Below are 115343 nucleotides of genomic sequence, written 5' to 3'. Positions count from 1 at the left end.
TGCCCTATCAAACCCTTGCCGTCATGCTGTTGGTCGGCCTCGTCGCTGGATGGATTGCTGCAAAGGTCGTGACAAAACATGGCATGGGGATCGCCGGCGACGTGATTGTTGGAGTGATCGGCGCTTTCATCGGGGACTGGCTGCTGCCCCGGCTCGGCGTTCATTTGGGGGCGGGACTCGCGCTTACCGTTTTCAACGCTACGGTCGGAGCCATCGTCTTGCTCGTGCTGGTTCGCGTGATCCGAGCCGTTTGAAGCGAGCTTGGTGGCGTCGATTCCAAGCGGGCAAGAGCGACGGGCGCTCAGTCCATCGCATCACGCCTCACGCCATCTCACCAAATCTCAAGCTGCAAGTTGGAGCTGAGAAGGGTCAATCTGTCGCCAACGCTCGCCCATGTCCGGCGACGCCTTTTCCGTATTCTTCCGCATGCTGGGCTTTGGCGACCTAAATACGGAGTCAACCAATTGATTTTATTGGCGCGCCCAAGGGGATTCGAACCCCTGTTTTCGCCGTGAAAGGGCGACGTCCTAGGCCTCTAGACGATGGGCGCGGGGTGCGCTGTCGCGTCGCGGCGGCGCGAGGGCTGTATAGAGGCGCGGGCGGCGCAAGACAAGGCCGGCGCTCGGCGCCACGGCGCCGCACGGCTTCGCGTTTGCGCCAAATTCGGCGAGGCCCTAAAGCATCGCTCCCATGCTGACGATCAACGATCTCGTCTACCGGCTCGGCGGCCGGCTGCTCTTCGACCATGCCGGGATTTTTCTGCCGGGACGCTGCCGCGCCGGCTTCGTCGGCCGCAACGGCGCCGGCAAGACGACGCTGTTTCGGCTGATCAGCGGCGAGATCGCGCCCGAAAGCGGGACCATTTCGCTGCCCTCGCGCACAAGGCTCGGACGCGTCGAACAGGAGGCGCCGGGCGGCCCGACGGCGCTCATCGACTTCGTGCTGGCGGCGGACCTCGAGCGCGCCGAACTCATCGCGCGCGCCGAGGCCGCGCATGATCCCCATGACATCGCCGACATCCAGACTCGCCTCGCCGACATCGACGCCCATTCCGCGCCGGCCCGCGCCGCCGCCATTCTGCACGGGCTCGGCTTCGACGCGGCGGCGCAGCTCCGGCCTTTGTCGGAATTTTCCGGCGGCTGGCGGATGCGCGTCGCGCTGGCGGCGGTGCTGTTTTCCCAGCCCGACCTGCTGCTCCTCGACGAGCCGACCAATTATCTCGATCTCGAAGGCACGCTGTGGCTTGTCGATTATCTCTCTCGCTATCCGGCGAGCGCGATCGTCATCAGCCATGACCGCGATCTGCTCGACGCCGTCGCCTCTCATATTCTGCATCTCGAGCGCGGCAGGCTGACGATTTACAAGGGCGACTATTCTTCCTTCGAAAAGCAGCGGCGTGAGGCGCAGCTTCTCGCCGCCAAGGGCGCGAAGAAACAGGAAGAGCAGCGCAAACATCTGCAGGCCTTCGTCGACCGTTTTCGCGCCAAGGCGACGAAGGCGCGTCAGGCGCAGTCGCGCCTAAAACTTCTTGCCAAAATGGAGCCAGTCGCGGCGATCGTCGACGACGCGATATTGCCGATTCACCTCCCTTCGCCCGAAAAGCCGCTGTCGCCGCCGATCATCGCGCTGGAGAAAGCGTCGGTCGGCTATGGCGATCGCGTGGTGCTGTCGCGGCTCTCCTTGTCGATTGCGAATGACGATCGCATCGGCCTGCTCGGCGCCAATGGCAATGGCAAATCGACCTTCGCCAAATTGCTTGCCGGACGGCTTCCGCCCTGCGGCGGCGAGATGGTGCGCGCGCCAAAGCTCGATGTTGGATTTTTCGCACAGCATCAGATCGACGAATTGAACGAGAGCGAGACGCCTTACGCTGTCTTGGCACGGCTGATGCCGGGCGCTGCGGAAGCGCGCATTCGCGCCCGCGCGGCGCAGACCGGATTTTCCGGCGCGCGCGCCGATACGCCGATCGCCAGTCTTTCCGGCGGTGAAAAGGCGCGGCTGTTGCTCGGCGTCGCCGCCTTTAATGCGCCGCATCTTCTGATCCTCGACGAGCCGACGAACCATCTCGACATCGACAGTCGCGCCGCGCTGATCGAGGCGATCAATGATTATGAAGGCGCCGTCATTCTGGTTTCGCATGATCGCTATCTGCTGGAGGCCTGCGCCGATCGGCTGTGGCAGGTCGATGACGGAACGGTGCGCGCGTTCGACGGCGACATGGACGATTACGCGCGGCTGGTGCTGTCGAAATCGCGCGATGATGACTCGAAGCAAGCGCCCCTCGCGCCGGCGCAAGACGCGCTAAAGCAAGAGGCACCAAAGCGCCGCGACGCCGGCCAGACGCGGCGCAAGCTCGCCGCCGCCGAGGAGCGCGTCGAGAAATTCACCCAGCTTCTCGCCCGCGTCGACGAAGCGCTCGCCGCCCCCGACGCCTTCGCCCGCAATCCGCAAGAGGCGGCGCGTCTGGCGTCGCAGCGCGAGGAATTGGCGGTCGCACTCGCCGCCGCGGAAGAGCAATGGCTGGAGCTTGCGGCGGAGGCGGAAGCTTAGAGCGCCGCACGCCAGATAATGCCGCTTATCGCAATAAAATCAGGATTGATTCTGGCGAACGCCGCACTATCAACGTAGAGTTATCTGGTTGCTACCGCATCGGCTGGGAACGGCTATGCTCGAGACTTGCGGAAATAAACCAGCCAGCCAACCCGGCGGCGGCGCATGACTGAGCCGGGACTAGGCCACCGACCAGCAGCCGTCTCGCTCACAGCGCCAGACGCGCTGAGCGAAGCTTCACTGGCGTCTGCGATTGTCGAAACCATCGTCGAACCGCTTTTGGTCCTGGACGGGGGGCACCGCGTCATTTTGGCGAATCCCGCCTTCTGTCGTCATTTCAAAGTAGAGCCTACGGAAACTCTACACCGTACAGTCTATTCTCTCGGCGATGGACAGTGGGATATCGTTCCATTGCGGAAGCTGTTGGGCGAAGTTTTGAGCGAGAACTCCAAGATCAGTGGCTTTCGCGTCGAGCATGAATTCCCGTCGATCGGAAAGCGCATCATGTTGCTGGACGCCAACCGAATACGACGCGACAGCGAAAGCGACGCGATCCTCCTCGCCATCAACGACATCACAGAGTGCGAGCGCGTGCGCTTGGAACTAGAAGGCGAAAGGGATTTCGCCGAAAAACTCATCGATAGCGTTCGAGAGAGCATATTGGTGTTGGGGGGGATTTGTGCGTCCATTACGCCAATCAGAATTTTTACGATCGTTTCATGGTGTCGAAGAAAGAAACCGAAGGCGTTTTTGTCTGGGAACTCGGTAACGGCCAATGGAACAGTTTCGACGACTTCGCAATAGAACATGAGTTTGAGACGATCGGTCATCGAACGATGCTGCTTAACGGACGCCGTTTAGATAAGCTGGACCTCATTCTTCTGGCCATTCGCGATATTACCGAGTTGCGCCATCATGAGGCGCGCCAATCGGCGTTGTTGGGCGAGCTTCAGCATCGCGTCAAAAACATCCTTGGCAAAGTGCGCTCGATGGCGAGGCATACGCGAAGGGGTCACCACAGCTTAGATGAGTTCATCGAAGCTTTCGACGGACGGCTCGATGGGCTCGCAAGGACGCAAGACCTGGTGCTGACGGCGCCGTCCGGCACGATTCAGCTACGCGACATCGTAGTTGCGGAGCTAACGGCGGGCGGCGCGGAACTAGGATTGCATTTCACGGTCGAAGGCCCAGCGGTCGCTCTTTCGCCGCGCGACGCGCAGGCGATGGGCATGACGATCCATGAGTTGACGACAAATGCCGCCAAGCACGGCGCTCTCAAAACCGAAAAGGGACGTATTGAAATCAGTTGGCGCGTGGATCAAACGGAAGGAGGCCAGCAATTGAAGTTTGGTTGGCGAGAACACGGCGTGAAGGTCGAGGACGTTGCGCCTGCCAGAGGGTTCGGGACGGAGGTCATCGAGAGAAACTTGGCTTATCTGTTGGGTGGGAGCGCGCGCCTTGCCTTCACTCCGGGCGGCGCTGACTATCGACTGGAGTTTCCCTTGCCATCAGTAAACACGGGGAAGAGCGATGGGTCAGCTCCTTAAAGGTCATCGCATCTTAATCGTAGAGGATAACTTCGTCATGGCGCTCGATCTCAGCCTGATGGTTGAGGGATTGGGAGGGGCCGTGATCGGCCCTGTGGGTCGACTCGAGGAAGGCATCGCTCTCGCACAATCCAGCGAACTCGACGCCGCAATATTGGACGTGAATTTGGACGGCTCTAACACATTCTTCTTGGCCGATGGTTTGGTGGCCGCAGACGTTCCGGTGATTTTTGCGACTGGATACGACATCAAGATGCTACCGGAGCGTTTTGCCAATATTCCGAAGCTTTCCAAGCCGTTTAGCGTCCGTACCGTCGAAAAGGCCATCCGGGAAGCTTTTTCGGATCGTTTGTAGAACTTCCGTCGTCATGAGACCAAGACGCAAGCTATGAAAACGCAAAAAATGCATTGGTTGTCGAGACGCGTTGGGCGAGGCGGGCCACGAAAAGTCAATCAACTCGCGTACCGCAGCGTGTCGTAAATGGCCTACGGGATCAAATCTCGGAATTCCTGGTGTCTTTGGACATAATCCGCGACAAAGGAGCAGTCGCCCCTAACCTTCAGCCCCCGAGCGCGGGCGAATTCCAGGGCGTTGCGGATCAGCTCCGATGCGACGCCTTGGCCGCGCAGTCGCGGCGGCGTCTGCGTCGAGGTGAAAACCATGACGCCATTGTCGATGCGGTAATAGGCGAGCGCCGTGTCGCCATCGACGTCGAGTTCGAAGCGATTGAGTTCGGGGTTGTCGCGCACGCTTCCCCAGTTACGTCTGGCTGCAGGTTCGCCTTTAGCCTTGCCCATCGCCTCGCTCATGCCGGCCTCCCTGAGACTTCACCTCCCGAAATGGGCGCGCGCCGCCAAAAAGGAAAGACGCCCGCGGCTTGCGTTTTCCGCCCTGCCGGGGTTCAAAAGCCCAGCCCGCGCCATTCGCCCGGGCGGCGGACGGGCTATGCTCGCCGCTCCCGAATCGCCCAGTTGGACCCCACATGCGCCTTTCCCGCTATTTCCTGCCGATTTTGCGCGAGACCCCGAAAGAGGCCGAAATCGTCTCGCACCGGCTGATGCTGCGGGCGGGCATGATCCGGCAGGAGTCGGCCGGCATCTACGCCTGGCTGCCGCTCGGGCTGCGGGTCTTGAACAAGATCAACGCCATCATCCGCGAGGAGCAGACCCGCGCCGGGGCCATCGAATGTCTGATGCCGACCATTCAGCCCGCCGATCTGTGGCGCGAGTCGGGACGCTATGACGCCTATGGCAAGGAAATGCTGCGCATCGCCGACCGCCATGACCGCGAGATGCTCTATGGCCCGACCAATGAGGAGATGATCACCGAGATTTTTCGCGCCTCGGTGCGCTCCTATAAGGATTTGCCGCTCAATCTCTTCCATATCCAGTGGAAGTTTCGCGACGAGGTCCGCCCGCGTTTCGGCGTGATGCGCTCGCGCGAGTTCCTGATGAAGGACGCCTATTCCTTCGATCTGACCGCCGAGGCCGGCCGACATTCCTATAACAAGATGTTCGTCGCCTATCTGCGCACCTTCGCGCGCATGGGCCTGACCGCCATTCCGATGGCGGCCGAGTCAGGTCCGATCGGCGGCAACAGCCATGAGTTCATCACTCTCGCCTCGACCGGCGAGAGCGAGGTCTTTTGCCATAAGGATTTCCTCTCCTTCGCGCCGCCGCCCGCCTCGATCGATTTCGACGACGCGGCTGCTCTGCAGGGAATCGTCGACCAATGGACCAGCCGTTACGCGGCGACGAGCGAGATGCACGACGAAGCGGCCTTCGCCGCCGTGCCGGAGGAGGCGCGGCTCGCGGCGCGCGGCATCGAAGTCGGCCATATTTTCTACTTCGGAACCAAATATTCCGAACCGATGAAGGCCGTTGTCAACGGTCCTGACGGCAAGGAGGTCCTGGTGCAGATGGGGTCCTACGGCATCGGCCCGTCGCGACTGGTGGCGGCGATTATCGAAGCGAGCCATGACGACAATGGCGTCATCTGGCCTGAAGCCGTCGCGCCATTTCACGTCGGCGTCGCCGATCTCAAGGTTGGCGACGCGGCGACGGGCAAGGTCTGCGCCGATCTCGTCGCCCAGTTCGAGAACGCCGGCCTGGACGTGCTGCATGAGGACCGAGACGAACGTCCCGGCGCAAAATTCGCCACGCTCGATCTCATTGGCCTGCCCTGGCAGGTTCTCGTCGGTCCCAAGGGCCTCGCCGAAGGCAGGGTCGAGGTGAAACAGCGCCGCACCGGCGAGCGCGAACTGCTTTCGCCTCACGACGCCGTCACCCGCATCGTCGCGGCCGTCAGACCGGGGCAGGCATGAGCGAAGCGGCGCGGCCGGCGAAAGGCGCCGGCGCTTTCTCGGCCTTCGAGTGGACAGTGGCGCTACGCTATCTGCGCGCCCGTCGCGCCGACGGCTTCGTCTCGGTGATCGCCGGATTTTCCTTTCTCGGCATCATGCTCGGGGTCGCGACCCTCATCGTCGTCACCTCGGTGATGAACGGCTTTCATCGTGAACTGATGGACAAAATCCTTGGGGTCAACGGCCACGCCTTTCTTCAGGCGGTGGACACGCCCTTTACCGATTGGGAGCAGGTGTCGGCAAAGACCGCAAAGTTGCCGGGAGTCCAGCTCGCTATTCCGATGGTCGAGGGCGCGGCCGGCATATCGACGCAGTTCGGCCAGTCGGGCGTGCTCGTGCGCGGCGTGCGCGAGAAGGACCTGACGCGGCTGCCGGGCGTGGCGAGCAATGTGAAGAGCGGCACGCTTGCGGGCTTCGACAAGGCCGGCGGCGTCGCCATCGGTCAGCGGCTGGCCGAGACGCTCGGGGTCAGCGTCGGCGATCCGGTGAGCCTGCTCGTCGCCAAGGGCGTGCAGACGCCGTTTGGCGTCGCGCCGCGGATCAAGGCCTACACCGTCGTCGCGATCTTTTCGATCGGCATGTCCGAATTCGACAATGTCTTCGTCTATATGCCGCTCACCGAGGCTCAGCTCTTCTTCAACAAGGACCATGAAGCGACGGTCATCGAGGCCTTCGTCGCTGATCCAGAGAAGATGGACGACTTTCGCATCAATGTCGAAAAGGCGATCGCGCGCCCATTGATCGTCACCGACTGGCGCCAGCGCAACAAGACATTCTTCGACACGCTGCAGGTCGAAAAGAATATCCTCTTCATCATTCTGGCGCTGATCGTCGTGGTCGCCGCCTTCAACATCATCTCCGGCCTGACGATGCTGGTGAAGGACAAGACTCAGGACATCGCCATATTGCGCACCATGGGCGCGACGCGCGGCGCGGTGTTGCGGGTCTTTCTGATCATCGGCGCTTCGATCGGCGTCGTCGGCACGCTGGCCGGATTCGCGCTGGGTCTGGCGCTGGCGAAAAACCTTGACACGATTCGCGTCTTTCTCAACAAGCTCTTCGACGCCAATCTCTTTCCCGCGGAATTCTATTTCCTCTCGCGGCTTCCGGCGATCGTCGACCCGCGCGAAGTCGCGGCGATCGTCGTCATGACTCTCGTTCTCGCCATTCTCGCCTCGATCTATCCAGCCTGGAAGGCAGCGTCGCTCGACCCGATCGAAGCGCTGCGGCACGAGTAACCGCGATGAACGAGGCCATTCTCGAATTGCGCAAGGTCGCGCGCCACTATCGCGAAGGCGAGGCGCGACTGGACATCCTCGTCGACATTAATCTGTCGATCTATCCCGGCGAGACGGTCGCGCTGCTGGCGCCGTCGGGCGCCGGCAAATCGACGCTGCTCCATATCGCCGGGCTCCTGGAACGGCAGGACGGCGGCGAAGTCCTGATCAGCAACGCGCCGACGTCGCGCATGTCGGATGCCGAGCGCACGCGGCTGCGCCGCGCCACCATCGGCTTTATCTACCAGTTCCATCACCTGCTGCCGGAGTTCTCGGCGCTCGAGAATGTGGCGCTTCCGCAGATGATCAAAGGCTTGAACCGGGACGAAGCGCGCCTCAGGGCGCAAGAGCTGCTCGAATATCTTCGGCTTGGACCGCGCGCCTCGCATCGCCCCTCGGAGCTTTCCGGCGGCGAGCAGCAGCGCGTCGCCATCGCGCGCGCCGTCGCCAATGCGCCGCATCTTCTCCTCGCCGACGAGCCGACCGGCAATCTCGATCCGCGAACGGCGGAACATGTTTTCGGCACGCTGCTGACGCTCGCGCGCAGCACCGGCCTCGCGGCGCTGATCGCTACTCACAATCTCGAACTCGCGAAACAAATGGACCGCCGCGTGACGTTACGCGACGGTCGCATTGAACAGTTGAGCTGAAGCGGATTTAAGCTTCCGGTTTCTTTTTGCCCATAAATTGGGCCCGGTACCAAAGGCCGAAACCGACCAGCGCCAAGGCCCCGAAGAACACGGCGATGGTGATTTCCCTAGACTGCGTCAAACCGACGGAGAAGGGAAAGCGCGCGACATATTCCTTGGTCCCGTCATCGCTTTTCGCCTTCACGAGCCCGATGAACTTGCCTTCCTTCGGAAAGACATGCTCGAAGGTGAGCGTGCCGGTCTTATACTTCTTGGGCGGCGAGTAATACTCGGTGTTGGCCTCGAGATTTTCGTTGTCGTTGCTCTGGCCAACGTCGCGCACGACGCGCATCTCGAGATTCATGTCGCGCAACTCGTCCTGCTGCGCGTCAAGCGTAATGATGGTGGAGCCTGCGTCTGGAATGTCGTCGCAGAATTGCTCGCGCGACTTTTGCGGCTGATATCCGGTAAAGGTCATCGTATCGGGGCCGAGTTTCATCAAGCATTGGCCCTGGTCGATGCCGACGTCGCCATGCGCATGCGCTTGCGTGACCCAACCGGCCGCCGCCAACAGCACGGCGGCAAAAAATCGCATGATCATCTGGTCTTCTCCCTTCTGGACGGGCCGCCCTCATTCGGCGGTCTTATCGGCGCGCGGGTCCGGCCCCGGCGCGACCATGTCTCGCACGCTTGGTGCGCGAAAGCGAGCCAACGAGCGAGGGCCCGGAACCGTCAGCTTCGCTCTAGTCAGTATAGGACAGGAGCGCCTCGCTTGTCCCGCGACCAAGGGACACGGTAGGCAAAAAATATGCGCAGGCGCGTTTTAAAATAGTCATGCGCGGCCGGCATATTGTACAATCCTATCGGCTGACGATAAAATTTGCGGCCCGCGCCCGCGGGAGAAATAACTTAAATTTCATGTGGTTATTTGGTTTACATCATTCAATGACAGCATCGCCGCCAGGGTTGGCGAAGTTAAATTTTCATTTAACTTAATCCAACCTCCACAAAAAACGGCGGGAAACATGTTGAACGTTCCTTACCTGCGTCCCCAGACTGAACTTTCTGTCAACGGCGGCTGTCTTTCGACTACATGGTTGAAAGACCGTCAAGCTCTAGTACTGCGCAAGACTCGACCGGGTTTTGATGCGCCGACGATCAGGATAATTACTGAACTTTTAGCGGCGATCGAGCGAGGGGAGCTGAACGAAATTCGCTACCTCGTGTACGATTTCGCCCACGGCCTCCGCGAAGCGACAAGACCGGCGGAAGGCTTCGGCGAAATCGCCGCTCAAAATTCGGAGCTGATCGTCGATACGCCGGTGATCACGCTGGCTTGGGCGCGCGGCTTGATGAGCGGCTCCGATTTCGACTTCGCGATGCACTGCTCGGCGATCGTCGCGGAAAGGAACGCGCATTTCTCCTTTTCGGGAGACGCCGCGGACCTTCTGGGACTTTACGCGGCGGTCGGCCGAACACTGGGCTTTGTCAAGGCCGAGCGTCTCATCGAGAACAATGCGGCGCTCACCGCGGAAGAAGCGCGTGATCTGCTGATCGTTCGCGATGTCGTCGAGCCGCAGGCGGGGACCGCCGCAATCGAGCATTACCTCGCCCAATTCGGCCGGCGCTACAATGCGTCGCACGCGATTTTTCGCGCGCAGCGCATGGTGCAGCCTGTCGTCGATCGGCGGAGTCTGGCGGCGCTTGAGCGCCACTGAGGATTGCTCGCCGAACGCTCACGCCGCGCTGACGAGGCGCGGCGCGTCGCGCCAATGAGCAAGCAGCGGACGAAGCTCCTCGATTGGCCGGGGCCGCGTGTAGAGATAGCCCTGAATGAGAAAAATATTCTTGCTCGCCATGAAGGCCAGTTGAGCGTCGGTCTCGACGCCTTCGGCGACGAGGTCAATGGACAGATCGTGTGCGAGCGCAGAGATCGCTGAGACGATTGCCTGCGTTTTAGGCGACTCGATCGCTTGCCGAGCGAAGGCGCGATCAATCTTGACCTTCTTTACCGGAAAACGATTGAGATAGCCGAGGCTGCTGTATCCGGTGCCGAAGTCGTCGAGCGAGAGACGCACGCCCAGCGCTTCAATCTCCCGCAATTTGCTGTCGACGTCGTCGGATTCCATCAGCGTCGTTTCTGTGATTTCGAGCTCGAGGCGATCGGGCTCCAATCCCGATTGGCGGACCGTCTCCGCGACGACTTCCGCCAATTCCTTCTGCTGGAATTGTCTCGGCGAGATATTGACCGCGACGCGAATATTCGAGGGCCAGGATTTGGCGTCGTTGCACGCCTGCCGCAGCACCCAGGCGCCGAGCTCGATAATCATGCCTGTTTCTTCCGCGATGGGAATGAATTCGCCCGGACGGATCATGCCTTTGGTCGGGTGGCGCCAACGCAGCAGCGCCTCCAAGGTTACGATGGTCGCTGTGCGGGAATCGACGACCGGCTGGTAATAAACCACCAGTTCGTTGGCCAGGAACGCATGACGCAGCTCGGTGTCGATCGCGCGCTTTCTGGTGAGGGCCTCTTGCATTTCCTGCGAGTACCAGATCGCCTTGCCGCGCCCCTGAGCTTTCGATCGATAGAGCGCGAGATCGCTGCATTTGAGCAGGCCGCCTGACGTTTCCGAATCCTTCGGCGCCAGGGCCATGCCGATGCTCGCGCCAATGTTGATGACATGGTTTTCGACAACGAAGGTGCGCTGCATCTCGCTCAGTATTTTGACGGCGAGTTCATCGACGTCGGGAAGCTTTTCGCCGGCGCGCAGCAGCACGCAGAACTCGTCTCCGCCGAGTCTTGCAACCACATGCGGCTGCGGGACGCAGGCGGCAAGACGCGCGCCGACCGCGGAGAGCAGCTGGTCGCCAATCGAATGACCCAGCGTGTCATTGACCTCCTTGAACCGATCGAGATCGACGTTGAACAGTACGGACTGAAATCCCTGCTGCCCGAGCTGAAGCATTTCATCCTCAAGCGTCTCCTGGAACTGATAGCGATTTGGCAGATTCGTCAGATCGTCGAAATGGGCCATTCGCTCGATTTCGCGCAGCGCCCGCTTTTGAAGCGTCACGTCCTCGATGACGGTGATGAAGGATCCCGCTTCGGCGCGCTCGCAGTGAAATTCGAAAAAACGCTCGCCAAGCTTATGCGTGAAGATGTTCGCATGCGGCATGGCGATATGCCGCTTCCATCGCTCGATGAAGATGTCGATTTCCTCCGCCGACAGACCGGCGCTCTTGCCGATCGCATGCGCAAGCGCTTCGAGCTTGATCGGCGACGTCGCCGCGACGATGCCGAAGAAATCGAAGACGCGCCGATTCAGCACAGTGACGGTGAGATCGGCGTCCCCCATGCACAGGCCATGCGTCATCGAATTGAGCGCCTGACTGAATTTTTGGCGCTGGCGAGAGGCGTCCAGACCGTTGCGCAGCGCCGATTCCAGGTTCCCGTGCAAAAATTTCGTCGTCGAATGAATGGATATGATCAGCAGCAAGACGATGAGCGCCAGGCCGAGGTAGCGGCGCTCCTCATGCATCAGCGCGGCGATCGCCAGAGGAAGAGCAAGGCCGAGCGATTGTGCGAGAACGATCCAGGGACGGCCGGCGTTGCGGCCAGCAAGTCCGCTCAATCCGCTCATCATGATGACGATGCTGTAGATGCCGAGAAAATCGGTGGAGTGACTATAGAACAGGACGGCGACAGAAGCGCCGACCGCGGTCATGAAGCCGACGGCGCCAATCGCGTAGAGACGCTCCCATTTCCTGGACTCCCGCCGGCGAAGCGTGACCGGCGTGCGCGCATGAGCGAAGAAAACATACAGCCGAAAGGCGCCGAGGACGACGATCAGCGCGACGAAGTAGAGATAGATCGGATCGCCGAGCAGGAGCCATGCGAGGCCCGGCGCGATCAGGCCGCCGAGCAGCCCCGCGAAAAAAGAACCGGCCGTTCCGAAGAGCGTTTCGACGAGATCGCTATGGATCTGGACGTCGGAGCTTTCGCTGGCGTCGGTCTTTCCGCGGGAGCGCATGCGCTAGTCCGCCTCCGAAGATGGAGGATTTTTCGCGGCGTCGCGCTCGTCGACAGGCGGTCCATCGCCGACGAGGCGCGACTGCGCCGAGACGAGCCGCTCCATATAGCGCAAGTCATGCTTCGAAATGGCGAGTGAGCAATCCGTCCAAAGCTCGACGACTTGCAGCAATTCCTCCTTGCGGATTGGAAAACATTGCTTTCGATGCTTGACCAGCGCAAGACGGCGCAGGAATTTCGAACCGTCCGGGTCATGCATCCATTCCTGTGCGGTCTTGAGCGCCCCGCCCTTCGGCGCGACGAGGTCGATGATGTCGAGATCGAACAGCTCGCGGGCCGAATAGACGCGACCGGCAGATATGATCTGCTGCGTGCGCGCCGGCCCGACCCGCCGCGTCAGAAAGGTCACCGCGCCCATGCCGGGAAATGTATTGAAGGCGATCTCGGGCACGCCCAGACGCGACCCCTCCTCGGCGATGACAAAATCGGTGGCGAGCGCGCCTTCGAAACCGCCGCCCATACACTGCCCGCTCACGACGGATAGCGTCACAACAGGAAGGTCGAAGGCTGACGTCAGCGCGTACATGACCTCGATGCAAGCATGGGCGTAAGTTAACAGCGACTCCCGGTCATTTCGCTTGATGCACGACACGAATGTCGCAAGATCGCCGCCCAGGCTGAACACATTCGGCTTCTTCGACGCCATGACGACGTAGCGGATCGGCCAGTTCGCGCCCTCCTCTTTCACCAGGTATTTGAGCGCGTCGCGAAACTCGATCGCGTCCTGCAGCATCCGCAATGTGTAACAATGCGGAGAATCTGCACGATAATTCATCCACACCGATTGCGTCGGAGCGTCATATTCAATTTCGAGGTACTCAAAGCGCCAGTCGGGAAAATTTTGAGGCGGATGTCTGAGGGGCGAGACGCTCGTCATCGCGAAGGGTTTAAGGCCAAAACCTCCCTCCCCGGTCTCATTGGAACGCATAGGAGCCGCGACGCTCGGCGCGGCGGCGCCGCGCGAACAGCCCAACTCTTCATGTGAGCTCAAACTGGCATATAGCAATGATTTCAACTCTCGGTTGTTAATTTTTCCTCTTCAAGGTCAGATGAGAGTTTGAGGAAACGTCAAAAGCTGATCGAATTCAATGGCCTATTTAGCGAGATCCGCGTCTGCGTCAAGCCACCTCGAACCAAGTCGCCAGCCCGCCCGCTTCATGTTCCAAAATATCGTCATGAATCGCCCATTTTCCAGGCGATTCCGCGACGAAGGCGGCGTGTTTGCTCTTTCCGGGCGGAACGATCACGCCATTGCGCCAATAGGGCTCCCAGCCGTCGTCGAGATCATGCAGCAGGCGCATGCACTGGCCATGAATATGCATGGCGAGCGCAACGCCCGATCTGTTAACAAACCCGAGCGTAACCGCGCTTCCGCGGGCGACCTTAAAGAGCGCCGGGCCTTCATAGGCTTTCGTCGGCGCGCCGTTGATCGTCCAGATGGGGCCGACCCCGCTCCTGCGCGGCTCGATCACGAGATCGACCTTCCTGGCGCCTGCAAGCCTGATCTCGGGAGGAAGCGCGGGATTTTGCGGAAGCGACGCGATCGGCGCACGCTTTGGGGTCTTCTGGCCTTTGGCTTGCGCGACGAGAAGATCGCGATCCTCGCCGTTCGGCCCGCGCAGCGTCAGACTGGCCTTGGCGCCTTCCGTTTCCGGCATGTCGAACATCAACTCGAAGCGCGCGCCCGGCGCGACCGGCACGCTGCGCCTGATCGGCTCGAAGGCCTCGCATGGCTGGCTATCGATGGCGATGACGAAAGGTTGGGCCCCCGCCACGGATAGAACCATGATCCGCGCATTGCTCAAATTGGCGAGCCGCAGCCGCACCCTGGCGCCTGGCGCGAGACTTTGCGCCGCTGGCGCAGCCTTGCCATTGACGCAGAGAAGAGAGCCGATCCTTCCGGCGCCGCGCGCGGCCGCTGGATCGTCGAAGCCGCCGACCACCTGGCCGGCATCGTCGAGCAGCCAGTCGTCGAGGACGAGCAGCAGGTCCGCGTCGGCCTGGAGCGGCGTCGGCTCATCGACGACCAGCAGTCCCTTCAGGCCGCGGCCCATGAGCTCCGGGGTCGCGCCGTAGACGCTCGGCCGGTAGCAGAACAAGCCGGGATCGGCGAGCTTGCGGCGATAATCGAAGGAGGCGCCCGGGGCGACCGGCGCCTGCGTCAGCGGCGCGACGCCCTCCATCGCATTGTCGCCGCGCAGGCCATGCCAGTGAATCGTCGCCGGCCGGTCGAGCCTATTGAGAAAACGCACGGCGAGTTCGTCGCCCTGACTGTAGCGCTGAACCGGTCCGGGCGTCGTCCCGTCGAAACCGAGAATGCTGGTTTCGCGGGCGCCGGACAGCGGCGCCTTCCCCGGCCGCGCCTCGAGCGTGCGTAGACCCGCAGGCGCCTGCCCTTGCGCCGGCAAAGCGGTCAGGCTGGCGGCGACGCCGGAAAGCACTGCGCGGCGGGAGAAAGGCTTCGACATGGCGCGCTAGCTATGGCGCAGGCGAGCCGCCAGGGCAATGACCGGACGCCCAACGCTTCACGCGCGGCGAGGAGAGCGGCTGGATCACGCAGCATTTGGGCGGAATCGCCCAAATGCGGATGACGTGATCGATTCTAAAAGCTTAGAACGCGCCTTGCGCGAAAAACCGGGTTCCACTTTTTCGCAGCGCGCTCTAGAACCGCCAAAAGCGTAAGGAGACCCAAGGCATGACCGCGCCAAACGGCAGGTTGATCGCCGCCATTTTCGGCTTCTGCGGCGCCGCCGGTTTTCTGCCGCCCGCCGCATCGGGACAGGCGTCGCAAGCCTATTCCGACTATCGCCAGTCCCTGATCGCCAGCGGCTGGAGGCCGAACGTCGGCTATGGGTTGAAAACCGCCAGGGGCAAGGCCCTCTATAAGTTTCCGGAGGTCGTTTGCGGCCCGACGCTGTGCAACGCTAAATGGCGCGACCCGCAGGGTCACGAGAAGCTCATCACGCTGATCCGGGGGCTCAACGGCGCCGATCACCAAGTGGCGCCACGGTAGCCGGCGGCGCTGGCGTCTCGCCGCGTCCATGCTATAGAGCGACGCCCGGCGAGTCGCGCTCGCGCTTGGCGCGCGTCGACGCTGCGTCCAAGCGCGCGGGGATGCGCCCTTTTTAGGGTTCAGGATCGTTTGAGAGGAAGTCGAAGGCTCGGCTTCGCCTCAAGCGGTCCCGGTTCGTGGGCAGGGATTAAGGCGGCTTTCCCGCCGATCGCGGGCGTGGCGGAACTGGTAGACGCGCCGGATTTAGGTTCCGGTGACGAAAGTCGTGGGGGTTCGACTCCCTCCGCCCGCACCAGAGTCGCCTCCCGTGGCAGTCGCACACGCGTCGTCGCGCGCCGACGACGCGGCAGTTATTAGAAGGTATCGAGATGCAGGTAACCCAGACCTCCTCGCAGGGTTTGAAGCAGGAATACACGGTGGTTCTGCCGGCAGGCGAACTTGCCGCCAAGCTCGCCGCGCAGCTCGCCGAGCTTCAGGCCAAGAGTCAGATCAAGGGGTTCCGACCCGGAAAGGCACCGATCGGCCATCTCAAGAAGCTCTACGGAAAGAGCATCATGGGCGACGTCTTGCAGGAGGCGGTCAATGACGCCAATCGCAAGATCGTCGAGGAGAATGAGCTGCGCATCGCGTTCGAGCCGAAGATCGATTTTCCCGGCGGGCAGGAGGAAGTCGAGCGCGCGCTCGCGGCCGATGGCGATTTTTCCTACGTCGTCACTTTCGAAACGCTGCCCAAGTTCGAGGTCGGCGCGTTCGATGACATTTCCATTGAGCGTCCCGTGGCGGAAGTGGCGGATGAGGACGTCGACAAGGCGCTGCAGTCTCTCGCCGAGCGCGCCCAGGAGTTCGAGGACAGGCCGGAAGGCGCTAAGGCCGAGTCTGGCGACAAGGTGACGATCGATTTTACCGGCAAGCTCGACGGCGAAGCTTTCGAAGGCGGCACGGGCGGCGACGTCGATCTGGTGCTGGGCTCAGGAACCTTCATTCCCGGCTTCGAGACGCAGCTCGAGGGCGCCGCCGCTGGCGAGCAGCGTCTCGTCAAGGTCCGCTTCCCGGATGACTACGCCGCCAAAACGCTCGCGGGGAAGGACGCCGAATTCGATGTGACGGTCAAGGCTGTTGCGGCGCCAAAGACCCTGGGGCTCGACGAAGAACTCGCAAAGAAATACGGCTTTGAGTCGTTTGATGCGATGAAGACCGCCGTTCGCGGCAATCTCGAAGCCGACTTCGACAAGGCCTCGCGCGACAAGATGAAGCGCGCCCTCCTCGACGCGCTGGACAGCTGCTATTCCTTCGACTTGCCTGAGAGCTTGGTCGAGCAGGAATTCGCCAATATCTGGGGCCAGCACGAACAGGAAAGCGCGCGAGCGGGCCAGTCCGTCGCCGAAGAAGGCAAGTCCGAGGAAGAGACCAAGGCCGATTTCCGCAAAATCGCCGAACGGCGCGTGCGGCTGGGGCTGGTTCTGGCCGAAATCGGCAAAAGCGCCGGCGTGAAGGTTGAAGAAAAGGATCTGACCGACGCGCTCGTCGAGCGGGTGCGCATGTTCCCCGGCCAGGAGAAGGCTGTATGGGACTATTACCGCAACAATGAACAGGCGCTCGCCCAGCTCCGCGCCCCGATCTATGAGGAGCGGGTCGTCGATCATCTCGCCAAGCTGATCAAGATCGCCGACAAGACCGTTTCCCGCGAAGAGCTGTTCAAGGAAGACGAGGAATAGCTTCGGCCGCCGCTGTCGCAGGCGGCGGGTCGGGGGCAATCCGGCGCCCCAGGCGCATGCGCGCGGCGGGGCGCGGAACCACCGCGCCAAGACGCAATGTTGTCTTTGCGTCCGGCGCGGGCGCGGATATATGACGGTCCAAGAGAGGCGGAGGCCGCGTTAGCCTGCGCCGGACCATAGAGGCGATTCCCGATGCGCGATCCAATCGAAAACTACAGCCAATATCTAATTCCGCAGGTGATCGAAAACACGTCTCGCGGCGAGCGCGGCTTCGACATCTATTCGCGCCTGTTGCGCGAGCGCATCATCTTCGTCACCGGACCGATAGAAGATCACATGGCGTCGGTCATCATCGCGCAGCTGCTGTTTCTGGAGTCGGAAAATCCGAAGAAGGAAATCGCGCTCTACATCAATTCGCCGGGCGGCGTGGTCACGTCGGGCCTCGCTATCTATGACACGATGCAGTTCATCAAGCCGAGAGTGTCGACGCTCTGCGTCGGCCAGGCGGCGTCGATGGGCTCGCTTCTACTTGCCGCGGGCGCCGACGGTCTGCGCTATGCGCTGCCCAATGCGCGGGTCATGCTGCATCAGCCGTCCGGCGGCTTCCAGGGCCAGGCGTCGGACATTCAGCGCCACGCCGAAGACATTCTGAAAGTGAAGAAGCGGCTCAACGACATCTACGTCCGCCATACGGGCAAGGATTACGACACGATCGAGCGCACGCTCGACCGCGATCATTTCATGTCGGCGGAGGAGGCGAAGTCGTTTGGAATCGTCGACTCCGTTCAAGAGAAGCGGCCTGACGAAGAAAGCGACGCCAAGCGTTAAAATGCAGGAGGCGGGCGCCGCGCGCATTCGTGAGCAGCGGCGCCAAATGCTTGAGGGGATTGGGGCAACGGGGCGCGAATGTTTCGTAAAATTCTTATCGCCAATCGCGGCGAAATCGCTTGTCGCATCATTAAGACCGCGAAGCGCATGGGGCTTTCGACCGTCGCCGTCTATTCCGACGCCGACGCCGACGCGCTGCATGTCGAAATGGCTGACGAGGCGATCCATCTCGGTCCGCCGCCCGCCGCCCAATCCTATCTGCTGATCGATAAAATCGTCGCCGCCTGCAAGGAAACCGGCGCCGAAGCGGTGCATCCGGGTTACGGCTTTCTCTCCGAACGCGCCGCTTTCGCCACTGCGCTTGCGCAAGCCAATATCGTCTTCATCGGTCCCAATCCGCGGGCGATCGAGGCGATGGGGGACAAAATCGAGTCGAAGAAATTCGCCTCGGCCGCCAAGGTCAATGTCGTGCCGGGCTATCTCGGCGTCATCGAGAACGCCGAAGAGGCGGTCACAATCGCGCGGGACATCGGCTATCCGGTGATGCTGAAAGCGTCGGCCGGCGGCGGCGGCAAAGGCATGCGCGTCGCCTTTTCCGACGCCGAGGTGATTGAAGGCTTTACCCGCGCGCGCTCGGAGGCGGCGTCCTCTTTCGGCGACGATCGCGTCTTCGTCGAGAAATTCATCGTCAATCCGCGCCACATCGAAATTCAGGTGCTCGGCGACAAGCATGGCAATGTCATCTATCTGAACGAGCGCGAATGTTCGATTCAGCGGCGCAATCAGAAGGTGATCGAAGAAGCGCCGTCGCCCCTGCTCGATGAAAAGACTCGTCGCGAAATGGGCGCGCAGGCCGTCGCCCTCGCCAAGGCCGTGGACTATGATTCGGCGGGCACGGTGGAATTCGTCGCCGGCCAGGACAAGAGCTTCTACTTCCTTGAAATGAACACGCGCCTGCAGGTCGAGCATCCGGTGACCGAGCTCATCACCGGCATCGACCTCGTCGAACAGATGATCCGCGTGGCGGCGGGCGAGCCGCTGCAGCTCAAGCAGGAAAACGTCAAGATCAACGGCTGGGCGGTCGAGAGCCGGATCTACGCCGAAGATCCGACGCGCAACTTCCTTCCCTCCATCGGACGGCTAGTCAAATACCGCCCGCCGGAAGAAAAGCGCGAAGGCGGCGTCACGGTGCGCAACGACACAGGCGTCACCGAGGGACGCGAAATTTCGATCCACTACGATCCGATGATCGCGAAGCTCGTGACCCATGCGCCGGATCGTCTCCGAGCGATCGTGGCGCAGGCCGACGCGCTCGATCGCTTCGTGATCGACGGCATTCGCCACAACATTCCTTTTCTGTCGTCGCTGATGCAGAGTCCGCGCTGGCGCTCGGGCAATCTGTCGACGGGCTTCATCAGCGAAGAATATCCGGAAGGATTTTCGCCGCAGGCGCCTCAGGGAGATTTGGCGCACACGCTCGCCGCGATCGCGACGCTGATGGACCACATCGGCAATGAACGCAAACGCAAGATCTCCGGGCAGTTGCGCGGCGGCAGGCCGGTCGAATTCGAGCGCGAGCGCGTCTGCATGCTGGGCGACCAGAGATTCGACGTATGCATCGAAGCGCAAGGAGAAGCGCTGATCGTGCGGTTCGCCGAGGGCGATCAGCGCGCGCATCGCGTCTCAACTCAATGGCGTCCAGGCGAACTCGTTCTCGAAGGCGAAGTCGACGGCCGCACGGTCTATGTGCAGGCGCGAGCCATCCTCAACGGCTATGAGCTGTCGCACCAGGGAGTCGACGTGACGGCCCGCGTCTATACGCAGCGCGAGGCCGAACTCGTCGCCTTCATGCCCAAGAAAAAGGATGCCTGCGCCTCCAAGCATCTGCTCTGTCCGATGCCCGGCCTGGTGAAAACCATCGACGTGGCGGAAGGCCAGGACGTCAAGGCCGGCGAGCCCTTGTGCATGGTCGAAGCCATGAAGATGGAAAACGTGCTGCGCGCCGAACGCGACGTGACCGTGAAGAAGATTCTCGCCAAGCCCGGCGACAGTCTCGCGGTCGACGCCGTGATCATGGAGTTCGCCTGAAGGCGCTGCGGCGCGGGACGCAGCCTACAGGTTGAGAAACATGCTCACCGAAAGAATGTGATTGATCCGGCGATCATCAGGCTGCGATTGATGAGGGTATGGCGCGAACGCGTTCTCGGAACAGTCCGTGTAGGGCGTCCCAATCGAGCGCCAATTCGCCGCCATCGGCCCGGAGTTGCGCATCCCAGCTCGCGAGCAGATCGAGGCAGGCAAGATCGATATACTTCAGATCGTTGAGATGCACATGCACGCGCGCGCCGGGCGGCAATGTTTCGAACGCGCCCGCCAGTTGGGGCAGCCGGATGAAGGTGGCTGCGCCTTCCAGGTGGATCATGGTCACGCCGTTGATCGTCTCGCTGCGGATGTTGAGATGCGAGAAGGTGTAGAGCAGGCGCGCGACCGCGAGACCAACGCCAACCGCAATGCCGGTCAACACGTCGGTCGCGACCACCGTCGCCAACGTCGCCGCGTAAATGCCGGTTTCAATGCGGTCCTGACCCCACAGAAATCGCGCAAAGCTCAGATTGATGAGATTGAGCCCTGCATAAACGAGAACTGCGGCGAGGCTCGCGACCGGGATGATGCGCAGAACGTCCGGCGCGAGCGTGATAAACAGCAGAATCCACACGCCATGCAGGATCGTGGAGAGTCTCGTCCGCCCGCCCGCCGTTACGTTGGCGGAGCTGCGCACGATCACGCCTGACACTGGCAGAACGCCAAGAATTCCGCAAAGAAAATTGCCGACGCCTTGCGCGACGAGTTCTTTGTTGTAGCGCGTTCGCGGCGTGCGGCGCTGCATCGCATCGACCGCTGTCGCCGTCAACAGCGATTCCGCGCCGGATACGAAAGCCAGCGACAGGGCGGCGGCCCACAATGCGCCTTCGCCAATTCGTCCGAGAGTATGCGTCGTCGGCAAACTCACCGCAGCCAAGAGGTCGTCCGGCGCCGGGACATATTTGATATCTAGGGCAAAGAACGCCGCGACCCCGGTCGCCAATCCGACGCCGACAAGCGGCGCAGGAAAAAATGACAGCCACGTCGGCGCAAAGCGGCGCCACAACAGAATGGCGGCGATGGTGAGCAGTCCGATGAGCGCCGCGGGCTGGTGCGCCTCCATCGAGACTCCTTTCCAAATGGCGACTGGTAGCGACCAAAGATTGATGACGCCTCCGAATTCCTGGCCGGTGCCAGGCGGCGTGTCGTCGACCATGACGTGGAATTGCGAGGCGAAGATCAGAAGGCCGATGCCGGCAAGCATGCCTTGGATCAGGGCGGGCGAAACGGCCCGGAAAACCGGCCCGAAGCGCAAAGCGCCGGCCGCGATCTGAATGACCCCCGACAGCATGACGATGAGTCCGAAGACCTCGAAGCCGAGATCCTTGATGAATACGGCGGCCATAACGGCCGCGCCGTTCGCTGCGCCGCTCACTTGCAAGGGACAGCCCGAAAGCAGACCGACGACGATGCCGCCGATCACGCCGCTGATGAGGCCGACCGCGGCCGCATTCTCGAACGGATAGCCGGCGACAAGCGCGAGACCCATCGACAGGGGCAGTGCGACGAGCAGAACGACGACGGACGCGAAGACGTCGTCTTTAATCGTCGCGAGGCGCGATGGCGCCCTATCAAACTCTACCGACATTCCGCATCCTCTATAGTTTCGGTTGGTTCAGCCGAGAGCGAGACGTCAAACGTCGACGCTGACGCGCTCTCTTCTCTCCCACGCGATCAAATCCGTGGGCGTCGGCGCTAACCCGAACTGGCGCGTCGCCGGGTCGTAAACGAAGACCTCGCCCGTCTCGATCTTGTAGACCCAGCCATGCAGCCTCAGCTTGTCCTGCGCGATTGCGGAGGCGACGACCGGATGCGTGCGGAGGTTTTCGAGCTGAGCGAGCACGTTCTCCTGAATGGCGACGTTGAGCCGGTCGGCGCCGGTGCGATCGGCGTATTTGTCCTGCATGATGCGCCTTGTCGTTTCGGCGTGCGACAGCCATTCATTTAAGGCGGGAAACATGTTTGTCGGCGGAGGATCGAGCAAGCCTCGCATCGCGCCACAGTGCGAATGGCCGCATACGATGATGTCCTTGACGCCGAGGCCAGCGATCGCGAATTCGATGGTCGCCGCTTCGCCGCCGCGCACGGCGCCGTAGGCCGGCACGAGATTGCCTGCGTTGCGCAGAATGAACAGATCACCCGGCGCGGACTGGGTCAGCAGGCAGGGATCGATGCGTGAATCGGCGCAGGTGATAAACAGCGTCTCGGGCGCCTGACCTTTGGCGAGGCGTTCGAACAATTCTCGCTGGCTGCCGAATACCTGCGACTGGAACTGGTGTAGACCTTCAATCAACCGCTGCATTTCGAGCCTCTGTCGCTTGTGCGACGTCTCGCGATGGTTCGCGGAGCGGCGCCTCTGACGCGTGAAAAAATCGCAAGCCTTTCCGAAGCATTCGAATTCAATTCACGTCGCTTTTTTTACTCGACCGCTCGGATCCGCCGATGTCGCCCGCCGCTGGGCGCTGGCGTTCCGCATCGGCTTCGCTTCCCCGCGACTCGCTTAGAAAGTCGCACAGCAGGCAGTGTCCGGCGGCGCCGTCCATGAATTCGCGCCCGAGCGCTAGGCCAGGCGTTGCGAGGGCGCCAGCCAAGGCCAACGCCGTGAGCGCGGAGTTGAACGCCATCGCCAATCCTCCTGATCGCGACGCATCACGGCGCGCCGCAATGCCGATGTGTTCAAGATGGCGTAGGCGGTTGAGATTGAAAATAAGGATGAATCAATTAATTGTATCGGTAAAAGCGATGGATCTATGGAACGTCTCAACTATCAGCATCTTTTCTACTTCTGGAACGTCGCCCGCGAGGGAAGCGTCACCCGTGCGAGCCAAAAGCTCGGATTGGCGCAGCCGACGGTCAGCGGGCAGATCGCAGTGTTCGAATCTTCGATCGGCGCACAGCTTTTCCGAAAGGAAGGCCGCAAACTGGTGATGACCGAGACCGGACGCACCGTGTTCAATTACGCGGACGAGATATTTTCTCTTGGACGCGAACTCGGCAGCGCCCTGAAGAATCGCGCCGGCGCAGTCAGCGTGAGGCTAAGCGTCGGCGTATCTAACGCCTTACCCAAGCTTGTCGTCTATCGTCTGCTCGAACCTGCGCTCGCCGCGCATAACCAAATCATCTGTCAGGAAGACAAGACGGAGCGCCTGTTGGCCGAACTGCCGGTGCACGGAGTCGATCTCGTCCTCTCGGACTGGCCGGCGACCGGCGGGACGGATGCGCGCATATACAATCATCCGATTGGCGAATGCGGCGTGGCGGCATTTGCGGCGTCCGAATTGCAGCAGCGCTATCGCAAGAATTTTCCGCATTGTCTCGATGGCGCGCCGCTCTTGCTGCCGACATCAAACACCGCGTTGCGCCGTTCGCTCGATCAATGGCTGGACGCCAACAGTCTCTTTCCCAAGATTGTCGCCGAGGTCGAGGACAGCGCGCTACTGAAGACATTCGGGGCGGCGGGCGTCGGCGTCTTCATGGCGCCCACAGCCGTTCGCGCCCAGGTCGAAGAGCAATATGGCGTCAAGCACATCGCGACGCTGGACGGAGTCAGCGAGCGATTCTATGCGATCACGGCACAGAGAAAGATCAAGCACTCGGGGGTCGTGACAATCCTTGAAGGCGCTCGAAACTGGCTGGCCTAGTCGTGGAGCACGCGCGTCACGTTACGAACCCGCCGCGCGCAGTTGCGCGACCCGCACCGGCACCGGCGGGTGTGAAAAATAGAAGGTCGCGTAGAGCGGGTCTGGAGTCAGCGTCGCCAGATTGTCGCGCGTGAGCCGCGTCAGCGCCGAAATCATCGGCTCTTGCCCTACGAGATCGCGCGCAAAGGCGTCGGCCTCGAACTCGGCGCGGCGCGACCGCCAGGCGAGCAAGGGCGACAGGACATGCCAGATCGGCTCGCGCGCCAGCATCAGAGCGACAAGGACAATGCCCGGATCATTCGGCAGACCGAACCAGCCGGCGAAGACGTCGGAGCCGAACGCCAGCCACAGCACGGCGAAGGCGAGGAAAGCGACGGCGGCGGCCTGCATCAGCATCTGACGGACATGGCCGAATTTGAAATGGCCGAGTTCATGCGCGAGAATCGATTCGATTTCATCCGGCGAATGTTTCTCAAGCAGCGTGTCGAAAAACACGATTCGCTTAGCTTTGCCGAAGCCGCTGAAATAGGCGTTGCCATGCGTCGAGCGCGTCGACGCGTCCATCACATAGAGGCCTTTCGACTCGAAGCCGCATCTGGCGAGGAGCGCCTCCATCCGCCGTTTCATCGGGCCCTCTTCGAGCGGCGTGAATTTGTTGAACAGCGGCGCAATGACGGTCGGATAGATCACGGTCATCGCAACCGCGATGGCGATGAAGGCGACATAAGCGAAGAGCCACCATGTGTCGGGCGCGGCGCGCAGCAGCCAGAACATGCCGAAAAGCAAGGGCGTCGAAATGGCGAGCTCCAGAGCGCCGGTTTTCGCCTGATCGAGGAGAAAGGTTCGCGGCGTCAGACGATTGAATCCGAATCGCGCCTCGAGCCAGAAGGCGCGGACGGCGGCGAGCGGCATGTCGATCAAACTGGCGATCACGCCAAACCCGAGAACGAACAGAACGCTGCGGACGAGACCCGGTTCGACGAGAGCGGCGATCGCCGCATAGAGAGGCGCCAGCCCGACGGCCAGCCACAAAATAGAGATCGCCGCGTCGGAAATCGTCTCGACGACGGAAAACTCCGTTTTCGCGATCGTATATTCAGCGGCGCGACGATGCTCGTCTAGCGTCACGTCGCGCGCGAAATCCGGCGGCACCCGATCGCGATTCGCCGCGACCGTCGTCATCTGTCGCAGCCGCAGATAGACGCCCAAACCGGCCGAGGCGGCGATCGCCAGACAAATCGCTAAGCCCACTGCGCTCATTCCGCGCTCCCACAAAATCTTTGCGGCAATATAGGCACGCGCATCCCCGTTTGCGAGAGCGCGGCTTGATCGAGATCCTCCGCGTCGCCGAGATCATAGCGTGCGCTGGCCTATTCCGCCGGTCGTGGATATTTTGGCGACGACGCCTCCGACGCCTGAAGCGTGAGAACGCTGTCGTCGGAGGCGCGATCGGGAGTCGCCGTTGAGACTGGCCTTTTTCATCGCCGCCGTCGCCGCCGTTCAGGGCGCGGCGGGCGTTGCGCTCGCCGCCGCGGCGGCCCATCTCGACGCGAGTCCTTTTCTCGCGACGGCGAGCCAATTTCTGATGATCCACGCCGCCGCCGGCGTCGGCCTCGCCGCGCTCGCGCGCGGGACGCCGCGACGGGAAGCAAGCTGGCTCGCCGCGATCGCTCTGGCGCTTCAGGCAGGGGTGACGCTTTTTTCCGCAGACCTCGCGGCGCGCGTCTTTCTCACGGCGAAGCTGTTCCCTTTGGCCGCGCCCATCGGCGGCGGCCTGACGATTTTGAGCTGGTGCGCTCTGGCGGCATGGGCGACATTCGTCATGTTAGGCGCAAATTCGTCGGGAACACCCCGTGAAAGCTAGACAAGTGTGGCAAAGCGCCCCACCATTCACATATGTCGGTTTCAAGCTCCGACCTTTCATCCTCGGCCGCGCCGAGCGATGACGCCCAGCGCGCGAGCGATCCTTTGCTCGGGCGGCGGCTGCTCATTGTCGAAGACGATCCCTATATCGCGCTGGCGCTGGAAGAGACGCTCAGCGAATTCGGCTTGATTATTGCGGGGATGGCGCGCAGCGTCGAAGAGGCGGTTCGGCTGTCGAGCGGGGACGGCGTAGATCTCGCGCTGCTCGACGTGAATATTGGCCATGAAAGGATCGATCCCGTCGCCGACGCGCTCGCCGCCCGCGGCTGCCCTTTCATCTTCACCACCGGCTGCGGGCGCGCGGGATTGCCCGAGGCGCATCTTGAGCGCTCGATGGTGGAAAAGCCCTTCTACGTCGAAGAAATCCTGGCTGCGCTGCGCAGCGAGCTGTCGCGCGCCGACGATCGCTAGACGCTCGGATTTTCGCCACTTTATCGCCGCCCTTGACCGCGACAAGGGAACTTCCTGAGACAAGCTTTTGGAGCGCGGGGCGTGCAGCCGTCCGTCTCAACCAACAAGCCCTCCCCGGCCCTTAAGACATGGCGGCCATCTGTCGCCGCACGCCGTCGGCTCGCGACAGCCTTGGCGGGGGTCGCGGCGCTCGCCGCCACGATCGCGCCCTGGCTCTTTTCGCCGGCCGCTCTCATGGACGCTGTCGCCGATCAGCTCCAGGGCTCTTCAGGACTCTATGTCGCGGCGCGCGGCAAAACGAGCTTTTCGCTCTTTCCGCGCCCGAGCATCGCCGTCGATCGCGTCGCCTTCGCCGATCGCAATGGCGCGCTGGTCATCGAGACGAGCGAGCTTCACGGCGACGTCGACGTTCTGCCCTTATTGGCCGGAAGGCTGAAGGTCGCGGCGGTAAAGCTCGTCCGGCCGCATGCGCGCATCGATTTCGACAAGACGCCGGACGGCGCGCCTGGCGCCGCCGCGCGCGCCGCCGCCGCGAAGCCGGCGACCCTCGAAGCCGCCGCGGCCGATAATGTCCGATTCGGAACCGTATCGATCGTCGACGGCGACGCGCGGATCTCCTATCGCGGCCGGCTCTACGCGCTGGAGAGAATCGACGCGAAATTTGAATGGCGCCGCATCGGCGAGGCCGCGGCCCTAACCGGGGCGTTCGACTTGAACGGCGAACGGCTCGAAGCGCTTCTCTGGGTCGCGCGCCCCGGAGCGCTGCTGCGCGGCGAAGAATCCGTCGTCACCTCGCGGCTCGATGGCCGGACCATCCGATTCGAAGCGCAGGGCGTCGGTCAGCTCGGCGCCAACGCCCGCTTCGCGGGCCATGTCGCAGCCGCAGCCGCCTCGGCGCGACGGGCGCTAGCGCTATTCGGCGAGACCGCTCCCCTGCCCGGACCCTTCAGCGATACGCAATTTTCCGCGCAGGCGACGCTTTCGGCCGGAGAGGCGCACCTAAAGGGCGCAAGGCTCTTTGTCGACGGCAACGAGTTTCGAGGCGATTTCGACCTTCATAGGGAGGATGGCCGGCCAACGCTCGCGGTGGCCCTACAAAGCGAATTCCTCTCTCTGCGGCCATTTCTTTATGACGCTCCTCCGCTTGTCGATTCGGATGGACAGTGGAGCAGGCGACCCTTCGAACTCCCGGACTTGTCCGGCGCCGACCTCGATCTGCGGCTTGCCGTCGGCCATGCGCGACTCGGCCGGCTGAAAATCAGCGACGCCTCGATCTCAGCGACTTTGCGCGACGGCGCGGCGGAGTTCTCGATCGACCAGGCTCAAGCCTATCGCGGGGCGTTCAAATTCCGGGCGTCCGTCGCGCCGGGGCCCGAGGGGCTGGTTTTCCGCGCCAATGCGCAAACGACGACAGCGGTCGACGCAGGCCCGCTGCTTTGGGACGCTTACGGCAAACCATTGCTGGCCGGCGCGCTCAATGCGACTCTCGTGGTGGACGGGGCCGGCGACCGCATGTCGGCGCTCATGCAAAGCCTGAACGGGCGCGCCAGCGTGGCTCTTGTCGATGGCGAGATTTCCGGAGTCAATCTGGAGAAGGCGCTGCAGAGGCTGGAAAAACGTCCGCTGTCGAGCGCCGTCGACATCCGCTCCGGCCGTTCGATCGTCGACGCCGCGAGCGCCGCCATAAAATTCGAGAACGGCGTCGCGATAATTTCTGAAGGAAGCGTCCGAGGTCCAGGCTTCTCGGTCGCTTTCAGCGGATCGGCGCCGCTGCCCGAGCGCGCGCTCGCGATCAGCGCCATTGCGCGCGAAACCGATACCGCCGGCAAGATCAGCGATTCCGCTCCCAGCATCGATTTCGACGTAGCCGGCCGCTGGAACGACTTGGCGCTAAAGCTCGATACGCAAGCCTTCATCCGCCGCTCGGACGCCGCCGCGCCGCTGCTGCCGAGAGCGGCTGCGCCGCACCAGGCGCCGGCGGGGCGATGACGCAGGAAAGTCTCAGACGTCTTCGAAATGCGTTTCGTGCAGCAGCCGCGTGAGCTCGTCAGGAATGTCGAGATAGCGGAAGCGGCGAAGTTCAAAGCCGACCTCGACCACGCCCCAAGGCGGCGCATAGGTCCGCCAAGGCGAAACTTCCGCCAAGATCACGACATGTCCGCCGTCGATGCCGCGGGCGATGCGCGCGACCGTATAGACCGCCCCGCGGGCCAAACCCTCGCATTGTCCATAGGGGCCCGCAGTCGCGTCCAAGCAAATCACTTCGGCGCCGGGGGGCGTTTCAGGACTGATCATTGGCGACCTCGTTCTGCGGCGCGATGAATCGCGCGCTCCTTAACAATTATGGAGCGCGCGGCGGCGGACGAAAGTGCCCGACGCGCCGCATGGGGGTCACCAGAATTTCAGAAAGCCGAACAGGCCTCTCCTCAGCTTCCTGCGGTCAAGCGCGCTGAGCTCGTCATATACGCGGCGCGCGGCGCCTCGCATTTCCAATAGGTTTTCGTCTGAGACGTCGAAATCCAGAACCGCGGATTTCAACTCGCGCCGCGACCGATCGAGCCGCGCCTGCGCCTCCGCAATCAACGAATTCAGGTTCATTATTCTCTCCGATGGCGATGTCGCCCGAACTACAACGCAACTGCGAAGACAACTGTCTTGGATCGACCCCGCGCCAGCCGCGCGGCTCGCTTCTTCTGCGCTATCGTTAGGCATGCGCGCCAGCGACGCCGCCAACGACCAGTTCAGAATGCGCGAGGCCTCGGAGGGAATCGAACCCCCGTACAAGGATTTGCAGTCCTCTGCGTAGCCACTCCGCCACGAGGCCGTCGCGCGGCGTGCGCCGCGTGGGCTCGCTCATACAGGAGGGCGCCAAGCCGAGCAAGCGCCCCTCGCCGAAACCGAGCGGACCGGATAGGCTCTAGATGCTATGGCTGATTTCCCGTTCGTTCTTCTGCTCGCTGCGCTGCCGGCGCTGGGCAATTTCGCTGGCGGCGTCATCGCTGAATTCGTCGACGCCTCCGCGCGCATGCTGAGTCGCGCGCTGCATATCGCCGCAGGGGTGGTGACCGCCGTCGTCGCCGTCGAATTGATGCCGCAGGCCCTCGCCGGCGGCGCGCCGGCCTGGGCGATCGCGCTCGCGCTCCTGGTCGGCGGCGGCTTTTATATGCTTCTGGAATGGGTGGTCGACCGACTAGCCGGAGCGGATGGCGCGACAGCCGGCGCCACCATGGTCTATGCGGCGGCGGGCGTCGATCTCTTCGGCGACGGCCTCATGATCGGCGTCGGGTCGGCGGTATCCTTGAGCCTCGCCCTGGTCCTGGCCGCGGGACAGGTCCTCGCCGATATTCCCGAAGGCTTCGCCGCCATCGCCAATTTGAAGAGCAAGGGGGTGGGGCGATTCTGGCGCGTCATGCTCTCCGCGTCCTTCTTCGCCTTCTGCCTGCTGGGCGCGACGATCGGCTACTGGCTGCTGCGCGGCCAGAGCGAGGCGCTGAGACTCGCGGCGCTGGCGTTTACCGGCGGCGTTCTGCAAATCGCCGCTGTCGAGGACCTGATGACAGAGGCCCATGAGGCGGCGGAAGACACGCGCTGGTCTTCGATGCTTTTCATCGGCGGCTTTGCGCTTTTCACGGTGCTCGCCAGTTATTTCGACCATTGAGCGGCGCAGCGACGCTTCGACGCTTCGACGCTTCGACGCCTGGGGCTGGCCAATTTGACAGGCGGCGCCCATTTTGACCATCTTCCGCCGCTCGCGCCGAGCCGGCGCACCCTTGGAATTATCACGAAATGAATGTCGTTATCGTCGAATCGGCGGCCAAAGCGCAGACGATCAACAAGTATTTAGGAAATAATTTCAATGTGTTGGCGTGTTATGGCCATGTGCGCGACCTCCCCGCCAAGGACGGCTCGGTCGACCCCGACCAGGATTTTTCCATGGTCTGGGAGATGGACGCCAAGGGCGCAAAGCGGGTCTCGGCCATCGCCGATGCAGTCAAGGGCGCCGAGAAGGTCATCCTCGCGACCGACCCGGATCGCGAGGGCGAAGCCATCTCATGGCATTTGCTCGACATTTTGAACAAGAAGCGCGCGCTGAAGGACAAGAAGATCGAGCGCGTGGTCTTCAACGCCGTCACCAAGGATGCGATCAAGGAGGCGATGGCGCATCCGCGCCAGATCGACCAGGCGCTGGTCGACGCCTATCTCGCGCGCCGCGCCCTCGACTATCTCGTCGGCTTCACCCTGTCGCCGGTGCTCTGGCGCAAGCTCCCCGGCGCGCGTTCCGCCGGCCGCGTACAGTCGGTGGCGCTGCGCCTCGTCTGCGACCGCGAATTGGAAATCGAGAAATTCGTCCCGCGCGAATATTGGTCGCTTGTCGCCCATCTGAAGACCAAGGCCGGCGAGCCCTTCACGGCGCGACTGGTCGGCGCCGACGGCAAGAAAATCCAGCGGCTGGACATTGGCGCCGGCCAAGAGGCCGAGGACTTCAAAAAAGCGCTGGACGCCGCGTCCTTCGTCGTTCGCTCGGTCGAAGCGAAGCCCGTCAAGCGCCACCCCTATGCGCCATTCACGACCTCGACCCTTCAGCAGGAGGCGTCGCGCAAGCTCGGTCTCGCGCCGGCGATCACCATGCGCATCGCCCAGCGGCTTTATGAGGGCGTCGACATCGGCGGCGAGACCGCGGGCCTCATCACCTATATGCGAACCGACGGCGTCGACATGGCCCCCGAGGCGGTCGCCAGCGTGCGCGAGGTGATCGGAAAGGAATATGGTGACCGCTTCGTTCCCGGCGCGCCGCGCAAATATACGACGAAGGCCAAGAACGCCCAGGAAGCGCATGAGGCGATCCGGCCGACCGATCCCGCGCGTCTTCCAAAGCATGTCGCCAAATATCTCGAGCCCGAACAGGCGAAGCTCTATGAGCTGATCTGGACCCGCACCATCGCCAGCCAGATGGAATCGGCCGAACTCGAACGCACCACTGTCGAGATCGACGCCACAGCGGGAACTCGCACGCTGGAGCTGCGCGCCACCGGCCAGGTCGTTCGTTTTCCCGGCTTCCTCGAACTTTATCAGGAAGGGCGCGACGACGCGGAGGACGAGGACGGCGGCCGACTGCCGGCGATGGCGCAAGGCGAACCCTGCACGCGCGAGAAAATCGACGCGACCCAGCACTTCACCGAGCCGCCGCCGCGCTTCACCGAGGCGACGCTGGTCAAGCGCATGGAGGAATTAGGCATCGGGCGCCCCTCGACCTATGCCTCGACTCTCGCCGTGCTGCGCGACCGCGACTATGTGCGGCTCGACAAGAAGCGTCTCGTGCCGGAGGACAAAGGGCGTCTTGTCGTCGCCTTCCTCGAAAGCTTCTTCACACGCTATGTCGAATTCGATTTCACCGCCGATCTCGAAGAAAAGCTCGATCTCATTTCGAATAATGAGATCGACTGGAAAGAAGTGCTGCGCGACTTCTGGAAAGATTTCTCGACCGCCGTCGACGGCACCAAGGATTTACGCGTCAGCGAAGTGCTCGACAGCCTCAATGAGCTATTGGGTCCGCATGTCTTCCCGCAGAAGGAGGACGGAAGCGATCCCCGCCTCTGCCCCGCCTGCAACAGCGGCCAGCTGTCGCTGAAAATCGGCAAATTCGGCGCCTTCGTGGGCTGCTCGAACTATCCCGAATGCCGCTATACGCGCACGCTCTCGCCGCCGACCGGCGACGCCGCCGAGGCCGCGCGGCCGGGCGTGAAGGTTCTCGGCGTCAACCCGGAAACCGGCGCGGAAGTGACGCTGCGCGACGGGCGCTTCGGCGCCTATGTGCAGGAGGGCGAACAGGAGGAAGGCGGCGAGAAGCCCAAACGCGGCTCGCTGCCCAAAAACATCAAGCCCGACGAATTGACCCTCGCCCAGGCGCTCGCACTGCTCTCGCTGCCCCGCGAAGTGGCGAAACATCCGACAAGCGGCGAGCCGATCGTCGCCGGCATCGGGCGCTTCGGCCCCTATGTCCAGCACGGGAAAACCTACGCCAATATCGGCCGCGACGATGACGTGCTCGCGATCGGCGCCAACCGCGCCATCGACCTCATCGTTCAGAAAGAGTCGGGAACCGGCGGCTCGCGCTTCTCGCGCGGTCCGGCGGAGCCGGCGCGGGCGCTCGGCGATCACCCGGAAGGCGGATCGGTGAGCGTCAAGTCCGGCCGCTTCGGCCCCTATGTGAATTGGGGCAAGGTCAATGCGACGATTCCGAAGGACAGCGACCCCGCGGCGCTGACGCTCGAAGCGGCGCTGGCGCTGCTCGCGGCGAAAGCCGCGGGAGGCGGCGGCGCGGCGGGCGGCCGCCTGCTCGGCGACCATCCCGACGGCGGCAAGGTCACGGTGCGCGCCGGGCGCTTCGGCCCCTACGTCAATTGGGGCAAGATCAACGCGACGCTCGCCAAGGGCGCGTCGCCGGACGAGGTGACTCTCGAAGAGGCGCTGCGCCTGATCGAAGCCAAGGGCGGCGCGCCGAAGAAGAGCGGCGCGAAAAAGACGCCGGCAAAGAAGGCGCCGGCAAAGAAAGCGGCGGCAAAGAAAGCGGCGCCGAAAGCCAGGAAGACGATCGAAGAGAGCGACGAGACGCCGTTCGAGGATTCACGGCCGGTGAGACAAGCGATCAAGGCGCCGGCGAAGAAGACCGCGCCGAAGAAGGCGGCGGCGAAATAGGCAGCGGCGAAATAGCGATTTCGGCGCCGGCATTCTATATGTGTCACAACGAGTCCGGTCGAACTGCCGGATGTCATTCCCGATGCGCGCCAAGCGCGCGATCGGGAATCCAGAGCCGCAACAAGCAAGTCGGACCTTGCTCTGGATTCCCGGTCAGGCCTTCGGCCTGCCGGGAATGACATTTGTGCAAACGATTCGACAGGGCCTCTATGATGCGGGCGGCGCAACGCCGCAATTTCTGCCTCTGTTGAGCGAGCCATTGGCGAAAAAAGTTAGAGAAAATCGCGCGCCCTCTCGCGAAGACATTCTCGCCTTCATCTCCCGCGAAACCGAAGCCGGCGGCCCGCGCAAGATCGGCCTGCGCGAAATCGCCCGCGCCTTCGGCGTCACCGGCGACGACCGCATCGCCGTCAAGCGCACGCTCGCCGAACTTGCTGACGAAGGGGTTCTCGAAAAGCGCGGCCGGCGCGTGACGCGCAAGGGCGCGCTGCCGCCCGTCGCGCTCGTCGACATTATCGCGCGCGACCGCGACGGCGAGATGATCGCCGCGCCGGTCGAATGGGACGAGGACGAGCTGGGCCCGGCGCCCCGCATACGCATCCACGCGCCGCGGCGCGCCCGGCCGGGCGAACCCCTGCCCGGCGTCGGCGACCGCGCGCTGCTTCGCGCCGAACCGGATCGCGACGCCGGACCGAATGAGCCGCCCTATGTCGGGCGCGTCGTCAAACTTCTGTCGCGCCAGCGGCATCGCGTGCTCGGCGTGCTGCGTATCGAAGCGAACGGCGCCGGCCGCATCGAGCCAATCGACAAGAGGCAAGCGGGACGCGAACTTGCCGTCGCGACCGCCGACATCGGCGACGCCAAGCATGGCGATCTCGTCTCGGTCGATCTTGTCGGCAAGACGCGCTTTGGCGCGCCGCGCGCCCGCGTGCGCGAGACGCTCGGCTCGGTTACTGGCGAAAAGGCGGTGAGTCTCATCGCGCTGCGCGCGCATGACATTCCCGACGTGTTTCGCGCCGAAGCGAACGCGGAGGCCGAACGCGCCCAGCCTGCGTCGTTGCATGGACGCGAAGACTGGCGCGACCTGCCGCTCGTCACGATCGATCCGCCCGACGCCAAGGACCATGACGACGCGGTTCACGCCACGCCCGACGATGCGCCCGATAATGACGGCGGCTTTATCATCACGGTCGCGATCGCCGACGTGGCGCATTATGTGAAGCCGCGCTCGGCGCTCGATCGCGACGCTTTGGAGCGCGGCAATTCGGTCTATTTTCCTGATCGCGTCGTGCCGATGCTGCCCGAGCGCATCTCCAACGATTTGTGCTCATTGCGCCCTAACGAAGACCGGCCGGCGCTTGCGGTGCGCATGCGCGTCACCAGCAAGGGCCGGAAGATCGATCACAAATTTCATCGCGTGATGATGCGTTCGCACGCCAAGCTTGCCTATGCGCAGGCGCAAGACGCAATCGAGGGCCGCACCGACGAAATTACGAAGCCGCTGCTCGCCTCGGTGCTCAAGCCGCTCTATGCCGCGCATGAAACGCTGCAGCACGCCCGCAATCTTCGCGCGCCGCTCGATCTCGATCTGCCCGAACGCAAGATCCTTTTGAAGAAAGACGGCTCCTTCGATCGCGTGATCGTTCCGCCGCGGCTCGAAGCGCATCGGCTCATCGAAGAATTCATGATTCTCGCCAATGTCGCGGCGGCCGAAACCTTGGAGCAGCATCGCCAGCAACTGATCTATCGCGCCCATGACGAACCTTCGCGCGAGAAGGTGTCGGCGCTCTCAGAGTTTCTCGCGACGATCGGCGTCAAGCTCGCCAAGGGCCAGACGCTGCGCGCCGCGCATTTCAACGTGATCCTCGATCGCGTGAAGGGCCTGGAGCACGAGAACATCGTCAATGAGATCATTCTGCGCACGCAAGCGCAGGCGGAATATACGCATGAAAACTACGGGCACTTCGGACTCAATCTGCGCCGCTACGCCCATTTCACCTCGCCCATTCGCCGCTACGCTGATCTCATCGTCCATCGCGCGCTCATTCGCGCGCTAAAGCTCGGCGAAGGCGCGCTGCCCGACATGCCGGCGGGCGAACTCGCGGAAGTCGCGGCGCGCATCTCGGCCGCGGAACGGCGCGCCATGGCGGCGGAGCGCGAGACTGTCGATCGGCTGATCGCGCATCATCTCGCCGATCAGATCGGCGCGCGTTTTCAGGCGCGCATTTCCGGCGTGACAAGATCGGGGCTCTTCGTGCGCCTCGCCGAGACCGGCGCCGACGGCTTCGTGCCGGCGGCGACCTTGGGCCGCGAATATTACGCCTATGACGAAGCGGCGCATGCGCTCACCTCACGCTCCGGCGTCAGCTACCGGCTCGCGGATGTAATCGAGGTTCGGCTCATTGAGGCGGCGCCGATCGCCGGCGCCCTGCGCTTCGAAGTCGCGAGCGGCGGCGAACGCCGCGCCCCGCCGCGGACAGGCGCGAGAACGAAGGATCGACGCGCGCCGAAACGCGCCAAGAAGAAGCGATAGAGCATTTTCCGCCGAAGTGGACGCCGGTTCGGCGTAGAAAATGCGTCAATGCAAGAAACTAGCTCTGCGTCTCACACGCCTTTCGCGCAGATATAGACTTCGTGGCGCCTGCCCCAGCACTCGCCTGTGCGATAGACCTTGCCAAGGTTGCGGCCCCCGAGACTCGCCGTCCACGTCCGTCCATGTTCGAGCCTCAGAACGATGGCTTCATCGCCCGCGGTTACGTTAAAGGTCGAGCGCGAAGGCTGATTCAGAAGGCAGTTGCGCTGGAACAGAACCCGGCCGTCGACCTTGACGAAGCATTTCGCATGGCGGCCCTCGTTGGCGGGCTCGTCCTCGCGCCGGCTTTCGCGCGTCGCAGGCGCCTCGTCGTTAGGCTCCGCCAGCGCTGTCGCATCGACCGGCGGCGCGTCGTCAAAAGCGGTTTTCGGCCGCGCCTGATTGAGCGGCGAAACCGCAGCGAGCGGCGGCGCGGCGGCGGAAACGCCCGCCTTTGTCGGCGGCGGCAGGGGCTCCGGCAAGGGGTCGGCTGCGGATTGGGCCTCCAGAAGCCGCTCGCCCAAATTGTTGGGCTCGGGCGTCGATGGCGTCGGAGCCTCCGCCAAGCCATCTTCGGCGCTAATCGATGGCGCCGAGGTTGGCGCGTCGTCGGCGGCTTGGGCCGCCTCTTTCACGGGCGCCGGCGTCGGCTGCTCGATCCGCGCAGGCGTCGTCGGCGTTTCGGCCTGATGCAGCGTCGAGCCGTCAGCGCGCGGCGCGGCTGCGCCTCTCCAGGCGAGATTTGCCGCTAAGCCGCCGCCAAGCAGGATGACCGCGGCGACGACATAGACCCAAACGGGCGCTCTGGATGATGCGCGCCGATGGCGCGCGCGCCACCCGGCAGCGATATCGATAGAAAAATCCTTGATCCAGCTCGTCGCGCGCGTGTCGCTGAAAGGTCTCTCCAAGCTTGCGAGCTCGCCGAGCAGGCGTCGTTTCTCTTCGCCTATCCGTCTTTCGAAGTTCTCCAACTCAGCGACTTTGCGTCGCTTTTCGAGTGTTACGCTCATACTGCTAACTCCAGGCGCGTTGGCGTGAAGACTTGGTGAGAATTTCTTCGCGCCGATACATGCCGACCCCGCTCTCAACACCCCACGAGAGCGTCGGCTTCTTACCAGATATTTCGTCCCCCCGGAGCGTTGCCCTGCGATCGCCTGGAGTACTTCCAGACATTCGCCGTCCTCTTTGGGATTAGCCAACAAAATTATGGCTGTTCTTTGCCGGTTCCTTCCGTCCTGCGCCGGTCGTCTACGCGGCGGCGGCGGCGCCGAATGCGTCGCGGGAGGCGCGTCGCGGCGTGATCGTAGCGACAAGCGCGGCCAGGACTCGCGGGGCCGGCCGCTCGCTAATTTGGATCGTCGCCTGGCCGCCCGTCGCGTCCTTGACATCGCCCGCGCCGCACGTATGTTGCCGGCCAATTCGCTCCCGGCGCGCCCAGCGGCCGGGACGATTTCTTTCTCTGATAGACGGAACCAACGATGGCCAAGTCCGCCATGATCAAGATCAAGCTCCTGTCCACGGCGGATACGGGCTATTTCTACGTGACCAAGAAGAACGCGCGCACCAAGACCGAAAAGCTCGTCTTCAAGAAATACGATCCCGTCGCGCGCAAGCACGTCGACTTCAAAGAAACCAAGATCAAGTAAGCGCTGACAGACGCGTCAGGCTTTCGTCACAGCCGATCGGGCGATGCAAGCGCGGCCGCAGCCGCGCTTTTGCATTCTTGTCTGGCTTCGCAGAATTTTTGGCTGGAACAGCGACCGCTTCGGGGAAGGCGGCCGACTGACGATGGCTTCAAGGAGGCCACTCCAACCACCGCCAGTCGGCCAACCCCACGGACCCAGGAGATGCGGCGGACCTGAGCACTCCGCAGGGTATTCAAAGTTGTGCCGAATACGCATCGAACGCTTACACGCGCCATGGGTCTTCTTTTAAGGCCCTTCGACGCCGCCAGACGCGCAACTCATTTGGCTTGGTCACGTTACTCCGGCTGCACAAAAATGCAACTATCTGATATGAATTTTCACAGCTAGGGACTTGTGAAGCGTTTGCGCGCCAGCGCAACAAACAATAACGCGCCGCAATGAGCGCCGCGCGGGAGGAGTAGATGGCATCTGGATTTCGCTTTGTTTTCGGCCTCGCGGCTGGCCTCTCGGTCGCCTTGACGCTTTCCGCTTGCGGCGAGCATATGCCCGGCGACGCCACCGGCGCGAAGGTCTTGCGCAGCCTTCTCGAAAAAAATGGCGTGGACGCCAAACTCGTCTCTTTCAAGAAGGTGCAGGGCCGCGAAGTAAAGCGCGAAAATATTGACGCCTATGAATTGATGTATGAGGCAGAAATTCAGTTCCCCGAAGGCTTCGAAGCCAAATGCGCCGATGAGCGCGAACGCGGAAAATGTGCTTATCTGGGACTCGACGACGATCGGACATTCGCCAAGAGCGAAGTGCACACCAGCGAAGGCACGCTGCATTTCGTGAAGAGCGAAAAGGGCTGGATGGCCGAGGATAACAACGCCTACTGACGCCGCCATGCCGGCGCTCGCGCCGATCATCGTCATTCCGGCGCGTTTAGGTTCGACGCGCCTGCCCGGCAAGGCGCTCGCCGACATCGACGGCCGGCCTATGATCGTCCACGTCTGGGAGCGGGCCTGCGCTGCAGCAATCGGACCCGTCGTGGTCGCGACCGACGCGCCGGAAATCGCGCGCGCGATCGAGATTGTCGGCGGACAGGCCGTGCTCACCGGCGGCTCTCATGTCTGCGGCAGCGACCGCCTCGGCGAGGCGGTAAGTACGCTCGATCCGCAAGGACGCCATGGCGCCGTCGTCAATCTGCAAGGCGACCAGCCCTTCCTGCCCGACGGCGCGCTGGAGGCGGCGCTCGCCCTGCTCGACGACCCCAGTGTCGACATCGGCACGCTCGCCTGTCCGACCCGCCCGGAAGAGGCGGGCGATCCAAACGTGGTGAAACTCGTCGGAGCGGCGCTGACGCGTCATCGGCTGCGCGCGCTTTACTTCACCAGAGCGGCCGCGCCCTTTGGCGAAGGGCCGCGCCTGAAGCACATCGGCGTCTATGCCTTTCGCCGCGCAGCGCTCGAGCGTTTCGTCTCGCTGCCGCCCTCCCCGCTCGAATTGCGCGAGCGGCTCGAGCAGCTGCGTGCCCTCGAGGCCGGCATGCGCATCGACGCCGCGCTGCTGGACAAAGCCGCCCCATCGGTGGATACGGAACGCGATCTGAACGCGCTGCGCGCCGCGGCGCGCGAACAGGACACAAAGTGACGCAATATATCGCCTATCAGGGAGAGCCCGGCGCGAATTCGGACCTCATCTGCCGTGAGGCCTATCCGCAACTCACGCCGCTCCCCTGCGCGAGCTTCGAGGACGCCTTCGCGGCGGTGACCGAGGGGCGCGCCGCGCTCGGCATGATCCCGATCGAAAATTCGATCGCCGGGCGGGTGGCGGACATCCATCATTTCCTGCCGCATTCCGGGCTGCATATCGTCGGCGAGCGCTTTCTGCCGATCCATTTTCATCTGATGGCGCCCAAGGGCGCGACGCGGCAGGCGCTCAAAAGCGTCTACAGCCATGTCCATGCGCTCGGCCAATGCCGCCGCGCCATTCGCAACTTCGGGCTCGAGGCGCATACCGCGGGAGACACCGCCGGCGCCGCGCGCGAAATCGCCGAATGGGGCGATCCGACCAAGGCGGCGATCGCGCCGCGGCTCGCCGCCGAAATCTACGATCTCGACATACTGGCCGAGAACGTCGAGGATGAGGCGCACAATACCACCCGCTTCATCGTGCTGTCGAAGACAAGGGATTGGGCGGCGCCGAACGCCGGCACCACCATCACCACCTTCATCTTTCGCGTGCGCAACGTGCCGGCCGCGCTCTATAAGGCGCTCGGCGGCTTCGCCACGAATGGCGTCAATATGACCAAGCTCGAAAGCTACATGGTTGACGGCGAATTCGCCGCGACGCGCTTTCTCGCCGACGCCGACGGCCATCCCGAGCAGCCCGCAATGGCGCGCGCCCTCGAAGAATTGCAGTTCTTCTCCAAGGAAGTGGAGATTCTGGGCGTCTATCCCGCGAGCGATTTCCGCATCACCAATATCCGCGCCTTCGCCTTTGGGGATTGACAGGCCGCAAAGGCAATTGCTTTTCTTGCCAGCCTTCTACAGCGAGAACGGGACCATCGTCGCCCGACGATTTCCGTTCGCGCCATGAGCGGCGCGGCATGAGCGGCGTCACTTGAGACGCAAGCGCGCGTTGGAACGGCCAAAACGAGATTGAGGAGCAGTCGCTCGAAGGGAAAAGCCCATGGCCGTCGCCTATGACCCAAACAATATCTTCGGAAAGATTCTGCGCGGCGAAATCCCCGCGCATAAGGTCTATGAGGACGACGTCGCTCTGGCGTTCATGGACATTATGCCGCGCGCGGAGGGCCATGTTCTGGTGATTCCAAAGCAAGGCGCGCGCGGACTGCTCGACGTCTCGCCCGAAACGCTCGGCGAATTGATGAAGCGCGTGCAGCATGTCGCGAAAGCGATCGAGAAGGCCTTCGACGCCGACGGACTGACCCTGCATCAATTCAATGAAAGCGCCGGCGGCCAGGTGATTTACCACCTGCACTTCCACCTGCTGCCGCGCTGGGAAGACGTCGCCTTGCGGCCGCCGGGGACAATGGCGGACGACGCCAAGCTCGCCGAACAGGCGGAGAAGATTCGCGACGCGATGGAGCCGTTCGAGGCTTAGGATTGGAAACGTAAAATCAGCAAAGCGCATCGTTTGCGGCCCGCTTTTGGGAAAATTCGGCGATGCCGAGTTTTTGCGGCATATGGAATTTTGCGATAGTTTTCATCGATTGAGCGCAGCCGCACGAATTTGGAGGCGAGCATGGCCCGTATTGCCGTTCATCGATTTAGGGCGCTTGCGCCTTTCCTCATCGCCGCTTCCGTGATTTTGGCGCCGCCGCAATATGGATCGGCGGACGCTCAGCGGACTGGCACCCGACTCGAAGATGATTCGAACCTCTTGACCCTGAGCGCGGAGGTCGCGGATGTCGACGTTCCCGGCAAGGGGCTCATCAAGGGACTCTATATTTACAAGCTGCGCGGGCCCGGCATGGCGTCAGGCGCGACGGCGGCGCTGATGCCGCCGGTGATCGCCGCGACGCGCGGCCGTACGCTGATGATCGATTTCTTCACAAACCTCCCCAAGGAGACCAATCTTCATACACATGGCTTGTCGATTTCGCCGCAAGGCGTCGGCTTCGGCGAAAGCGGGGCGCGGCCGCTCTATGGCGATTGCATTCTCGTCAATGGCGAGGCGCGCAACCTTCCGCCCTCGACGAGCGAACTCGCAAAGGTCGATCCCTGCAAACCGCAAACGGAAGCTCCCGCCTCGGTCAAGGAGGCACGGCCAATTCGCTACCGCGACGTCATTCCGCCAAACCATCCATCTGGTCTGTTCTGGTTTCATCCGCATGTGCATGGCTTCGCTGAACCGCAGGTGCTCGCCGGCCTCTCGGGCCTGCTGACGATCGGCGACCTTTGGGACTACGCCTATTTCGAATGTTGGGCCGGCGACGGCGCGCCGCCCGCCGGCGCGGCGGCATGCGGCTCGCTCGCCGCGCAGCGCCGCGAACGCGCGCTCGAACAGGCTGCCGACGTTCATTTTATCGGGCTGAAAGACCTCCAGATCGATAAGGACGACAAAGGCGATTGGGCGCTACACGATCCGAATGACTATCAAAAGGAGCGCTGCGGCGCCGTGACCTGGGACCCCGCTGCGCCGCCGGAATTGCAACGGAAAGCCCAGCTCGCTCTCGCGCCTGACGCGACCCGCGCCCCGGGCGGCGGCTGGACGGATCCACAACGGCAGTGGATTTTCTCCGTCTCCGGCGAAGTCTATCCAACCCTGACCGCGCCGCCCGGCTCCGTGCAGATTTGGCGCGTCGCCAATATGAGCGCCGACGTGACCTACCGTCTGCGCGTCGAGACCAAAGACAAGGACGCGCCGCTCTGCCCCGACTCGCGGGCGGATATGAGCGAGGCGGCGCAACATCGCTGTCTGACGCTGGCGCTGCTGTCGCGCGACGGCGTCCCGCTCGATTCCGGCGGCGCAAACGGACAGAGGACGCTGGAGCTTACTTTGATGCCGAGCGCGCGCGCCGAGGTTTACGTGCCGCGCTGCACGGGCGTCCACGGCGCCGCTTCGGCAAAAGACGGCTGTCTCGCGACCGATCGCCAGATCGAAGCAAAGCTTGTCACCGCGGGAGTAGCCGTCGGCCACAATATCGACGACGCCGACAAATGGCCCCCGGCGGACCTTGCGCGCGTCATTGCCGAACCTGGGGATTTGTCGCGGCTGACGGCGATCGCCGGCCGCGCCCCGGCGAAAGTCGCGCCGTCCTTGCAGAGCGCAGGTTACAGCCTCGCGGATTTGACGCCTTCGCTAATCGAATCGGGCGGCGAGCAAATATTGCGCGAAGAAGCGCCGGCGCCTCAATCGGGCGAAAGCGTCGCGACGAGCTGCGATCCAGAGCACAAGCATTATTCGGTCGACGCGCGAGCCTTCCCGAAATATGGCAATGTCGTGCGTCTCGTGCGCTTCAACAATTCCGACAAGTTCACCGACAGCAAGGAGCGTTTCGGACTCCACGTCGAAAATTTCCGCCTTCGCGATGCGATTGGAAAACCGATTCGTATTGTGGAATTGCTCGATAAGAAAGGCGGCGGCCAGAAGCTTGCGCAGGTAAACCTCGAGGATAAGTGCCATGATCAGGCGCTTAGGGACGCTTCAGGAAAGACGTTCGACTTCTACTATCCGCCTTTCCCCATGCCTCACGACGGCCAGCGGCGCGCCGCTGGTTCATTCCTGGCGGTCAGATCGGCCGGAATACTGGCTGCTCGTCAACGACAGCAAAGAATGTCACAATTTTCACATTCATCAGACGAAATTCGAGGTGGCGGCAAGCCATGTCGCTCGCGACCAAACGGGAGAGTCGCAGGATCAGTGTTTGGGCGACCGCGATCCCAGCAAGCTCGCGAGCCGCACGGCGCTTCATGACAATTTTCCGCTGCCGCCCGGCGCCCGAATATTGCTGCGCATCGCCTTTGGGCCAGATCAGCTCGGGCGTTTCGTCTTCCACTGCCATATCCTCGAACATGAGGATAAGGGCATGATGTCTCTGCTGCAGGTGGAAGAACGGGACTCACAGGGCGCGCCGCGCGCCGCAGCAGCATTTCCCGCATCCGACGCGTCCACGGCGGACGCCGCCGCCGGGCATCGGAAGGGCCGCAAGGCCTCCGCCGCTATTCCTCGCCGACCTTAGCCGGCTTCAGCGCCACCGGGCGCAGCAGGAAGGACGGCACGTGGTCGCCGAGGCCGACGACCGGCGGCCCGTCGTCCTCGTGCCGACGCGGCCGGCGCTCTCGACGCTCGCTCTGCGCCGCACAGGCTGGGGACCGGAACCTTTCCTCTTCAGGCCGCGAACGTGCGCCGCGCGGCCGGCCCGTGCTGACGGGCGCTTCGCGTTCGGCGGCGGCCGGCTTGCGTCCGCGCGACGACCGAGAAGGGCGCTCGCCACGCTCGCCGCGGCGCTCTTGCGGGCGGCTCGTCTCCATTGGCGGCGGCAGAGCGTCGAAGCCCGGACCCTCCCAGTCGATCGCCTTGCCGATCAGGCTCTGAATCTGATCGACATATTTCATGTCGTCTTCGGTGACGATCGTCAGAGACACGCCTGACCGTCCCGCGCGCCCGGTGCGGCCGATCCGGTGCACGTAATCTTCGCTATGAGTGGGCACGTCGAAGTTGAACACATGGCTCACGTCCGGAATATCGAGGCCGCGCGCCGCGACGTCCGAACATACGAGCAGCGAGACGTCGCCATTCTTGAAGGCGTCGAGCGACGCCATCCGCGCCAGCTGATCCATGTCGCCATGCAGCGCGCCGGCGGAAAAGCCGTGCTTGACCAGCGACCGGTGAAGGATCGCAACGTCACGCTTGCGGTTGCAGAAGATGATCGCGTTCTTGAGATTTTCGGCGCCGCGAATGAGATTGCGCAGCGTCTCGCGCTTGTCGGCATGGCCGCGCGAGGCGACAAGCGCTTGCCGAATGGTGGACGCCGTGGTCGCGGCGCGGGCCACTTCGCAGCGGATCGGATTGTGCAGGAAAGCTTCGGTGAGCCGGGTGATTTCCGGCGGCATCGTCGCCGAGAAGAAAAGCGTCTGGCGCGTGAAGGGGACCAGCTTGCAAACGCGCTCGATATCGGGAATGAATCCCATGTCGAGCATGCGATCCGCCTCGTCGATGACGAGAATCTCGATTCCCGTCAGCAGCAGCTTGCCGCGATCGAAAAAGTCAAGCAAGCGGCCCGGAGTCGCGATCAGCACGTCGGCGCCGCGCATGATCTTGGCTTCCTGATCGCCAAAAGACACGCCGCCGATCAGCAGCGCGACATTCAGCCGATGGTTCTTGCCATATTTGGCGAAGCTCTCTTCAACTTGCGCGGCAAGTTCGCGTGTCGGCTCCAGAATGAGCGTTCGCGGCACTCTTGCGCGAGCGCGACCGCTTTCAAGGCGGCTCAGCATCGGCAAGGTAAAGGCTGCGGTCTTGCCGGTGCCCGTTTGAGCGATGCCGAGAATATCGCGCCCCTGCAGGGCGGGTGGAATGGCCTGCGCCTGGATCGGCGTTGGGGTTGTATAGCCGGATGCTTGTACGGCTTGGAGAACCTTTTGGGAAAGGCCCAGTTCCTCGAATGTCATCAATTATCCTGATTACGGCTCACGAACGCGGTTAGTCCGCTTGCGCGCCAGCCGTAATCAGCGCGCGCGAGTATGAGAGAAATTTCGCCGCCGCGACGGCCATCCGGCCCGCCTACAGTCCGCCGCAAAGAAGCGCGGGCGATAGCCACGAGAATGCTTTAAGGGCAATCGCCGGATTGTCAATGAATATATGTGTGATTCCGGCGACGCCCGCCAGGGTTCGTCAGAAAAAAGGCTAGACGCGGCTCACGAAAATGCGGATGCCAATTTTTCGCGCAACGCGCGCCCGAAGCTTTTGGAATTGGTCACTTCATCTGCGTTTAGGAGATTCCGCTGAAATGTTGCGTGATCTAGTGGTCGGCGACTTCGCCGCAAGGCGTCAGAGCGGGACTCCCTTTCATCCTGTCTGGAATCGTTCCCGTCGTCACATAGTCGACATCGGCGCGTCTACGCCCTTTCGGCGCCGGCGCCTCGACTTGCGGCGCCGATCCGGCGAGACCGGGCAGACCGGCTGCAGCGCCCCGGGAAAAGGGGGCCGGCGCTGGCGCTTCCGGCGGATCGAACATATTTGAGAGCAGTTTTGCGCCAAGCACACTGCACAAACAAGCGGCGACCGACAGCGCCGCGAGACTCCATGTGCCCGCTGGCAGTCCGGCGCGATGTTGGCTTTTGCGGCTGTGCTCGCCCATTGGACGCACTTATGAGCCTGAGGGTTAGCGGTAAAGACGCTAGTCCGGCGAAGGTAAATTTTTGGTTGACGGCTGGCCCGGGCCGGGCGCGCGGGCCGCTCGTCGCACAGCCTCTTGCAAAGCCGCGGCGAAAGCTCAAAACTGACAATGTTCTTGATTTCCCTCACCATGGAAGTGGCCCGGATTCTGCGAGGCGACACTAAAAGAACCACTGCGCCGACCTACATGGAAAGGACCGAAAGGGTAAGGACGTGGCTGCGGAGGATTTAGCTCTTTTGACGGCGAACCTTCGTCGTGCGCCTCGTGCGGCGAAGGAGCCGCGCAGGGGTTCAGACGTTGGTCCCGGCGCCGGCACCGCGCTCGTCACCCGAACGCGTCCGCAGACGCGCAAGCCCAATATGTATCGGGTGTTGCTGTTGAACGATGATTACACGACGCAGGAGTTCGTGGTGATCGTATTGCGCAAATATTTCAATAAGTCGGTGGAGGAAGCCACGCGCATCATGCTCCACGTCCATAATCACGGAGTCGGCGAATGCGGCGTCTACACTTACGAGGTCGCTGAGACCAAAGTCACCCAGGTCATGGATTTTGCAAGGAAGCATCAGCATCCTCTGCAATGCATCATGGAAAAGAAATAGGACGAGCGCATGCCGACCTTCTCGCGCAATCTCAAGCAGACACTCGACCGCGCGCTCGCCTCCGCCCGCGAGCGGCGCCATGAATATGCGACGCTCGAACATCTTCTGCTCAGTCTCGTCGAGGACGTCGACGCTTCGGCCGTCTTGCGCGCCTGCTCCGTCGATCTCGACGTTCTGACAAAGAATCTGCGCGACTACATCGATCGCGAGCTCGACAATCTGGTCAATGAAGACGCCGACGAATGCAAGCCGACCGCCGGCTTTCAGCGGGTCGTGCAGCGGGCGATCATCAGCGTCCAGTCTTCCGGCCGCGAGGACGTGAGCGGCGCCAATGTTCTCGTTGCGCTGTTCGCCGAACGCGAAAGCCACGCCGTCTATTTCCTGCAGGAGCAGGACATGACGCGCTACGACGCCGTCAACTTCATCAGCCACGGCATCGCCAAGCGTCCGGGCCTTTCCGACGCAAGCCGCACCCCGCGAGGGGTCGAGGAGGACGGCGAGCGCAGCGACAGCCGCGAGGGCCGCGAGAACGAGGGCCGCAAGAAGGAAGGCGCGCTCGAAGCCTATTGCGTCAACCTCAACAAAAAGGCGCGCGACGGCCGCATCGACCCGCTGATCGGCCGCGAGCCGGAAGTGCTGCGTACGATTCAGGTGCTGTGCCGCCGGCAGAAGAACAATCCGCTGCTCGTCGGCGACCCCGGCGTCGGTAAGACAGCGATCGCCGAAGGCCTCGCCCGCAAAATCGTCTCGGGCGAGGTGCCCGACGTTCTCGCCGGCGCGACCGTCTTCGCGCTCGACATGGGCGCGCTGCTCGCCGGCACGCGCTATCGCGGCGATTTCGAAGAGCGCTTGAAGCAGGTCGTCAAGGAAATCGAGAATCACAAGAACGCGATTCTGTTCATCGACGAAATTCACACGGTGATCGGCGCCGGCGCCACCTCCGGCGGCGCGATGGACGCTTCAAACCTGCTTAAACCCGCGCTGGCGCAGGGCGTTCTGCGCTGCATCGGCTCGACAACCTACAAGGAATACCGGCAGTATTTCGAGAAGGATCGCGCGCTTGTCCGCCGCTTTCAGAAAATCGACGTGAACGAACCCTCGATCCCCGACGCCATCGAAATCATGAAGGGCCTCAAGCCCTATTTCGAGGAGTTCCACAAAATCCGCTACACCAACGACGCGTTGAAGGCGGCGGTGGAGCTTTCGGCCCGCTACATTCATGACCGCAAGCTTCCGGACAAGGCGATCGACGTGATCGACGAAACCGGCGCCGCGCAAATGCTGTTGTCGGAGAATAAGCGGAAGAAAACGATCGGTCTGAAGGAAATCGAAACGACGATCGCGACGATGGCGCGGGTGCCGCCGAAGACGGTCTCCAAGGACGACGCCGAAGTTCTCGCTCATCTCGACGAGACGCTGCGGCGAGTCGTCTATGGTCAGGACAAGGCGATCTCGGCGCTGACCTCCGCCATCAAGCTCGCGCGCGCCGGCCTGCGCGACCATGAGAAGCCGATCGGCTGCTATCTCTTCTCAGGGCCGACGGGCGTCGGCAAGACCGAGGCTGCGCGTCAGCTCGCGACCTCGCTCGGCATCGAGCTCATTCGCTTCGACATGTCGGAATATATGGAGCGCCACACGGTGAGCCGGCTGATCGGCGCGCCTCCCGGCTATGTCGGCTTCGATCAGGGCGGCCTCTTGACCGACGCCATCGACCAGCATCCGCATTGCGTGCTGCTGCTCGACGAAATCGAGAAGGCGCATCCCGATCTCTACAACATCCTGCTGCAGGTCATGGATCACGGCAAGCTGACCGACCATAATGGCAAGACCATCGACTTCCGCAACACCATCCTAATCATGACGACGAACGCTGGCGCGCAGGATCTGGCGCGCACGCCGATCGGCTTCACCCGCAGCCGGCGCGATCTCGACGACAGCGAGGCGATCAACCGGCTCTTCGCGCCGGAGTTCCGCAACCGTCTCGACGCGATCGTGCCCTTCGGACATTTGCCGGTCGACGTCATCAAGCGCGTCGTCGACAAATTCATCATGCAGCTCGAGGCGCAACTCGCCGACCGCAATATTACGATCGAACTCACCGACGAAGCGCGGAGCTGGCTCGTCGAACATGGCTATGACGAAGCCATGGGCGCGCGGCCGATGTCGCGGGTCATTCACCAACACATCAAGACGCCGCTCGCCGATGAGGTGCTGTTCGGCCGTCTCAAGAACGGCGGCGCGGTGCGCGTCGTCGTCGTCGGCGACGACAGCGGCGCGAAATCGCTCGGCTTCGTCTTCCCGGAAGGACCGGTGCTGCCGCGGCCCGAGCGCGACATCATCGAGGCCGGCAAGAAGCGCGCCGCTGAGGAAGCGGAGCGCGCCGGCGACGCGCCGCTGGCTGGCAATACTGAAGCTGAATCCGACGCGCGGCCGGCGCCAATGAAGAATTGACGCGCGCGTCACGCTTTTCGGCAAATCCCCAAGCCCTTCACCTCGCCTCTCCCCGCAAGCGGGGAGAGGAAGCGGCCGGCGCCGCACGAAAAAATCATGCGTTGGCATGTCGCCAAAGCGTCGCGCTGCAATCCCCTCTCGTCGCGAAAGCGGGGAGAGGTACGGCGAGGGGCTTTGGGGGCTTAGCCTCGCCCTTTATTTCGCCGCGGCCTTCTTGGTTTTGACAGGCTTCGTCTCGGGCGGCGCCGCCGGTCGTCGCGCCATCGCTTCGGCGAGATAGCGCCCTGTATGGCTGCGCTTTTCCTTGACGATTTCGGCGGGCGGTCCCGCCGCGACGATTTCGCCGCCGCCGTCGCCGCCCTCAGGGCCCATGTCGATGATCCAATCCGCGGTCTTGATGACTTCGAGATTATGTTCGATCACCACGACGGTGTTGCCCTGCTCGACCAGCTCGTGCAGCACTTCGAGCAGCTTCGCCACATCGTGGAAATGCAAGCCGGTCGTCGGCTCGTCGAGAATATAGAGCGTGCGGCCGGTCGAACGGCGGGACAGTTCCTTGGAGAGCTTGACGCGCTGCGCCTCGCCGCCCGAGAGCGTCGTCGCCTGCTGGCCGACATGGATATAGTCGAGACCGACGCGCTTTAACGTCTCCATCTTGTCTCGGATCGACGGCACCGCCTTGAACAGATTCGCCGCCTCCTCGACGGTCATGTCGAGCACGTCTGCAATCGACTTCTCGCGATATTTCACCTCAAGCGTCTCGCGGTCGTAGCGCTTGCCCTTGCATACGTCGCAAGTGACATAGACGTCTGGCAAAAAGTGCATTTCGATCTTGATGACGCCGTCGCCCTGACAGGCCTCGCAGCGTCCGCCTTTCACATTGAAAGAGAAGCGGCCCGGCGCGTAGCCGCGCGCCTTCGCCTCGGGCAGGCCCGCGAACCATTCGCGAATCGGCGTGAAGGCGCCGGAGTAGGTCGCCGGATTGGAGCGCGGCGTGCGCCCGATCGGCGACTGGTCGATGTCGATGATCTTGTCGATCTGCTCGAGGCCTTCGAGACGATCGAAAGGCGCCGGATGCTCATGCGCGCCGGAGAGCCGCCGCGCCACCGCCTTGTAAAGCGTTTCGATGATCAGCGTCGACTTGCCGCCGCCGGAAACGCCGGTGACGCAGGTGAAGAGGCCGAGCGGCACTTCCGCGGTGACGTTCTTTAGATTGTTGCCGCGCGCGCCGAAGAGTTTGAGCCAGCGGCCGGCCGTCGGCTTGCGCAATTTATGGCGCAGGATCACCTGCTTCTCGCCGGTGAGATATTTGCCGGTGAGCGACGCAGGATTATCCATGATTTCCTGCGGCGTCCCCTGCGCGACGATCCTGCCGCCGTGAATGCCGGCGCCGGGTCCGACGTCGACGACATAATCGGCGGAAAGAATCGCGTCCTCGTCATGTTCGACGACGATGACGCTGTTGCCGAGATTGCGGAGGCGCCGCAGCGTGTCGAGCAGCCGATCATTGTCGCGCTGGTGCAGACCGATCGACGGCTCGTCGAGCACATAGAGAACGCCGGTCAGTCCAGAGCCGATCTGCGATGCAAGCCGAATGCGCTGGCTTTCGCCGCCAGAGAGCGATCCCGAATTGCGCGAAAGCGTCAGATAGTCGAGTCCGACATCAACGAGGAAGGTCAGACGATCGCGAATTTCCTTCAAGATGCGGAAGGCGATTTCATTGCGCTTCTTGTCGAGCGCGTCGGGCAGCGCGCGAAACCAGTCGTGCGCGGCGCGCACGGAAAGCTCGGAGACTTCACCGATATGTTTGCCGGCGATCTTCACCGCGAGCGCTTCAGGCTTCAAGCGAAAGCCTTCGCAGGCGAGACAGGGCGTCGCCGACATATAGCGGCCGATCTCTTCGCGCGCCCATTCGCTGTCGGTTTCGAGATAGCGCCGTTCGAGATTGATGATGACGCCTTCGAACGGCTTCTTCACGTCGTAAGCGCGAAAGCCGTCGTCATAGGTAAAGCGCACATCCTCCTCGCCCGAGCCATAGAGAATGACGTTTCTTGCCTTCTCCGAGAGCGCCTCCCACGCCGCGTCGAGCCGAAACTTGTAGTGCCTGCCGAGCGCTTCGAGCGTCTGCTGATAATAGGGCGAGGTCGATTTTGCCCAGGGCGCGATTGCGCCTTTGCGCAAGGTCAGCTTGGGATTGGGCACGACGAGATCGGCGTCGACCTTCTGCTCATGGCCGATGCCGCCGCAAGTAGGACAGGCGCCGAAGGGATTGTTGAACGAAAACAGCCGCGGCTCGATTTCCGGGATGGTGAAGCCCGACACCGGACAGGCGAATTTCGACGAGAAGAGGATGTGGTCGGGCGCATAATGCGTCGAGACATTCGCGGCGGCGGTCGGCGGATCGGCAATCGGTAGTCGGCCGTCATTCCCCGACTGCCCACTGCCGACTGCCGACTGCCGATCAGCGAATTCGACGACCGCGAGGCCGCCCGACAATTCCAGCGCCGTCTCGAAACTGTCGGCGAGCCGCGCGCTCATGTCGGGGCGCACGACGATGCGGTCGACGACGACGTCGATGTCGTGTTTCAACTTCTTGTCGAGCGCCGGCGCGTCGGCGATCTCACAATAGGCGCCGTCGATCTTGAGGCGCTGAAAGCCCTTCTTGGTATATTCGGCGATCTCTTTCTTATATTCGCCCTTGCGGCCGCGCACGACTGGCGCGAGCAGATAGAGCCGCGCGCCTTGGGGCAGCGCCAGCACGCGATCGACCATTTGCGAGACGGTCTGGCTCTCGATCGGCAGGCCGGTCGCTGGCGAATAGGGCACGCCGACGCGCGCCCAGAGCAGACGCATATAGTCATGGATTTCGGTGACCGTGCCGACGGTCGAGCGCGGATTTTTCGAAGTCGTCTTCTGTTCGATGGAGATCGCCGGCGAGAGCCCGTCGATCTGATCGACGTCGGGCTTCTGCATCATCTCCAGAAACTGCCGGGCGTAGGCCGAGAGCGATTCGACATAGCGACGCTGGCCTTCGGCATAGATCGTGTCGAAGGCGAGCGACGACTTGCCCGAACCGGACAGGCCGGTGAACACGACAAGCTTGTCGCGCGGAATCGTCAGATCGATATTTTTGAGATTATGTTCGCGCGCGCCGCGGATGGAGATTGTGTTGGCGTGGGCGAAAACCTTCTCTACCGCGGCCGCGGATTTTCTGCTGTTGCTCGCCATTGATGAGGGTTGATCGAAACGGGAAACCTAATTTAGGCGCTGCGGTCGCCAAACGCCACTCGTCGCGCCGAGCAAATCACAAGCTGCTGCTTTATTAGACAATGTATGCCGTCATTGCGAGCGAAGCGAAGCAATCCACACCCGTGCGGCGGCCCCTGGATTGCTTCGTCGGCTTCGCCTCCTAGCAATGACGAGAATTGCTCAAGCGCAGCTCCTCGCACAACGCCTGCTGGCCGAAACCCGAGCCGCCGCCGCTAAAACAAAAGGGCGCTTTGTCGAAAGCACTAACTCAGCCATACTCGGCTCGTGTCACATTTAATGAAAAAAAAGCGTGTCGAAAAACTATCGAAAATCCAAGTCGGACAAACCCCTCTACCGCCACCTCTACGTCCAGGTGCTTGCGGCCATCGCGCTTGGCGCGCTGTTCGGCTGGCTCGAGCCGCAGGCCGCCGCGCAGGACTGGGTGAAGGCGCTCGGCGACGGCTTCGTCAAGCTGATCAAAATGGCGATCGCGCCGATCATCTTCTGCACCGTCGTCTCCGGCGTCGCCCATATCGAGGATGCGCGCAAGGTCGGGCGCGTCGGGCTGAAGGCGCTCGTCTATTTCGAAATCGTCTCGACATTCGCGCTGGCGATCGGCCTCATCGTCGGCAATCTTTCGCAAATCGGCGCCGGTTTCGCCGGCAAGCCCGACCCTTCGGCAATCGCCAAATATACCGCGCTCGCCGAGAAGCGCGGAGCCGTCGAGTTTCTTCTCGACATCATTCCCGACAGCGCGCTTGGCGCCTTCGCCAAGGGCGACATACTGCAGGTTCTGCTGTTCTCGCTCTTTTTCGGCTTCGCGCTGTTGACGCTCGGCGAACGCGGCCGGGCGCTGCGCGTGATCATCGACGATGTCGGTCACGCCATGTTCGGCGTCATCGCCATCGTCATGAAGGCGGCGCCGATCGGCGCCTTCGGGGCCATGGCCTTTGCGGTCGCGAAATACGGCTCCGCCGCGCTTTATTCGCTCGCCGGGCTCATCGGCGCCTTTTATCTCACCGCCGCGCTGTTCGTCGTTCTTGTCCTCGGCCTGATCGCGCGCGCGACCGGCTTCAGCATTTTCCGCCTGCTCCATTATCTGCGCGACGAACTGCTGATCGTGCTCGGCACGTCATCTTCCGAAAGCGCCCTGCCCGCGCTGATGGAAAAGCTGCAGCGACTCGGCTGTTCGAAATCGGTCGTCGGGCTCGTGGTGCCGACCGGCTATTCCTTCAATCTCGATGGCACCAACATCTATATGACGCTGACGACGCTGTTCATCGCCCATGCCATGGGCGTCGAACTTGACCTGACGCATCAGGCGACGATCCTCGTCGTCGCCATGCTCACCTCAAAGGGCGCGAGCGGCGTTTCCGGCGCGGGCTTCATTACGCTCGCCGCGACGCTTTCCGCGGTCGATCCGCAACTCGCGCCGGGCATGTCGCTGGTGCTCGGCGTCGATAAATTCATGAGCGAATGCCGGGCGCTCACCAATTTCGTCGGCAATAGCGTCGCGGCGATCGTCGTCGCCCATTGGGAGGGCGAACTCGACCGCGCGCGCCTCGACAGCGGCCTCGCGCGCCGCATCGATGCAAGCGATCTCGAAACGGCCGTCGCCACCGACTGACGCCGCTTGCGGCGGGCGCCGGCGAGTGCTAGAACAAAAAAAGAACATTGCGCCGCGACGGCGCTTCATCTGTGGACAAGGCGCGCCGGCGTGCCAGACGGCCGGCCTTTGCACTAGAGTGCGGCGTATCTAGCGAGCGGAGAGGGTCATGGCGAGCAGCGTCAACAAGGTCATTTTGATCGGCAATCTCGGCCGCGATCCAGAGGTGCGCACCCTGCCCTCGGGCGATCGCGTCGTCTCATTCTCGGTGGCGACGACCGAATCCTGGCGCGACAAGAATACCGGCGAGCGCAAGGACCGCACCGAATGGCACAATGTGTCGATCTTCAATGAGAATCTCGGCAAGATCGCCGAGCAATATTGCCGCAAGGGCTCCAAAATCTATCTCGAAGGCCAGCTGCAGACGCGCGAATATACCGACAAGGACGGCAATCAGCGCAAGGCGACCGACGTGGTGCTGCAGCGTTTTCGCGGCGAGCTGACGCTGCTCGACAGCAAGGGCGGCGGACGCGGCGAAGGCGATTACGACAGCGGCTACGGACAGAACGGCGGCTCCTTCGGCCGCTCCTCGCCGATGGAGCGCGGCCCCGGCGAGCGGCGTCCTGCCCCGGCCGGCAAACTCTCCGACGCGCTCGACGACGATATTCCGTTCTGATCGCCCTTCTGATCGCCTCACGCTCAACCGCGCGAGGCATATGCAAGGACGATGTCAGCCGCCCTGGCGCTGGGCGATCGGCCCGCTTCAAGTAGGCGCGCGCGCACATGCATGAAGGCGGCAAGTTGCGCCTCGCGCGCGACGCTTTCCCCCAGCAGCAGCGGCTTTAGCGCCTCGGCAAGGGCGCGCGGCGTCGCCTGCCGCTGTAGAAATTCCGGCACGACATTCTCGCCGAGAATGAGATTGGGCAGCACGATCGAGTCGACGTTGACGAGAAAGCGCAACAGCGATTCCGCCCGAGAGACTCGATAGGCGACCGCCATCGGAACGTCGGCGAGCGCCAGTTCGAGCGTCGCCGCGCCCGACGTGACGAGCGCCGCGCGCGCCGCGCGAAAGGCGGCGAATTTTTCCGCTTGGCCGATGAGACGCGGCGTCACCGGCCAGTCCTGCAATTCATGGCGCAAAGCCTCCCCCATAAAGGGCGCGACAGGAATCACCACGTCGAAATCGGCGCGTTCGCGCAGGAGAAGCTCAAGCGCCTCGCCGTAAATCGGCGTCATGCGTCGCACTTCGGCGAGGCGCGAACCTGGAAGCACGAGCAGCGATCGCTCGCCGCCGGGGTCGCGAGAACGCAGCGTCAATTCGTCGAGCCGCTCGACGAGCGGATGGCCGACATAGACGCATCGTGGTCCGCCCAGCCGCGCATGCGCAAGCGGCTCGAATGGCAGCAGCGCCAACACGCAATCGACATAGTCCCGCATCGCGCGCGACCGGCCCGGCCGCCACGCCCAGACCGTTGGACTGACGTAATCCACGATCGGCAGTTCGGGCCTGGCGGCGCGGACGCGGCGCGCGACGCGATGGGTGAAGTCCGGCGCATCGATGATGACGAGACAATCGGGGGCCTGATCGAGGATCGCGCGCGCCGTTTCATTGATGCGTTGCACGAGGCGCGGAAGCCGCGCCAGGACCGGAACGAGGCCCATCACCGCGATGTCCGCAAGCGGAAACAGCGAAGCGAGTCCCTCGCGTTCCATCGCCTCGCCGCCGACGCCAGCGAAAGCGACCTGCGGAGTAGCGGCGCGCAAGGCGCGCATCAAAGTCGCGCCGAGCTGATCGCCGGAGGCCTCGCCGGCGACCAAAAAGATGCGCGGCGCCGTCATGATTTCTCAGCGCGCGGGAGGCGCGCAAAGCGGGCGCATCGAAGGCGCGCGCAGGAATTCTACGATCGCCGCAACGTCCGCGTCGCCGGCGCAATCCTGCGACAGGGTTTCGATGCGCTCGCTCAGCACCCGCGCGTCATCTCGGGCGAAGAGCAGGCGATAAGCGCGACGCAGCCGCTCGATGCGTTCGGCGGCGAAGCCACGCCGTTTCAGGCCAACGAGATTGAGTCCGAAAAGATGGGCGCGATTGCCCGAAGCGAGCGCGAAGGGAATGACGTCGCCTTCGACGCCGGAAAGGCCGCCGACAAAGGCCTGCGCCCCGATGCGCACATTCTGATGCACCGCCGTCGCGCCGCCGATCATCGCGCAATTCCCGATCTCGACATGGCCGCCGAGCAGAACCTGATTGGACAATATCACGTCGTCGCCGAGTCGGCAGTCATGGGCGACATGCGAAGTGGCGAGACAGATACAACGCGCGCCGATACGCGTTCCTTCCGCAACGCCGGTATTGATCGTCACGCCCTCTCGTATGACGCAATCGTCGCCGATCGACAACGCGCCCGCCGCCAGCGCCGCCTTGATGTCCTGCGACGGCAGGCCGATGGCGGCGAAGGGGTAGATTTCGGCGCGCGCGCCGATGCGCGTCCGGCCGCTGACGACGACATGGGAATGGAGCGTCGCGCCGTCGCCGATCTCGACTGACGCGCCGATATGGCAGAAAGGTCCGATGACGACGCCAGCGCCGAGCCGCGCGCCGTCTTCAACGACGCTGGATGGATGAACCGACGCCTTCATTGTCGCATCCGGCGCGGCGATCCTACGCCCCCATCATGACGCTGATCTGCGCTTCGCAGACCAGCGCGCCATCGACCGTCGCCCGTCCCGCATACCACCAGATATTGCGTTTCTGCGCGGTCTTCGTCATGTGGAATTCGACGCGGTCGCCGGGCGTCACGGGTTTACGAAACTTCGCATTGTCGATCGTGACGAAATAGACGATACGCGACCGGTCCGCGCCGTTCATCGCACGAATGGCGATCACGCCGGCGGTCTGCGCCATCGCCTCGATGAGGAGAACGCCGGGCATGATCGGACGCTCGGGAAAGTGGCCCTGAAACTGCGGCTCGTTGACCGTGACATTCTTGATCCCGACGCAGGACTCATCGCCGCGAATGTCGACGATTCGATCGACGAGCAGGAAGGGATAGCGATGCGGCAATTGGCTCATGATCTGCAAAATGTCGGCGCTCTCGAGAGTCGCGCCGGCCGCGGCCTCGACCATAGTTTCCTCCTTTTTGAGCAGGGCTGACGCCTTACTTGTTTTGTCCGACGTGTCTTACGTCGACTTGTCCTTGCGCGCGAGTCGGTCGATGAGCGCCGCGCCACGCAAGAAACGCCGCAGGGGACGCGCCGGCGCGCCGCCGACCCTCTGTCCGGCGGGCACGTCGCGCATTACTCCGGATTTCGCCGCGACCGCGGCGCCTTCGCCGATCGTGAGGTGGCCGGCGACGGCGGACTGTCCGCCAAGCGCGGCAAAATCGCCGATCTCGCAGGAGCCTGCAATTCCTGACTGCGCGACGATCGCGCAAAACCGGCCAATCACCACGTTGTGGCCGATCTGCACGAGATTGTCGATCTTCGTTCCCTCGCCGATGATCGTATCGCGCGAAGCGCCGCGATCGATCGTCGTATTGGCGCCGATCTCGACGTCGTCCTGCACGATGACGCGACCGATCTGCGGAGTCTTCAGATAGCCCTGTCGCGTCGGGACGAAGCCGAATCCGTCCTGTCCCAGCCGCGCGCCCGGATGAATCACGACGCGATCGCCGACCAGGGCATGCGTGAGGCTCACATGCGCGCCGATCGAACAGTCGCGCCCGATGCATACTTTGGGGCCTATTGCCGCCTGCGGACCGATGATCGTTCCGGCGCCAATCTCGGCGCCAGGCCCAATCACCGCGCCGGGGTCGACGATCACGCCCGGCTCCAACCGCGCCGAGGGGTCGACGACGGCTCCCGGAGAAACGCCACTGGACTGGAACAGCGACGCGGGACGGAGCGCATCCGGAAAAAGATGCGCCGTCGCAAGGGTCATTGCACGCTGCGGATCGTCGACGACGAGCGCGGCGACGGATGTCGGAAGCAGCGCGAGGTGGCGCTGGCGCAGAAAGCAGGCGGTCGCGCGGCATTCGGAGAGCGCCGTGCGATAGCGCGGATTGTCATAGAAGCAGAGATCGCCCGGCCTGCTCCAATCGAGCGGCGCAACGCCGATGATGAAAGCGGACGCGAACGCGCCGGACGCCGACTCCGGACCGAAATCGCAGCGGATTTCGGCGCCGGCGACTCGGGCAATTTCGCTCAAAGGCGCCGGTCGCGCCAGGGGAAAGAAAGCCGCCGCGCTCATGGCGCGATGTCCCGAACCGAGGCGCGCGCCAGAGCGCGCTGCGAAAAAGTGGGAACCGGCCTTTCGCGTGAGGCGCGCTCTAAATCATCAGAATCGACGTTATCTGCGCTCAGGCGAGTCCGCTTGAACGCAGCGTGATCTAGCGGCTCAGCCATTCGCCGGGCGCGGTTCGCCCGGCGAGCTTCGCCGATCATCAGAAGTTGGTGCCGCCGCTGAAGCGGAAGTTCTGAGTGATATCGCCATAGACCTTTGAGGTCACGACCGCATAGTCGAAGCGGATCGGCCCCATCGGCGAACTCCACAGCACCGAGGCGCCGACCGAGGAACGCAAGGCGAATTTGTTCGAGATCGGCGTCAGGCAGCTGCCCTGACCGAAGGCGGCGATCGGCGTATAGGCGGCGATACATGTGCCAAACTGGCCCGGCGCAAAGATCGGTATCGTGGGCAGATTGTTTGCGTAATTCGTCCGTCCACGGAAATTCCACAACGAACCGGCGTCGGCGAAGAGCGCGCCCTTCAATCCGAGATCCTTCGGCAGGCCCCAGATCGGGAACTGAACTTCGAGCGAACCGCCGATATAGTTGGAGCCGCCGAGCGAGTTGCCGCGGTTGTTATTGAAGCTCGTCAGGATGTTCGAATCGCGCGGTCCGAAGCCGCCCGGCGCGAAGCCACGCACCAGACTGGGGCCGAGATTGAAATTATCCTGAATGCGCGCCTTATAGCCGCCGAAAGTCGACAGATCGCCGCCCTGCAGACGGGCGATGCCGACCACATCGTCGAGATAAGGAATCTCGTGGAAGTAGCGGATGTCGCCGCTCGTTCGAAGATAATGCGCGCCGCCGCCGGCGCCGGCCGCGTCCTGGTTAAGAGACGCCAGCCAGCCGTTATGCGGATTTTTGAAATTGTCGATCGTGCTGTAGTTCAGCGAATAGCCGAACAGAGACGTCACCAGCGTGCCCTGGGACCCTTTGATCCCGAGCGACGCCTCGCCATTCGACTGACAGTTAAGCACGAGACTGGGCGTCGGGTAGAACGGGCTGAACCCAGGCGTATAGCCGGGAACCGGCACCAAACAGTCGTTGTAGGGCCGCCTGCTGTCGTTCGGGATCGAGATCGTCGTTTGATAGATCGAATAGTGCGGCGAAAAGGACAGCTCGTCGGTGATCGGAACGCCGAAGCGCACCGTGCCGCCGATCGAGGTCGAACTGTAAATCGAGTAGTTATAGGCGTCCTGCCGGCGCGCGAAGACGTCGAAACCGGCGGCGATGCGCTGGTCGAGGAAATAGGGCTCGGTGAAGCTGAACGTCACGCCGCGGGCGATCTGGCCGGCCTGCACCGAAAGGCGCACCGCCTGGCCGCGGCCCATGAAGTTGCTTTCCGACACGGACACTTCAGAGATAAAGCCCTGGTTCGTCGAATAGCCGCCGGAGACGCCGAAGTTGCCGGTGGGCTGATCTTCAACCTCGACGTTCAGGATCACGCGATCGGGCGCTGAGCCCGGCTCGTTGGTGATCTTAACCTTCTTGAAATAGCCCAGTCCGTTCAGACGACGCTCGGCGCGATCGATCAGCACACGGTTATAGGCGTCGCCTTCGCCGATATCGAATTCACGGCGAATGACATAGTCGCGCGTGCGCGTATTGCCGTGGATGTTGATGCGCTCGATATAGACGCGCGGTCCTTCCTCGAGCAGGAACTGAATGGCGACCGTCTGGTCCGCCGGATTGCGCTCGCCGCGCGGGCGCGCCTGGGTGAAGGCATAACCCTTCTTGGCGATTTCGCGGGTTAGCGCTTCGACGGTCTTCTCGACCGCGTCGCCGTTGTAGACGTCGCCCGGCGCAAGGCGAAGCAAATCGTTCAGCGCGGCGCCGTTCACGTCGGGCAGATGCGATTCGATGCTCACGGAGGACACGCGATATTGCGGTCCTTCATGCACGTTGATGGTGACGATGTAGCCGCCCGCCGCCGGATCGAATTGCACGTCGGAGCTGATGACCCGAAAATCGGCGTAACCATTCTTGAGATAGAACCGACGAATGAGTTCGAGGTCCGAAGCGATTCGATCCGGATCGTAAACGTCGCTCGACTTGATGAACGACAGAAAGTTCATCTCCGTCGTCTCCATCATGCCGACGAGACGACGTGTGGAGTAGACCTCATTGCCGATGAACCGGATTTCCTTAACGCCGGTCTTGTCGCCTTCGACGACGGTGAAAACGAGATCGACCCGTCCGTTCGGCAGTTCGACCGTGCGATAGCTCACCTTCGCCGCGGCGCGGCCCGATCGGCGATAGACTTCCGTCAATCGCGCGACGTCGGACTCGGCGAGCTCCGGGTTGAACGGCGTATGGGCGCGCGAACGCACCTGATCCTGCAAGGTGTCGGTCTTGACCTTGCTGTTGCCTTCGAATGCGACGCGATTAATTTCCGGCGCGGCGAGCGCCGGAACGCTAAAGGCCACTAAGGCGGCGGCGACAACCGCGAACAAGAACGATGATTTCCAAATGCCGCTGATTGAGCGCATGTAATGCAGGTCCTCGTCGCAACGTCGCCGCCCGGGCCGCGGCGCGAACTTTACGTTAAAAACGCCGGTGATCGGCGCTCCGCCAGCGTTGGGCGATTCCTTCTACAGGGTTTGCCCAACCCTGCAAACGCAGAATAAATGTTGTTTCCGCAATTTGTCGAAGGCGTGACGTTAAAGCCACGATTCATGGTCAGCGCATGGTTAAGACGTGACATGGAGGACGCAATCATGTCTGAATTACGTCGCAAATCGCGCGCTTGAGGGACGCTCGAACGCGGCTCGGGAAAAAGTGGATGCCGGCGCTTCGCGCAAAGGCGCGCCCAACTTTTTGGAATCGATCGCGTCGTCTGCCTTTCGGCGATTCCGCCTGAACGCAACGTGATCCAGGACGCCGCGTCAGCGGCGGCCGCTTGGCGTCAAGAGCCGGAACCGGAGAGCTTGTGGAAAAGGCGCGCGATGTCGTTGTATGTCGAAAAAATCATCAGCGCCCCGACCATCGCGAGACCGACGCGAAAGGCGACTTCCTGCGCGCGTTCGTTCAGCGCGCGGCCGCGCGCCGCCTCTATCGCGAAGAACAGCAAGTGACCGCCATCCAGCAGCGGCACAGGCATCAAATTGAGCAGACCAATCGAGACCGACAAAATCGCGATGAGGCTCAACAACGGCGCCATGCCCACCTTGGAAGCCGCCTGAGCCATCTGCCCCGAGACCTGCGCGATGCCAATCGGCCCGGATAGTTGATCGGCGCTTTCCCGTCCGGTCACTAGTCCGCCAATGTAGCTGCCGGTGCGGCGCACGACCGTCCAAGTTTCCTGCACGCCCATGACCAGCGCTTCGGCGGGACCGTAACGCTCCCGGCGGACGTCGGCGTCGGCCTTAGAAGCCTGTATGCCGAGCATGCCGATGCGAACCTTGCCGATCGCGCTTTCGACTTCGCGCAGCGCGGGGACTGCGGGCAGCGTCAACTCCTGGTCGCCGCGCTGAACGACGAAGATGAGCTTCTTGTCCACTGACGCCGACACGATTTCCTGCAGTCTCGCGAACGAATCGATCGGCGCGCCGTCGACGCTGAGCACCAGATCGCCAGGCTTGAATCCCGCTGCGGCGCCGGCGCCTCCAGGGGTCAGAGAACCGACGCGCGGCGCATAGACGGTGCGCCCGTAAACACCGAAGAGAATGGCGAAAATCGCGATCCCTAGCAGGAAGTTGGCGAAAGGCCCCGCGACAACGATGGCGGCGCGCTCCCAGACCGACTGCGCGGCGAAAGTCACTTTGCGTTCGGCCTCGGGCATCGCGCGCACGGCTTCCGGGTCAGGCGCGCTCGCGGCGTTAGCGTCGCCATGGAAGGTGACATAGCCGCCGAGCGGAATGCCCGCGATGCGCCAGCGCGTGCCGAGACGGTCCACCCGTGACCAAAGCTCTGGTCCGAAACCGATCGAAAAGGCGTCGACTTTCACGCCGCACCAGCGGCCGACGATAAAGTGCCCGAATTCGTGGACGAACACGACCAGCGTCAGGACGAGCACGAAGGGGAGCAGATAGAAGGCGAAGGTCGTTAGGAGGTTTAGCAAAGCGCTGTCTCGCCGGTCTCGGTTGCGCCATGCCCACCGGCGGCGCACGCCATGATCATTGCAACGTCAACATGCCCGATGCGGCATGTCCGGCCAAGGCCGATCGTGACCTTTCTCTGACAATATGGTCCACGGCGAGGGCGTCCTCAACGCTTTCCGGCGGATTCGCAGTGCCGTCGCGCAGCGCGGTCTCGCAGGCCTCGGCCACGTGACGGGAAATCCCGTCGAAGGAAATGCGCCGGTCAAGGAAAGCCTCGACGGCGATTTCATTTGCGGCGTTCAGCACGGTCGGCAGGCCGCCGCCGGCGCGCAAGGCGTCGAGCGCCAGTTTCAGCGCCGGAAAACGTTCGAAATCAGGCGCTTCAAAAGTCAGAGTGGCGATTTTCGCAAGATCCAGGCGCGGCGTCGGCGTCGCCAGCCGGTCAGGGTAGCCGAGACAATGCGCGATCGGCGTGCGCATGTCCGGCGCGGCCATTCCCGCCGTCACCGAGCCGTCGGAAAAGGCGACCAGCCCATGCACGATGGACTGCGGATGAACGACGACGTCGAGCTTTTCTGCCGGCACGGCAAAGAGATGATGGGCTTCGATCAGTTCGAGCCCTTTGTTCATCATACCCGCCGAATCGACGGTAATTTTCGGCCCCATCGCCCAATTCGGGTGATTGAGCGCCTCTTCGACGCGCGCCTCGGCGATGCGCTCCTTGCTCCAGGTGCGGAACGGGCCGCCTGACGCGGTGATGATCATCCGCTCGATGCGGGACGGGTCCTCGCCCCCGAGCGCCTGGAAAATGGCGTTGTGCTCGCTGTCCATGGGCAGCAGCCGCACCCCGGCCGCCGCGGCGGCGCGCATGAAGGGAACGCCGGCGCAGACAAGACATTCCTTGTTGGCGAGCGCCACGTCGCGGCCTGCGGCGAGCGCGGCGTAGGTCGGCTCGACGCCGGCCGCCCCGACGATGGCGGAGACGACGAGATCGGCGTCGCGCAGCGCGGCCTCGATGACCGCCTCGCGTCCGGCGGCGACCCGAATATTGGTCCCGGCGAGCGCAGCCTTGAGCGCGTCATAGGCGCTCTCGTCGCGAATCGCGGCAAATTCAGCCCTGACCGTGCGGGCGACGCGCGCCAGCGCCTCGACATCGCGTCCGCCCGCCACCGCCGAAACCGAAAACCTTTCGGGATCGCGTTCGAGCAGATCCACCGTCGAACGTCCGATCGAACCGGTCGCGCCGAGAAGCACGATGCGGCGCGGCGAAGCTGATCGCGACGGAGCCGACTCGCGCCCCTGGCTCTGTCCATTTCCTGAAGCCATCCGCTCCGCCTTACCAGAAGAAGAGACCCGCGGCCACCGACGGACCGCCGTGCAGCAGGCCCACCGTCGCCGCGAAAACGCAGGCGAAGATGAAGCCATCGAGCCGATCCATCATCCCGCCATGGCCCGGGATGAGCCGGCTCGAATCCTTGACGCCGAAGCGGCGCTTGACCGAGGATTCGAAAAGATCGCCGATTTGGGAAAAGGCGGCGGCGGCGAGGCCCAGCATGAAGACAGGCCAGGACGCAAGTTGCGGACCACCGCCGAGATAGACCGCGCCAAGGCCGAGCAAAGCGCCGGAGACCACGCCGGTGATCGTGCCGGACCAAGTCTTTCCCGCGGAGACGCGGGGCCACAGCTTGGGTCCCCCGATCAGCCTGCCGCCGAAATAGGCAAAAATATCCGTGCCCCAGACGATGGCGAACAGGAAGGCGACGGCGAGCGCCCCGACGTCCGGCGATTCGCGCAAAAGGCAAACGGCGAAGGCAGGCGCGCCGGCATAGACGACGCCCGTCGCCGCCCAAAGCCGCCGCTCGGCGCCGGCGAGGGCGCCGCCCACCAGGGCAAGCAGCGCGATCGCAAGCGCCGCGGCGCCAGGCGTGGCGACGCGCCCGAAGGCCGTGGCCGCCGCGACCGCCGCCCCGCCGACTGCGATGCGCGCGGCGCGGCCCTCGCCGCCGATGAGGTTCTGCCACTCCCAGCTGACGGCGAAAGCTGCGGCCAGCCAGAACAGCGCGAAGGCGTCGCCGCCGAGATAGAGCGTTCCGAGCGCCGCTGTGACCATCGCCACGGCGGAAGCGACGCGCGGTCCGAGATCGGCAAAACCGCCAGCCGACGCGTTCAGCACCGGCGCCTTGGTCCGGCCTAAGGCGCGCTCCCTGCGATCCGCCGTCATGAAGCGGTCTTGGCGCTGCGCGCCGCCGCCTCAAGCCCGCCGAACCGCCGGTCGCGATGAGCGTATTCGGCGATCGCGGCCGAAAGCGCCGCTTCGTCGAAGTCCGGCCACAGAATCGGCAGGAAGACGAATTCGGCGTAAGCCGCCTGCCACAGCAGGAAGTTCGACAGCCGCTGCTCGCCCGAGGTCCGGATGATCAGGTCAGGATCGGGAATGTCGGCGGTGTCGAGCCGCCGCGCGATCGCTTCGGCGTCGATCTCCTCGGGCGCGAGCCGTCCCTGCGCCACCATTTCGGCGAGCGCGCGCGCCGCCGCCGCAATCTCCTGCCGCGAGCCATAATTGAAAGCGACCACCAAAGTGAGTCCGGTATTCTCCAGCGTCACCTGCTCGGCCTCGCGCAGCAGATCGGAAATGTCGGCGGCGAGGTCGTTGCGGGCTCCGATGACGCGCACGCGCACATTATTGGCGTGCAATTCCGCGAGATCATTGCGGATGAAGCGATGCAACAGCGTGAGCAGGCTTTGCACCTCCTCGCGCGGGCGCGACCAGTTTTCCGCCGAAAAGGAATAGACCGTCAGATAGCGAATATCGAGATTGATCGCCGCCCGCACCGCCCGGCGCAAAGCCTCGACGCCGCGGCGATGGCCTTCGAATCTCGGCAGCCCCCGCTGCGCGGCCCAGCGGCCGTTGCCGTCCATGATCAGCGCGACGTGACGCGGCGCCGCGCAGGCCCGCCGCGCGTTCGTTTCCGCCTCCAGAATGTCGCTCTCCGTCATAGTCTGGTTCCAAATGGCCATCGGGCCTGCGCCATGCAACGCCGCAGGGTCCTAAACCTGCATGATTTCCTTTTCCTTGGCGGCGAGCGCGGCGTCGATCTCCTTCACCGTCTCGTCCGTAGCTTTTTGCACCTCGGTCTCGTGGCGCTTCTCGTCATCCTCGGGAATCGCGTGATCCTTGAGCAACTTTTTCAATATGTCGAGACCGTCGCGGCGCACGTGGCGCACGGCGACCCTCGCCTCCTCGGCGTATTTATGCGCGACCTTGACCAGCTCCTTGCGGCGCTGCTCGTTCAATTCCGGCATGCGGATGCGCAGTATTTGTCCTTCCACCGTCGGCTGCAGACCAAGATTGGCTTCGCGGATCGCCTTGTCCACGGCGATCACTAGCGCTTTGTCCCAGACCTGCACCGAGATAAGACGCGGCTCCGGCACGCTGACCGTGGCCACCTGATTGAGCGGCGAAACCTGCCCGTAAGCGTCGACATGAACCGGATCGAGCAGGCTCGTCGACGCGCGTCCGGTGCGCAGCCCGCCGAATTCGTGTTTGAGCGTCGCGAGCGCGCCCTGCATGCGGCGCTTCAATTCCGCAAGATCAAATGTTTCCGCCATTGTATATAACCTGTCTTTGATCATCGCCGCTGTCGTCAAACGCGGCTTGGCTTCTATGCTTTCGAATCTGGCGCGGCGAAAGCGGCGCGCACCGCCAGCTTCGCCGCGCCACGATTTATGGCACGATTTCCGCCCGCGCGCGAAAATGTCTTACGGCGCGACGAGGGTGGCGCGCCCCTTGCCGGACAGCGCCGCGTCGATGGCGCCCGGTTCGGCGATCGAAAACACGAGAATCGGAATCTTGTTCTCGCGGGCGAGCGCGAAAGCGGCCGTGTCCATCACCGCCAGATTTCGGGCGATCGCCTCGTCATGGCTGAGGCGATCGTAACGCCGAGCGCTCGGATCGCGCTTGGGGTCGGCGGTGTAGACGCCGTCGACCTGGGTGGCTTTCAGCACAGCGTCGGCGGAGAGTTCGGCGGCGCGCAGCACCGCGCCGGTGTCCGTCGTGAAGAACGGATTGCCGGTGCCGCCCGCGGCGATGACGACGCGGCCCTTGGCGAGATGATGCAGCGCCGCGCGGCGCGAAAAGGATTCGCAAACTGACGGCATCGGCACGGCGGAGAGGCAGCGGGCCTGGCGCCCCTGCCCTTCGACCGCCTGTTCGAGCGCGAGCCCGTTCATCACGGTGGCGAGCATGCCGATCGAATCGGCGCGGGCGCGCTCGATGCCGGTGTCGGCGCCCTTGATGCCACGAAAGAAATTGCCGCCGCCGACGACGACCGCGATCTCATGCCCCGCCGTCGCGGCGGAAGCGAGATCGGCGGCGATGCGGGCGAGCGTGACCGCGTCGAGCCCATGCGGCGCCGAACCCTGTAGCGCTTCGCCCGACAGCTTGACGATCACGCGCTTCCATTTCCGTGTCGAGGCCGGGTCTGGCATAGGGCGAATCTCGCTGGCTGAGGCGGGCGTATCTTCATAGGGACGCGGCGCGGCGCCGGCAAGGGAGGGGCGGCAAGAGCTGGGGACAGCGCGTCATGGCCGGGCTTGTCCAGGCCATCCACGCCGTGACATTGCGCGATGATCGTGAGATGCGCGTAACGGCGCCGCGTGGATGCCCGCGACAAGCGCGGGCATGACGCGGAGAGATTGCGCGGACACAAAAAAGGCCGGGGTCAACGCCCCGGCCTTTACCCTCACCTTTTCCCAACAAGGGAAAAGGAACGGCTACCCCTTCACCGCCGCCGCGACTTCCGCCGCGAAGTCGCTCGTCGCCTTCTCAATGCCTTCGCCCAGCGCATAGCGCTCGAAGCCCTTGATGGCGATCGGGGCACCAGCCTTGCCTTCGAGCTCCTTGACCGCCTGGGAGACGGTCTTGCCGCCGTGATCCGGGTGGTTCGAGACCTGATCGAGCATGCAGACTTCCTTGGCGTAGGTCTTGATGCCCGACTCGACGATTTTCTGCAGCACATGGTCGGGCTTGCCGGCGTTCTTCTCGATAAGCAGCTTCTTCTCGCGCTCGACCGTCGCCGGATCGAGGCCGGAGGCGTCGAGCGCCAGCGGATTGGCCGAGGCGACGTGCATCGCGAGCTGGCGCGCGAGCGTCGCCAGCACGTCCTTGTCGCCTGTCGATTCGAGCGCGACGATCACCGCGATCTTGCCCTGGCCGTCGACGACCTGGGCATGGACATAGCGGCCGACGACGCCATCGCCGACGCTCAGCGCGGCGGCGCGGCGCAGCGTCAGATTTTCGCCGATGCTGGCGATGGCGTTGGTGATGGCTTCGCTCACCGTGCCGCCGCCGGGATAGGCTGCCGCGCCGAGCGCCTCGACCTCTGTCTTGCCGCTTTTCAGCGCGACTTCGGCGATGTTTTTGACGAGCGTCTGGAAGTCGGCGTTGCGCGCGACGAAGTCGGTCTCGGAATTCACTTCGACGACGACGCCCTGCTTATCGCCGGTCAGCGCCGCGACCAGACCTTCGGCGGCGACTCGGTCGGCCTTCTTGGCCGCCTTGGACAAGCCCTTCTTGCGCAGCCAGTCTACCGCCGCTTCGAATTCGCCGTCGGTCGCGGTGAGCGCCGCCTTGCAGTCCATCATGCCGGCGCCGGTGCTCTCGCGCAGTTCCTTTACAAGGGCGGCGGTGATCGTAGCCATGGTCGAAATTCCTTCCAAATGGTCTTATGGATTCCGGCTAACCCGTTCGCCTGGATTAATGTCATTCCCGGCAGACCGAAGGCCTGACCGGGAATCCAGAGCCGATCCGGAAAGATCGCCAGCTTTGCTCTGGATTCCCGATCGCGCGCGCTGCGCGCGTCGGGAATGACATCCGCGCCGTTCAAACGGATTTCGTATCATGCGACGGCGCCGGCCCATCGGACCGGCGCGCGCGTCTTAATCGTTGGACGTGACGGCGGTTCAGGCGGCGAGCAGCGCCTTCGCCTGATCGACCCAGCCGTCACGCGCGACGCGGCCGTTGAGCTTCAATTCGGCGTCGAGCTTTTCGACATCGGACGGCGTCATCGCGGCAAGCTGCCAGTAATGATAGACGCCGGCGTCGTTCAGCTTCTTGATCAGCTGCGGGCCGACGCCATGCAGCTTGGCGAGATCGTCAGGCGCGCCGCGCGGCGCGGAGAGCAGTTCGAAGGCCTCGCGGGGCGCCTCCGCATCCGCGGCGGCGGCCTCGACGGCGATCTCCTCGGCCGTGCGCAAATCCTCGCGGATCACCCGGCCCGCTTCGACCGCCGGTTCAACGTCAGGCGTCTCCGCCGCGCCGATGTCGACGCCCATCGCGCCCTGGCTGCGCGAAATGCCGTCTATCGCGGCCCTCGCCACGAGATCGCAATAGAGCGCGATGGCGCGGCCGGCGTCGTCATTGCCGGGGATCGGATGGCTGACGCCGTCCGGATCGCAATTGGTGTCGAGCACGGCGACGACCGGAATCTTGAGCCGGTTCGCCTCCTTGATCGCGAGCTGCTCCTTATTGGTGTCGATCACGAAGATGAGATCAGGCGTGCCGCCCATGTCCTTGATGCCGCCAAGCGCCTTTTCGAGCTTGTCGCGCTCGCGGGTCAGCAGCAGCCGCTCTTTCTTGGTGACGCCCGCGCCGCCCGCCGAAAGCTGCTCGTCGAGCTTGCGCAACCGGTTGATCGAACCCGATATCGTCTTCCAATTGGTGAGCGTGCCGCCCAGCCAGCGGGAGTTGATGTAATATTGCGCGCTGCGCTTGGCGGCCTCGGCGATCTGCTCCTGCGCCTGACGCTTGGTGCCGACGAGCAGCACGCGCCCGCCCTTGGCGACAGTGTCCGAAACCGCCTTCAGCGCCTGATGCAGCAGCGGCACCGTCTGGGCGAGATCGATGATGTGGATGTTGTTGCGGGCGCCGAAGATAAAGGGCGCCATCTTCGGGTTCCAGCGATGCGCCTGATGGCCGAAGTGTGCGCCGGCCTCGAGCAGGCCGCGCATATTGAAATCGGGAAGAGCCATTGTGTCGTTTCTCCGGTTGAGCCTCGGCGAAGGATGAGAGAGGCCGGAGAACCGGCCACCGGAACGACGTCTTGAGGCAGACGCCGTGAAACCTTCGCCTGTGGAATGGCGCGCTTATAGGGGATGCGCCTACGCCGGGCAAGCGCCGCGACCGGCCCTTTGCGCGCAGTCGCGCCGGCCCTCCTGGGCGCGCGTCCTGGGCGCCGCCGCCAACGCTCGCCCCAAGGAAGGCGGAGCGCGAATTTTTTGCATCTTCCGCGACCTCTTGTCGCACATTAACTGACTGTGTTATTTAAATAAATTGGTTTTTTTGGGAGGCGTTTAAGAGGCCTCATGAGCGCATTGCCATCCGCTTTGAAACAAGCTAGGCTCCCTGTGATGCGGCAAGCATTCACGTAAAATCAAGAACAGGGGGAAAACGCATGGCCGTTAACGTTCACAGCTCTGGCGATGTCGGCAAGATGCTGATTTGGATCGCCGCTTTCGTCGCTTTCGTTATCGTCGCTCTGACCTGGGTTCCGGACTGGATTTCTCCCGAAGGAACCAATGGCACGGGCAACCGTAACGGCATGCAAGGCGAAGGCGTTGGCTCTACCGCTCGCATGATCCAGTAAGAAATACCCCTGCCGAAAGACTTGCCGGGCGCGCGAGCTCCCGGCGCTTGTCTGTTAGGGAGGATGATCGGCCCGGCGACGGCGCAGATCAGTTCGGAGCCGACGTTCTCGAGGTGATCGAGCGTCGGCTTCCGCGTTTTTGCGCCGCTGACGCGTCTCAACTGCGCTGCTAACGCGCCTTGCTCCAGATTTGCGCCAACCAATTTCGGTTTTGCGGTCCTAGAACGCGCAGCGGAAAATTGGGGGCCTCGCGTAAAGCGCGCTCTAAATCATTAGAATCGTTAACGTTATCTACGCTCAGGCGAGTCCGCCTGAATGCAGCGTGATCTAGGGTCAGCCAAAGCCAAAATTGCGGCAGCCGAATATTTTGCATCGCCGGTCCGCTTTCGACCAGGACGACCCCGAGCAATATCAGCACGCCGCCGAGGATCGCGGAACCCGTCAGGCGCTCGGACAGCAGGACGGCGCCCGACATGGCTGCGAAAACGCTTTCCAGCGACATGATCAGCGCGGCTTCGGCCGCAGGCGTATATTTGAGCGCCAGGATCTGAAGCGTGAAGGCGACGCCCCCAGAGCAAAGCCCTGCATAAAGGATCGACGGCAGCGCCGAGCGCAGGCCCTCTTGCGAAAAAGGCTCTAGGCTGAGCCCCATCACGGTTCCAAGCGCGCCGACAAGGCCGAACTGCGCAAAAGCCAGGAAATACGGCCGATCGCAGCGCGCGAGAAAGGCCGGGACGAGACTTATTCCGGCGGCCCACGCCACATCCGCGATCAACACCAGGCCGTCGCCTGACGTCCAGCTCGTCAGCAGCGCGCCGTCCGTCAGAAACCCGGCGCCGGCGACCGATACGACGCCGGCGACGAGAACGATCCGCCGCGGCCTCACGCCCGTCAGCGCAAAAACGAACAGCGGAACGAAGATCACGTAAAGCGCGGTGAGAAATCCGCCATTGGTGACCGTCGTCGTGGCAAGGCCCACCTGCTGCAAGACGGCGGCGACGAAGAGGCAAATCCCGATAAGCCCGGCGAGAGACCAATCGGCTTTCTGCAGCGGCGCTGCGTTCCGACGGCGTTCATAAAGCGCCAGCGGCGTCAGCGCGACGCAGGAGATGAGAAACCGCACGCCGACAAAGCTGATCGGCCCCACGAATTCGCCGCCGTTTTTTTGCGCGATGAAAGCCGTGCCCCAAATAACAGCGGCGAGAACAAGCAGCAGATCCGCGCGAATGCGGCTCATGGCAGGCCGGCGCTCTTCGAGCTCTGACGGCGCTGGTCCATGCGCTCCATCAGCGCATTCCATGCTTCGGCCGGCGCCCGCGAGAGCGCCTGAGCGGACTTAACGATCGGCATCGCCAATATGCCAAAGGACGAATGCGGGTCCACGCCCTCTTCTTCGACGCCATATTTGAGACGCGGATTTTTCACCGAAGGCATTTCGAGCGAACCGAACATCCAGTCCCAAACGGCGAGGACGCTGCCGAAGTTGCGATTGAAATGCTTAGGGTCCGTCGAGTGATGGATCTGGTGATGCGCGGGGCTTAGGACGATATGTCCGAAGAATCCGCGAAAGGGAATCCAGAACTGCGAATGCTGAAGATGTCCGATCGTCCAGAGGAAAAAAAGGAACAGGATGTTCTTCCCGTCGACCGTGAAGGATTCCGTGGTTCTCCCGAACGTCCAAGCCAGCGCGCCTGACGCCGAGCCGATGAACAGCGCCAGCATGTAGCCGAAAATTATGTTGTCGATCGGATGATTGCGAAAATTGGTGACCGGCGTCAGCGCCTCCGCCGTGTGATGCACCTTGTGGAGCTCCCACAAGAACGGAATCCGATGCTTGAGATAGTGATCGACCCAATAGCCGATCTCATAGGCCAGAAACAGCACGACAGTGCAAAAGACTTTTATCGACAGGTCGCAGCAGCCGGACGGCGCGCGCGCGCCGAAGGAACTTTGCAACGCGGCGCTCACCACCGTCGCGACGGCGTTCGACGAGATGACGAGCGCGCCCACGACGACGGGCATGAGAACGACGCTGAGCACGAAAAGATTGACGTCCGCCGCAAAGGACTTCGTCAGCAGGAGTCTCTTGTTGAAGATGGCGCGGGCGATGACCGGATAGTTGGCGCGTCCCCGGCGCGTCTTGCGCCGAAGGGTCAAGACCCAGACCGCGATGACAAAGGTCGTCGCCAGCGAATAGACCGAAAAAATCGAACCCGCCGAAAACAACTCGTTGGATATTCTCGCAACGAAAAAGCGGAGCGCGTCGTGAATATCCATCGAGCTTTTCGGTCCAAGCGATTTTGAGAGTTCGGCAGAAATTGACGCGCTTCGAGGCGCCCATTCTCTTCCAAAACTTGCATTGGCGGCGCGCGTCTCCTTTGACCACGCAAGCGACTGCCTGAGAAGCGTATTCGTTACGCGCGCCGCTGCCAAGGGCGGCATTCAATAGCTTGGAGCCAGCGATCACGCCTAGAATTCAATCCCTTCCTGCGCCTTGACCCCCGCCGCGAAGTGATGCTTGACCAGCGTCATTTCCGTGACGAGATCTGCCGCCGCGATGAGCTCCGGTTTGGCGTTGCGCCCGGTCACGACGACATTGAGGCTGTCGCGTCGCGCGGCGAGCGCGCCAAGCACCTCATCGAGCGGCAGATGCTCGTAGCGCAGCGCAATGTTCAACTCGTCGAGCACGAGCAGACGAATTTCCGGATCATCCATTAATTCGCGGGCCTTCTCCCAGGCGCGCCGCGCCGCGGCTTCGTCGCGGGCGCGGTCCTGCGTCTCCCAGGTGAAACCCTCGCCGAGCGTATGCCAGGAGACATTTCCAAGCTTTTCGAGCATGTCGCGCTCGCCGCTGCGCCACTGGCCCTTGCCGAACTGAACGACGCCGATTTTCCAGCCATGGCCGAGCGCGCGGAGCGCCAAGCCAAAGGCTGCGGTCGACTTGCCCTTGCCGGCGCCGGTATGAACCATCAGCAGGCCCTTGCGGGCGATGGTCTTGCCGGCGACCTCGGCGTCCTGAACCGCCTTGCGCTTCTCCATTTTGAGACGGTGGCGGCGCGCCTCGTCGTCTTCCTTCATCTCGGTCACGAGGCGCTCCTTTGCCCGTTTGACGGAAGCATGAGCCGCGCATATGACTAATCGGGACGGTCCTTCGCAAGAAGTGAAAAGGGAACGCGGCGCGGGCGCTACGCCCTTATCCGCGGCTGCCCCCGCAACTGTAGCCGGCAAGGTCCGCGCCATCGGCCACTGAGCGTTACGCTTGGGAAGGCGGCGCGGTCCGAAGACCCGGGAGCCAGGAGACCTGCCGTCTTGGCGATCTTTTCCGATCGCCGCGCGCATCGCATCGCCGCCGGTGGGGCGGCAGGGAGACCGATATGAAGGCCAAATCATTCGCCAATTCCGCCGCTCTCGCGCCCGCCAAGGCCGAGGCCCTGAAAGCCGCCGCCGTCGCGCTTATTCTCGGCTTTGGCCTCGTTTGGATCGCCGGCTTCGCCTATTCCGAAAACGTCCACGACGCGGCGCATGATACGCGCCACGCGCTCTCCTTCCCCTGCCATTAGGCCGCGACGCGCTTGATCGCGCGCGTATTGACGACCGGCCTCGTCGCCGGCCTTGTCGCCGGGCTCGCGGTCGCGGCCCTGCAGCATCTCACCACGACGCCGCTCATTCTCGCCGCTGAAGTCTATGAGACGGCGCAGCATGCGCATGACGGCGCCGAGGCGGGCGCGGCTTTGTCCGGCTTGAGCCGCACCGCGGCGACCAGCGTCGCGACGATCGCCGTCTCGATCGGCTATGCGCTCATTCTGCTCGCGGCCATGCTGCTCTCGGGCGACGCCATCGCGCCGCGCCGCGCCGCCCTTTGGGGCGCCTGCACCTTCGCCGCGACCGGTCTTGCGACGAGTCTCGGCCTCGCCCCACAGCTTCCCGGCATGGCGGAAACCGATCTTGCCGCTCGCCAAATCTGGTGGCTTGCGACGGCATTCGCGACCGGCGCCGGACTCTTTGCTCTGTTGCGGCTCGACTCGGCGGCGGCGAAGTTTGTTGGCGTCGCGCTGATCGTCGCGCCGCAGTTCTTCGCGCCGACGCCCGCCGCGCCGGAAAGCACCGCGCCCGCCGAACTCGCGGCGCGCTTCGCCGCCTCCTCGCTCGCAATTCAGGCAATCAGCTGGGCGCTCGCCGGCGCGCTCGCCGGCCTCGTCTGGCGGCTCCTGTCGCGCGAAAGTGAGGCGTCATGAGCGGCGCAAAAATTCCGGCGACGATCGTCACCGGCTTTCTCGGCGCGGGAAAGACGACGCTCATTCGTCATGTGCTGGAAAACGCCAGGGACCGACGCCTCGCGCTGGTGATCAATGAATTCGGCGATGTCGGCGTCGACGGCGAAATCCTGCGCGCCTGCGGCGTCGAGAACTGCCCCGACGAAAATATCGTCGAACTCGCCAATGGCTGTCTCTGCTGCACGGTCGCCGACGATTTCGTTCCGGCGATCGAGGCGCTGCTCGCGCATGAGAAGCGTCCCGACCACATCATCATCGAAACCTCAGGGCTTGCGCTGCCAAAGCCGCTGGTCAAGGCGTTCGACTGGCCGGCGATCCGCTCGAAACTCACGGTCGACGGCGTCATCGCGGTGATCGACGGCAAGGCGGTGGCGGAAGGTCGTTTCGCCGACGATCTCGACGCGATCGCCAAGGAGCGCGAAGTCACGCTAACGATCGATCATGATAATCCACTCGAAGAAGTGTTCGAAGATCAACTCGCCTGCGCCGATCTTATCATCCTCAACAAGACCGATCTCCTCGACGCCGATGAAGAACGTGAGGTTGCGGGCCGCCTGACGCGGGGCGCGCGCCAGGCGGCGAAACTCGTGCGCGCCAGCGGCGGAAAAGTCGATCCACTGGTGCTGCTCGGCCTTTCCGCGGCGGCGGAGAACGATCTCGCCAGCCGTCCGTCGCGTCACGACGATGAATCCGAGCATGATCACGACGACTTCGATAGTTTCGTCGTTTCGCTTTCGGCCGTGAGCGACCCGGCGGCGCTGGTTGCGCGACTGGCTGAAACGGCGCGTCTGCACGATGTGCTGCGCATCAAGGGTTTCGTCGAAGTCGTCGGCAAGCCGATGCGCCTCTTGGTGCAAGGCGTCGGCGCGCGCATCGAGCATCATTTCGATCGCGCATGGAAGCCCGGCGAGCCGCGCATGAGCCGCGTCGTGATCATCGGCGAAAAGGGCCTCGATCGCGACGCCGTCATCGCGACGCTGGCGCAGCAGTGAGGCGCGATGCATCTCCTCCCGCGCGATCTCCATAGTCTCGACGACGCCGGCGCCGCCGTCGACCTTGGGCAATCGCCCGCGGAGATCGTGTTTCTATCCTTTTCCGATTCCGAATTGCGCCTTGTCGCGCGGCTCTATGAGCAAAACGCCGCGACTCTCCCGAGCCTGCGCTGCGCCTCGCTCGCGCAGTTGAAGCATCCCTATTCCGTCGATCTTTATCTCGACACTGTCGCGCGACACGCCAAACTCATCGTCGTCCGCCTTCTCGGCGGCAAGGACTATTGGGCCTACGGCGTCGAGCAGCTCGAGGCGCAGGCGCGCGCGAACGGGATCGCGCTCGCGATCATCGCCGGCGACGCGCATGACGATGCACGCCTCAAACAAGCGTCGACGCTCGATATCGAAACGCTCGATCGCATCTGGCGGTTTTTTCAGAACGGCGGGCCGGACAATCTGCGGTCCTTCCTTGGCTATGCGGCGACGCTTGCGGGCCATGCGACGCAGTGGCGGGAGAGCGTTCCTGTATCGAACGCCGGGCGCTTTGAGGACGCTTGCCGCACTGGCGGCGCGCTGCGCGCGACGATCGTCTTCTATCGCGCCATGTTCCTCGCCGATGATGTGGCGCCGATCGTCGCGCTCGCCGATGCGCTGGCCGAACGCGGATTCGCGGTCGAGGCGATTTATGTTGCGAGCCTGAAAGAGGCCGAGAGCGAAGCCTTCGTGTCGCAAGCGCTCGAAACCTTTGCGCCAGACGTGATCCTCAACGCCACTGCCTTTTCGGCGCGGCGCGATGCGGGAAGCGTGCTCGATCGCGCCGACGCGCCGGTGTTGCAGGTCGCACTTGCAACATGTTCACGCGAAGCATGGGACGCTTCGACGCGGGGCGCGAACGGCGCCGATCTCGCGATGAATGTCGTGCTCCCGGAAGTCGACGGACGCATCTTCACGCGCGCGATTTCCTTCAAGGAGGAGGCGCCGCTGCGCCTCGCGGCGGAATTCAGCGAGACGCGCCATGCGCCGGAATCATCGCGCGTCGGCTTCGTCGCCGATCTCGCATTGAACTGGGCGCGGCTGCGGCGCAAGCCCAATCAGGAAAAAAGCCTCGCGCTTATTTTCTCCGACTATCCGGCGCGACGCGGCCGCGGCGGCTACGCCATCGGCCTCGACGCGGAAGCGAGCGTGCACGAGATTATCGAGGCGCTGCAAGAGGCGGGATATGACGTTGGCGCAATCCCCACCTCCCCCTTGAGGGGGGAGGTCGCGTCGCGGAGCGACGCGGGTGGGGGTGACATCCCGCATTGTGGGGGTTCACCCCACCCCGAACCGCTTCGCGGTTCGACCCTCCCCCCGCCAAAGTCGGCGGTTGCCGACGTTGGCCATTCAGAAAGCGCAAACCGGGTATTCCCGGTTTGCGGAGGGAGGGTGGTGCGCGCGCTGGTAGTAAAAGCTCATACAACCGACTTTCCGCTCGCCGCTTATTGCGCGTTACTCTCAACTCTCCCCGCGCCTTTCATCGAAAGCGTCAACGCCGCATGGGGGGCGCCGCAGGATGATCCGGCGGTCATCGATGCGGTCTTCCGCTTCTCCTGTCTCGAAGCCGGCAAGCTCGTCGTCGCGCTGCAGCCTGACCGCGGCGCGCGCACTGATCGTTACGAGACCTATCACGACATTCAGCGCCCGCCTCGCCACGCCTATGTCGCCTTCTATCTTTGGCTGCGGCATGTGCGGAACATCGATGCGCTCATTCATCTTGGCGCGCATGGCACGCTCGAATGGCTGCCGGGCAAATCGGTGATGCTATCCGAAAGATGCGCGCCGGAAGTCGTGCTCGGACCGACGCCGCTCATCTATCCGTTCATCGTCAATGATCCCGGCGAAGCGGCGCAGGCGAAACGCCGCACAGGCGCGGTGACGATCGGCCACCTGACGCCGCCGCTCGTTAACGCCGAACTCTTCGACGCGGCGGCGAAAATCGAAACGCTGCTCGACGAATATGCGACCGCGAGCGCGCTCGACGCGCGGCGCGCGCAACTCATCGCCGGCGCCATCGTCGACGAAGCCGAACGCAGCGGGCTTGCATCGGAGTGCGGCGTCTCGCGCCACATGGCCGTCGACGAGACCTTGACTCGGCTCGACGCCTGGATGTGCGATCTGAAGGAGATGCGCATCGGCGACGGGCTGCATGTCTTCGGGCGCGCCGCAGAAAATTCAGACGCCGATCCCGCACGCGACGCCTGCGCGCGCGCCGAACGCAAGGCGCTGATCGCCGCGCTCGCCAGCCGCTTCATCGAGCCTGGTCCAGCCGGCGCGCCCTCGCGCGGACGCGCCGATGTTTTGCCGACGGGCCGCAATCTCTATTGCATCGACCCGCGCCATGCGCCGACGCAGACCGCTTACGACATCGGCCGGCGCGCCGCGGCGGAAGTGATGACGCGTCATGCGCAGCAGCATGGCGAATTCCCGCGCCGCCTCATGCTCGATCTTTGGGGCAGCGCGACGATCCGCACCGGCGGCGAGGATTTCGCTCAGGCGCTCGCGCTGCTCGGCGTCGCACCGCATTGGGACACGGCAAGCGCGCGCGTCATCGGCTTCGAAATTCTGCCGCAGCCGCGCCGCGACTTTCCGCGCGTCGACGTGACGCTGCAGGTCTCGGGCCTGTTTCGCGACATGTTCCCGAACCTCATCGCGCTTTTCGATGACGCGGTGCGCGCCGTCGCCGCGCTCGACGAAGACGCGGAGGACAATCCGCTGAAGGCCGCAGACGATCTGCGCCGCATCTTCGGCGCCGCCGATGGAACATACGGCCTCGGCGTCTCCGATCGAGCGCTGCGCGGCGACTGGTCGAACCGCGACGATCTTGGACGCGCCTATCTTTCCGCCGCCGGTCACGCCTATGATCGCGCCGGCGACAGCAAGCAGGCCGTCGCTGTGTTCAGCGCGCGCGTCGTTGCAGCCGATGCGCATATCCATGTTCAGGACATGGCGGAGGTCGATGTTTTGATTGGACCCGCCTTCGCCGATTTTGAAGGAGGCTTCGCCGCCGCCAACGCCCTGCTCGGCGGCGACGCCGATCTCTTGCATCTCGACACCACCCGGCCCGAGCGACTCCGCGCACGCGCGCTTAAAGATGAGATCGCGCGTGTTTTACGCATGCGTCTCGCCAATCCGCAATGGCTGCAAGGTCAAATGCGCCACGGCCATCGCGGCGCCGGCGAGATTGCGGAGACCATCGACAATCTCTACGCCTTCGCCGCGACAAGCGGCCTCATCAGCGACGCGCAATTCGATCTCGCTTTTGACGCGACCTTGGGCGATGATGCGACACGCGAATTTATTGCCGCAGAAAATCCCCGAGCGCTGGAGGCGATCGCGCGCATTTTCAGCGAAGCGCTTGCGCGCGGCCTGTGGATGACGAAACGCAACAGCGTGCGCGACGCTTTAAGCAATGTTGAACGCCAATTCGAACGCCAAGAGGGAGGGCGTCTTGCCGCCACGGCCTGAAATCAAGGGCTGGTGCCCCGGCGCCTTCGCGCCAATGCCGAGCGGCGACGGCCTGCTGATCCGCGCCAAGGCGATCGGTTCGCGCCTGACCGCGGCGCAGGCGCGCGAGATCGCAAGGATCGCCGAAGACTGCGGCAATGGTCTCATCGACCTTTCGCAACGCGCGCAGCTGCAGCTGCGTGGGATCAGCGAAGCGACGATCGCCGAAGCGCTGCGCCGACTCGAAGCGATCGGCATGCTCGCGCCGAACGCAGACGCGGAGCGCGTCACCAATGTCATCGCGTCGCCGCTCGCCGGACTTGCCCCCGGGGCCTTCGACGCGAACGCCATGGCCGCCGAACTCGCCGCCGTACTGCAACGCGACGCGACGCTGCGCGCCCTGCCGCCGAAATTTCTGTTTCTTCTCGACGATGGCGGCGCCCCGTCGCTCGCAGAGGTCGAAGCCGATATTCGGATCGAAGCAGCTGCGAAGGGAGAGGCCGCAATCCGCGTCGCCGGCGCTCCCGATCGCGCCGTATTCGTCTCCGTCAACGAAGCGCTCGACGCAGCGCTGCGCCTTGCGCGCGCCTTTGTTGAGTTACGCGCGCAACATGCTTATGCCTTCAGACGCGTCCGCACATTGGTCGAAGCGCTTGGCGCTGATGCGATGCCGCACGCGGCGCGGCTCGCAATGCGCGCCTGCAATGAAACGCCCGCGCCTGCGCGATGGGCGCATATTTTTGGCGCGCAGCGCTGCGGCACCGTTACTTACGCCGGCGTCGGCGCGCCTTTCGGCCGCTGGCGCGCAAGCGAACTCGCGGCGGTCGCGGAATTTGCGCAAAGCGCGGGAACCGGCGAAATTCGCCTCACGCCTTGGCGCGCCTTGCTGATCATCACGCCCGATGAAGATGCCGCCCGACATGTCGTCTTGCGCGCGCAAGACCACGACCTCATCATCGCGGCCGACGACCAGCGCCTTGCCGTCATCGCCTGTCCAGGCGCCCCGGAGTGTCCGCAGGCGGTCGCCGAGACCCGCGCGCATGTCATGAATCTCGCGCCGCTCGCCCAAAAGATCGGCGGCGCCGATGGCGTCGGCTTGCATCTTTCGGGCTGCGCCAAAGGCTGCGCGCGCCAAAGCGCCTCGCCGATTACGCTGCTCGCCTGCGCCGAAGGATTCGATCTCATCGAGAACGGCGGCGCCGACGGCGCGCCGCGTTTACGAGCGCTGACTTTCGAGGCCGTCATCCGCGAACTTTCCGCGCGCGCCGCCGGAGGCGCGCCATGACCATTCGCTACGACTATATCCGCGACGGCGTCGCGATTTACGCGCGCTCCTTCGCGACCATTCGCGCCGAGTCGAATCTTTCGCGATTCACGCCGGAGCAGGAAAAGATTGCCGTGCGCATGATCCATGCCTGCGGCATGGTCGAGCTTGCCGACGACATCGAATTCTCGCCCGATTTCGTCGCCGCAGCGCGCGATGCGCTGCAGAAAGGCGCGCCGATTTTGTGCGACTCCAATATGGTCGCGCATGGCGTGACGCGCTCGCGCCTGCCGGCGGAAAATCAGGTCGTCTGCACGCTGCTCGATCCAAGCGTGCCGGCCCTCGCCGCGGAGCTCGGCAATACGCGCAGCGCTGCGGCGCTGGAATTGTGGCGCAACCGGCTCGACGGCGCCGTGGTCGCCATCGGCAATGCGCCGACGGCGCTCTTTCGCCTGCTGGAAATGATCGACGAAGGCGCGCCGCCGCCCGCCGCGATCATCGGCATGCCGGTCGGCTTCGTCGGCGCGGCGGAATCGAAGGAAGCGCTGCGCCAAGAGAGCCGCATTCCCTTCGTGATCGTCAAGGGGCGCAAGGGCGGCAGCGCCATGGCCGCCGCCGCGATCAACGCGCTGGCGAGCGAAACGGAATGAACGCGCTCGCGTCGACATCGCGTGAAGGCGTCGCGGCGCTCGGCGCGCTTATCGGCGTTGGGCTCGGCCCCGGCGATCCGGAGCTTGTCACCGTCAAAGCCGCGCGCCTCATCGGCGCCGCCAAAGTCGTCGCCTTTTTCGCCAAGCGCGGACGCGAGAGCCATGCGCGGGCGATCGCCGCGCCCTATCTCGCGCCGGATTGCGAAGAGATCGCGCTGCATTATCCGGTGACGACCGAGATTCCCTTCGATCAGCCCGAATATGTCGAATCGCTTCACCGATTTTACGAAGACTGCGTGACGCGCATTCGCGCCGTGCTCGAAGCCGGCCGCGACGTGACGCTGCTCTGCGAAGGCGATCCGCTGCTTTACGGCTCCTTCATGCATATGTTCGCGCGGCTCGACCAGCGCTTCCGTATCGAGATTTGCGCCGGCGTTTCCGGCATGTCCGGCTGTTTCGCAGCGGCGCGCCAGCCGATGGCCTGGGGCGACGACATTCTCACCGTTCTGCCGGCGACGCTCGATGAAGAGAGTCTCGCCTCGCGTCTCGCCGCAACCGACGCCGCCGTGGTGATGAAGCTCGGCGGCAATTTCGCCAAGCTGCGGCGCGCGATGATCCGCGCCGGCGTCATCGATCGCGCGATCTATGTCGAACGCGGCGCAATGCCCGGCGAGAAAATCATGCGCTTTGCCGACAAGCGCGACGACGACGCGCCTTATTTCTCGATGGCGCTGGTGCCGGGGCGAGGCCGGCGTCCTTGAGCGGCGCGCTTTACATCGTCGGCCTCGGTCCGGCCGATGCGCGATGGCTGACTCATGAGGCGCAGGAAGCGCTGCAAGCGGCGCAGGACATTATCGGCTATGCGCCGTATGTCGTGCGCGTTCCCGAGCGCGCGGAACAGACGCGGCTTGCAAGCGATAATCGCGTCGAAATCGACCGGGCGCGCGAGGCGCTGGCGCGCGCCGCACAAGGGCGCCGCGTCGCCGTCGTTTCGGGCGGCGACCCCGGCGTCTTTGCGATGGCGGCGGCGGTATTCGAGGCGCTCGATTGCGGCCCGCACGAATGGCGTGATCTCGACATTCGCGTATTGCCCGGCGTGTCGGCGATGCAGGCGGCTGCGGCGCGGCTCGGCGCCCCGCTGGGACATGATTTCTGCGCGATCTCGCTCTCCGACAATCTCAAGCCTTGGGAGCTCATCGCCAAGCGGCTCGAACATGCGGCGCAAGGCGACTTCGTCATCGCTCTCTACAATCCGGCGTCGCGCGCGCGGCCGACGCGCATCGACGACGCCTTCGCGCTTCTGCGTCGCCATCTTCCCGGCGACACTTTCGTCGGCCTCGCCAAATCCGTCGGCCGCGAGAATGAGGAGATCATTCTGACGCGGCTCGATGAAGCCGAGGGCGATAAGGTCGACATGTCGACGCTGGTCATCATCGGCGCGAGCGGCACGCGACGAATTGTGCGCGAGGGCGGGCGCGATTGGGTCTATACGTCGCGGAAGGCGACATGAACGCGCCTTGGCTGTCGCTGATCGGGCTTGGCGAAGACGGCGCCGACGCGCTGTCGCCGGCGGCGCGCGCGCTCATTGCGCAAGCTTCGCTGCTTGTCGGCGGCGCGCGCCATCTCGCGATGATCGACGCGCCCGCCGAGCGCTTGCAATGGCCGTCGCCGCTGACCGACGCGCTGCCGCGCATTCTCGCGCAGCGCGGCAGGCCGACGGTGGTTCTCGCCTCGGGCGATCCGTTCTTCTATGGCGTCGGCGATCTCATCGCGCGCCATGTCGCGCATGATGAAATTTTCTGCATTCCGGCCCCGTCGGCGTTTTCGCTCGCGGCGGCGCGGCTCAAATGGAGCCAGCAGGATTGCGCGCTGCTGTCGCTGCATGGCCGCGCCTTCGAGCGCGTGACGCCGCATTTGCAGCCGCGCGCGAAAATCATCGCGCTCTCCTGGGACGAGACGACGCCGGCGCGTCTCGCGCGCCATCTCGCCGCGCGCGGCATGGGCGCGTCGCGCCTCCATGTGCTCGAACGGCTCGGCGGGCCGCATGAGCGCCTACGCCATGCGTGCGCCGACGCATTCGCCCTCGACGACATCGCGCCGCTCAACACGATCGGCGTCGAAGTCGAAGCCGACGGCGACGCGCCGGTCATTCCGCTTGCGCCGGGCCTGCCCGATGAATGGTTCGAACATGACGGACAGCTCACCAAGCGCGACATCCGCGCCGTGACTCTCTCGGCGCTCGCGCCGCGCAAGGGCGAATTGCTGTGGGACGTCGGCGCCGGCGCCGGTTCGATCGCCATCGAATGGATGTTGAGCGATCCTTCAAACCGCGCCATCGCCATCGAACGCGACGCGGCGCGCGCCGCGCGCATCGCGCGCAATGCGCTCGCGCTCGGCGTTCCCGATTTGCGCGTCGTCAATGGCGAAGCGCCGCCAGCGCTTGCCGAACTTGAAACGCCGCAAACGATCTTCATCGGCGGCGGCGCCGACGCTGCGACGCTTGCCGCAACATGGGATGCCCTGCCCCGCTTCGGGCGCATCGTCATCAACGCCGTGACGATCGAAACTCAGTCGCTTCTCGCCGACGCTTTTCGCGAGAAGGGCGGCGAGCTATTGCATTTGCAGATCGCCCATGCGCGCCCAATCGGCCGCTTCCATACATTCGATCCGGCGATGGCGGTGACGCAATGGCGGGCGGTGAAGAGATGAAAGCTCGTCATTGCGAGCGCAGCGAAGCAATCCGAGGCCGCGAGGCGAAGTCTGGATTGCTTCGTCGCTGCGCTCCTCGCAATGACGGCATTACGCGCGCACCCTCTCCCATCGGGAGAGGGTGGCCACGCGCAGCGGGACCGGGAGAGGGGTTTCCATTCTTGATCATTTGCAAAGATCAATCGATCGAACGGCGCGGCCAAACTCCATCACCGCGATACCCCTCACCCCGGTCCTTCGGACCGACCCTCTCCCAATGGGAGAGGGTGGGCGCGCGCCTATGACCGAGGCGCCGACTTACGCCTTCGGCCTCGGCGCGAGGCGCGGCGTCGCTGCGCAGGATATCGTCGAACTGGTGCGCCGCGTCGCGCAGACTCACAATGTCGATCTGCGCGACGCGCGGCTCTGCGCGCTCGAAAGCAAGGCTGAGGAAGCCGGCCTGCACGAGGCCGCGCGCGAACTTCGCGTCGAACTTATCTTTCTGCCGCTCGCGGCGTTGCGCGCCCGCAAGGCGCCGGCCGCGACGCATTCACCGCGCGTGCAGGCGCTGTTCGGCGTCGGCAGCGTCGCTGAAGCCGCCGCGCTGGTCGGCGCCGGCGCCAGCAGCCGCCTTGTCGCGCCGCGCGTCACGACGCCCGTCGCCGCTTGCGCTTTAGCGAAGCGCGGCGGAGAGGACATTTCATGACCGTGCATTTCATCGGCGCTGGCCCGGGCGCCGCCGATCTCCTCACGCTGCGCGGACGCGATCTCATCGCGCGCTGTCCGGTCTGCCTTTACGCCGGCTCGCTCGTCCCCGGGGGCGTGCTTGCGCATTGTCCGCAAGGCGCGCGCATCGTCGATACGGCGCCGCTGTCGCTCGACGACATCATTGCCGAGATGAAACAGGCGCATGACGCCGGCCTCGAGGTGGCGCGGCTGCATTCCGGCGATCTCTCGATCTGGAGCGCGGTCGGCGAACAGATGCGCCGCCTCGACGCGCTCGCCATTCCCTATACGATGACGCCGGGCGTGCCCGCCTTCGCGGCGGCGAGCGCGGCGCTGAAACGCGAACTCACGCTGCCGGAAGTCGCGCAATCTTTGGTGCTGACCCGCACGTCGGGGCGCGCGTCTTCGATGCCTGATAGCGAAAGACTCGCGACATTCGCACAATCTGGCGCGACGCTCGCAATTCATCTTTCGATTCATGTGCTGGCGCAGGTGGTGGAAGAGCTGACGCCATTTTACGGCGGCGGCTGTGCCGTCGCGCTCGTCTATCGCGCCTCATGGCCGGACGAGCGGATGGTTCGCGGAACGCTCGCCGACATTGAAGCGCGCGCGGCCGAGACGCCGATGGAGCGCACCGCGCTTATTCTCGTCGGGCCGGCGCTGGCGAGCGAAGATTTTCGCGAAAGCGCCCTTTACGACGCGGACTATGACCGACGCTTTCGCCCGAGAGGCGAAAGGTGAACGCGCCCGGCCTGCTGATCGGCGCGGCGCGCTCGTCATCGGGCAAGACGACGCTGACGCTCGGTCTGATGCGGGCGCTGACGCGGCGCGGTCTGCACGTCGCACCGGTCAAATGCGGGCCCGACTATATCGATCCCGCCTTTCACGCGGCGGCGACCGGCCACGACGGCGTCAATCTCGATTCTTGGGCGATGGACGCTGATCTGATCGCGCGCCTCGCCGCGCGGGCGGGCGAAGACGCCGACATCGTCATCGCCGAAGGCGCCATGGGCCTCTTCGACGGCGCGCCGGGCGGCGCGGCGGGCACAGGCGCCAGCGCCGACGTCGCGGCCATGCTCGGCTGGTCGGTCGTTCTCGTTCATGATGTTTCCGGACAGGCGCAGACGGCGGCGGCAGTCGTTCGCGGGCTCGCCGCGCATGACGCGCGCGTAAACATCGCCGGCATCGTGTTGAATCGCGTCGGCTCCGAACGTCATCGCAGACTTGCCGGCGAGGCGATCGAAGCGCTGGGCCTGCCAGTGCTCGGCGCGCTGCCGCGCGACGAGTCGGTTGCGCTCCCGGAACGCCATCTCGGCCTGGTGCAGGCGGGCGAAACGCCGGAGCTCGACGCGCGGCTCGACGCGCTCGCGGATTTCGTCGAGGCGCATGTGGATGTGGACGCGATTGTCGCGTGCGCGACTGTCGCCGCAACCGGCGATGTCATTCCCGACGCTTCGCGAAAGCGAAGCGTTCGGGAATCCAGCATGACGGCAGAGGCGCCTGTCGCGGCTCTGGATTCCCGATCGCCCGCTTCGCGGGCGTCGGGAATGACAAGCGGCGCGGTGATCCCGCCCCCTGCCCAGCGGATTGCGGTTGCGCGCGACGACGCCTTTTCCTTCTTCTATCCGCATCTCGCGCAGAGCTGGCGTGACGCTGGCGCGGAGCTGTTGTTCTTCTCGCCGCTCGCCGACGAGGCGCCGCCGGATGATTGCGATCTCTGCTGGCTGCCGGGCGGTTATCCGGAACTGCACGCCGGCCGGCTGTCGGCGGCGCGCGCCTTCATCGACGGGTTGCGGCGTTTCTCTGACCGGCGGTGGGTTCACGGCGAGTGCGGCGGCTATATGGTTCTCGGCCGCGCGCTGATTGACGCCGCTGGCGACGCGCATGAAATGGCGGGATTGCTGGAACTGGAAACGAGCTTCGCCACGCGCAAGCTCCATCTCGGCTATCGCCGCGCCAGATTGGCGGCGCAACATCCGCTCGGCGCCGCCGGTCTGCCTTTGCGCGGGCATGAGTTCCATTATGCGAGCGTTATTCGCGAAGAGGGCGCGCCCTTCGCACTGGCGCATGACGCCTATAGCGATGAGCCGCGCCCTGCGGGACTGGCGCGCAATGGCGTTTCCGGCTCCTTTTTCCACCTGATGGCGTAAAAAAGGGCCGCCGGACGAACCAGCGGCCCAAGTCAAGGGAGGAAACGCCCAAGGAGGGCTACGAAGCGAAACAACTCTCGCTGCGTCGCACTGTTATATTGCTGCGCCGCACAAGAGTCAAGATCGAATTTTGCGAATTGTGAAGTTGCAGCCTAACGCCAACTCCCCGACCATTTATGAGAAAAGAAAGCCGCGCCAAGGCGCGGCTTTAGTTCGCTCGAAGGATTGAGAAATATCAAAGTGATTGCGGCTAATGAACTCTGGACGGTCTCCTCACGCCAATGGAAGCGGGCGGAATAGGAATGTCGTCCATCAGCGCGGCCCTATGGGCGCCCGACGGCTTCTTCACGCTGTTGGTCGGGCTGGGGTCTGAAGCGGCGAGGGCCGACATGTCGCGGCGGTCGCTACGCGCCGTCGCCATCGCCATGACGCGCACCGGCTTCCCGCTGTTGTCGGCCGCCTTCGCCGCGGCCGAGGTCACAACCGGCGATGCGGCTGACTTGGCCGCCGCTTGCCCGCCGCCCCAGCCTGGCTTCTCGTCCAGGTCGATTTCTGTAGGCGCAACGATCGTCTCAGGCCGGCTGACCTGGGACACGCGCGACGCAAAGCTCGGATGCTGTCCGCCATCCTGGTAAACGACCCGCACCGGCTTAACGCCGCGTTGCGCGAGCTCAGCGACTTTCGCCTCGTCCTGCGCGCGCCTTTCGGCCACCGCCTGAGCGACTTCTGGATTCTGCTGCAACGGCGGACAGGCGGCGTTTGGATCGAGATGCTCGGCTCCTTCCGCATTGAACACGTAACGCCGATTGCAGAACCCGACTTGCGGCTCCTGCAGGGTCAGCTCGAAATGGTCGGAGCCTTCCTTAAGCTGCTTCCAGAAATCGATGTTGGGATCGAGCCGATGCTTGGCGAGATTCAGCGCCGTCATCCTGAAGGGGTAGGATTGCATTTGAATTGAGCGCTGACCGCCGGCAAGCGACGAGCGGGCGATGGCGTAGATTTCAGCGATCTGATTGTCGGTCATCGAAAAGCAGCCGGCCGACGAGCAGGCGCCATGCACCATAATGTCGCCGCCCGTGTGCCCCAGGGCGCGGTCGAGCGCGTTCGGATAGCCGACGTTGAACGAGAGATAGTAGCTCGAATTCGGATTCATCTGCGCCGGGCCGATCGCATAAAAGCCCTCGGGCACCTGGCGATCGCCCTGCTGGCGCTTGGGTCCGAGCTGGCCAGACCAGCGGCACATCGGAAAAGTCTTGAGATGGACATAGCGGCCGTCCGACCGCATCTTCCAGATTTCGAGCTCCGCCTCCTTCTTATAGGCGCGGATCAGCATCGGCGCCTCTTTGGTCGTGCCGATCTGCTCCATGAGGGCGACGGTTTGATAGGGAATCGGCGCCTGCGAACGATGCGCGAGACCGCTCTGGTCACAGGCCGAAAGCGCAAAGGCGGCCAGAACGGCAAGCCCCAGAGCCGGCGCTATGCCTCCAATCTTCATGACGTTCCCTCCGGCGGCGCTGGCGCCGCCGCGTCGGCCTCGAATGCGAAGCCGCCAAGCGTGGGTCACCAGAGACCAACAATGGGACGAGAACGTGTCCGCGTCAGCGGGAATCGGGCGCGTAAGCGCCGATCAAGACGAATCTTTCGGGATTTACCTTAACGCTTCTCGTCGAGTTTCCGGCCGATTCCCAGAAATTTGTCGGCGCGGGCCTGTTTCAGCTGCTCGCGCGAAAAATTCGCCAGATCCGCAAGCTCCTTGGCGAGCGCCTCTCCCACCGCGCCGATGGCCGCCTCCGGATCGCGATGCGCGCCTCCCGGCGGCTCCGTCACAATCAGGTCGATGATCCCGAACTTCAAAAGATCCTGGGCCGTGATCTTCATGCTCGTCGCCGCCTCCTGAGCCTTGGCGGAGTCGCGCCACAGGATCGAGGCCGAAGCCTCTGGCGAGGCCACGGTATAGACGGAGTGCTCGAGCATCAGCACCTTGTTGGCGGCGGCGATCGCGATCGCGCCGCCGGAGCCGCCCTCCCCCACCACCACCGCGACATTGGGCACGCCGAGCGAGAGCGACACGTCGGTCGAGCGGGCGATCGCCTCGGCCTGGCCGCGCTCTTCGGCGTCGATGCCGGGAAAAGCGCCGGCGGTGTCGACGAGAGAGACCACCGGCAGGCCGAAGCGGTCGGCAAGCTCCATCAGGCGCACGGCCTTGCGATAGCCCTCGGGCCGCGCCATGCCGAAATTGTGATGGAGCCGGCTCGAGGTATCCGAGCCCTTTTCCTGGCCGATGATGCAGATCGGCTCGCCCCGGAAGCGCCCGAAGCCGCCGACGATTGCGGCGTCCTCGCCGAACAGCCGGTCGCCCGCGAGCGGGGTGAACTCCTCGACGAGCTGCTGAACGTAATCGGAAAAATGCGGTCGCTGCGGATGCCTTGCGACCTGAATCTTCTGCCAGGGGGTAAGGCCGGCGTAGAGATCGGCGAGCGCCTTGGCGGCTTTCGCCTGGAGCTTGCCGAGCTCCTCGCCGATCGACACGGCCTCGCCGTTTTCAGCCAGCGCGCGCAGCTCGTCCACCTTGGTTTCGAGTTCCGCGACCGGCTTTTCAAAATCGAGATAGGAGCGCATCGAGAGGACGTGTTTCCTTAAAAGAGAGACCCCTTGCCGGCGGGCGCAAACTCGCCGCAACCGGCCCTTAAGTCAAGGAAGCGAAAGCGCGCGCAGCCCAGTTGCGGCGCGCGCTTCTTGAGGTAATTGTGGCGGCCGAACCGGCAGGTGCCGCATTCCAGGAATGGTCGTTCCATGGCGTCTTCGCAAGAGCCGATAAGCCGTTTCATTCGCGCCGTCGACGGCCTGCGCCTGCACGCTCTCGACTATCCCGCGCCGCCAGGCGACGGCGCCCGCGCGCTGCCCGTCGTCTGCCTGCCGGGACTGGCGCGCTCGGCCGATGATTTCGACTGCGTCGCCAGAGCGCTGCAGGCCGACGGCCGGCGGATTCTGGCGCTCGACTACCGTGGGCGCGGCCGGTCCGATTGGGATCCGGACTGGCGCCGCTACGATTTTGACGTCGAGCAGGGCGACATCGCGGCGCAGCTTGCCGATGCTGGCGTCGCGCAAGCTGTGTTTATCGGCACGTCGCGCGGCGGTCTGCATACGATGCGCATTGCGGCGCGACGGCCGGGAGTGGTTCGCGCCGCCGTGCTCAACGACATCGGACCGAAAATCGAACATGCCGGCCTGCTGCGCATCAAGCGTTACGTCGGCAGGCTGCCGCCGATCCCCACGATGCGCGAGGCGATCGCCTTGATGCGAATGACCGCAGGCGTCGACTTCTCCGGCGTCTCGGCGCAGGAATGGGACGCCTATGCGCGTCTCACCTTCATCGAGAAGGACGGCAAGGTCGAGCTGCGCTACGATCCGGAATTGTCGCATACGCTCGATTCGGTCGAGCCCGACGTTGCGCCCGAGGAACATTGGGACGACTTCGCCGCGCTATCGGACGTTCCAATCCTCGCCATCCGCGGCGCGAATTCGGATATTCTCTCGCCCGAAGTCTTCGACGAAATGGCGCGGCGCGCGCCGCGACTGGAGCAAGTCCTGGTCGAAGGCCAGGGGCATGCGCCGCTGCTACTCGACGAGCCAACGATTTCGCGCATCGCCGACTTCGTCCGCAAATGTCCTTAACTGTCGCCGAGAGGTCTGTTCTCGTTAGGGGGCATAGCCCTGAGCTTGATTGAGCCGGGAGATCGCGGCGCCGACATTGATCGCCGCGCTCGCCTGCATGCGCTGAGCATCGAGCTGAAGCTGACGCACGCGAAAAAGGTCGAAGGCGCTCAACTCGCCAAGCTTGAACGCCTTGCGCGACAGCTCGAATTGATCATTGGCGACGCCAAGACGGCTGTCGGCAAGTTTCGCCGCACGCTGCGCCGCCGCCAGATTGTCGCGCGCCGCCTTTATCTCCGCAAGAATGATCCGCTTCGCGCGCTCATATTCCGCCGTGGCGCGGTCCATTTCGGCGAGCGCCGCGGCGCGTCTCGGCTCGCTGCGGCCCATCGTCGGCAAAGGAATACGGATGCGAACGCCGATGGTCGTCGAATTCGTGCGCTGGTTCGACAGCGGCTGAGAGGGATCCGTCGAATATTGATCGTTATAATCGCGCCGTCCGAACACGCCGATTTCGGGACTGTCGATCGGCGTGGCGTCGACGAGCTGCGCCTGTGCTTGCGCGCGCTCGAGCGCGGCGCGCGGCGCGCGTAAGGCTGGATGATTTTCTATGTCGATTGCGGGACGCACCGACTCGAGGCTTCCATCGGGCGGCGCGCCGCTGGTCAATGCCATGTAGTTGACGCGCGCCACCTTCACCGCGCCCTCGGCTTGCGCAAGTTCGGTTTCGGCGGCGAGAGTCTCGTTTTCCGCAAGCAATTCGTCAGTCTTTGAAGCGTCGCCGAGCTCCACGCGGCGAGTCATGTCCGTCCCTATGTCTCGCGCGGTGGCGACGCGATTGCGCGCGACCGAGGCTTCGCGCTCCGCTCGCTGGGCGCTCCACCACGCATTGCGCAATGCGCCGGCGACTTCAAGTCGGCGAAGCGCCAGCCGCTCCTCCACCTCGAAGAGGCTGGTGGCAACCGTCGCCGCGAAGGCGTCGCGCTGCCCCGGCAGCCACAACGGCATGCCTGCCTCAATCTCCGTTTCGTTGTAATTGCGCATATTGCCGGTGACATTGCTGGAGATATTGTTGCGCTGCGAGCCGCTAATATAAGGCGAACCCGGCGTAATCGAATTGGCTGTCGCATAGCGCGCAGAAGTGGCGCGAAATTGCGCCTCGAGCGAGAGGCTTTGCGCGTCGATGGAGACCGCGATCTCAAGGTGCTTGGGCAGCGCTCCGGAGCGCTGCGGCTTGGACGACGGCCGCCGCGCACGGTTCTTTTTGGGCGACGGCTTGACTGACGCTTTGATGTGCGTCTCCGCCGCCTCCTCCTGCTCTTGCGCCCTGACCTCCGTCTCAAGGGGCAAAGCGAAAGCAAACAAGGAGAAGGCAGCGAGAACCGCGCTCGGCCTCATGCGCGAGCGTCCTCGCGCCGGCGTGTCGAGGCGGCGCGACGCAACGCGCGCGCACTGAACTTCTGGCGGAACACCATGCCGAGATTAGCTGTTCGATCGTAGAGAATTGGCAGCAGAATTAGGGTCAAAACTGTGGCGGATATGAGCCCGCCGATGACGACGACGGCGAGCGGACGCTGGATTTCGGCCCCCGGCCCATGAGCAAACAGGAACGGAATCAAGCCGAAGGCGGCGATGGTGGCAGTGAGCAGAACAGGCCGCATGCGCCGGCGCGCGCCCTCCAACACCGCTTCGCGCGTGCTGCGCGTGCCTTCGGAGACGAGCTTGTTGATGTAGGAAATGAGAACGACTCCGTTGAGCACGGCGATTCCGACAAGCGCGATAAAGCCGACGGACGATGGCACCGAGATGAATTCCCCCGAGAGCCACAGCCCCAGAATGCCGCCGATTGCCGCGAAGGGCACGTTGCAGAACACCAGCGTCGCCTGCAGCACCGAATTGAACGTTACATAAAGCAGCAGGAAAATCAGCGCCATCGCGATCGGCACGACGATCGCCAATCGCGCCGAAGCGCGCTGCTGGTTTTCGAACTGGCCGCCCCATTGATAGCGATAGCCCGGCGGCGTCCTGACATTCTTGGCGACGGCTTTCTTGGCTTCTGCGACGAATCCGACGAGATCGCGTCCGGAGACGTTGGCGAGGACGGTGGCGAAGCGACGGCCGTCCTCGCGAACGACCTGGATCGGCCCGTTCTCCACGCGCACGTCGGCAAGCTGTGACAATTCGACCACCTTGCCTTCGGAGGACACCATCGGCAGCCGGGCGAAATCCACGGATGAGCGGCGCGACGTCTCCGAGCCGCGGATGACGAGCGGCGTGCGGATCGGTCCTTCCAGCACGATGCCGACGGGCTGACCGTCGACCCAGACGCGGAGCGCGTCCTGAATCTCGCTGGCGTTGAGCCCGAAGCGCCCGGCCGCGAGCCGGTCAACGCGCGCCGTCAGATAGCGCATGCCATCGTTCTGCAGCCCGAACACGTCGCGCGCGCCCTTGATCTTGCGCAACGTCGCCGCGACTTCGCGGGTGAGCCGGTTCAGCTCGTCGATGTCGTCGCCGAAAATCTTGACGACGACGTCGCCGCGCGCGCCGATGATCATTTCCTGCACGCGCATGTCGATCGGTTGCGAAAAGGCATAGGAAATTCCCGGCATGCCGTCGAGCACGGCGCGAACCTCGCCCATCAGCCAATCTATGTCCTTGCCGCGCCATTCGCTTTGCGGCGCCAGGGTGAGGAAGTTATCGGTGTCGTTGAGGCCAACCGGATCGATGCCAAGTTCGTCGGCGCCGGCGCGCGCCATCATTCCCTTGACTTCCGGCACGCGCTCCATGATTTCGCGCTGAATGCGCATATCAGTTTCCGCGGCCATATTGACGCTGATCGTGGGATGTTTGCGAACGGTGATGACCGGCGTGCCCTCATTCATCACCGGCATGAAGGTCTGACCAAGGCGCGCATAAGCAGTGACGGCGATGACGAGGCCAATGAGAGCCGCGGCGCCGACGATTATTGGCCGATCGAGCGAACGCCTGAGCAGCGGCTCGTAGACCGCCGCGATCTTGCGCACGAGCCAGGGCTCGTCGGCATGACCCGGCTTCAACAATGTCGCGCTGAGCGCCGGCACGACGGTAAGCGACAGCACGAGCGCCGATCCGAGGGCGAAAGCGATGGTCAGCGCCACCGGCGCGAACAGGCGCCCCTCCAGACCTTCGAGAGAGAGCAGCGGCAGGAATACGGTGACGATGATGACGACGCCCGACGTCAGCGGCACGGCGACCTCGCGAGTCGCCTCAAACGTCATGAAAATGCGGTCGGAGAGGCTGGCGTCATGCGCATGCGCCATGCGATGTTCGACGTTCTCGACGACGACGACGGCGCAATCGACCAGAAGTCCGATGGCGATCGCGAGACCGCCGAGCGACATGATGTTCGCCGACAAGCCCCACCAGCGCATGATGCCGAAGGTCGACAGCGCGGCGAGCGGTAGAATGAGCGACACGACGACCGCCGCCCGCAGGTTGCCGAGAAACAGGGCGAGCAGAAGGACGACAAGAACGATCGCCTCGATCAACACCTTTTGCACGGTCCAGACCGCCTTGCCGATCAATTCGCTGCGATCGTAGAAGATTTCGATCTTGGCGCCGTTCGGCAGGTTCGGCTCGATTTCGGCAAGCCGCGCCTTCACGCCATTGACCACCATCCGTGCGTCGGCGCCACGAAGGCCGAGCACCAGGCCCCACACCGCCTCGCCTTCGCCGTTGCGCACGACGACGCCATTGCGCGGAAGCGCGCCGTTGCGCACCTCGGCGACGTCGCCCACACGCACGATGCCCGTGTCGCGCGCGGCGATCACGACAGAGCGGATGTCCTCGAGCGAGCGCAATCGGCCTTCGGCGCGCACCAGCAGAGCTTCCTCGCCGTCGCGCACGCGCCCTGCGCCATCGTTCTTGTTGTTGTTGGAAAGCGCAGATTGGAGCGTTTCCACGGTGACGCCGCGCGACGCCATGGCGGCAGGCGAAGGCGCGACTTCAAAGGTGCGCACGAAACCGCCGAGCACATTGAGGTCGGCGACGCCCGGCAGGCCGCGGATGGCGGGACGTATGGTCCAGTCGAGCAGCGTGCGCTGCTCGGTCGGCGTGAGATCGCCGCCGACGATGGTGAACATCAGCATTTCGCCAAGCGGCGTGACGATCGGCGCGAGACCGCCGGAGACTCCGTCCGGCATCTGACTTTGCGCCTGCGCCAGACGCTCATTGACCTGGGCCCGGGCCCAGTAGATGTCGGTTCCTTCTGAAAATTCGAAGGTGATCAGCGTCACCGAATAACGCGTCATCGAGCGCATGCGGATGAGATTGGGAATGCCCTTCGCCGCGAGTTCGATCGGGACGGTGACGCGCGACTCGAGCTCCTCGGGCGTGAGGCCCGGCGCGCGCATCGCGACCAGCACCTGCACCGGCGCGACATCCGGAAAGGCGTCGATCGGCAGCTTGAAATAGCTGACCGCTCCCCAACCGGCGAGGCCGAGCGCGCCGAGAAAGACGAGCAACCGCTGTTGAAGCGCGGCGCGGATCAGCCGTTCAAGCATGGCTCGTCGTCACCTTTCGGCTTCGGCCAGTTCAGCCAGCAAGGTCAGCAGGCCGCGCGTCGCCACGCGCGCGCCGGCTTTGAGCACTCCCTGGACCGACGCGTATTGGGGCGTTTCGGAAAGCAGCATCACGGGCGTCGCGACAAAGCCTTCGGGGGTGCGTACAAACACCCAGTTGTGGTTTTTGAAGTTCACCAGCGCATCGGCGGAAACGCGCCACTGCTTCTCGCCGCCGCCGGTAATGCGCATGATCGCCTGCACCGCCTGGCCAGGACGCAGCGAGCTGCGTCCGGTTCGAAACTCCGCCACGGCCGTGACCGACTGCGTCGCCGCATCGACCGTGCGGCCGATGCGAATGAGCCTGCCGTCGAGCCCCGCCGATGGCAAATGCACGCGATCGACATTGACGAGCGCGGCGGCGCGGCCAAGCGGCACCTGCAGATTGACCCAGATTGGATCGAGCCGCGCAATAGTGACGAGAGGCGCCGAAGCCTGCACGCGCTCACCCGTCGTTCCGTGGCGCTGTAGGATCGTTCCAGAGATCGGCGCGCGCACCACGAGCGAGCTTGCAAGCTTTCGGTCACGCTGAAGCGCGTCGATCTCTTGATCGGTCATCCCGGCGAGCGCGAGAATCTGCCGCCGCTCGTCAAGCGACGAGCGCGCCTGAGTGGCTTCGGCCCGCGTCACGATCAAGCGGCGCTCGGCGATGATGTGCTCTTTGAATAACTGCTCGTCGCGCCGCAGCTTCTCAGCCGCGAGATTGGCGTCCGAAACGGCGTGTAGAAAGGCCCGCTGCGCCTCGACGAGCTCGGACGACTTCAATGTGGCGATCGGCGCGCCCTGCTTCACGTCCTGATCGACCGCGACCAGCAAGGTCTCGACAAGGCCGGCCGCCGGCGTGGCGACAATGCGCAGCTGCTGCGGCGGCACGGCGACGACGCCGGGCACGACAAGCTCGCCCATCCCCGACTCCGACTCGACAGGCTGAGTCTCGACGCCGGCCACGCGCATCTGTTCCTCGGTGATCTTCACCAGGATCGGCTGGGGAAAATTCTGATTCTCCTCGGGCGCGCCCTGCGCAGCGCCGGCGCTGAAGCTCAGAAGGCCGCCAACAGTGAAAACGCGAAGGAAAAGAGCAAGCATTCGCCGCATGTGATTGATCTTGAACCTTAGCTTTGCAAGCCGTCAGCGCTTTTGCGCGCTCGAAGCTATCGGCGTCGTTCCAGAGACGATGCGGCGCATGCCGCAGCCCACGCGCGCGGCGGACGCCGAACTGAGGCCCCGGCGCCGCAACGGCCTTGATTTTGCCCGGACGCTTCGAGCTGCTCAAGGCAATTCGGCCATTTGGTGGAGATTTTCCAGAAAAACCCGCAGCGCAAGTTCTTTGCGGCGCGTCTTTCGGTCGCAAATGACGACGCCGGTTCTATAATCACGGCAGAAACGTGGCTCCAGCCTTGAGGATCAGATGCGTCATCCTTCGACCGCCGCCATTCGGCTCGCCGATTACCGTCCCGCCGATTTCGCAATCGATTCGGTCGAACTCGATTTCAAGCTTCATCCGACCAATGCGCGAGTCGTCGCGCGACTGGCGTTGCGCCGCAATCCAGCCGGCGACGCGAGCGCGCCGCTGGCGCTCGACGGCGACGATCTGACTCTGCTGGGCGTCAAGCTCGACGGCGCGACGCTGGGCCCTGGCGACTTTGAGGCGACGCCCGATAGTTTGACGCTCTCCAAAGTTCCCGACGCGCCCTTTACGCTCGAAATCGAGACCGAACTTAATCCGAGCGGCAATACGCAGCTTTCGGGCCTCTATCGTTCCGGCTCCGCCTATTGCACGCAATGCGAGGCGGAAGGCTTTCGCCGCATCACCTATTTTCTCGACAGGCCGGACGTGTTGAGCGTCTATATGACGCGCATCGAAGCCGAGAAGAGCGAAGCGCCGATCCTGCTGTCGAACGGCAATCCCGTGGAGCATGGCGACATCGCCGGAACCGATCGCCACTACGCGATTTGGCGCGATCCCTTCCGCAAGCCCTCTTATCTCTTCGCGCTCGTCGGCGGCGACCTCGGCGTCGTGCGCGACAAATTTACGACAATGTCGGGACGCGACGTCGATCTCGCGATCTATGTCGAACATGGCAAGGAAGCGCGCGCCGGCTATGCGATGGACGCGCTCAAGCGCTCGATGCGCTGGGACGAGGAGAAATTCGGCCGCGAATATGATCTCGAGGTCTTCAACATCGTCGCCGTCTCCGACTTCAACATGGGCGCGATGGAGAACAAGGGACTCAACATCTTCAACGACAAATATGTGCTCGCCTCCGCCGACACCGCGACCGACGGCGATTACGCCGGCATCGAAGGCGTCATCGCGCATGAATATTTCCACAATTGGACCGGCAATCGCATCACCTGCCGCGACTGGTTTCAGCTTTGCCTGAAAGAAGGTCTGACGGTTTTTCGCGACCAGGAGTTTTCCGCCGACATGCGGTCGCGCGCTGTGGAGAGAATCGGCGACGTGCGCGGCCTGCGTCTCGCGCAATTCCCTGAAGACGCGGGCCCGCTCGCGCATCCCGTGCGTCCGGACGTCTATCACGAGATCAACAATTTCTACACCGCGACGGTTTACGAGAAAGGCGCGGAGCTCATCCGCATGCTGCGCGGGCTGATCGGCGAAGAAACCTTCCGCCGCGGCATGGATCTTTATTTCGAACGCTTCGACGGAACCGCCGCGACCGTCGAGGATTTTCTTTCCTGCTTCGCCGCGGCGTCGGGCCGCGATCTGACGCATTTCGCGCTTTGGTACAGTCAGGCGGGCACGCCGGTCGTGACGACTTCCGGCGACTATGACGCCACCGCCAAGACCTTCGCTTTGAAATTCCGTCAGGAGACGGCGCCGACGCCGGGCCAAAGCGAGAAGAAGCCCGTCGTCATTCCGATCGCGCTCGCGCTTTTTGGCGAGAACGGCCAAAAGCTCGATCTCGTCAGCGATGACGCAAGTCCGACCGAACTTGCCCGCGGCCTGATCGAACTCGACGTCGCCGAGCGCGTCATTCGATTTCGCGAGGTCCCGTCACGGCCGGTCGTTTCGCTACTGCGCGGCTTTTCCGCGCCCGTGCGCCTCGAGCCTGCGCCCGCGAATGAGGACCTCGAACGCTTGCTCGCCTTCGACGACGACCCGTTCAATCGCTGGCAGGCGGCGCAAGGCCTCGCCTTGCGGGCGATTTTCAGCCGGCTCGAAACCGGCGCGCTCGATGCGAAAGGTCTCGGCGACGCGCTGCGATCGCTGCTCGCCAAGGCTGAGGACGATCCGGCCTTTGTCGCTCAGGCCCTGTCGCTGCCATCGGACATCGACCTCGCGCGCGAAAAGGCGACCGACGTCGATCCCGACGTTTTGTTTGATTCGCGCATGGCGCTTCGCGCCGAAATCGGCAGATCGCTCAGTTCCGAGCTTGACGCGATCTATGCGCGCTTCGCCGACGAGGGCGCCTATGCGCCCGACGCCGCCAGCGCCGGCCGTCGCGCCTTGCGCAATGTCGCGCTCGACTTGCTGGCCGCCGGCGACTCTGAACGAGGGCGCGCGCTGGCCATGGCGCAATTTGAGGCTGCGGGGAATATGACCGACAAGCTCGCTGCGCTCGCGACGCTGGCGCTTCTCGGCGGACACGCGCGCGAAGAGGCCTTCGCCCGCTTCTATGCGCAATACGCCGGCGACGCGCTTGTGATCGACAAATGGTTCTCTTTACAGGCGATGATTCCGGAAGAAGCGACGACGCAGCGCGTGTTGAGCCTGATGAGCCATCGCGAATTCTCGATCGCCAATCCCAATCGCGTGCGCGCGCTGATCGGCGCCTTCGTCAATGGCAATCTCACGCGCTTTCACGCGCTGGACGGATCTGGATACGATCTGCTGACGAGCGTCGTTCTTCAAGTCGACCCGAAAAATCCGCAACTGGCGGCGCGGCTGCTCTCGGCGTTGCGCTCCTGGCGCACGATGGAGTCGCGACGACGCGACCTGATTGAGGCTCGGCTCAAGCATATCGTCGCGCAAGAGAACCTCTCGGCGGACCTGCGCGACATCGCCACGCGGGCGCTCGGCTGAGCCCATCGAAAAAAGTTTCGTTAACTTTGCGTTAAGGTCTGGACAATTGCGCCTCGAGGGATTCGAATGAAAGTGATTCGGGCGTAAAGCCGCGTTTGCATCACAATCATTTCGGAGGCTCTTGATGAGGCGCGCTCCCGCTGCCCGCGCGAAGACTCACGCCCATACGGTGTGGGGCGCGTATCGGTTCGACGAGGATGGCGCCGCAAAGGGGCTAAAGGATTTCGCCTGGTTGCGCCCCGTCGCGCTTGCCGCCTGCGCGGTTTGCCTGCTGTCTCTCGCCGCCTTCGTCGTGTCGCTGGCCGGCGCGATGCAGGATCGGCTGGTTGAGCAGGCCGTCGACGACCTTGAACTTTTCGTGCGCGCCGTCTCGCTCGACTTGCGCGACAAGCTGATGGCGGACGCGCAAAAACCCTTCGCTGCGCCGCTTGATCAGCTTGTGCCGCAGGGCGCGCTTTCGCGCGGCCGACGAATTCTGGTGACCGATCAGCGCGGACGGATCGCCGCCGCATACCCCCCGATTCCGTCGAAAGACCTGACGCTGTCGCAGGCGCTCGGCGCCGAAGAGGCGCTCATCGACTTCGCCGATAACGCCGGCGTGATGCGCGTCACCTTGCCAGAGGGCGTTGCTGCGCTGGTGAGCGTGAGGAAGCTGCCGGCGCCCTTCGGCCAGGTGGCGATGATCTATCCGGTCGAGAATGTAGTCGGCGAGTGGCGCGCCGTCGCTTCGCGCTATGCCCTGATTTTCGCCGGCGCAACGCTGCTGCTGCTGCTCATCGTCCTCGCCTATTTCCGCCAGACTCGCCGTCGTCAGGAGGTTGAACGCGCCAATGCGCTGATCCGCAGGCGCCTCGAGGCGGCGCTGTCGCGCGGGCGCTGCGGTCTCTGGGAATGGGATATCGCGGGCGGCCGGATCTATTGGTCCGACTCCATGTACGAAATGCTGGGGCTGACCGCCGAGCGGCGCTTTCTCTCCTTCGCGGAATTAAGCGGCATGCTCCATCCCGATGACGGCGACTTCGAAACGATCGCCGAAAGGTTGGCGGGTTCGCGCGCCAACAGCATCGATCACGAATTCCGGTTGAAGAACGCCGACGGCGAATGGATCTGGCTGCGGGCGCGGGCGCAGATCGTCGAAGAGGGCCGCGAAGCCGGCAAGCATCTCGTCGGCATCGCCATCGACATTTCCGAGCAGCGGGCGCTCGCCGAATACACGAAGATCGCCAATCTGCGCCTGCGCGACGCCATCGACGCGATCTCGGAAGCCTTCGTGCTATGGGACGCCAAGAACCGCCTGGTCACCTGCAACTCGAAATTTCTGGCCCTGCATGGCATTCCGACCGACGCCGCGACGCCCGGCGCGCGCTATCGGCAGATCATGAGCTGCGCCACCGCGCCGCTGATCAGAACCGAGATCGCCCCGCCCGAGGGCGCGTCGCCCGACGCCCGCGCCTATGAAGCCCAGCTTATCGACGGGCGCTGGCTTCAGATCAATGAGCGCCGCACCAAGGACGGCGGCTACGTGTCGGTGGGCGCCGACATCACCGCGCTCAAGCGCAATGAGGAAAAGCTGCGCGATTCGGAGCGTCGCCTCACCGTGAGCGTCGCCGATCTCACATATTCTCGGCAGACGCTCGAAATACAGGCGCAGCAGCTCGCAACGCTCGCCGAGAAATATCATCATCAGAAGGCGGAAGCGGAGGCCGCCTATGTGGCGAAATCGGAATTCCTCGCCAATATGAGTCACGAGTTGCGCACGCCGCTTAACGCCATCATCGGCTTTTCGGAGATGATGGAGGCGGAGCCCTTCGGCGCCCTCGGCTCCCCAAAATATCTGGAATATTGCAGCGGCATACGCCAGGGCGGCGCCTATCTCAACGAAGTGCTGTCCGACATTCTCGACATGTCGCGCCTCGAAGCGGGTCTTGTGCGGCTCGCCGAACGCGAAATGAATGTCGCCGAGGCGATGCGCACGGCCGTCGCCGCCTGGCGCGCGCGCGCCGAACTCAAGGAGATCGAGATCGTCGCCGACGCCGCCGATAATCTGCGCTGCGTCGGCGACGAAGCCGCGATCGTCAAGACGCTCTGCATCTTTCTCTCCAACGCGGTGAAATTCAGCGACAAGGGACAAGTGGTGCGGGTGCGCGCGCGTGCGCATAGCGGCGCGATCGATGTGTATGTTGAAGATTCGGGACGCGGCGTCGATCCATGCGCCATTCCCAAGCTCGGCAAGCCCTTTGAGCAATGCGCGAATTTGATCGAAAACGGGATGCGCGGCTCCGGGCTCGGCCTCGCCATCGCCCGCGCCCTCATCGAATTGCATGGCGGCGCATTGCGCTTCCGCTCGCGGCTTGGCGAAGGCACGATTGTCATGATGCGGCTGCCGGCCGCCTCGGCGACGGTGACCCAGTTAAAGACGCGCGCAACCGAACCGCAGAGCGCGCCTGGGAAAGTCTCGCATCATGCGCGCTCGACGCGCGCCGGCGGACCGACGGTGATCCGCATCGCCGGCAAGGACAGCACAACGCGCAAACCAGGCGCATTGTCTTCGATCCGCAACGCGCCATGATGCATGCGGGCGACCGCCGCGGCGAGCGACAGTCCGAGACCCGAGCCCGGCCGCGACCTCGAATTCTCAAGCCGCACGAAGCGTCCCACCACGCGCTCGCGATCAGACGACGCAATCCCCGGCCCACGATCGGAGACGACGATCTCCACGCAATTGCCGACGCGCCGCGCTTCGACGGCGATGCGCGGATCGTCGCCCGCCGCGCCATATTTCAGCGCATTGTCGACAAGGTTCACGAGCGCCTGCCCGAGCAGTTCGCGGCTGCCCGTGATCTTTAGTCCGTCCTGCGCGGTGACGTCGAGACGCACGCCCTGCTCTTCCGCGACCGGCTCGTACATTTCGACGATATCGCGCACGACGGCGTCGGCGTCGAAGGCGGCCATGTGGTCGCTCGAATAGCCGGCCTCGGCGCGCGCGATCATCAACAAGGCGTTGAATACGCCGATCAGATTGTCGGACTCTTCGATCACGGCGGCGAGCGCCTCGCGATGCTCGCGATCATCGGAGCCCGCCCGCAAGGCGGCCTCGGCGCGATTGCGCAGGCGAGTCAGGGGCGTCTTGAGGTCATGCGCGATATTGTCGGACACCTCGCGCAAGCCGGCCATCAGCTCGCTGATGCGCGCGAGCATCGCATTGAAATTTTCCGCCAGTCGATCGAGTTCGTCGCCGGCGCCCGAAACCGCGAGACGCTCGTGCATGTCGCCCGCCATGATGCGGCGTGCCGAGGCCGACATCACGTCGACGCGCTCGAGCATGCGATATGAAACGAATAAGCCGCCAAGCGAGCCGACAAGGACGAGCCAGAACAGCGAAACGCCGAGCGCGCTGCGCAGGATGCCGCGCAGCACCTCATGATCTTCGATATCGTGGCCGATGAGCAGGCGAAAGCCGCCCGGCAGCAGAAACAGCCGCAGCAACGCCGGATGCTTGACCCCCGGCTCGCCGCGCCGCTCATAGGTCGTCTCGACGAGCGCCGTACCGCCCGAAGGCGTGAACGCCGGGGGCTCGATATTGCCGACGATGACGTCTCCGGAATGGCTCGACAGCAGATAGAGCGAACCGCCCGGGGCGCGTACGCGGCGTTCGAGCGCATTGGCGAGCTGACGAAGGCCGCCTTGCGAATATTGTTCTGAGAGCGCTCTGATTTCGGCGTCAACGGTCTGCTCGATCTGTTCGTCGAGCACTTCCTTGACCCGGGTCCCGACGCGCGCGAGCACCAGTCCAGCGCCGATCGAGAACAGCACGAGATAGGCGATCGACAGTTTGAACGCCGTCGTGCGGAAAAGCTTACCGAGCGCCGTCACGAATCATATACCCGGCTCCGCGGATCGTGTGCAGAAGCGGGTTCTCGCGACCCTTGTCGATCTTGGAGCGCAAGCGCGAAATATGCACGTCGATGACGTTGGTCTGCGGATCGAAATGATAGTCCCAGACATTCTCGAGAAGCATGGTGCGGGTCACCACCTGGCCGGCGTGTTTCATCAGATATTCGAGCAAACGGAATTCGCGGGGCTGAAGCGCCACTTCCTGTCCGCCGACGGTCACTTTGTGCGACAGGCGATCGAGCTCCAGATCGCCAACACGGTATTGAGTTTCTTCGCCCTTGGGGCCGACGCGGCGGCGGGCCAGCGCCTCGACGCGCGCGAGCAGTTCGGAGAAGGAATAAGGCTTCGGGAGATAGTCGTCGCCGCCGGCGCGCAGGCCCTTGACGCGGTCGTCGACTTGGCCGAGGGCCGAAAGAATGAGGGCCGGCGTTTCGACGCCTTGTTCGCGCAAGCCCGAGATCAGCGACAGCCCGTCCATCTTAGGCAGCATCCTGTCGACGATGAGCACGTCATAGTCGCCTTCGCCGGCGCGGCCATAACCGGCGAGCCCGTCCGCGGCATGTTCGGCGACATGGCCCTGTTCGCGGAACGCCTTGACGAGATATTCGCTCGCTTCGTTGTCGTCTTCAATGATGAGAATGCGCATGTTTCTCTATATCCGAGATTGCAAAAAAACGGCAGGCCGGCGCATTGTGCGCCAGCCTGCCCGCGTTCGGGAGCCAGGAGGGGACTGGCTCTGCCCGACGCTCTTCTTTGCGGAGACCGGCTGCGGGCGGGTGCAGTGTGTCGGCCTCAACGCAAGAAGTTCGGTAAACCGGCTTAGCCGGCGCCCTTCACGGGAACGGCGACGAATTTCGCCCCGTCCGTGGACTTGACCCGCAGCAGCACCGAGCGGCGGCCGTCCTTTCGAGCGGACTCCAGCGCGGCGACGAGATCGCTGCTGGAGCTGACCGGCCGACCGCCGGCTTCGACGATAACGTCGCCCCTGTGCAATCCCTTTTGCGCAGCTGCGCCGGACGGATCGAGATCGGTCACAAGGACCCCTTCACGACCCGCGCCGCGCACCTCGGTCGCCGGCACCACCTCGATGCCGAGGCCGGACAGTTCGGGACCGCGCTCCGAATTTTCGTCGTCCGCGCGCGCCTCACGGTCGTCGGGCAAAGTCCCCAGTTTGAGCTTCACGTTCTTTTCGGCGCCCGAGCGCTGATAGGTGAGGTCCACCGTCTTGCCGGGGCCAAGGGCGGCGATGCGACGCGCCAGATCACGCGGAGTCTCGATCTTCTCGCCATTGACCGCGACGATGACGTCGCCCGCCTTCAGGCCCGCGTCTTCAGCCGGCGCGCCTTTCTGCGGCTGCGCGATCAGCGCGCCCTTCATGGACTTCAGACCCATGCTGTCGGCGATTTCCTGCGTTACGCTCTGAATCTTGACGCCGATCCAGCCGCGCGACACGGAGCCCTTTTCCTTGAGCGCCGCGACGACGTCCTTGGCGACCTCGGTCGGAATCGCGAAGCCGATTCCGATCGAACCGCCCGACGGCGAATAAATCGCCGTGTTGACGCCGATCACATTGCCATGCGCGTCAAAGGCGGGGCCGCCCGAGTTGCCGCGATTGACCGGCGCGTCGATCTGCAGGAAATCGTCATAAGGACCGGCGCCGATATCGCGCCCGCGCGCCGAGACGATGCCGGCGGTGACCGAGCCGCCGAGGCCGAACGGATTGCCGACCGCGATCACCCAGTCGCCGACGCGCGGCGTCGACGTGCCCCACTCGACATAGGGGAGCTTCTGGCCGTCGTTGATCTTGAGCAGCGCCAAGTCGGTGCGCTTGTCCTTGCCGACGACCTTGGCCGGCAGCGTGCGGCCGTCATCGAGCGCGACCTCGACTTCATTAGCGTGTTCGACGACATGGTTGTTGGTCACGACATAGCCGTCAGGGCTGATGATGAATCCGGAGCCCTGCGACATCGTCATGTGTTTCTGCGGACGGCCTTGGCCCTGTTCGCCGAACCGTTTGAAAAAGCGATACATCGGGTCGTCGGGCGACATGTCGGGCATCTCGAAGGCGCCGCCCTGCGAATCCTCGACTGCCTTGACCTTGATGGCGACGACGGCGGGTTTCACGCGCTCGACGATGTCGGCGAAAGATGCGGGGCCGGCGGAAATGACCGATCCCGAAAGCGGCGCTTCGGCGTAGGCCGGCGTCAGCGGCGCCGAACCGATGGCGGCGCCGAGCGCGAACGCGGCCGTCGCGCCAATCAGCGCGAGGCGAGACGCGCGGCGCGGCGCTTCCATGGCGCGGTCGCGAGGATTGATTGCGATAGGCATTTCTCGAAAATCTCCATCTCTGCGCGACGCCCCGCGGAGGAGAAGCGCAACGTCGCCGCGAGTAGAAGATGGAGATCACCGCTTTGCCGGCCAATGGCGGCGGGATGAAACTTTCGTAACGCGGCCCTACAGCCACCCGGCGCGGCGCAGCCGATAATAGAGATAGCCGCAAATCGTCGCGGTCACGCCCAGGATGACGTAATAGCCATATTTCCAGCTCAGCTCCGGCATATGCTTGAAATTCATGCCGTAAATGCCGGCGACGGCCGTGGGCACGGCGAGAATGGCGGCCCAGGCGGCGAGCCGGCGGGAAATGTCGGTCTGCTGCATCTGCGCGTTCATCAGGCTCGATTCAAAGGCGAAGGCCAGAGTCTCGCGCATCGTGTCGATGCGCTCCTGCACGCGGCGCAGATGGTCGCGCACGTCGCGAAAATGCGGCCGCATCTCACGATCGATCGCGACAACGTCGCTGCGCTCCAAACGCCGGCAAACGTCGGAAAGCGGGGTCGCGGCGTTGCGCAGATGCAGAAGATCGCGCCGCAAACTATAGAGTTGCTCGATCTCCTCCCGGCCCATCGTCGTCGCGAGCACGTGATCCTCGATGTCCTCGACCTCGTTATTGATGGCGTCGAGCACTGGGAAGTAATTATCGACGATGAAATCGAGAATGGCGTAGACGATGAAGTCCTCGCCCTCGGAAAGGCGCTCGGCGCGGGCTTCGCAGCGCTCGCGCACATGCGCATAAGTTTCCGAAGCGCCGTGGCGGACGCTCACGACATAGCCGACGCCGAGAAAAAGATGTGTCTCGCCAAAGGCGATGCGGCCATCGACCATCTGCGCCGTGCGCGCGACGATGAACACGCTGCTCTCATATTCTTCGAGCTTGGGGAATTGATGCGCCTTAAAGGCGTCCTCGATCGCGAGCTGATGCAGCGAGAACTGGCGCCCGACACGCTCAAGCAACTCCTGCGAGGGCTCGTAGAGGCCGATCCAAACGACATGGCCCTCGCGCTTGGACCAGTCTCCCGCCTCATTGATCTCGATATCGGCGATCTTGCGGCCGCCGCGACCACGCCGGCTTCACGGGTATTTGTCGCCATCGCCCGTTCGTCCAAGGCCGCGCTCCGGCCGTCAGGACGGTTTCGAGCCGCCGCGCGTCACGCCGACCTTCGCTGGCCGCAAGACGCGCTCGCCGATCATATAGCCTTGCTCGACGACCTGCGCCACCGAGCCGACAGGCTGCGTCTCGTCGGGAATCTCAAACAGCGCTTCATGCAGATTGGGATCGAATCGCGCCCCTTGCGCGTCGATCTTCTTGACGCCGAAACGGGCGAGCCGCGCCAGGAAATCACGCTCCATCACTTCGACGCCTTCGACGAGCGACGCCACCGCCGGGTCGGCGCGCGACCCTTCGGGCACGTTCTCCAGGGCGCGCTGCAGATTATCGGCGAACGTCAGCGTTTCGCGGGCAAAATTGGCGACGCCATAGGCTTTCGCGTCGGCGACCTCACGCTCGGCGCGACGGCGCACATTCTCGACTTCGGCGAGCGCGCGCAGAAGCTTGTCCTTCAGGCCTGCATTTTCCGCATATAGATTTTCGAGCTCGGTGAAGGGCTCCGGCTGCGCAATATCGGATTCCGCCGAAGGCTGCGACAGGGACGAAGGCTCCGCCGCGCCCTGATTTTTCGTCGCGTCAGCCTTCTTATCCGCATTCGTTGGATCGCTCATGCTGTCACCATGGTTTTTGTAAAGGCCCCGATATCTACGCGCCAATCGCCAAAATCAAGTCGCCGCGGCCGGCGTTTTTTGGCCGCGGCCGCCCTGGACGCCGAACACATCCAGGAGTTGGCGCTTGATCGCCGCCTGACGCTGCGGCGAGGCGATTTTCGCGCCGGTCAAATCGGTGACGTAGAAGGCGTCGACGGCGCGCTCGCCGAAGGTGACGATATGCGCCGAAGCGATATTGAGGTTGAGCCTGGATATCGCATTCGTGAGCTCGAAGAGAAGACCTTCGCGATCGAGTCCCGAAACTTCGATCACCGTATAGACGTTCGACAGGCTGTTATCGACGACCACCTCCGGCGCCACCGAAAAGGCGTCAGTCGGCAGATGAGCTTTGGCGCGCGCCTTCAATTCTTCCGACACGACGACTTCGCCGCGCAGCGCCCTGGCGATAAGGTCGGCGATGCGTCGGGCGCGACGCATTTCGTCTTCATCCTGATCGAAGGCGCGCGAGAAGAAGATCGTGTCGAGCGCTAGCCCGTCCACCGTGGTGAAGATATGCGCGTCGACGATATTGGCGCCGCCCGCCGCGCAGCCCCCGGCGATGATCGACAGCAGACGCGGATTGTCGGGCGCGACGACGGTCAGTTCCACGGCGCCCCGCGTCCTGTCGAGTTCGACCGCGGTCGCGAGCGGCGCTGGCGCGCCGTTCATCTCGCGCAGCATCGCGGCATGACGAAGCTTGCGCGCGACGTCGACCTTGAGCCAATAGGCCGGATAGTGGCGCCTGGCGTAGGCGTCGAATTCCTCGTCGCTCCAGTCCGGCAGCGCCGCGCGCAACTCATCCTTCGCGGCCGCGACGCGGCTCTTGCGATCGACCGCCGAATGGCCACCGCCGAGCACGACTTCGGTCTCCCAATAAAGCACGCGCAGCAGCTGCGCCTTCCAGGCGTCGAGCACGCCGGGACCGACGGCGTTGATGTCGCAGACGGTCAGAACGAACAACATCTTCAGCCGCTCCATCGTCTGAACGATGGCGGCGAAATTCTCGATGGTGACGCGGTCGGAGAGATCGCGGCTCTGGGCGAAACTCGACATGGTCAAATGATGTTCGACGAGCCAGGCCACTGACTCGGTCTCGCCGGGCGTGAATCCCAGCCGTGGACACAGCGCGCGCGCCACCTCCATGCCGGCGACGGAGTGATCCTCCTTACGGCCCTTGGCGATGTCATGCAGGAAAAGACCCAGATAAAGAACCTTGCGGTTGACGATCGTCGGCAGGACTTCGTCGACCAGCTGCCGGTGTTCGGGCATGCGCCCCGCTTCGAGATCGGACAATCCGCCGACCGCGCGCAGCAGATGCTCGTCGACCGTGTAGTGGTGATACATGTTGAACTGCATCATCGCGACGACCTTGCCGAATTCCGGAATGAAGCGCCCGAGCACGCCGGATTCGTTCATCCGCCGCAGCGTGATTTCGGTCATGTTGCGCGACAGCAGGATTTCCAGAAACAGCCGATTGGCCTCCTTGTTCGCGCGCAGATTGGCGTCGATCAGGCGCAACGACAGAGTCACCGCGCGCAAGGCGTCGGGATGCAGCGGCAGGCCATGATGATCGGCCATCCAGAAGAGCCGGATGATGTTTACAGGATCGCGCTTGAACACGTCGGCGTCAACGATGCTGATGCGATCGTGATCGACGATGAAATCGCCTTGCGGCGCGCGGATGCGCCGGCGCCGGAACGGCTGCAGGAAGCGCTCAAAAATCGCGCGCGGCTTCGCCTGCCTTTCTTCAAGCGCCGCGCAGACGATCGCGGTGAGATCGCCGACTTCCTTGGCCACCAGAAAATAATGCTTCATGAATCGCTCGACCGGCGACAATCCGCTGCGGTCGTGATAGCCGAGGCGCCGCGCGATCGTCGGCTGCACGTCGAAGGAAAGCCGTTCCTCGGCGCGACCCCTCGCAAAATGCAGATGGCAGCGCACCCGCCACAAAAACTCTTCGCAGCGCTCGAAGAGACTGAGCTCGGCGGCGGTGAAGAGGCCTGCGGCGACAAGCTCCTTCGCCTCGCGCACGCGGTAGACATATTTGGCGATCCAGAACAGCGTATTGAGATCGCGCAGGCCGCCCTTGCCTTCCTTGACGTTCGGTTCGACGAGATAGCGCGAGGCGCCGGCGCGCAATACGCGCGAATCGCGTTCGGCGAGCTTGGCGGAGACGAATTCGCGCGTGTCGAGACGCGCGATCTCGCGGTCGAAACTGTCGCGGAATTCGCTGAACAGCTCGGCGTTGCCGAGGATGAATCGCGCTTCGAGCAGCGTCGTTCGAATGGTCATGTCGGCGCGGGCCTGACGCATGCATTCGGCGACGGAGCGCGTCGCATGGCCGACCTTCTGACGCAGGTCCCACAGAATATAAAGGATCGCCTCGATGACGCTTTCGCCCCAGGGCGTCTGTTTGTAGGGAACGAGAAACAGAAGGTCGATGTCGGAGCCGGGCGCGAGCGCGCCGCGCCCATAGCCGCCGACGGCGACAATGGCGAGACGCTCGGCGAAGGTCGGATTGTCGACGACGTAAACATAGCGCACGACATAATCGTAGATGGCGCCGATCAGCTCGTCTTCGAGCGCGGAGATCAATCTCGCGCAGGCCAGTCCCGAGCCGCGCGCCTCGAGCCTGACACGGGCGATCTCGCGTCCTTCCGCGAGAACGGAGCGAAACAATTCGACGATCGCCGTGCGTCGCGCATGGCCGCGATCTCTCTTGCAGATCGCCGCGACCACGGGCGCAAGCGCCTCGCGCAGACCGCGGAACTGCGCGCCGGGATCGAGCCCGGCGAAAACGCTGATCGGCGCGACTTCGTTCATCGGGCGAGTTCCGGCGAACGGCCCGCCGCGCGCAGCGCGCGCAGGCGCGTCTCGATGGCGTCGAACAGCGTCGGCGCGAGATCGGGCCCGCCGACGCGCTTGAGCGCGCGCAGACCTGTCGGCGAGGTCACGTTGATTTCGGTAAGCCAGCCGTCGATCACGTCGATGCCGACAAAGACGAGGCCGCGCCGTTTCAGCTCCGGCCCCAGCCGCGCGCAAATTTCCTGCTCTCGCGCATCGAGTTCTGACGCCGCGGGCGATCCGCCGCGCACCATATTCGAGCGGATGTCGTCAACGGCTGGAACCCGATTGATCGCGCCCATCGCCTCGCCGTCGATCAGCAGGATGCGCTTGTCGCCCTTCACGATCTCCGGCAGAAATCGCTGCACGACCCAGGGTTCGCGGAAGGTCGTCGCGAACATGTCGAAGAGCGAACCGAAGTTCGGATCGCGCGGCGCGACCTTGAACACCGCCGCGCCGCCATGGCCGTAGAGCGGCTTCATGACGATGTCGCCATGCGTGGCGCGAAAGCGCTCGATCGCCGCGCGGTCGCGGGTGATCAGCGTCGGCGGCATCAGATCGGCGAATTCCATCACGAAGATTTTTTCGGGCGCATTGCGCACATGCGCGGGGTCGTTGACGACGAGCGTCTTCGGCGCGAGCCGCTCCAGAAAATGCGTCGAGGTAATATAGGCGAGATCGAACGGCGGGTCCTGGCGCAACAGCACGATATCCATGGTTCCGAGTTCAAGCTCGGCCGCCTCGCCTAACGCGTAATAGCCGGACGGATCGTCGAAAACCTCGATGCGATGGGCGCGCGCCGTCAGCCGCTCGCCTTCAAGCGACAGCCGATCGGGCGTGTAGAACCACAGGCGATGGCCTCTGCGCTTTGCCTCCAGCATCAGCGCAAATGTGGAATCTCCTGCAAAATTAATGCGTTCCAACGGGTCCATCTGGACCGCAATCTCGAGCATCGATCCCCCTGCCGCGGCCGCCGCCGTCCGGCGCCTCATCTGGAGCGGGCCGCCCCTTCGGGCGACACTTAGCAGGAGAATGGCGGCCTTGCGCAACCCTTGGCCGGCGCCCCGGCCCTCGACCGCACGTCGTCAGGTTCAAATCACATAATCGAACGAATCATAGGCGAGGCCGCGCAGCAGCTGGTCCATGTCGCGGGCCGGCTCGGCGCGAGATTCGGTCCCGACCACCTTCGCCGGCACGCCGGCGACGATCGAATTCGGCGGAACCGACTTCAGCACCACTGAGCCAGCGGCGATGCGCGAACAGGCGCCGATCTCGATATTGCCGAGGATCTTGGCGCCAGCGCCGATCATCACCCCGCGCCTCACCTTGGGATGGCGGTCGCCCGCAGCCTTGCCGGTGCCGCCGAGAGTCACATTGTGCAAAATCGAAACTTCGTCGTCGACGACCGCCGTCTCGCCGATGACAAAGCCGGTGCCGTGATCGAGGAAGAGCCCCTTGCCCAGCCGCGCCGCCGGATGAATGTCGGCGGCCAACGCATCGGAGGCGCGGCTCTGGACATAGTAGGCGAAGTCGTGTCGGCGCCCGCGCCACAGCGCATGGGCGAGCCGCGCCGACTGGATCGCATGGAATCCCTTGAAATAAAGCAGCGGTTCGATCAGCCGCCCGCAGGCGGGATCGCGCTCGACGCAAGCGGCGAGATCGGCGCGGAACGCCGCCGCAATCGTCTTATCCTCGTCCACCGCCTGCATGAAGGCGTCGGCGATCGTTCTAGCGTCGATCGCCGAGGCGCCGAGTCTCGCCGCGATGCGCTGGACCACCGCCTCTTCGAGCGACGCCCGGTTGAGGACCGCGCCGCGCATCAGCGCCGTCAGCGATGGATCGAGACGCAGCGCGCTCTCGGCTTCGCGGCGCATATGCGCCCACATTGCCTCGCCCTCCGCCGCAAGCGCGCTGAAGTCCTGGCTCGGCGCCTCGGCGTCCATCTCTAGAACTTCACCGCCGGCGGCGATTGCGCCGCATCGGTCACCGAGAATTCCGCCATCGGCTTGGTTCCTGCAAAAAATGTTTTCGCCCAAAGCAACGTCGGGAAGGTGCGCAGCGAAGTGTTGAATTCCCGCACCGCCTCGATGTAGTCGCGCCGCGCGACATTGATGCGGTTTTCGGTGCCTTCAAGCTGCGATTGCAGGGCGAGGAAGTTCTGGTTGGATTTTAGATCGGGATAGGCTTCGCTGACCGCGATCAGCCGGCCGAGCGCGCCGGTGAGCTTATTTTGCGCCTCCTGGAACTGCTTCATCTTCTCGGGATCGGTCAGCGAACCGGCGTCGACCTTGACCGAGGTCGCCTTGGCCCGCGCCTCGACCACGGAGGTCAAGACGTCCTTCTCCTGCTTGGCGTAGCCTTTCACGGTCTCGACGAGATTGGGAATGAGATCGGCGCGGCGCTGATATTGCGACTGCACGTCCGACCATTTCGCCTTGGCGTTTTCTTCGAGCGTCGGAATCGTATTGTAGCCGCAGCCGGAAACGCCCACGCTAAGGAAAATCGCGGCGGCGATCGCGCGCCAGCGGGAAAAGTCGCTCATATACAACTCCCAAGGAGCGGCGACGCCCGCCGCATGATCGTCGCGATGAAATGTAAGGCGTCGCTTTGGGCAAGGAAAGGGCGCGGCCTGACGACCAAGTTGGGGTAGAATGGGCCTTCGCCAGAAGGATGCGGACAAGATGCAAATCGACGAGATCATAGGCAATTTCGAACTGCTCGACGAATGGGAGGATCGCTACCGCTATCTCATCGAGCTTGGCCGCACGCTCGAGCCGCTGCCGAAAGAGGCCTACACCGACGAAAACAAGGTGCGCGGCTGCGCCAGCCAGGTGTGGCTCGAATCGACGCCGACGCGCGATCCCGGCGGACGGACGATTCTCAATTTTCGCGGCGACAGCGACGCCCATATCGTGCGCGGCCTCGTCGCGCTGACGCTGGCGCTCTATTCGGGACGCCCGGCGCAGGAAATCGTCGACACCGACGCCCAGCCGCTGTTCAAGGAGCTCGGCCTCGCCGAACATCTGACGCCGCAACGCGCCAACGGCCTGCGGTCGATGGTCGAGCGGATCAAGAAGGAAGCGCGCGAGGCGATGGCGGCGTAGGGCGGCGAACAGCGCCGCATCATGCCCGCGCTTGAGCCGGGGATCCAGGATTCATGTAACTATCGCCAGTACGGAGGTCATTTTAACTCCTTCACTCGTTCATAAAGCCTCCTCAGGTTGTCATCCGACATGTCGATGATTGGCTCGTACATGAACGCGTTTACATGAATGTTCTCTGGGGTCATCAGCGCAACCTTATCCAAGGCCGCAATGTTAAGCGTCTCCTTAGGATATAAATCCTTGAATTTACTAACGAGTCGCCAAGCTTGGTTCGCCTCAATGCTAGCCACAAAATCCGGGTCAGCGATCCGCTCGACCATAAATTTTTCGGCACGCAACCGGATCGCAATGGCAAGAACTATTTTGTTCGTTAAGCCAGTGGCGGTCACGGCAGAGCATTCCTTCGCTTGTTCAAATATCACGTCATACACCAGAGCATCTTTATTCGATGAAGCACCATTTTCATTACAAAGATTATTGTAAATTGCATCCAAGTCCGAAATTTTCAAATTTGACGTTTCTTTTTTCCAATGCAGCATAGCTGTAAGCTGCGAGAAAGCCGGATCTTTATCACCGACGGTCATCTCAATGATGTTGCGCAAAAACGGTATGGACGCGATTTTTTCTATCATTCGCGTAGAAATTAGGCTTCCAATCCTTAGCGAAGATATTTCTTATTCCGTCGGCTTGCTCAAGCTTTACGCCAGCGTCGCCACGGGATGCCATTAGACAAAATCGGTATCCGACACCGAGGCGGCTCTCAACAGTTCGGAAAAAATCAAAGTTGTGCGTCATAATAATCATCTTAAATAATCCATCCTCACTTATATCTTTAAGATATTGTATAATCGCATATTTGTTCTGGTAATCGAACGAATCGGCGATATCGTCGACGACAATAAGCGTTTCCTGCTTATTCTTGCGACGCGTCTCAATTTCGAAAATCACATTCAAAATATAGAGGGCTTTGCACTCCCCGGTACTAAGGGACTGTAGCAACTCGTTCTTCTGGATTTCTGCCGTATCTTTTCCATCTATGTATGTGAATCCGAGCTCAATGATCGAAGTCTGTCCAAGCGTGACCTCGGCTTCATTCTTGGCCTCTAGCTTAAATGGAACAACAAAACGATCATTAAAGATATTAATAACATCTTTCCACTGGTTCTGCTGGCCTTTTGCAGCCAATTCTAGCTCCTTTCGCCTAGCCGCGGCAGCGTCATGCTTTTTAATCCAATCGTCATACAAAACTTCATTTGTTTTCAGATATGACTTAATAACATCTTGCCTCAAGCGTTCTGGGTTTGAGAGCTTGGCCAGCAACGCCTCTTCGTCTCTTATGTATTCACAGAACTCACGTAGCTCAGCATTACGCTGTAACTGCTTTGCAACGTCATCAAACCTCTTTTGTAATTTGGCGTCAGATAGTATGGCTGCTTTTTCTGCAGCTATCACATCCTCAAGCTCCTTCTGGTTTGCGATTAGCCGACTTCCTGAATCCGCGTTTAAGCTAACAGTATGCTTAGCATCAAAAAATCCATTGTCGGTTAGACTCTTTGCTATCTGTCCAGCATTGTAGTAGTCGAACGTTCCACGCTTGAAGTACGTAGACGCGGAGAGAAGTGCATTATACTGTCGCATATACTCGTGTACTGCATTCTTCAAATCTTTTGTGTTTAGCGCCGCCATGACTTTATCATTAAACACCTTATCATATGGGACGTCTGCGAATAAGTTCTCCTTTTGCTCTTCCACCTCGCGCTTGACGCGGATTAGAGCTTGATCGAACTCAACAGGGCTCTGCATGATCGCAGAGGAAATCTCTTGTTCGAGATTCTTCTTTGTTCCCGACTGAGATTTCACCGCCGCCAATAAAGCGGATTTGGCATCAGCCGTGGCTCGCAGCAAATTATCGTATTCACGCTTCATTTTTGGGTCGAGAAGGAGGGTGGAGGTCTTCTCCGAAACTCCAAGCTCGGAATCGTACGGACCAACCACGAACACGCGGTCGCCTTCGATCTCGGAGCCGTTTTCGTCAACGATATGACGGTCTGTTTTGCGCGCCTTGAAGATGCGGTCTTCGGATGGCTGCTTAGCTGCAGCATCTTGAAAGGTCTTTGCCAGCGATGATTTCATTACGCCATTTGGCGCATAGATGGCGTATGCTCGTGTTTTTTTAAAATTGAAATCTTGATTAAGGAACTTGATCCCATAGCAGTTCTTGAGTTCAATTTTGACTTCATCCATGACATACCCCGGGCGAATCGCCGAGAGTGCCGCCCCGGCATGGGCATCATGCATTTCGTAGGTTCGTTCAGTCACGTTTTATCTCCCTCAAGGGACGTTGTTCACATCCTTGGCCGGTAGTCCTCCGCGCCCCAGTGCAACAGCGATCCGGCGTGGTCGCGGCCGCGGGCTTCGACTGCGAGGCCGTAGTGGCGCGCCAGTCGATCGAGCGCGATTCTCAGCACGACTTTCGCCGAGCGTGGCGGCCAGCCGCGTTCGCTTTCGACGATTTCCAATCCCTTGAGATAGCCGCAGACGTCGGCGAGCAGTCCCGCCAGTTCCGGCCCCACCGCGTCGAAAGCGCGGGCGAGGCGCCGGCGCGCGTCGATTGCGACTTCGGAGACGGCGCTAAAGTCGGCGCCGCGCCGCGCGGCGTTGATCGACGCCTCCCAATTGGCGGTCACCCGCTGCAACAGCTGCGCCTGTTCGATGTCGCGGCGGAAGCGCTCGCCCGCTTCAAGCTGCGCGGAGTCGAGAAAGGATCGGCCGTCGCGATCCTTGCGCCGCGCGAGCCAGGCGAGCGGACTTTCCGACTCATCGACCAGCGTCGGACGCGCGCCTTTGTCGAGCTGGCGCAGCGCATAGTTTGCGTGTTGCGCGCGAAAGGGCTCAGCCTGCTCGACCTCGGGCGCTGACAATCGGCGAAGATGAGCGCGGCCGGCGTCGGTCAGCGCCAGCCGGCGTTCGCCGCCGTCATCCTCCCATCGCACGAGTCCTTCTGCGCGCGCCGCTTCGCCAACGGCGGCGGGAAGACGCGCACGGACGACGGTGACGCCTTTGCTGCGCGAAAGCACGACCAGCGTCGACGCTTCGAGACCGCTGAGCGCGCCGCGCGCGCCGGGCTCGGCGAGCGCCTGGAGCAGCCGGCGCAGGGCGCGGCCATTGTCCGCTCCTTCCGGACGTTTCGCGCTTTTCTTCATCGCGCGCTCCCTTGCGTAAGGAGGTCGCAGATCATGTCGCGCTTGGCGGCGAGCGCGGTTTCGAGCCGGCGCGCGCCGGCGTCGAATGAGGGATCGTCACGCAAATCCTCGATCGTCGCGCAGGCGTGGCGGATGGTGGCGCGGTCGCGCGCGAAAGCCCTGGCGCAGCCCGAAACGCTCGCGCCAAGCGCGACATGATGGAGATAGACGGCGAGCTGACGGGCGCGGGCGACCGAACGACGGCAGCGGCGCGCTGAGAAAATCTCCGCGAAAGACGTGGCCTGAGCCGCTGCCGCCACGGCGGCGCTGAGGCCCGGAATGGGGACGGGACGGGAAAACATCGAAAGCTCCAGCTTGAGTGGAGCCGCAGCCTATTCTGGAATAAAATCCTATTCAAGGGACAAAATACTTATCCTCATGCGTTTTAGCGAGAGCATCTTCAGCATCATGGAGGATGTCCCGTGACGCAAAGATCAATTTCAGAACCGCACGACCGCCCCGTCCGCTTCGCCGCCGCCGGGCGAGCGCTCGACGCCGCCCTCGCCTCCGGCGAAAAGAGCTATGACCGCGTCAGCGCGCTCTCCCGCCTCCATCGCCTGTCGCCCGAGACGATCGCGAGCGAATCGCCGGACGCGGCGCGCGCGGCGCTGAAGGAAATCGAACGCGCGATGCGCGGCGAACGGGCGCGGCGCGGGCATTGGAGCTATGATCTCAACCGGCACATCAGCCTGCTCATCGCCCACCGCGCCGAGACCGCGCGGCTCAATCGGCTGTTGAACGGCGCCTGAGCCGGCGGTAGTGTCTCAGTTTGATGGAGTGGATGCCCCCTCCTGACGGCATCGCGATGTGCCAAGGTGGCGATGTTTTCGCATCCCACGGAATGGGGAGGGCATCCATGGAAGAGGTTAACATCATCGGTCT

Annotated in this window: 97 protein-coding genes, 3 tRNA genes and 1 riboswitch (1 of these 101 running past the window's edge); of the genes, 49 read left to right on the top strand and 51 right to left on the bottom strand. The window is 63.4% G+C overall.

Translation table 11 applies throughout. From position 1 onward, the window contains the following. A protein-coding gene (locus tag AB7I51_RS03620) for a GlsB/YeaQ/YmgE family stress response membrane protein (protein WP_428403033.1) crosses the window boundary here: on the top strand, positions 1-254 show its 3' portion. It extends 7 nt beyond the left edge of the window; only the last 254 of its 261 coding nucleotides appear in the window; its start codon lies beyond the left edge, outside the window; it ends in the stop codon at positions 252-254. A gap of 220 nt (positions 255-474) precedes the next feature. Here AB7I51_RS03620 and AB7I51_RS03615 read toward each other — a convergent pair. After that, positions 475-550, bottom strand: a tRNA-Glu gene (locus AB7I51_RS03615). 140 nt (positions 551-690) lie between these two features. Between AB7I51_RS03615 and AB7I51_RS03610 the strand changes: the two genes are divergently transcribed. The 4 genes from AB7I51_RS03610 to AB7I51_RS03595 all read left to right on the top strand — a co-directional run bounded on the left by AB7I51_RS03610 (position 691) and on the right by AB7I51_RS03595 (position 4452). Next, positions 691-2550: an ABC-F family ATP-binding cassette domain-containing protein gene (locus AB7I51_RS03610; RefSeq protein WP_428403034.1), complete on the top strand. Its 1860-nt coding sequence runs from the start codon at positions 691-693 to the stop codon at positions 2548-2550. Positions 2551-2715: 165 nt separating this feature from the next. Continuing rightward, positions 2716-3354 carry a PAS domain-containing protein gene (locus tag AB7I51_RS03605; RefSeq protein ID WP_428403035.1) on the top strand — a complete coding sequence of 213 codons (639 nt, stop codon included), beginning with the start codon at positions 2716-2718 and terminating at the stop codon, positions 3352-3354. Beyond that, on the top strand, positions 3270-4097 hold the full coding sequence (locus AB7I51_RS03600; RefSeq protein ID WP_428403036.1) for a sensor histidine kinase: 828 nt from the start codon (positions 3270-3272) through the stop codon (positions 4095-4097). The genes AB7I51_RS03605 and AB7I51_RS03600 overlap by 85 nt, the downstream gene beginning before the upstream one ends. A 37-nt stretch (positions 4098-4134) precedes the next feature. Then, positions 4135-4452, top strand: coding sequence for a response regulator (locus tag AB7I51_RS03595; RefSeq protein ID WP_428403037.1), 318 nt, complete (start codon positions 4135-4137; stop codon positions 4450-4452). Between the two features lie 131 nt (positions 4453-4583). Here AB7I51_RS03595 and AB7I51_RS03590 read toward each other — a convergent pair whose 3' ends face one another. Further along, positions 4584-4895: a GNAT family N-acetyltransferase gene (locus AB7I51_RS03590; protein WP_428403092.1), complete on the bottom strand. Its 312-nt coding sequence runs from the start codon at positions 4893-4895 to the stop codon at positions 4584-4586. Positions 4896-5080: 185 nt separating this feature from the next. On the opposite strand from AB7I51_RS03590, the gene proS reads away from it, so the two are divergent. The 3 genes from proS to AB7I51_RS03575 are packed head-to-tail and all read left to right on the top strand — an operon-like array spanning position 5081 to position 8387. After that, entirely contained in the window at positions 5081-6421 is a 1341-nt protein-coding gene (gene proS, locus AB7I51_RS03585; protein WP_428403038.1) for a proline--tRNA ligase, read from the top strand. Beyond that, positions 6418-7698 (top strand): lipoprotein-releasing ABC transporter permease subunit, encoded by a 1281-nt coding sequence (locus tag AB7I51_RS03580; RefSeq protein WP_428403039.1) that lies wholly within the window; start codon positions 6418-6420, stop codon positions 7696-7698. Before proS ends, AB7I51_RS03580 begins: the two co-directional genes overlap by 4 nt. A gap of 5 nt (positions 7699-7703) precedes the next feature. Then, complete coding sequence (locus tag AB7I51_RS03575) at positions 7704-8387, top strand: ABC transporter ATP-binding protein (protein WP_428403040.1); 684 nt, start codon at positions 7704-7706, stop codon at positions 8385-8387. A 7-nt stretch (positions 8388-8394) separates the two neighbouring features. On the opposite strand, the gene AB7I51_RS03570 is transcribed toward AB7I51_RS03575, so the two are convergent. After that, positions 8395-8967, bottom strand: coding sequence for a hypothetical protein (locus AB7I51_RS03570; RefSeq protein ID WP_428403041.1), 573 nt, complete (start codon positions 8965-8967; stop codon positions 8395-8397). Between the two features lie 424 nt (positions 8968-9391). Between AB7I51_RS03570 and AB7I51_RS03565 the strand changes: the two genes are divergently transcribed. Continuing rightward, positions 9392-10084 (top strand): enoyl-CoA hydratase-related protein, encoded by a 693-nt coding sequence (locus AB7I51_RS03565; RefSeq protein ID WP_428403042.1) that lies wholly within the window; start codon positions 9392-9394, stop codon positions 10082-10084. A gap of 18 nt (positions 10085-10102) precedes the next feature. Here AB7I51_RS03565 and AB7I51_RS03560 read toward each other — a convergent pair whose 3' ends face one another. The 3 genes from AB7I51_RS03560 to AB7I51_RS03550 all read right to left on the bottom strand — a co-directional run bounded on the left by AB7I51_RS03560 (position 10103) and on the right by AB7I51_RS03550 (position 14924). Further along, on the bottom strand, positions 10103-12397 hold the full coding sequence (locus tag AB7I51_RS03560) for a putative bifunctional diguanylate cyclase/phosphodiesterase (RefSeq protein WP_428403043.1): 2295 nt from the start codon (positions 12395-12397) through the stop codon (positions 10103-10105). 3 nt (positions 12398-12400) lie between these two features. Next, positions 12401-13333 (bottom strand): crotonase/enoyl-CoA hydratase family protein, encoded by a 933-nt coding sequence (locus tag AB7I51_RS03555; protein WP_428406120.1) that lies wholly within the window; start codon positions 13331-13333, stop codon positions 12401-12403. 241 nt (positions 13334-13574) lie between these two features. Beyond that, positions 13575-14924 (bottom strand): multicopper oxidase family protein, encoded by a 1350-nt coding sequence (locus tag AB7I51_RS03550; protein WP_428403045.1) that lies wholly within the window; start codon positions 14922-14924, stop codon positions 13575-13577. 227 nt (positions 14925-15151) lie between these two features. Between AB7I51_RS03550 and AB7I51_RS03545 the strand changes: the two genes are divergently transcribed. The 5 genes from AB7I51_RS03545 to AB7I51_RS03525 all read left to right on the top strand — a co-directional run bounded on the left by AB7I51_RS03545 (position 15152) and on the right by AB7I51_RS03525 (position 20100). After that, entirely contained in the window at positions 15152-15469 is a 318-nt protein-coding gene (locus AB7I51_RS03545; RefSeq protein WP_428403046.1) for a hypothetical protein, read from the top strand. Between the two features lie 210 nt (positions 15470-15679). Next, positions 15680-15764: transfer RNA gene (locus tag AB7I51_RS03540), tRNA-Leu, on the top strand. Between the two features lie 73 nt (positions 15765-15837). Further along, positions 15838-17184, top strand: a complete 1347-nt coding sequence (tig, locus tag AB7I51_RS03535; protein ID WP_428403047.1) for a trigger factor — start codon at positions 15838-15840, stop codon at positions 17182-17184. A gap of 192 nt (positions 17185-17376) precedes the next feature. Then, complete coding sequence (locus tag AB7I51_RS03530) at positions 17377-18012, top strand: ATP-dependent Clp protease proteolytic subunit (RefSeq protein WP_428403048.1); 636 nt, start codon at positions 17377-17379, stop codon at positions 18010-18012. Positions 18013-18090: 78 nt separating this feature from the next. After that, positions 18091-20100, top strand: coding sequence for an acetyl-CoA carboxylase biotin carboxylase subunit (locus AB7I51_RS03525; protein ID WP_428403049.1), 2010 nt, complete (start codon positions 18091-18093; stop codon positions 20098-20100). Positions 20101-20176: 76 nt separating this feature from the next. Here AB7I51_RS03525 and AB7I51_RS03520 read toward each other — a convergent pair whose 3' ends face one another. The 3 genes from AB7I51_RS03520 to AB7I51_RS03510 all read right to left on the bottom strand — a co-directional run bounded on the left by AB7I51_RS03520 (position 20177) and on the right by AB7I51_RS03510 (position 22778). Next, the gene (locus tag AB7I51_RS03520; RefSeq protein WP_428403050.1) at positions 20177-21742 is read right to left on the bottom strand and encodes a SulP family inorganic anion transporter; all 1566 of its coding nucleotides are present in this window, start codon (positions 21740-21742) and stop codon (positions 20177-20179) included. 45 nt (positions 21743-21787) lie between these two features. Then, positions 21788-22456 carry a carbonic anhydrase gene (locus AB7I51_RS03515; protein WP_428403051.1) on the bottom strand — a complete coding sequence of 223 codons (669 nt, stop codon included), beginning with the start codon at positions 22454-22456 and terminating at the stop codon, positions 21788-21790. 97 nt (positions 22457-22553) lie between these two features. Further along, positions 22554-22778: a hypothetical protein gene (locus AB7I51_RS03510; RefSeq protein ID WP_428403052.1), complete on the bottom strand. Its 225-nt coding sequence runs from the start codon at positions 22776-22778 to the stop codon at positions 22554-22556. 126 nt (positions 22779-22904) lie between these two features. Between AB7I51_RS03510 and nhaR the strand changes: the two genes are divergently transcribed. Continuing rightward, positions 22905-23795 carry a transcriptional activator NhaR gene (nhaR, locus tag AB7I51_RS03505; protein WP_428403053.1) on the top strand — a complete coding sequence of 297 codons (891 nt, stop codon included), beginning with the start codon at positions 22905-22907 and terminating at the stop codon, positions 23793-23795. Between the two features lie 21 nt (positions 23796-23816). Here the strand turns inward: nhaR and AB7I51_RS03500 are convergent, their stop codons facing one another. Beyond that, positions 23817-25055, bottom strand: a complete 1239-nt coding sequence (locus AB7I51_RS03500; protein WP_428403054.1) for a M48 family metallopeptidase — start codon at positions 25053-25055, stop codon at positions 23817-23819. A gap of 202 nt (positions 25056-25257) precedes the next feature. Here AB7I51_RS03500 and AB7I51_RS03495 point away from each other — a divergent pair, with 202 nt between their 5' ends. The 3 genes from AB7I51_RS03495 to AB7I51_RS03485 all read left to right on the top strand — a co-directional run bounded on the left by AB7I51_RS03495 (position 25258) and on the right by AB7I51_RS03485 (position 28118). Then, the gene (locus AB7I51_RS03495) at positions 25258-25659 is read left to right on the top strand and encodes a DUF423 domain-containing protein (RefSeq protein ID WP_428403055.1); all 402 of its coding nucleotides are present in this window, start codon (positions 25258-25260) and stop codon (positions 25657-25659) included. Between the two features lie 32 nt (positions 25660-25691). Further along, positions 25692-26129, top strand: a complete 438-nt coding sequence (locus tag AB7I51_RS03490) for a response regulator (RefSeq protein WP_428403056.1) — start codon at positions 25692-25694, stop codon at positions 26127-26129. A 171-nt stretch (positions 26130-26300) separates the two neighbouring features. Continuing rightward, complete coding sequence (locus AB7I51_RS03485) at positions 26301-28118, top strand: AsmA family protein (RefSeq protein ID WP_428403057.1); 1818 nt, start codon at positions 26301-26303, stop codon at positions 28116-28118. A 12-nt stretch (positions 28119-28130) separates the two neighbouring features. Here the strand turns inward: AB7I51_RS03485 and AB7I51_RS03480 are convergent, their stop codons facing one another. The 3 genes from AB7I51_RS03480 to AB7I51_RS03470 all read right to left on the bottom strand — a co-directional run bounded on the left by AB7I51_RS03480 (position 28131) and on the right by AB7I51_RS03470 (position 28953). Next, positions 28131-28424, bottom strand: a complete 294-nt coding sequence (locus AB7I51_RS03480; protein ID WP_428403058.1) for a hypothetical protein — start codon at positions 28422-28424, stop codon at positions 28131-28133. A 96-nt stretch (positions 28425-28520) separates the two neighbouring features. Then, complete coding sequence (locus AB7I51_RS03475; RefSeq protein WP_428403059.1) at positions 28521-28727, bottom strand: hypothetical protein; 207 nt, start codon at positions 28725-28727, stop codon at positions 28521-28523. Between the two features lie 155 nt (positions 28728-28882). Beyond that, positions 28883-28953, bottom strand: a tRNA-Cys gene (locus tag AB7I51_RS03470). Positions 28954-29055: 102 nt separating this feature from the next. Here AB7I51_RS03470 and AB7I51_RS03465 point away from each other — a divergent pair. From AB7I51_RS03465 to rnr, 3 genes are all read left to right on the top strand, one after another. Then, complete coding sequence (locus AB7I51_RS03465) at positions 29056-29787, top strand: ZIP family metal transporter (protein ID WP_428403060.1); 732 nt, start codon at positions 29056-29058, stop codon at positions 29785-29787. Between the two features lie 128 nt (positions 29788-29915). Beyond that, positions 29916-32825, top strand: a complete 2910-nt coding sequence (gene topA, locus AB7I51_RS03460; protein WP_428403061.1) for a type I DNA topoisomerase — start codon at positions 29916-29918, stop codon at positions 32823-32825. Between the two features lie 175 nt (positions 32826-33000). Beyond that, positions 33001-35358, top strand: coding sequence for a ribonuclease R (gene rnr / locus AB7I51_RS03455; protein WP_428403062.1), 2358 nt, complete (start codon positions 33001-33003; stop codon positions 35356-35358). Positions 35359-35429: 71 nt separating this feature from the next. Here rnr and AB7I51_RS03450 read toward each other — a convergent pair whose 3' ends face one another. Beyond that, entirely contained in the window at positions 35430-36407 is a 978-nt protein-coding gene (locus AB7I51_RS03450) for a hypothetical protein (protein ID WP_428403063.1), read from the bottom strand. Positions 36408-36875: 468 nt separating this feature from the next. Between AB7I51_RS03450 and rpmG the strand changes: the two genes are divergently transcribed. The 6 genes from rpmG to AB7I51_RS03420 all read left to right on the top strand — a co-directional run bounded on the left by rpmG (position 36876) and on the right by AB7I51_RS03420 (position 42729). Beyond that, entirely contained in the window at positions 36876-37043 is a 168-nt protein-coding gene (gene rpmG / locus AB7I51_RS03445; protein ID WP_428403064.1) for a 50S ribosomal protein L33, read from the top strand. Between the two features lie 461 nt (positions 37044-37504). After that, the gene (locus AB7I51_RS03440) at positions 37505-37918 is read left to right on the top strand and encodes a hypothetical protein (protein WP_428403065.1); all 414 of its coding nucleotides are present in this window, start codon (positions 37505-37507) and stop codon (positions 37916-37918) included. Between the two features lie 7 nt (positions 37919-37925). After that, positions 37926-38672, top strand: a complete 747-nt coding sequence (locus AB7I51_RS03435; RefSeq protein WP_428403066.1) for a 3-deoxy-manno-octulosonate cytidylyltransferase — start codon at positions 37926-37928, stop codon at positions 38670-38672. Further along, entirely contained in the window at positions 38669-39532 is an 864-nt protein-coding gene (locus tag AB7I51_RS03430; protein WP_428403067.1) for a prephenate dehydratase, read from the top strand. Before AB7I51_RS03435 ends, AB7I51_RS03430 begins: the two co-directional genes overlap by 4 nt. Before the next feature lie 181 nt (positions 39533-39713). Continuing rightward, positions 39714-40148: an HIT family protein gene (locus tag AB7I51_RS03425; RefSeq protein ID WP_428403068.1), complete on the top strand. Its 435-nt coding sequence runs from the start codon at positions 39714-39716 to the stop codon at positions 40146-40148. 2023 nt (positions 40149-42171) lie between these two features. Further along, complete coding sequence (locus AB7I51_RS03420; protein WP_428403069.1) at positions 42172-42729, top strand: multicopper oxidase domain-containing protein; 558 nt, start codon at positions 42172-42174, stop codon at positions 42727-42729. Here AB7I51_RS03420 and AB7I51_RS03415 read toward each other — a convergent pair. Next, the gene (locus AB7I51_RS03415) at positions 42710-44161 is read right to left on the bottom strand and encodes a DEAD/DEAH box helicase (RefSeq protein ID WP_428403070.1); all 1452 of its coding nucleotides are present in this window, start codon (positions 44159-44161) and stop codon (positions 42710-42712) included. The genes AB7I51_RS03420 and AB7I51_RS03415 overlap by 20 nt on opposite strands. A gap of 350 nt (positions 44162-44511) precedes the next feature. Then, a complete protein-coding gene (locus AB7I51_RS03410; RefSeq protein ID WP_428403071.1) occupies positions 44512-44850 on the bottom strand; it encodes a hypothetical protein in 339 nt (112 codons plus the stop codon). Positions 44851-45125: 275 nt separating this feature from the next. Between AB7I51_RS03410 and clpS the strand changes: the two genes are divergently transcribed. Further along, a complete protein-coding gene (gene clpS / locus AB7I51_RS03405) occupies positions 45126-45491 on the top strand; it encodes an ATP-dependent Clp protease adapter ClpS (protein WP_428403072.1) in 366 nt (121 codons plus the stop codon). Positions 45492-45500: 9 nt separating this feature from the next. Continuing rightward, positions 45501-47942: an ATP-dependent Clp protease ATP-binding subunit ClpA gene (gene clpA / locus AB7I51_RS03400; protein ID WP_428403073.1), complete on the top strand. Its 2442-nt coding sequence runs from the start codon at positions 45501-45503 to the stop codon at positions 47940-47942. A 195-nt stretch (positions 47943-48137) separates the two neighbouring features. Here the strand turns inward: clpA and uvrA are convergent, their stop codons facing one another. Beyond that, a complete protein-coding gene (gene uvrA / locus AB7I51_RS03395) occupies positions 48138-51170 on the bottom strand; it encodes an excinuclease ABC subunit UvrA (protein WP_428403074.1) in 3033 nt (1010 codons plus the stop codon). A gap of 331 nt (positions 51171-51501) precedes the next feature. On the opposite strand from uvrA, the gene dctA reads away from it, so the two are divergent. Together dctA and ssb are read left to right on the top strand one after the other, a co-directional pair. Further along, positions 51502-52818: a C4-dicarboxylate transporter DctA gene (gene dctA / locus AB7I51_RS03390; RefSeq protein WP_428403075.1), complete on the top strand. Its 1317-nt coding sequence runs from the start codon at positions 51502-51504 to the stop codon at positions 52816-52818. A 148-nt stretch (positions 52819-52966) separates the two neighbouring features. Beyond that, a complete protein-coding gene (gene ssb, locus AB7I51_RS03385; protein ID WP_428403076.1) occupies positions 52967-53473 on the top strand; it encodes a single-stranded DNA-binding protein in 507 nt (168 codons plus the stop codon). A gap of 23 nt (positions 53474-53496) precedes the next feature. On the opposite strand, the gene lpxB is transcribed toward ssb, so the two are convergent. The 13 genes from lpxB to AB7I51_RS03320 form a co-directional block, all read right to left on the bottom strand. Next, entirely contained in the window at positions 53497-54636 is a 1140-nt protein-coding gene (gene lpxB, locus AB7I51_RS03380) for a lipid-A-disaccharide synthase (protein ID WP_428403077.1), read from the bottom strand. Between the two features lie 6 nt (positions 54637-54642). Further along, positions 54643-55434 carry an acyl-ACP--UDP-N-acetylglucosamine O-acyltransferase gene (gene lpxA / locus AB7I51_RS03375; protein ID WP_428403078.1) on the bottom strand — a complete coding sequence of 264 codons (792 nt, stop codon included), beginning with the start codon at positions 55432-55434 and terminating at the stop codon, positions 54643-54645. A gap of 22 nt (positions 55435-55456) precedes the next feature. Further along, the gene (gene fabZ / locus AB7I51_RS03370) at positions 55457-55921 is read right to left on the bottom strand and encodes a 3-hydroxyacyl-ACP dehydratase FabZ (RefSeq protein WP_428403079.1); all 465 of its coding nucleotides are present in this window, start codon (positions 55919-55921) and stop codon (positions 55457-55459) included. 54 nt (positions 55922-55975) lie between these two features. After that, complete coding sequence (gene lpxD / locus AB7I51_RS03365) at positions 55976-57043, bottom strand: UDP-3-O-(3-hydroxymyristoyl)glucosamine N-acyltransferase (RefSeq protein WP_428403080.1); 1068 nt, start codon at positions 57041-57043, stop codon at positions 55976-55978. A gap of 193 nt (positions 57044-57236) precedes the next feature. Continuing rightward, positions 57237-59567 (bottom strand): outer membrane protein assembly factor BamA, encoded by a 2331-nt coding sequence (bamA, locus tag AB7I51_RS03360; protein ID WP_428403081.1) that lies wholly within the window; start codon positions 59565-59567, stop codon positions 57237-57239. A 416-nt stretch (positions 59568-59983) separates the two neighbouring features. Next, the gene (locus tag AB7I51_RS03355) at positions 59984-61138 is read right to left on the bottom strand and encodes a M50 family metallopeptidase (protein ID WP_428403082.1); all 1155 of its coding nucleotides are present in this window, start codon (positions 61136-61138) and stop codon (positions 59984-59986) included. 55 nt (positions 61139-61193) lie between these two features. Further along, the gene (gene dxr, locus AB7I51_RS03350) at positions 61194-62444 is read right to left on the bottom strand and encodes a 1-deoxy-D-xylulose-5-phosphate reductoisomerase (RefSeq protein ID WP_428403083.1); all 1251 of its coding nucleotides are present in this window, start codon (positions 62442-62444) and stop codon (positions 61194-61196) included. 10 nt (positions 62445-62454) lie between these two features. After that, the gene (locus AB7I51_RS03345) at positions 62455-63339 is read right to left on the bottom strand and encodes a phosphatidate cytidylyltransferase (protein ID WP_428403084.1); all 885 of its coding nucleotides are present in this window, start codon (positions 63337-63339) and stop codon (positions 62455-62457) included. Then, positions 63336-64115: an isoprenyl transferase gene (locus AB7I51_RS03340; protein WP_428403085.1), complete on the bottom strand. Its 780-nt coding sequence runs from the start codon at positions 64113-64115 to the stop codon at positions 63336-63338. The genes AB7I51_RS03345 and AB7I51_RS03340 overlap by 4 nt, the downstream gene beginning before the upstream one ends. A gap of 51 nt (positions 64116-64166) precedes the next feature. After that, a complete protein-coding gene (gene frr, locus AB7I51_RS03335) occupies positions 64167-64727 on the bottom strand; it encodes a ribosome recycling factor (RefSeq protein WP_428403086.1) in 561 nt (186 codons plus the stop codon). 150 nt (positions 64728-64877) lie between these two features. Beyond that, positions 64878-65606: a UMP kinase gene (gene pyrH, locus AB7I51_RS03330; RefSeq protein WP_428403087.1), complete on the bottom strand. Its 729-nt coding sequence runs from the start codon at positions 65604-65606 to the stop codon at positions 64878-64880. A gap of 285 nt (positions 65607-65891) precedes the next feature. Next, entirely contained in the window at positions 65892-66818 is a 927-nt protein-coding gene (gene tsf / locus AB7I51_RS03325; RefSeq protein WP_428403088.1) for a translation elongation factor Ts, read from the bottom strand. Between the two features lie 261 nt (positions 66819-67079). Further along, positions 67080-68147, bottom strand: coding sequence for a 30S ribosomal protein S2 (locus AB7I51_RS03320; protein ID WP_428403089.1), 1068 nt, complete (start codon positions 68145-68147; stop codon positions 67080-67082). 422 nt (positions 68148-68569) lie between these two features. On the opposite strand from AB7I51_RS03320, the gene AB7I51_RS03315 reads away from it, so the two are divergent. After that, the gene (locus tag AB7I51_RS03315; protein WP_428405523.1) at positions 68570-68761 is read left to right on the top strand and encodes a hypothetical protein; all 192 of its coding nucleotides are present in this window, start codon (positions 68570-68572) and stop codon (positions 68759-68761) included. A gap of 169 nt (positions 68762-68930) precedes the next feature. On the opposite strand, the gene AB7I51_RS03310 is transcribed toward AB7I51_RS03315, so the two are convergent. From AB7I51_RS03310 to cobO, 3 genes are all read right to left on the bottom strand, one after another. Then, a complete protein-coding gene (locus tag AB7I51_RS03310; protein WP_428405522.1) occupies positions 68931-69998 on the bottom strand; it encodes a DMT family transporter in 1068 nt (355 codons plus the stop codon). Continuing rightward, on the bottom strand, positions 69995-71038 hold the full coding sequence (locus tag AB7I51_RS03305) for a sterol desaturase family protein (protein ID WP_428405521.1): 1044 nt from the start codon (positions 71036-71038) through the stop codon (positions 69995-69997). Before AB7I51_RS03305 ends, AB7I51_RS03310 begins: the two co-directional genes overlap by 4 nt. 192 nt (positions 71039-71230) lie before the next feature. Beyond that, positions 71231-71839 carry a cob(I)yrinic acid a,c-diamide adenosyltransferase gene (gene cobO, locus AB7I51_RS03300; protein ID WP_428405524.1) on the bottom strand — a complete coding sequence of 203 codons (609 nt, stop codon included), beginning with the start codon at positions 71837-71839 and terminating at the stop codon, positions 71231-71233. Positions 71840-71888: 49 nt separating this feature from the next. Beyond that, a riboswitch (cobalamin riboswitch) is annotated at positions 71889-72084 on the top strand. A 51-nt stretch (positions 72085-72135) separates the two neighbouring features. Here cobO and AB7I51_RS03295 point away from each other — a divergent pair. The 12 genes from AB7I51_RS03295 to AB7I51_RS03240 all read left to right on the top strand — a co-directional run bounded on the left by AB7I51_RS03295 (position 72136) and on the right by AB7I51_RS03240 (position 84985). Next, a complete protein-coding gene (locus AB7I51_RS03295) occupies positions 72136-72321 on the top strand; it encodes a CbtB domain-containing protein (RefSeq protein ID WP_428405520.1) in 186 nt (61 codons plus the stop codon). 12 nt (positions 72322-72333) lie between these two features. Beyond that, complete coding sequence (locus AB7I51_RS03290; RefSeq protein WP_428405519.1) at positions 72334-72996, top strand: CbtA family protein; 663 nt, start codon at positions 72334-72336, stop codon at positions 72994-72996. Beyond that, positions 72993-74027 (top strand): cobalamin biosynthesis protein CobW, encoded by a 1035-nt coding sequence (gene cobW, locus AB7I51_RS03285; protein WP_428405518.1) that lies wholly within the window; start codon positions 72993-72995, stop codon positions 74025-74027. The genes AB7I51_RS03290 and cobW overlap by 4 nt, the downstream gene beginning before the upstream one ends. 6 nt (positions 74028-74033) lie before the next feature. Then, positions 74034-77528, top strand: coding sequence for a cobaltochelatase subunit CobN (gene cobN / locus AB7I51_RS03280; protein ID WP_428406118.1), 3495 nt, complete (start codon positions 74034-74036; stop codon positions 77526-77528). After that, positions 77512-78792 carry a precorrin-3B synthase gene (cobG, locus tag AB7I51_RS03275; protein WP_428404274.1) on the top strand — a complete coding sequence of 427 codons (1281 nt, stop codon included), beginning with the start codon at positions 77512-77514 and terminating at the stop codon, positions 78790-78792. The genes cobN and cobG overlap by 17 nt, the downstream gene beginning before the upstream one ends. Beyond that, positions 78789-79421, top strand: coding sequence for a precorrin-8X methylmutase (locus tag AB7I51_RS03270; protein ID WP_428404273.1), 633 nt, complete (start codon positions 78789-78791; stop codon positions 79419-79421). The genes cobG and AB7I51_RS03270 overlap by 4 nt, the downstream gene beginning before the upstream one ends. Further along, the gene (locus tag AB7I51_RS03265; RefSeq protein ID WP_428404272.1) at positions 79418-80182 is read left to right on the top strand and encodes a precorrin-2 C(20)-methyltransferase; all 765 of its coding nucleotides are present in this window, start codon (positions 79418-79420) and stop codon (positions 80180-80182) included. Before AB7I51_RS03270 ends, AB7I51_RS03265 begins: the two co-directional genes overlap by 4 nt. Then, positions 80179-80931 carry a precorrin-3B C(17)-methyltransferase gene (gene cobJ / locus AB7I51_RS03260; protein ID WP_428404271.1) on the top strand — a complete coding sequence of 251 codons (753 nt, stop codon included), beginning with the start codon at positions 80179-80181 and terminating at the stop codon, positions 80929-80931. The genes AB7I51_RS03265 and cobJ overlap by 4 nt, the downstream gene beginning before the upstream one ends. Then, on the top strand, positions 80928-82130 hold the full coding sequence (gene cbiE, locus AB7I51_RS03255; RefSeq protein ID WP_428404270.1) for a precorrin-6y C5,15-methyltransferase (decarboxylating) subunit CbiE: 1203 nt from the start codon (positions 80928-80930) through the stop codon (positions 82128-82130). The genes cobJ and cbiE overlap by 4 nt, the downstream gene beginning before the upstream one ends. 280 nt (positions 82131-82410) lie before the next feature. Beyond that, entirely contained in the window at positions 82411-82815 is a 405-nt protein-coding gene (locus tag AB7I51_RS03250; protein ID WP_428404269.1) for a cobalamin biosynthesis protein, read from the top strand. After that, the gene (cobM, locus tag AB7I51_RS03245; protein WP_428404268.1) at positions 82812-83576 is read left to right on the top strand and encodes a precorrin-4 C(11)-methyltransferase; all 765 of its coding nucleotides are present in this window, start codon (positions 82812-82814) and stop codon (positions 83574-83576) included. The genes AB7I51_RS03250 and cobM overlap by 4 nt, the downstream gene beginning before the upstream one ends. Beyond that, positions 83573-84985 (top strand): cobyrinate a,c-diamide synthase, encoded by a 1413-nt coding sequence (locus AB7I51_RS03240; protein WP_428404267.1) that lies wholly within the window; start codon positions 83573-83575, stop codon positions 84983-84985. Before cobM ends, AB7I51_RS03240 begins: the two co-directional genes overlap by 4 nt. Positions 84986-85235: 250 nt before the next feature. Here AB7I51_RS03240 and AB7I51_RS03235 read toward each other — a convergent pair whose 3' ends face one another. Continuing rightward, positions 85236-86480 (bottom strand): L,D-transpeptidase family protein, encoded by a 1245-nt coding sequence (locus tag AB7I51_RS03235; RefSeq protein WP_428404266.1) that lies wholly within the window; start codon positions 86478-86480, stop codon positions 85236-85238. Between the two features lie 158 nt (positions 86481-86638). Continuing rightward, the gene (locus AB7I51_RS03230) at positions 86639-87604 is read right to left on the bottom strand and encodes an acetyl-CoA carboxylase carboxyltransferase subunit alpha (RefSeq protein ID WP_428404265.1); all 966 of its coding nucleotides are present in this window, start codon (positions 87602-87604) and stop codon (positions 86639-86641) included. A 174-nt stretch (positions 87605-87778) separates the two neighbouring features. On the opposite strand from AB7I51_RS03230, the gene AB7I51_RS03225 reads away from it, so the two are divergent. Next, entirely contained in the window at positions 87779-88660 is an 882-nt protein-coding gene (locus tag AB7I51_RS03225; protein ID WP_428404264.1) for an alpha/beta fold hydrolase, read from the top strand. Positions 88661-88684: 24 nt separating this feature from the next. Here the strand turns inward: AB7I51_RS03225 and AB7I51_RS03220 are convergent, their stop codons facing one another. Genes AB7I51_RS03220 through AB7I51_RS03210 form a run of 3 tightly spaced genes read right to left on the bottom strand, consistent with a single transcriptional unit; the run spans position 88685 to position 94332 of the window. After that, positions 88685-90037 (bottom strand): TolC family protein, encoded by a 1353-nt coding sequence (locus AB7I51_RS03220; protein WP_428404263.1) that lies wholly within the window; start codon positions 90035-90037, stop codon positions 88685-88687. Beyond that, complete coding sequence (locus tag AB7I51_RS03215; protein WP_428404262.1) at positions 90034-93180, bottom strand: efflux RND transporter permease subunit; 3147 nt, start codon at positions 93178-93180, stop codon at positions 90034-90036. The genes AB7I51_RS03220 and AB7I51_RS03215 overlap by 4 nt, the downstream gene beginning before the upstream one ends. 9 nt (positions 93181-93189) lie before the next feature. After that, positions 93190-94332 carry an efflux RND transporter periplasmic adaptor subunit gene (locus tag AB7I51_RS03210; protein WP_428404261.1) on the bottom strand — a complete coding sequence of 381 codons (1143 nt, stop codon included), beginning with the start codon at positions 94330-94332 and terminating at the stop codon, positions 93190-93192. Positions 94333-94645: 313 nt separating this feature from the next. Here AB7I51_RS03210 and pepN point away from each other — a divergent pair, with 313 nt between their 5' ends. Beyond that, the gene (gene pepN, locus AB7I51_RS03205) at positions 94646-97282 is read left to right on the top strand and encodes an aminopeptidase N (RefSeq protein ID WP_428404260.1); all 2637 of its coding nucleotides are present in this window, start codon (positions 94646-94648) and stop codon (positions 97280-97282) included. Between the two features lie 124 nt (positions 97283-97406). Then, positions 97407-99851, top strand: coding sequence for a PAS domain-containing sensor histidine kinase (locus AB7I51_RS03200; protein WP_428404259.1), 2445 nt, complete (start codon positions 97407-97409; stop codon positions 99849-99851). Here the strand turns inward: AB7I51_RS03200 and AB7I51_RS03195 are convergent. The 9 genes from AB7I51_RS03195 to AB7I51_RS03155 form a co-directional block, all read right to left on the bottom strand. Then, the gene (locus tag AB7I51_RS03195) at positions 99743-101155 is read right to left on the bottom strand and encodes a sensor histidine kinase (protein ID WP_428404258.1); all 1413 of its coding nucleotides are present in this window, start codon (positions 101153-101155) and stop codon (positions 99743-99745) included. The two genes, AB7I51_RS03200 and AB7I51_RS03195, sit on opposite strands and share 109 nt — an antisense overlap. Then, positions 101139-101822, bottom strand: coding sequence for a response regulator transcription factor (locus tag AB7I51_RS03190; RefSeq protein ID WP_428404257.1), 684 nt, complete (start codon positions 101820-101822; stop codon positions 101139-101141). The genes AB7I51_RS03195 and AB7I51_RS03190 overlap by 17 nt, the downstream gene beginning before the upstream one ends. Positions 101823-101995: 173 nt before the next feature. After that, a complete protein-coding gene (locus AB7I51_RS03185; protein WP_428404256.1) occupies positions 101996-103504 on the bottom strand; it encodes a Do family serine endopeptidase in 1509 nt (502 codons plus the stop codon). A 126-nt stretch (positions 103505-103630) separates the two neighbouring features. Then, on the bottom strand, positions 103631-104557 hold the full coding sequence (gene corA / locus AB7I51_RS03180; RefSeq protein WP_428404276.1) for a magnesium/cobalt transporter CorA: 927 nt from the start codon (positions 104555-104557) through the stop codon (positions 103631-103633). Between the two features lie 78 nt (positions 104558-104635). Next, positions 104636-105232 carry a nucleotide exchange factor GrpE gene (grpE, locus tag AB7I51_RS03175; protein ID WP_428404255.1) on the bottom strand — a complete coding sequence of 199 codons (597 nt, stop codon included), beginning with the start codon at positions 105230-105232 and terminating at the stop codon, positions 104636-104638. Between the two features lie 54 nt (positions 105233-105286). Beyond that, the gene (locus tag AB7I51_RS03170) at positions 105287-108094 is read right to left on the bottom strand and encodes a [protein-PII] uridylyltransferase (RefSeq protein WP_428404254.1); all 2808 of its coding nucleotides are present in this window, start codon (positions 108092-108094) and stop codon (positions 105287-105289) included. Continuing rightward, positions 108091-109068 carry a glutathione synthase gene (gshB, locus tag AB7I51_RS03165; RefSeq protein WP_428404253.1) on the bottom strand — a complete coding sequence of 326 codons (978 nt, stop codon included), beginning with the start codon at positions 109066-109068 and terminating at the stop codon, positions 108091-108093. Before gshB ends, AB7I51_RS03170 begins: the two co-directional genes overlap by 4 nt. Positions 109069-109206: 138 nt before the next feature. Further along, a complete protein-coding gene (gene cysE, locus AB7I51_RS03160; protein WP_428404252.1) occupies positions 109207-110058 on the bottom strand; it encodes a serine O-acetyltransferase in 852 nt (283 codons plus the stop codon). A gap of 2 nt (positions 110059-110060) precedes the next feature. After that, the gene (locus AB7I51_RS03155; RefSeq protein WP_428404251.1) at positions 110061-110657 is read right to left on the bottom strand and encodes a LemA family protein; all 597 of its coding nucleotides are present in this window, start codon (positions 110655-110657) and stop codon (positions 110061-110063) included. Between the two features lie 139 nt (positions 110658-110796). On the opposite strand from AB7I51_RS03155, the gene AB7I51_RS03150 reads away from it, so the two are divergent. Further along, positions 110797-111219 (top strand): SufE family protein, encoded by a 423-nt coding sequence (locus AB7I51_RS03150; protein ID WP_428404250.1) that lies wholly within the window; start codon positions 110797-110799, stop codon positions 111217-111219. Between the two features lie 77 nt (positions 111220-111296). On the opposite strand, the gene AB7I51_RS03145 is transcribed toward AB7I51_RS03150, so the two are convergent. From AB7I51_RS03145 to AB7I51_RS03130, 4 genes are read right to left on the bottom strand one after another with little or no spacing between them, the layout of a single operon-like run. Further along, positions 111297-111803 carry a hypothetical protein gene (locus tag AB7I51_RS03145; RefSeq protein WP_428406117.1) on the bottom strand — a complete coding sequence of 169 codons (507 nt, stop codon included), beginning with the start codon at positions 111801-111803 and terminating at the stop codon, positions 111297-111299. Between the two features lies 1 nt (position 111804). Next, complete coding sequence (locus tag AB7I51_RS03140) at positions 111805-113538, bottom strand: phage infection protein (RefSeq protein WP_428404248.1); 1734 nt, start codon at positions 113536-113538, stop codon at positions 111805-111807. Between the two features lie 26 nt (positions 113539-113564). After that, positions 113565-114422 carry a DUF6456 domain-containing protein gene (locus AB7I51_RS03135; RefSeq protein WP_428404247.1) on the bottom strand — a complete coding sequence of 286 codons (858 nt, stop codon included), beginning with the start codon at positions 114420-114422 and terminating at the stop codon, positions 113565-113567. Beyond that, on the bottom strand, positions 114419-114763 hold the full coding sequence (locus AB7I51_RS03130) for a helix-turn-helix domain-containing protein (protein ID WP_428404246.1): 345 nt from the start codon (positions 114761-114763) through the stop codon (positions 114419-114421). Before AB7I51_RS03130 ends, AB7I51_RS03135 begins: the two co-directional genes overlap by 4 nt. A 120-nt stretch (positions 114764-114883) precedes the next feature. On the opposite strand from AB7I51_RS03130, the gene AB7I51_RS03125 reads away from it, so the two are divergent. After that, positions 114884-115210 carry a DUF6477 family protein gene (locus AB7I51_RS03125; RefSeq protein WP_428404245.1) on the top strand — a complete coding sequence of 109 codons (327 nt, stop codon included), beginning with the start codon at positions 114884-114886 and terminating at the stop codon, positions 115208-115210. Positions 115211-115343 lie beyond the last annotated feature (133 nt).

The organism is Methylocystis sp., from assembly GCF_050246715.1.
In the GTDB taxonomy this organism is placed as follows: domain Bacteria; phylum Pseudomonadota; class Alphaproteobacteria; order Rhizobiales; family Beijerinckiaceae; genus Methylocystis.
The sequence above is the reverse complement of the archived record's forward strand: the minus strand, read 5'-3'. Positions and strand labels throughout refer to the sequence as shown.

Excerpts from the sequence above, each read along its gene's own strand:
- tig (WP_428403047.1), top strand. The coding sequence starts at position 15,838 with ATGCAGGTAACCCAGACCTCCTCGCAGGGTTTGAAGCAGGAATACACG.
- AB7I51_RS03190 (WP_428404257.1), bottom strand. The coding sequence starts at position 101,822 with ATGCGCATTCTCATCATTGAAGACGACAACGAAGCGAGCGAATATCTC.
- AB7I51_RS03425 (WP_428403068.1), top strand. The coding sequence starts at position 39,714 with ATGGCCGTCGCCTATGACCCAAACAATATCTTCGGAAAGATTCTGCGC.
- AB7I51_RS03130 (WP_428404246.1), bottom strand. The coding sequence starts at position 114,763 with ATGTTTTCCCGTCCCGTCCCCATTCCGGGCCTCAGCGCCGCCGTGGCG.
- lpxA (WP_428403078.1), bottom strand. The coding sequence starts at position 55,434 with ATGAAGGCGTCGGTTCATCCATCCAGCGTCGTTGAAGACGGCGCGCGG.
- proS (WP_428403038.1), top strand. The coding sequence starts at position 5,081 with ATGCGCCTTTCCCGCTATTTCCTGCCGATTTTGCGCGAGACCCCGAAA.
- AB7I51_RS03480 (WP_428403058.1), bottom strand. The coding sequence starts at position 28,424 with ATGATCAGTCCTGAAACGCCCCCCGGCGCCGAAGTGATTTGCTTGGAC.
- AB7I51_RS03420 (WP_428403069.1), top strand. The coding sequence starts at position 42,172 with ATGATCAGGCGCTTAGGGACGCTTCAGGAAAGACGTTCGACTTCTACT.
- AB7I51_RS03530 (WP_428403048.1), top strand. The coding sequence starts at position 17,377 with ATGCGCGATCCAATCGAAAACTACAGCCAATATCTAATTCCGCAGGTG.
- AB7I51_RS03235 (WP_428404266.1), bottom strand. The coding sequence starts at position 86,480 with ATGAAGATTGGAGGCATAGCGCCGGCTCTGGGGCTTGCCGTTCTGGCC.
- AB7I51_RS03185 (WP_428404256.1), bottom strand. The coding sequence starts at position 103,504 with ATGCCTATCGCAATCAATCCTCGCGACCGCGCCATGGAAGCGCCGCGC.
- AB7I51_RS03250 (WP_428404269.1), top strand. The coding sequence starts at position 82,411 with ATGACCGAGGCGCCGACTTACGCCTTCGGCCTCGGCGCGAGGCGCGGC.
- AB7I51_RS03595 (WP_428403037.1), top strand. The coding sequence starts at position 4,135 with ATGGCGCTCGATCTCAGCCTGATGGTTGAGGGATTGGGAGGGGCCGTG.
- AB7I51_RS03270 (WP_428404273.1), top strand. The coding sequence starts at position 78,789 with ATGACCATTCGCTACGACTATATCCGCGACGGCGTCGCGATTTACGCG.
- AB7I51_RS03135 (WP_428404247.1), bottom strand. The coding sequence starts at position 114,422 with ATGAAGAAAAGCGCGAAACGTCCGGAAGGAGCGGACAATGGCCGCGCC.
- ssb (WP_428403076.1), top strand. The coding sequence starts at position 52,967 with ATGGCGAGCAGCGTCAACAAGGTCATTTTGATCGGCAATCTCGGCCGC.
- AB7I51_RS03580 (WP_428403039.1), top strand. The coding sequence starts at position 6,418 with ATGAGCGAAGCGGCGCGGCCGGCGAAAGGCGCCGGCGCTTTCTCGGCC.
- AB7I51_RS03145 (WP_428406117.1), bottom strand. The coding sequence starts at position 111,803 with ATGACCGTCGGTGATAAAGATCCGGCTTTCTCGCAGCTTACAGCTATG.
- rpmG (WP_428403064.1), top strand. The coding sequence starts at position 36,876 with ATGGCCAAGTCCGCCATGATCAAGATCAAGCTCCTGTCCACGGCGGAT.
- AB7I51_RS03555 (WP_428406120.1), bottom strand. The coding sequence starts at position 13,333 with ATGACGAGCGTCTCGCCCCTCAGACATCCGCCTCAAAATTTTCCCGAC.
- AB7I51_RS03560 (WP_428403043.1), bottom strand. The coding sequence starts at position 12,397 with ATGCGCTCCCGCGGAAAGACCGACGCCAGCGAAAGCTCCGACGTCCAG.
- pyrH (WP_428403087.1), bottom strand. The coding sequence starts at position 65,606 with ATGCCAGACCCGGCCTCGACACGGAAATGGAAGCGCGTGATCGTCAAG.
- AB7I51_RS03610 (WP_428403034.1), top strand. The coding sequence starts at position 691 with ATGCTGACGATCAACGATCTCGTCTACCGGCTCGGCGGCCGGCTGCTC.
- AB7I51_RS03570 (WP_428403041.1), bottom strand. The coding sequence starts at position 8,967 with ATGATCATGCGATTTTTTGCCGCCGTGCTGTTGGCGGCGGCCGGTTGG.
- fabZ (WP_428403079.1), bottom strand. The coding sequence starts at position 55,921 with ATGGTCGAGGCCGCGGCCGGCGCGACTCTCGAGAGCGCCGACATTTTG.
- gshB (WP_428404253.1), bottom strand. The coding sequence starts at position 109,068 with ATGCTCGAGATTGCGGTCCAGATGGACCCGTTGGAACGCATTAATTTT.
- AB7I51_RS03435 (WP_428403066.1), top strand. The coding sequence starts at position 37,926 with ATGCCGGCGCTCGCGCCGATCATCGTCATTCCGGCGCGTTTAGGTTCG.
- AB7I51_RS03200 (WP_428404259.1), top strand. The coding sequence starts at position 97,407 with ATGAGGCGCGCTCCCGCTGCCCGCGCGAAGACTCACGCCCATACGGTG.
- rnr (WP_428403062.1), top strand. The coding sequence starts at position 33,001 with ATGACATTTGTGCAAACGATTCGACAGGGCCTCTATGATGCGGGCGGC.
- topA (WP_428403061.1), top strand. The coding sequence starts at position 29,916 with ATGAATGTCGTTATCGTCGAATCGGCGGCCAAAGCGCAGACGATCAAC.
- cobM (WP_428404268.1), top strand. The coding sequence starts at position 82,812 with ATGACCGTGCATTTCATCGGCGCTGGCCCGGGCGCCGCCGATCTCCTC.
- cbiE (WP_428404270.1), top strand. The coding sequence starts at position 80,928 with ATGAACGCGCCTTGGCTGTCGCTGATCGGGCTTGGCGAAGACGGCGCC.
- AB7I51_RS03215 (WP_428404262.1), bottom strand. The coding sequence starts at position 93,180 with ATGCTTGAACGGCTGATCCGCGCCGCGCTTCAACAGCGGTTGCTCGTC.
- AB7I51_RS03515 (WP_428403051.1), bottom strand. The coding sequence starts at position 22,456 with ATGCAGCGGTTGATTGAAGGTCTACACCAGTTCCAGTCGCAGGTATTC.
- AB7I51_RS03590 (WP_428403092.1), bottom strand. The coding sequence starts at position 4,895 with ATGGGCAAGGCTAAAGGCGAACCTGCAGCCAGACGTAACTGGGGAAGC.
- AB7I51_RS03305 (WP_428405521.1), bottom strand. The coding sequence starts at position 71,038 with ATGGATATTCACGACGCGCTCCGCTTTTTCGTTGCGAGAATATCCAAC.
- AB7I51_RS03550 (WP_428403045.1), bottom strand. The coding sequence starts at position 14,924 with ATGTCGAAGCCTTTCTCCCGCCGCGCAGTGCTTTCCGGCGTCGCCGCC.
- AB7I51_RS03230 (WP_428404265.1), bottom strand. The coding sequence starts at position 87,604 with ATGCGCTCCTATCTCGATTTTGAAAAGCCGGTCGCGGAACTCGAAACC.
- clpA (WP_428403073.1), top strand. The coding sequence starts at position 45,501 with ATGCCGACCTTCTCGCGCAATCTCAAGCAGACACTCGACCGCGCGCTC.
- AB7I51_RS03315 (WP_428405523.1), top strand. The coding sequence starts at position 68,570 with ATGGCCGTTAACGTTCACAGCTCTGGCGATGTCGGCAAGATGCTGATT.
- AB7I51_RS03310 (WP_428405522.1), bottom strand. The coding sequence starts at position 69,998 with ATGAGCCGCATTCGCGCGGATCTGCTGCTTGTTCTCGCCGCTGTTATT.
- AB7I51_RS03600 (WP_428403036.1), top strand. The coding sequence starts at position 3,270 with ATGGTGTCGAAGAAAGAAACCGAAGGCGTTTTTGTCTGGGAACTCGGT.
- AB7I51_RS03225 (WP_428404264.1), top strand. The coding sequence starts at position 87,779 with ATGGCGTCTTCGCAAGAGCCGATAAGCCGTTTCATTCGCGCCGTCGAC.
- AB7I51_RS03265 (WP_428404272.1), top strand. The coding sequence starts at position 79,418 with ATGAACGCGCTCGCGTCGACATCGCGTGAAGGCGTCGCGGCGCTCGGC.
- AB7I51_RS03295 (WP_428405520.1), top strand. The coding sequence starts at position 72,136 with ATGAAGGCCAAATCATTCGCCAATTCCGCCGCTCTCGCGCCCGCCAAG.
- AB7I51_RS03575 (WP_428403040.1), top strand. The coding sequence starts at position 7,704 with ATGAACGAGGCCATTCTCGAATTGCGCAAGGTCGCGCGCCACTATCGC.
- AB7I51_RS03500 (WP_428403054.1), bottom strand. The coding sequence starts at position 25,055 with ATGAGCGCAGTGGGCTTAGCGATTTGTCTGGCGATCGCCGCCTCGGCC.
- AB7I51_RS03155 (WP_428404251.1), bottom strand. The coding sequence starts at position 110,657 with ATGAGCGACTTTTCCCGCTGGCGCGCGATCGCCGCCGCGATTTTCCTT.
- uvrA (WP_428403074.1), bottom strand. The coding sequence starts at position 51,170 with ATGGCGAGCAACAGCAGAAAATCCGCGGCCGCGGTAGAGAAGGTTTTC.
- cysE (WP_428404252.1), bottom strand. The coding sequence starts at position 110,058 with ATGGACGCCGAGGCGCCGAGCCAGGACTTCAGCGCGCTTGCGGCGGAG.
- AB7I51_RS03345 (WP_428403084.1), bottom strand. The coding sequence starts at position 63,339 with ATGACGGCGGATCGCAGGGAGCGCGCCTTAGGCCGGACCAAGGCGCCG.
- AB7I51_RS03440 (WP_428403065.1), top strand. The coding sequence starts at position 37,505 with ATGGCATCTGGATTTCGCTTTGTTTTCGGCCTCGCGGCTGGCCTCTCG.
- bamA (WP_428403081.1), bottom strand. The coding sequence starts at position 59,567 with ATGCGCTCAATCAGCGGCATTTGGAAATCATCGTTCTTGTTCGCGGTT.
- AB7I51_RS03520 (WP_428403050.1), bottom strand. The coding sequence starts at position 21,742 with ATGTCGGTAGAGTTTGATAGGGCGCCATCGCGCCTCGCGACGATTAAA.
- cobO (WP_428405524.1), bottom strand. The coding sequence starts at position 71,839 with ATGAAGGAAGACGACGAGGCGCGCCGCCACCGTCTCAAAATGGAGAAG.
- cobN (WP_428406118.1), top strand. The coding sequence starts at position 74,034 with ATGCATCTCCTCCCGCGCGATCTCCATAGTCTCGACGACGCCGGCGCC.
- nhaR (WP_428403053.1), top strand. The coding sequence starts at position 22,905 with ATGGAACGTCTCAACTATCAGCATCTTTTCTACTTCTGGAACGTCGCC.
- AB7I51_RS03170 (WP_428404254.1), bottom strand. The coding sequence starts at position 108,094 with ATGAACGAAGTCGCGCCGATCAGCGTTTTCGCCGGGCTCGATCCCGGC.
- tsf (WP_428403088.1), bottom strand. The coding sequence starts at position 66,818 with ATGGCTACGATCACCGCCGCCCTTGTAAAGGAACTGCGCGAGAGCACC.
- lpxB (WP_428403077.1), bottom strand. The coding sequence starts at position 54,636 with ATGACGGCGCCGCGCATCTTTTTGGTCGCCGGCGAGGCCTCCGGCGAT.
- cobW (WP_428405518.1), top strand. The coding sequence starts at position 72,993 with ATGAGCGGCGCAAAAATTCCGGCGACGATCGTCACCGGCTTTCTCGGC.
- AB7I51_RS03510 (WP_428403052.1), bottom strand. The coding sequence starts at position 22,778 with ATGGCGTTCAACTCCGCGCTCACGGCGTTGGCCTTGGCTGGCGCCCTC.
- AB7I51_RS03545 (WP_428403046.1), top strand. The coding sequence starts at position 15,152 with ATGACCGCGCCAAACGGCAGGTTGATCGCCGCCATTTTCGGCTTCTGC.
- AB7I51_RS03605 (WP_428403035.1), top strand. The coding sequence starts at position 2,716 with ATGACTGAGCCGGGACTAGGCCACCGACCAGCAGCCGTCTCGCTCACA.
- AB7I51_RS03410 (WP_428403071.1), bottom strand. The coding sequence starts at position 44,850 with ATGGGCGAGCACAGCCGCAAAAGCCAACATCGCGCCGGACTGCCAGCG.
- AB7I51_RS03490 (WP_428403056.1), top strand. The coding sequence starts at position 25,692 with ATGTCGGTTTCAAGCTCCGACCTTTCATCCTCGGCCGCGCCGAGCGAT.
- pepN (WP_428404260.1), top strand. The coding sequence starts at position 94,646 with ATGCGTCATCCTTCGACCGCCGCCATTCGGCTCGCCGATTACCGTCCC.
- AB7I51_RS03415 (WP_428403070.1), bottom strand. The coding sequence starts at position 44,161 with ATGACATTCGAGGAACTGGGCCTTTCCCAAAAGGTTCTCCAAGCCGTA.
- AB7I51_RS03565 (WP_428403042.1), top strand. The coding sequence starts at position 9,392 with ATGTTGAACGTTCCTTACCTGCGTCCCCAGACTGAACTTTCTGTCAAC.
- dxr (WP_428403083.1), bottom strand. The coding sequence starts at position 62,444 with ATGGCTTCAGGAAATGGACAGAGCCAGGGGCGCGAGTCGGCTCCGTCG.
- AB7I51_RS03475 (WP_428403059.1), bottom strand. The coding sequence starts at position 28,727 with ATGAACCTGAATTCGTTGATTGCGGAGGCGCAGGCGCGGCTCGATCGG.
- frr (WP_428403086.1), bottom strand. The coding sequence starts at position 64,727 with ATGGCGGAAACATTTGATCTTGCGGAATTGAAGCGCCGCATGCAGGGC.
- AB7I51_RS03150 (WP_428404250.1), top strand. The coding sequence starts at position 110,797 with ATGCAAATCGACGAGATCATAGGCAATTTCGAACTGCTCGACGAATGG.
- AB7I51_RS03340 (WP_428403085.1), bottom strand. The coding sequence starts at position 64,115 with ATGACGGAGAGCGACATTCTGGAGGCGGAAACGAACGCGCGGCGGGCC.
- AB7I51_RS03210 (WP_428404261.1), bottom strand. The coding sequence starts at position 94,332 with ATGCGGCGAATGCTTGCTCTTTTCCTTCGCGTTTTCACTGTTGGCGGC.
- AB7I51_RS03525 (WP_428403049.1), top strand. The coding sequence starts at position 18,091 with ATGTTTCGTAAAATTCTTATCGCCAATCGCGGCGAAATCGCTTGTCGC.
- AB7I51_RS03220 (WP_428404263.1), bottom strand. The coding sequence starts at position 90,037 with ATGAGGCCGAGCGCGGTTCTCGCTGCCTTCTCCTTGTTTGCTTTCGCT.
- lpxD (WP_428403080.1), bottom strand. The coding sequence starts at position 57,043 with ATGAGCGCGGCGGCTTTCTTTCCCCTGGCGCGACCGGCGCCTTTGAGC.
- AB7I51_RS03450 (WP_428403063.1), bottom strand. The coding sequence starts at position 36,407 with ATGAGCGTAACACTCGAAAAGCGACGCAAAGTCGCTGAGTTGGAGAAC.
- AB7I51_RS03465 (WP_428403060.1), top strand. The coding sequence starts at position 29,056 with ATGGCTGATTTCCCGTTCGTTCTTCTGCTCGCTGCGCTGCCGGCGCTG.
- AB7I51_RS03320 (WP_428403089.1), bottom strand. The coding sequence starts at position 68,147 with ATGGCTCTTCCCGATTTCAATATGCGCGGCCTGCTCGAGGCCGGCGCA.
- grpE (WP_428404255.1), bottom strand. The coding sequence starts at position 105,232 with ATGAGCGATCCAACGAATGCGGATAAGAAGGCTGACGCGACGAAAAAT.